We start from the raw sequence: 80,877 nt of genomic DNA on the forward strand, positions 1-80,877 counted from the left end.
CCGGAGCCGGCGGCGCGCCTTGCGGGCGCGGCGGGACCGGCTCGCCACGGGCACGCAGCACCTTCTCCAGCGCCTGCCAGCGGCTCTCGGTAAAGAAATAGGACGGATCGACCTGTTCCAGACCCGCCGAGATGGCAAAGGTCTCGGCCCCTTCGCCGATCAGCATAACGTGGGGCGAACGCTCCATGATGGCGCGCGCGGCGGCAATCGGGCTCTTGGTGCGGGTCAGACCGGCCACGGCTCCGGCATTCAGATCAGTGCCATCCATGATGGCGGCGTCCAGCTCATTGGTGCCCGCAGAGGTAAAGACAGCCCCCTTGCCCGCATTGAACAGCGGATTGTTTTCCAGCACCTGAACGGCGGCCTCGACCGCGTCCATGGCCGTGCCGCCAGCAGCCAGAATGGCCTGACCGGCGTCCAGCGCCTGTTGCAGGCCCTGACGGTAAAGGGCGTCACGCTCCGGCGACAGATTGGCCCGCTCGATCACGCCCGCGCCGCCGTGGATGGCCAGCGACCATTGGCCGTCAGGCGCGGTTTGCGCCGACGACATCGAAGCCGCCCCTAAAGTGGCACCAAGGGCGATGAGCCCTGCGACAGCCTTGGCAACAGATTTCATGGTTTGGATCCCTCCCCGAACACAACGCGACACCTAAAGGGCGTGGCGACCTTTGGGCGCGCGGTCAAGGGCGGGGCGTAGCCGTTCGTCAGGTTTGACGACGAAACCGCATCCACAGGCGGTGCGCGGCCAGCGGCACGAAGCTACAGGCGGCAGCGATCAAAAACGTGGTCCAGAACCCACCATCGGTCAGGAGGGGCGAGAGTAGCAGCCCCCCTGCGACAGCAGCGACGGGGCACAGCCAAGGCAACCAGCGCGGAGTGTTCATCGTCATAACAAGCAGCCGTTGTCAGGGTCCGCCCATCGGGCGTTACGGCACAGCTTAGGCATTGAAGCTTGAGCATTCAAGTTGCACGGTTGCGCCGCGCGACCTCTTGCCCCTCGCTCTTGGCGGTGGGGACTGGTAAGGGGTCGCGCTTTCACGCCACGCCGCCGACAGGAAGGCAGATGCTGCGCAAGCTTTACGACTGGGTCTTCTCGCTGGCGCGTCACCGCCACGCGAGCCGTTCACTGGCTGTGGTGTCCTTTGCGGAAAGCTCTTTCTTTCCCATTCCGCCGGATGTGATGCTGGCCCCCATGGTGCTGGCCAAGCCGGAGCGCGCCTATTTCTATGCCACGGTCTGCACCATCGCCTCGGTTCTGGGTGGCCTGCTCGGCTATGCCATCGGCATGTTCCTCGAACCCGTGGGCATGGCCATTCTGTCCAGTTTGGGCAAGGCCGACACGTTCGAGGCGTTCAAGGCCCTGTTCCAGGAGCATGGCGCATGGGTGATCCTGATCAAGGGTCTGACGCCCATTCCCTATAAGCTGATCACCATATCGGCGGGCATTTTCCAGTTCAGCCTGATCCTGTTCATCGTGTTGAGTGTGATCACCCGAGCCGGGCGCTTCTTCCTCGTGGCCTTTGTACTGAAACGCTGGGGCCCGCCGATGCTGAAGGTGGTCGAGCGTCGACTGGCGCTGTTTACGGTTCTGGGCCTGATTGTCCTGGTGGGTGGATTGGTCGCGGTGAAATTCATTCACTGAATAGACGGCCCCCTTGGGAGCGATTATCACTGCGCCCCATGCGGTATCTCTATTCGAGCATGATGCGGTGGTGGACCGCGTGGGCGCTGGCAGCGTCGCTGGCCCTTTTGGGCGCGGCCCATGCCTTTGAGCGCTTTGGCGGCCTGCAACCGTGCAACCTGTGCCTCAAACAGCGCGAAGTGCTGTGGGCTGCGGTGGCTGTCGCCGGTGCCGCGACGGCATGGCATCTGATCAGTCGCGGCAGCCGGGGCACCTCGCGCCTGTGCGCCTTCCTGCTGGCCATCATCTTTGTCGCCGCAGCCGTGACCGCCGGATTCCATGCGGGCGGAGAGCAAGGCTGGTGGGCTTTGCCAGCGGCCTGTGCGGCGGGTGATCCGACAGCCATCGACTATTCCAATCTGGCTGGGTTGCTGGATGGCTCGGTCGAGGCTGCTCCCATAGTCTCCTGTGGCGATATCCCGTGGAGCTTTGCCGGATTGTCCATGGCGGCATGGAACTTTGTGATTTCCATCGCGCTGGCCATATTGAGCCTGTTGGCGGCAAAACGTCCCAAAGACGCCCGCCGCCCGCGTAAGTAGGATAGCGATATGACCAACGCTGCAGACGTCGCCGAAAACGTAGACCCCCGCCGCATCCCGTTGCCGCGCCCCGGCCCCGGTCAGGACAAGGCGCGTCTGGCCGAGATGCTGCGCGTGGACCACGCGGGCGAGTTCGCCGCCGTGCACATCTATCGCGCCCAGCGCGCGGTGCTGGAGGCGCGCAAGGGCAAGGGTCAAATTTCTGCGGATCTGACCGAGATGGAAGGCCATGAGCAGGTCCATCTGGATCGCTTCAACGCCCTTCTGAACGAGCATCAGGTGCGCCCTACGGCCATGATCCCGCTGTGGAAGGTGGCCGCGACGGTGCTGGGCGCAGGCACGGCCCTGATCAGCGAGAAGGCCGCACACGCCTGCACCGAGGCGGTCGAGAGCGTGATTGAAAAGCACTACGCCGAGCAGATCGCCGAGATCAAAGACCGCGATCCCGATCTGGCCGCCGAACTGACCCAGTTCCGCGACGAAGAGCTGATGCACCACGACCATGCTATCGCCCATGGCAGCCGTGAGGCTCCAGCCTATCGCCTGCTCAGCGGTGTGATCAAGCTGGGCTGCAAGGCCGCGATCAAGATCAGCGAACGCGTCTGATCACAGGCGTGGCGGCCTTATCGGTCCGCTACGTCGAACGCCAGCATCAGGGTGCGCTGAAGCGGGTTCTCGTTGTCGTCCGACAGGATGTAGAGGCGCGTCTTGCCATCCTTGCGGGTGGCAGCAATGCCTTCGAAATTGTCGGTCGTGCCGGGCAGCTTCAGCTCGATCAGAACCGGACCCAGATTTCCGCGCTCATCCATGCGACGCACACGGGCGCGCACATCCATTGGCGGGGAAAAGGATCGCTGGACCAGCCAATAGCCATCGCCTGACGGATCGCGGTCAAGCGCTGTCATGCGATAGTCGGAATCTCTGGGGCGCGTTTGCGGCGGAATCTGAACAGCCACGCACTCGCTTATGGTGCAGTCCCACACACCGCCATCCTCGCCCGCGACGCGCCATTGCTGGCCATGCGAAGCCAGACCCTCCATGCCGCCATTGTCGTCGAACGGCCAAATGGGGCGCGGCACTTCGCGCGGCTTGGTCAGGGCGTCCAGCGGGCCATAGTTCCAGATACGGTGGTCCCGCTCGAAACTGACCAGCACATCGCCATTGTCGAGCAGCGCCAGTCCTTCGGCATCGCCGTCGACCTTGTTGCTGATCGGCTGGCCATCCAGCATCGTCAGCCGCACCGAGCGCAACTGGTCCAGCCCGACCAGTTGACCATTGTCGTCCAGGCGCAGCTCTCCGCGCACCAGATCACCGGCATCGGACACGGCCACAAAGCCATTGTCTCCAACGAGTTTCAGGTCTGACAGGCTGCGCAGTGGCGAGACGGTGGGCGTCAGCAGATGAGCGCCACCGGCAAAGACCACCTGTGGAGCCAGGGTCGCGCCGCCGGGCAGGCCAAGGCCGATGGTACGGGTCGAGGCAGGCTGGGCCTGCCATGCGGCGCTGGTGGAGCCTTGCGTCCACGGCTGGGCCGTGATGGCTGCCCCCGCACAGGCGGCGAGGGCCAGGCTGGCGCAGGCGGCGATATAGAGCTTACGGTTCATGCAGCCTTGCGTGCGCGGCGGGTGGTGGCAGGGGCGCGGGCGTCGACGTCAAACAGTTCCGCCAGTTTTTCGGTCATGGCACCGGCCAGTTGCTCCACATCGGTGATGGTCAAGGCGCGGCGATACCAGCGCGTCACGTCGTGGCCGATGCCGATGGCCAGCAGTTCGACGCTGGAACGGTCCTCGATCTCGGCGATGACGTGGCGCAGGTGTTTGTCCAGATAAAGGGCAGCGTTGGCGCTTTGGGTCGAGTCATCGACAGGCGAGCCGTCCGAGATCACCATCAGAATACGGCGCTGCTCGCTGCGGGCCATCAGACGGTCGTGCGCCCATTGCAGGGCCTCGCCGTCGATATTCTCCTTCAGCAGGCCCTCGCGCATCATCAGGCCAAGGTTCTTCTTGGAACGGCGCCACGGCGCATCGCCGGATTTGTAGATGATATGGCGCAGGTCATTCAGGCGGCCCGGATTGGCGGGCTTGCCGTCTCCGATCCAGCGCTCGCGGCTTTGGCCACCCTTCCACGCGCGGGTGGTAAAGCCCAGAATCTCGACCTTCACGCCGCAGCGTTCCAGCGTGCGGGCCAGAATATCGGCGCACACCGCCGCCACCATGATCGGGCGACCGCGCATAGAGCCGGAGTTGTCTAGCAGCAGGGTCACGACCGTGTCGCGGAACGGGCTTTCGCTCTCCATCTTGAACGACAGCGGGCTGGTCGGGTCGGTGATGACGCGGGTCAGGCGGGCCGTGTCCAGCATGCCTTCTTCAAGGTCGAACATCCACGAGCGGTTCTGCTGCGCCATCAGGCGACGTTGCAGTTTGTTGGCCAGTCGCGACACCACACTGCCCAGCGAGGCCAGCTGTGCATCCAGCATGGCCCGCAGGCGATCCAGTTCCATCGGATCGCACAGTTCGGCGGCGTCCACCACCTCGTCAAAGGCGGTGGTGTAGGCCCTGTAGAAATCGACCGCGCGACCGTCGTCGGTGTTCTCGTTGCGATTGGGCATGGCCCCGTCGCTGAGTTCGGGGTCTTCCACGCCGGGTTCGCCGTCGGGATCGGCGGGGCGCCCATCGGGACGGGTCTGGCGCTCGTCCTCGGCGCTTTGATCGTCAGAGGTGCCCTCCAGAGACTGGCCGCCTTCGGCCTCGCCATCGTCTTCCTGCTCGTCTTCTTCGGGCGCGTCCTGTTCGGTCTGGTTCTGGTCGTCCTCGCCCTCTTCCTCGGACTCATCGGGGGTGTCGGCAGAGCCGGATTCCAGATCAAGCGCCTTCAGGAGATCGCCCATACGCTTGGCAAACAGGGCCTGATCGTCGGCAGCCTCGGCCAGAGCGTCGATCTGGGCACCGGCGCGACCCTCGATGTCGATACGAATCTTGTCGACCATAGAGGCCAGAGCGTCGGGGGCGCGGGTGCCCATCAGCCGCTCACGCAGCATAATGCCAACGGCCTCGCCCAACGGTACGCGCTCGGCTTCGGCCTTCAAGGCACCTGTGCGTTCCAGACGGGCGATCAGGGCCGAGCGCAGATTGGCGCGCACACCGGCCAGTTTGCGGGCACCGATGGTCTCGATGCGCGCCTGTTCCAAGGCGTCGAACACCTCGGCGGAGGTGCGGTCCTGCGGGCGGTTCTTGGCGTCGATGGCCGCGTCATGGTTGGCCAGACGCAGCGCCAGACGGTCGGCCTGACCACGCAGGGAGGCGTTCTCGCCCTCGCTGGCGTTGCGCGTCGGATGGGGCAGGGTCAGCACACCGCCAACCAGCTTGGGTCCGTCAGAGGCGAAATGCACCTCCAGTTCCGGCTGCTCGGCCAGCGCCCTCGCGGCATGGGCAAGGGCGCGCTTGAAGGTTTCCTGCGGTGTCTCGTTGGCGGCCATGGCACACACATAGACGATGCCACGCCAAGAGGAAGGCCCTAGAGCCGTCGTAGGGGCAAGAATCTAGGTCCGCTCGCGGGGATCAACCGATCGGGCGACCCGCCCCCGAGCGCGAGCGGGTCTCGCTCCAAGTCGATCCCTGCATCCGGCGCAAGCTGTCCTCGTCGGTGCGATCGCGCTGGCCGGAATGGGTGGCCACCTCGCGGCACACGCGGCGGTTCATGGTCGAGCCGGTAGCGCGCTCCCAACTGCACACAGTGCGGGTATCTCCACGTGGTGCAGGTCGCGCGGTTATGGCCCGCACCGGAGACGATCCGGCTTGCACAGTTTGCGCATCGGCACGCGGCACTTCGGCCTGCGGCTCCTGTGCCATAGGAACAGACACCATGGCCCACACCATCAGCGGGATCGTCAACATAGCCGTTCTCCATTCGGTATAACGCAACTATGCAGAGAAAAGCCGGTGCGCACAACCACCGCGGCGGGCGGCCTAATTTTCAGGTCGCGTACGAACCAGGATCACATTGCCTGCGCCCGGTTTCAGATCGAAGACGGGGAACTGCGACACCAGATCCTTGAGCTTCTGAAAGCCGTAGGAGCGCTGGTCGAAGTCTGGATAGGCATTGCGCAACTGGTTGCCGATAGCGCCCAGTGCCACCCAGCCGTCGCCGTCGCTGTCGGCGTCACTGATGGCCTTGGCGATCAGTTTGCGGGCCTGATTGAGATTGCGCTTGGGTTTGGGAACGGGTGCGGCGGCTTTGTCCTCGGGCTCGGTGGCAGGCGGCGGCATCAGGTTTTCGATATAGATGAAGCGGGTGCAGGCCTGACGGAAGCTTTCCGGCGTCTTTTCCTCGCCAAAGCCAAAGACCGGCAGACCCTGCTCGCGAATGCGCGAGGCCAGACGGGTAAAATCGCTGTCGCTGGAAATCAGGCAAAAGCCGTCAAACCGGCCCGAGTGCATGAGGTCCATGGCATCGATGACCAAGGCGATGTCGCCCGAGTTCTTGCCCTTGGTGTTCTGGAAATTCTGCTGCCACTGAATGCCCCATTTGGGCAGCACCTCGACCCATCCTCTCAGCGCGGGGCTGGCCGCGTCGCCATAGATGCGCCGCGCCGTTGCCTCGCCGAGGGTAGCGATCTCGGCAAAGAGGGCGTCAACGATGCGGGACGAGGCATTCTCCCCGTCGATCAAGACGGCCAGTCGGCGGCTGGTGGCGTGTTCGGTGGCAGTCAAAGGCATTCAGGCAACCTTCAGTCTGAACAACATCAGATATCAGGGTTGCCTTGCGCGATGCGCGGGTCAATCAAAAAGGGGCCAGCCGTGTGGCTGACCCCCTTAAGGCTTGAGCGTGTATCGTCAGGCCTACTGGACCTGACGGACCTCGATGGGCAGGCCAAGCGCGTCCAGTTGCGGACGCACCTTTTCCGCATCGCCTACCACGACCCAGACGAACTGGGACGGGTCCAGAACGGCGCGCACGGCGGCGTCCATCTGGGCAGCGGTGGTAGCGTTGATCCGCTGGGCCACGGATTCCTGATAGTCATCCGGGCGGCCGTACAGGTCATTGCTGCGCAGGGCACCGAGGATCGAACCTGCGGTTTCGATGGAGCCCGGCAGCGAGCGGGTCTCGCCCTTGATGGTGCGGTCGTGCTCTTCGGGCTTCACGCCTTCGCTGGTCAGGAACGCGTTGTACTGGTGCAGCAGGGCCTGAATGGACTCACCGGTGCGGTCGGCCTGAACCGGCGCGCTGATGATGTAGGGCGAGCGGCCTTCAAACGGGTTGAACATGCCGCGCACGCCATAGGACCAACCCTTGGTCTCGCGCAGGTCCGAGTTGATGCGGCTGAGGAAGTCGGTGCCGACAACCGCATTGCCCAGATTAAGGACCAGATTGTCATCCTGACCGGTGACCGGCAGGACCGTACCGCCCATGATGATCGACTGAGGTGATTGCGGACGGTCGATCAGCACAATGCGGGCACCGCTTTGCGGTACATTCGCATCGATCGATTTGGTGCCCTTGGGGGCAGACGGCGCAGCCCAGTCGCCGAAAGCGGCGTTCAACTGTGCCGTCACTTCGGCCAGCGGCAGATCGGAGACCACGAACAGCTTGGCGTTGTCCGGACGGATCCACTGCTGGTGTTGACGTACGATATCCTCGCGGGTCACGGCGGTGACGCCTGCCTCGGTGCCCGACGACGGACGGGCATAAGGATGTTGCTCGCCATAAATCAGCGGCCAGAAGGCGCGCGAGGCGATAGACTGCGGCTGGGTCTTTTCGCTGGCCAGTCGGGCCAGACGCTGGGCACGCAGACGCTCGACCTCGCTCGGCGCAAAGGCGGGATTGCGGACCACATCGGCCAACAGAGTCAGCGACGGGGCCAGATTGGTGCTGATGGTCGACAAGCTGGCGACCGAACGGTCGGTGCTGTTGCCAACGCTGACCGTGGCACCCAGACGCTCTTGGGCCTCGGCCAGAGCGCGCGAGTCACGCGTGGTGGTGCCTTCCTGCATGATATCGGTCATCAGGGTCAGGGCACCGGGCTTTTCAAGGCTGTCGGCGGCGACACCGGCGTTGAACTCCAGCGCCACGCGGGTCACCGGAACGGTGGCAACCTGGGCGTAGACGACCTCGATGCCATTGGCCAAGGTGGTGCGCTGGACGTCGGGGAAGTCGAGGTTCTTCACTTCGCCGACTTGCGGAGCCGCATCGCGGGCGACGCGCTGGATTTCCGGCGCAGGCGCGGGCGTGGCACCAGACGGTGTGGCGGCGGCCTCTTCATACGCCGCGCGTTCGCCCGGCAGTACGATCTGGCTGTAAACCGGACGGGTCAGCCAGCGCTGCATGGCAGCCTTGACCTGATCGGGCGTGACAGATGCCAGACGCTGGAGTTCGGTTTTGTAGTGGTCCGGATCGCCCGCATAAAGCTGACCTTCAGCCAGAGCCGAGGCCTTGCCGTTCGTCTGTTCCAGACCCTGGATACGGCGCGACACCTGTTGGGTGACAACGCGGTCGATTTCGTCCTGCGTAGGGCCTTCGGTCAGCAGACGCTGGAACTCTTCATCCATGCGGCGTGCGACGGCCTCATGGTCCTGACCCGGTTTTACCGTTGCCGTGTAGGAGAAGGTGCTGAGGCGCTGGAACACCTGATTGCTGGCGCTGACGCTCGACGCCGTCTGCTCGCCGCGGACCAGAGTGTTGTCCAGTCGCGAACTGGCCAGACCGCCCAGAACGGAGGCCGCCACTGTCAGCGGCGCAGTGTCTTCATGCAGCAAGCCCGGCGTGGCCCACCAGCGGCTGACGCGGGCCTGTGCCACGCGGTCGTGCAGGGTCTCGGTGACCGGCGCGGCCAAGGTCGGCACGTCGGCTTCCTTGGGCGTGTGCTTGGGGCCCGCCGGAATGTGCCCGAAATAGCGGTTCACCAGCGTGCGGGCATCGGCCTCGTTGATGTCACCGGCCAGGACCAGAACCGCATTGTTCGGGCCATAGTGATCAGTGAACCACTGGCGGACGGTCTGCATGCTGGCGGCATCGAGATCAGCCATCGAGCCGATGGTCGAGTGACGATAGGGGTGACCTTCCGGGAAGAGGGCGGCCAGCGTGGCGTAATAGGTCAGGCCATAGGGCTGGTTGTCGCTTTGACGTTTTTCGTTCTGAACCACGCCACGCTGAAGGTCGAGCACCTCTTGGGAAACCTGACCCAGCAGATGGCCCATGCGGTCGGATTCCAGAAACAGGGTGTACTCCAGCGCCGGTGTCGGCACCGTCTGGAAATAGTTTGTGCGGTCGAACCAGGTGGTGCCGTTCAGGGCCGTGGCACCGGCCGACTGGATCGCCTGAATGTGCGAGACGGGGCTGTTTTCCGAACCGCCGAACATCAGGTGCTCGAACAGGTGGGCAAAGCCGGTCGATCCCTTGGGTTCGTCCTTGGAGCCGACGCTGTACCACACGCTGACAGCGACCACCGGAGCCTTGCGGTCTTCATGGACGATGACCGTCAGGCCGTTATCCAACTGGAAGCGCTTCCATGGAATATCGACACGGGCCAGCAGTTCGCTGATTGGAGCGGCTTGCAGTTGCTCGGCTTGGAGCGCGCTGGCGGAGGCGGGGGGCTGGCCGCTGGCCGAAGCCGCGACGGGTGCCAAGCCCACCATAAGTGCAGCCACGGCGGCAGACGTTACAAGGCGTCGCATGAGCAATCCCTTAGGTTGAAAATCCGAATGTGACCATAACGGGCTAATTTGGGTCCACAATGCGTCAATGTGGATTCTGTCCAAAGATTCACGCTTTGCGAGCGGTGGCACCTAAAGTCGCAATTAGTTTGAATTGCAAATCAAAGTGATTTAGGGTTGCAGGATCATGCCCCACTCCCCCGAACCCAAACGCGCTTTTGGTATGCGCTTTGCCATGCTGGCACGGCGCTGGCGTCAGTCGCTGGAAGCCTCTCTGGCCGAGGCTGGCCTGACCGATGCGACGTGGGCCCCCATGGTGCACCTGCACGAAACGGGCGGGGGACTGACCCAGAAGCAGTTGGCCGCCCGTCTCGGCATCGATGCCTCAACCCTGGTGCGTTTGCTGGATATACTGGAGCGGCAGGACCTCATTGTCCGCCGTCCCGACGAGCACGACGGACGTGCCCGCAAGGTCAGCCTCAGTCCTGCGGGCGAAGACCGCGTGCGTCACATTCGCGATCTGCTGTGGAAGCAGGAAAGTCTGATGCTCGCCGATCTGTCGGACGAGCAGATTGTCGCCATGATGCAGGGCTTCGAGGCGATTGATCGCTGTATGGCGGGCCATTCCGCAGGCGAAGCATGAGTATGGTGCGTCGTCGCCATATCATGCCCATGGTGTTGCACCATCGGCATCTGCGGGACAGTTTGGCTGTCACGCGCCCCGCTGTGCTGCGAAACTCGGTCTTGGCGGGTCTGCAGGTGGCTCTAACGGTCGCTCTGGTCCTGCCGCTCGTGCATCTGTCGCCGTGGTCCGGCTTGATCGGCTATGCGGGACTGGGGGCCTTGTCTGCCCTGTTTGGACGGTTTGCCGAGACCGGCAAGCGGACCGGCATCGTCGTTATGGCGGGCCTGTGCCAGATCGCTTCTGTTGGCCTTGTATCGGCGGCAGCATGGTTGGGGGCTACACCCGCCATGCTGATGATCCTGCTGGCCTGTCTGGGGGGCTGTTTCTTTCTGATCGGGACACTCGCCCGTTTTGGTCCTCCGGGAGCGTTGATTTTCATGTTTGCGGGCACTGCGGCCATGCGTGCGCCAGACAGTCTTGACGATCTTCTGGCACGCATTGCCATGACGGCAGCAGCGGCGGGTGTTGCCGTTTTGCTGTGTGCCCTTACCGAGAGCTTTCGTTTCAAAGGCCATGCCGAACGCCCTCTTCCCCAAGAGCCGTCGCGCACGCTGAAGGATTGGATGCCGACGGTTATCCGTATCTGCGCGGGTGCAGCCATCGCAGGCTTTGTGGCCATGGCTATGGGCATGGAGCATGCCGGCTGGGCGGCTCTGGGTGCAACGGCGGTTTTGCAGGGGCCGTTTCTGCACCTGTCCATTCACCGAGCGCTCCAGCGGGTGGCTGGTACCATTATCGGTAGTCTGGCAGTCTGGTTGATCCTGCAAGGCGGGCCGGGCACGTGGGAGGTGATCGCCCTGATCGTGGTGCTGCAAATCGCCACCGAGGTAGTGATCGGCTTCAACTATGGTTTTGGCCAGATTTTCGTCACCCCCATGGCCCTGCTGATGACCTATCTGGCGGCGTCGGGCACGGCTGGACCGGATCTCGCGGGGGAGCGGGTGATCGACACCCTGATCGGGGCGCTGGTCGGTATTGTCGTGGCGATTATTCTATCGACACAGAGTGACCGGATGCATCTGTCTGAGCGGCACGCATCGGTGGGTCGTTAAAAAAAGCCCCGGCCTTTCGGTCGGGGCTTTTTTGATAGGCTTGTGGACGATCAATCGTCGTCCATCTTGAGCGCGGCGATGAAGGCTTCCTGCGGAATCTCCACCTTGCCGAACTGGCGCATGCGCTTCTTGCCGGCCTTCTGCTTCTCGAGCAGCTTCTTCTTACGGGTGGCGTCACCGCCGTAGCATTTCGACGTCACGTCCTTACGCAGGGCGCGGACGGTCTCGCGGGCGATGATCTTGCCGCCGATCGCCGCCTGGATCGGAATGACGAACATGTGCGGCGGGATCAGTTCCTTCATCTTCTCGACCATGCCGCGACCACGGGTTTCGGCGCGGGCGCGGTGAACCAGCATCGACAGGGCGTCGACCGGCTCGGCATTGACGAGGATGCTCATCTTCACCAGATCGCCGACCTTATACTCGGTGATCTCGTAGTCGAACGAGGCATAACCCTTGGAGATCGACTTCAGGCGGTCGTAGAAGTCGAACACCACTTCGTTGAGCGGCAGCTCGTACACGACCATGGCGCGCGAACCGACATAGGACAGCTCGAGCTGGTTGCCGCGACGGTCCTGGCACAGCTTGATCACGCCGCCGAGGTATTCGTCCGGCGTCAGGATGGTGGCCTTGATCCACGGCTCGGCAATGGTGTCGATCTGCATCACGTCCGGCAGGTCGGCCGGATTGTGCAGATCCATTTCGGTGCCGTCGCGCAGGCCGATCTTATAGACCACCGACGGGGCGGTTGCGATCAGGTCGAGGTTGAACTCGCGGCTCAGGCGTTCCTGAATGATTTCGAGGTGCAGCAGGCCAAGGAAGCCGCAGCGGAAGCCGAAGCCCAGAGCCGGACTGGATTCCATCTCATAGGTGAACGAGGCGTCGTTCAGGCGCAGCTTGCCAATGGCGGCGCGCAGATCGTCAAAGTCCGCGGCATCCACAGGGAACAGGCCGCAGAACACCACCGACTGGACTTCCTTAAAGCCCTTCAGCGGTTCGGCGGTCGGCTTCTTGTCGTCGGTGATGGTATCGCCGACGGCGGCGTGGGCCACTTCCTTGATCTGGGCGGTGATGAAGCCGACCTCGCCCGGGCCGAGCTGCTCGACCGGCGTATTCTTGGGCAGGAAGACGCCGACGCGGTCGACCAGATGGGTCGTGCCCGATTGCATCATCTTCACGCGCATACCGGCCTTCAGCACGCCGTCGAACACGCGCACCAGCAGCACCACGCCGAGGTAGGGGTCGTACCAAGCATCGACCAGCATGGCCTTCAGCGGAGCGGTCACATCGCCCTTGGGCGGCGGCAGGCGGGTGACGATGCCTTCCAGCACGTCTTCGATGCCGATGCCCGACTTGGCTGAACATTCGATGGCGTCCGAGGCGTCGATGCCGATCACATCCTCGATCTGGGCCTTCACGCGCTCGGGTTCGGCGGCGGGCAGGTCGATCTTGTTGAGGACCGGAACGATCTCGTGATTGTTGTCGATGGCCTGATAGACGTTGGCCAGAGTCTGGGCTTCCACGCCCTGCGAGGCATCGACCACCAGAATGGAGCCTTCGCAGGCGGCCAGCGAGCGCGACACCTCATAGGCGAAGTCGACGTGACCCGGGGTGTCCATCAGGTTGAGGATATAGTCCTCGCCATCCTTGGCCTTGTATTTCAGACGCACCGTCTGGGCCTTGATAGTGATGCCGCGCTCCTTCTCGATATCCATATTATCGAGAACCTGTTCCGACATTTCGCGCGCGGTCAGGCCACCGGTGAATTGAATCAGGCGGTCAGACAGCGTCGATTTGCCATGGTCGATGTGGGCGACAACGGAAAAATTCCGGATGCGTTCGATAGGAGGCGTCGTCATGCAGCGGCGCTTAGCATTGGCTGAGGATAAACGCCACTTCCCTGATGCGCGCAGGGGCAGGTTCGTCCTCCACGCCAGAAACCAGGGCGGCGTTACGGGGTATTACGCATAACGCCGATTCACCATTCCGTGTAACAACGATTTAAGCTGTGCAGCATTTAGTATAGTGTTGTTATTCGGAGTGCCCCCCCCATGCTACGGATAGGTAAACGGGCCGAGCGATCCCGAGAGGGTGTCGCGGCTGTCGAGTTCGCTATCGTGTTCCCCCTGCTGTTGTTCATGCTGGTAGGGATGATTGTCTATGGCGGATGGTTCTGGTTGGCCCATTCGGTCCAGTCTCTCGCCTATGAATCGGCGCGGGCATCGCTGGGCGGTCTGGATGCGGCCGAACGCCGTGCCCTTGCGCTCGATTTCGTCAGCCAGCGCGGGCCCGAGATCGGCGTGCCGGTCGGCGCGACCTCTGTTTCGGTGAACAGCGACAATCAGGTGGTGGCGGTGACCATCAACTATGACGTCAGCACGCATCCGATCATGGCTCTGAAAGGCCTAACGGTTCCGCCGCCCCAGACCATCAGCAAAGAGGCGGTTGTTCGCCTGGGCGGCTACTGACTATGAGGCCGCGCGCGACAGCCTTGGCGGGGTTGCTGCGGCGCTTTGGTCGCGGACGCGATGGCGGTGTGGCCATCATTGTCGCGGGCTCGGCCTTTATGATTGTCGTTCTGGCGGCGCTGGCGGTGGACCTCGGGTCTATCGTTCTTCGCGCGCGAGAGATTCAAGGCGCGGCCGATCTGGCTGCCTTGTCGGCGGCGCGCGATATCCCCCGCGCGCAAGCGGCGGCATTGGCCACGACCCGGGACAATCTCGGGCCCGATGCCACTGTGCGTACAGACGTCGGTGTCTGGGTAGGTGATCCGACTAAGACGCCGGAACAAAGATTTTCCGTGACCGCCACCAAGCCCAATGGCGCACGGGTCGAGGTGACGGCACCTGCGCGGCTTTATTTTGCGGCCATACTGGGCAAGTCCCACATCATGATCACCCGAAAGGCCACGGCGGCCATTCCGGGGGCAGAGCCTTCGGCCCTGTTCACCATTGGCTCGCGCTTGCTGAGCCTTGATCGCGGACTGGTGAATGCCCTTTTGACGGGACTTTTGGGGTCGAACGTCAGCCTGTCGGTTATGGACTATAACCGGCTGGTCGGCGCGGATGTAAACCTGCTCGAATTCCTTGATGTGCTGGCCGTGCGACTGAATCTCGAGGCAGGCGACTATGACGCCCTGCTGCGCCACGAGGTCGAGACCGGCCTGCTTCTGAAAGTGCTCGAGGTTGTCGCCAGCAGTGATGCGCGGTCCGTCCTGAGCCAGCTGACGGGCCTGCCTTTGACAGCCAAGGTCAAAGTCGCCGACCTGATCGGGGTTGAGGCCGATGCCAGTGATGGTTTGCGGCGTGGCCTTGATCTGGATGTGGGAGCGCTGGACCTTCTGGTCGCCACTCTGGAGACCGCGAACCAGAACCGCCATCTGGCGCTGGATACGACACTCAACCTTGGCTTGGCCGATGTGACGTTGATGGCGGCCATTGGCGAAAAGCCCAATCAGTCCTCTTGGGTCACTCTGTCGACTAAAAATGGCGAAGTGCTCAAGACGGCCCAGACCCGCATCTATGCGCGGGTGAACACCAAAAACTTCATCCCCGAGCTGTTAAAGCTGGACCTTGAGTTGATTGCCGAGGTGGCTTCTGCCGAGGCCCAAATTACAGACATTCGCTGCCAGGGCTCGCCGGCTGTTGACGTCAGTGCGGTTCCCGGACTGCTGCGCGTCAGTCTGGGAGATGTGAAGAACCGGCAGGACCTGCGCGACTTCAAGAAGAAGATCGTGACCGAGCGCAAACATCTGGCCACGGTCCTGCTTATACCTGTCTATGTGTATGCCAACCTTGAGAGCAAGGACCGCACGGCCCAGAGACTGACCTTTAGCAAGGCCAATATCGAAAGCCGCACCTATAAGAAGGTCCGCTCCAAGGAGATTGCCTCCAGCCTGTTGACCAGTCTGACGAAGGAGCTGGAACTGGATATCGGCTTGCTGAGCCTGGGGTGGGTGGTCAACCTCCTGACGCCGCTGACGTCGCTGCTGGGCTGGATTCTGGACATGATCCTCAACCCGCTGCTCAGCCTCCTCGGGATAGGTCTTGGCGAGGCCGATGTGGGCGTACTGGGCGTCAACTGCACGGGGGGCGTCGGTGGCATTCCCCATCTGGTTGGCTGATCAATCGCAGGGCAAAGAAAAAGGCCGGAGGGATGTCCCTCCGGCCTTTCTTATTAGACTCTGAACGAAATCAGGAAGCGATCGGGCGCAAGCCGTTGGCTTCAACCTGCTGGACGACCGGACGCTTGGCACCGCCTGCGGCGATGATGCGGTCGATGCGGGCCTTCTCTGCGCGGAAGGCGGCCAGTTCGGTACCCGACAGAACCGTACCCTCGGAGGTACGCACGCTGGCCGGATTGATACGCTGGCCGTTGCGCCACATTTCATAGTGAAGGTGCGGGCCGGTCGAGTTGCCGGTCGAGCCGACGTAGCCGATCACCTGACCTTGGGTGACGCGCTGACCGGCGCGCATGCCCGAGGCAAAGCGCGACAGGTGGGCGTAACCGGTTTCGAGGCCGTTGGAGTGGCGAACACGGATCCAGTTGCCATAGCCGCCCCAGCGACGGGCTTCGACGACGACGCCGTCTGCCGGTGCAATAATCGGTGTACCGGTGGAAGCCGCAAAGTCCATGCCTTGGTGCATCTTGCGATAGCCGGCGATGGGGTGGACGCGATAGCCATAGTTGGACGACACGCGACGGAAGTTCTGCAGCGGAGTCCGCATCATGGTGGTGCGGGTGTTTTTGCCGGTCGAGTCGAAATATTCGACCTTGTTCGAGCCGGGGCGCTGGAAGCGGTAGAAGGCCTGACCCTTCAGCTCTGCGTACAGCAGTTCACCGGTTTCGATGGTGCGGCCCGTTTCGGTGACCGAGCGATCGAACACCAGCGTAAAGTCGTCCGTGGCGCGCACATCGCGCTGCATGTCGAACTTATGGGCGAACAGCTGGCTGGCCTTGCGGATTACTGCCGAGGTGGCACCCAGTTCACGGGCGCTGGCAGACAGCGAGCGCTGGACCTTGTCGCGGGCAACGACCGTCTCGTGCGTGACCTGTTCATCCAGCGAGCGGAGGCGAAGAGCACCGTCGAAGCTGCGCGACACGGTCAGCTGGCTGGCCGGACCGGTCCGCATGGTCAGGCCGATCAGGCGGGCATCGCCGACGCCGCCACGCGGGCGGGCTACGGCGGTTTCAAACTTGGCACCGGCGCGCAGGTCGGTGATATCAAAGGCAGTGGCGATGGTGGCGGCCACGGCACTGGCGTCCTCGGCGTTCACACCGGCGCGGCGCACGGCCTGCTCAAAAGTTTCGCCACGGCGAATTTGAACGGAAAGGGCCTCAGGTGCGTTAAGCCCTGCAGGAGCCGCAGCAGCCGTATAGGCTTGCGTTTCCAGATAGGCCGTTTGTTGCGGCGTCATGACCGGAATATCGTCCGCGCCGGAATCGGCGAAGGGCTTACCTGCAATCAGCGCAATGCTGACCGCCGCCACCGTGGTGAGCAGGTGTGGAGCAAGCCGCAACGGTTGGCGGCGCGGATCGAACTGGGCCATAGGTCCCCGACTTTCGACGACGCCGTTTTGGCGCCTACACGAAATCTCGCATCACCAGCGCGTTTCCCGACGTGCCGGTGAAGCCAAGATTTATAGACTCCCTGTCCCTGAATGGGAAGGCACTCTGGTTACAATCCGTTATATGTAACATCAGAATGCAAGGATTTACTTAATATACTCGCTTCTTTGGCGAAAATGGGTCCACAGTTTGTAAACGCCTCAACCACAAGATGAAGGGGTTTTAATCTGCATCTCCCACATCGTCTTGGTGTTGACGCATTCGAATGATGTCCAAAGCGCGTTCCGGCAATCCTTGGTAAATTTATGCTGTGAACCCATTGTGCTTCAGTTTGTTTGTACCCCGTCAGAAACCGAATCTGTGCCGTGACCGAACAATCGCCTGATGAAAGACCTGCGCGCGGCCGTCCTAAAAGGCGTCTGCCTTTAGGCCGTGTGGGCACGGGATTGGTCATCGGCGGCACGGTCGTGGCCGTGGGTCTGGGCGGGCTTTATGTAAATCGACGCACGGTCGCCGACGAGGTGCTGGTTGGCTGGCTCGAAAAGCGCGGCATTCAAGCCGACGTCGAGGTCGAGCGGTTCGAGTGGGACGGTTTTGTCGGTCGCATCACTGTGGGTGATCCCGATGATCCGGATGTGCGCATCGACCGTGTCGTTGTCGATTACGATATCGGATTGCCGTGGTCCAAGGACGGCATGGGTGTCTCTCCCCGACGCGTGGTGCTGACCCGTCCGTTGATCAAGGCGCAATGGCTGGATGGCCAGTTTTCTTTGGGCAGCCTTGACCCCCTGATCAAAGAGTTCACGTCCAAACCCCCGTCGGCGGACAAGCGCGGGCCCCTGATTGTCGTCAGCAAGGGTCAGGCCCTGCTGACAACGGATTATGGCCTGGTAACCCTGCGTGCCGATGCACGGATCGATGATGGCCGTCTCAAAACACTGACAGCCGAACTGCCGCCTTCGGCGCTGGACCATGCCAATCTTAATGCCGCCGGCCTCAGTGCCAAGCTGCAGGCGCAGGAGGTTGACGGGCGGCTGGTATTTGCGGGCCATGCACTGGCTGATGCCTTTCGCGGTGCGGGGGTGCAGTCGCAAAAGCTTGACCTGAAATTTGAAGGCGGCGTGCCCTATCCTGCCAATGGAGCCAAAAAGGCTCTGGGCGCGGTGGTATTGCAGGCCGACCTGACGGCGGATGCGCTTTCCAGGGAAGGCTTTGCCGCTCAGGCCGCCACGGGCCATGTGGATTGGCGCGGCGAGGTCGATGGGTGGCTGGATGCCTTCTTGCTGCAGGGCGAGTTGCAGACGCGTATCCGCGCCCGTGATCTCAGGATGGCCGACAACCGTCTGAACGGTGCGGCGGTCGATGCCCGGAATCTTCAGATCGAAATCGCCCGTGGTCAGCAACCTTCGCGCGGCACCCATGTCGTGTGGAGGGCCGAGGGGCCATTGTCGGTCGAGGCGGCGCAGGGCCGACTTGGCGATTTCAGAGTGCGGGACCTGAGCCTGTCTTCAGGCAATCTTCTGGCGGGCGGCTGGGGGCGCGCGTTTGAAGCGCAAGGTCCTCTGACCCTGACAGCCGGTCGGTTGAGCGGACAGGATCTGGATTTGCGCGCTGTGCGCGGGCGCGTGGCTTTGGATGCAGTGGGTGATACCGATTTCCGCATCGGTCTGCGCGGAAGTCTGTCCAGCCGCGGGTCAAGCTATAACGGGCTGGGGCCGATCGCCGCAGATGACGCGCCCGAACTGGCCCGCTTGAAGGCGGCGGCCCGATCCTTTGATCTTTCCGCGCCTGACCTGCGGTTTGTAATGGGGACGGGCCATTCAGAGCTGGTTTTGTCGGCGCCGGCGACACTGCACCCCGCCACGGGCGGCACCGTGACGCTGTCGCAGGGCAGCGGGCCGATTGCCATCATGGCATCAGGCCAGATGCGCGGCTCGGCCAGACTTGTCGCCGAGGGGGGCGAGCTGCCTCTTTTGCAAATGGATGTGCCGCGCTGGACCCTGAATAACGGGGCGCTGGACGCCGCCCTGAAGGGCACGACCCGCTTGGACTTTACCCCCGCAAAGGGAATTTTCGTAAATACCGAAGGGCGGCTGCGCTCGCGTGGCGGCGTGACGACCTATTCCAGCCCGCACTGCGCAGAACTGGGACTGGCACGGTTTGATCTCGGTGAGAACGGACTGGAAGACATCAACGGCCAGCTTTGCAATCGCACAGGTCCGCTGCTGCGCCTGTCCGGTGGGCGCTGGGAAGTGCGCGGCCAACTGACCCAGACACAGGCGAGCGCCGGATTTGCCGCAGTCCGGATGTCCGACGCGAGCGGGAATTTGCTGGTGGCAGGCGACAATCGTGGCCTGCGCGTCGATCTGGGTATTCAGCAGGCGCGCTTGACCGATACCGGCGAGACGGCCCGTTTCAATCCTCTGGACGGCAGCGGACGGGTCACGCTGGCATCCAATATCTGGCGCGGCGATCTGAACTTTAAAGCCAACGGCCAGCCCGTCGCCGATGTGTGCTTGTTGCATGACGCAGCACTGGGCCAAGGCGGCCTGGGCATGAACACCCGTGGCGCGGTCTGCACCGTGCCGCGCTCGGTCCACGATCCTCTGCCCGAGGCGAGCGGCGAGCTGTTGTTTGCGGAAGGCGGCCTGCAACCCCAGCAACTGACGAGCATGATCCCCGGCCTGGTGGCCGAGCCGGTAAAGGGACGTGCCGCTTTCGCCGGACAGATGTTCTGGACTTCCGGTGGTTTGGTCAGCTCGGGGCGTCTCAAACTACGCGACCTGTCATTTGTTTCGCCGGTGGGTACTGTCGAGGGCGGGCGGGGGGACATCCATATCTCCAGCCTTGCGCCTCTGGTCATTCCGCCCAAGCAGGAAGTGCGCTTTGACCGCGTCGATGGCCCCTTGCCCATGAGCGATGTGCGCGTCGATTTGGGCGTGCAGGACGATACTCTCTTCTTGCAGCGGGCCTCTGTAAATCTGGCATCGGGCACGGCCTATCTGTTCGATCACGCCCTTTATGATCCTGAACGCGGCATCGGACTGCCGTCGAAAGACGCCGTCGAGCGGGGCGTGGAAATCCCGTTCAAGGCCCAGCAGAAATGGCGTTTCGGTGTCGCTCTGGAGGGGGTTCAGCTGAATGAGCTTCTGGAAGCGGTGGGTGCCGAACAAAAAGCCTATTTCGATGCCGAGGTGTCAGGTGTGCTGCCGGTCGTCTACCGTCCTGAATGGGGCTTTGCGGTCACCAATGGCGTGTTGATGGCTGACCGCCGGGGCAAGCTGAGCCTGTCGCCGGAACTGTTGGGCACTGTCGAAACCGACGAGGGAGCCTTGGCCACACCGGAAGGCACGGCACCTATTCCGCGCAACCTGATGCAGGACCTGGCCTATCAGGCGCTTGAGAACCTGACGTTTACAGATCTGAGCGCCACGGTGAACTCCATCTGCATGCCGCAGTCGAACCGCGTGCCGGATGCGGAAGGCTATATTCGCATCAACGGCGGCGGTGTCTGGTGTCAGACCTTGCCCGAGGACCAACTTCAGGGCGATGGAGAGGTCTGGGTACCCTCTCGGCTGGCTCTGGATTTTACGATCAACGGTTTCTACGACCCGCCCGAGCGCAAGGAGATGCGCCTGTCGCTGCTGGATGTCTTGCAGGGCAATTTTATGAAGAAGAAGATGGTCCTGCCGTCCGACACGCCGGTCACGTTGAACCTGAAGACGTCGATCAACGCTTATGATCTGGCGAGCCAGATTATGGACTATGTCAGATTGCGTAACACCCAGACGGAAATGCCTTAACCCGCATATCCCGTCGCGTTCACAAGGCATTCAGGTGTTATTGGCCTAGTATGCTATTATATCCACTCGAGTTCAGACCGGAGAGCGGCTGATGATCAACAAAAGGCAGTTTGCAGCTGCGGTAATCGGAACGGCCATGCTGGGAGGCGCTGCCTGCACCCCCACAGTCAAAGTGTCGTTCGACCAGCCGCTGGTGATCAACGCCAATCTGACCGCTGATATCCGGATCCGCCTCGATAAAGAGTTGCAGGACCTGATCCGCGAAAACCCGAACCTGTTCTGATCGGAGGGCTTAGAATATGGCCTATCGTAAAACTTTTATCGCCGTGGCTGCTTTGGCAGCTCTAGGCGTCGCGGGCGCTTCCTTTGCCCAGACCTCTTCGCAGAAGGCACTGGTCGATCAAGCCAAGTCGGAAGGCAAGGCGGGCGAACAGGCTGACGGTTTTGTCGGCGTGCGCACCTCGGTTGCGCCCGATACCCGCGAGGCCATCGACGCCATGAATGCGGGCCGTCGCCAAGCCTATGAGCGCAGCGCCCAGCAGGCTGGTACCACGCCCGCCGTGGCCGGTGCCCGTATGTTTGAAACCCAGCTGTTGCCACGCATCAGCTCGGGCCAATGGTACCGTAACGCCCAGGGACAATGGGTGCAGCGTTAAGCGCCCGACCCGAACATCGGAAATGACCGGTCCGCACTGCGCGGCCGGTCATTTTTTATGGACGAAAGGTTGTCGGGCGTCCCCCGGATTGGCAGGGTCACGGCTTGAGCTTACGGAACGTCGATCCCGTATTTCGGGTTTGTCCTGATCGACATCCCCAAGTCAGGAGAAATCTCATGCGTCTTTGGATTGTGCCGGCTGTTGCCCTTGGCTTGACGGCTGCCGCGTGCAACTCGTCCGAGCAGGCTCCGGCTGCCGCCACCACACCCGTGGCCGAGGCCAAGCTGGCCGGCGTGGATTTGACCCAGCCGGTGTCCGTGCTGGGCAATGAGCCCTTCTGGGGTCTGGCGATTGCAGACGGGAAAGTTGCCTATTCCGATCCGGAAGTCCCGACCGGCGGCCCGAACGGCACCATCGGCGCGCCGGAAATGCTCGGCAATGTCGCCATCTGGCGTTCCACCTTGTCGGATCAATCGCCTCTGGTGATCACTTTGACTGGTACGGACTGTTCCGACGGCATGAGTGACCGGACCTATCCGCTGGCTGCCAAGGTCGAACTGGGCGAGCGCGTACTGAACGGCTGCGCCGCTTCGACCGCTGCCATTGCAGCAGCGGGCGAAAGCGGACGCGTGGAATAGGCGCGCCTTAGCGACGCACCGATTCCGAGGTTCCGGTAATGGCTTGGCCCGCGGCCTGAATGTCGCGGCCCATGCCGGAAACCGTATTGCAGGCCGCCACGCCAAGGGCGGCCGCAATCATGCCTAGAGCGACGATTTTGCGCATGTTTTAGCTCCTGATTTTTGTAGATGTGTCACGCCGGTTGTAGCCGACCGCTGTTCGTTCGGGCTATGAGGGTAAGGCCCTAGCGGGCCATTATATCCAATAGTTTCGTAAGCGGGACCTTTATGACGAACGCCTCTGCCTCCTCCGCCCGTCGGCTGGTTGAAACCCTGGTCCTGAACGGGGTCGACAAGGTGTTCTGCGTTCCCGGCGAAAGCTATCTGGCGGTGCTGGATGCGCTGTACGATGTGCGCGACAAGATCGAGGTCATCGTGTGCCGTCACGAGGCGGGCGCGGCCAATATGGCCGAGGCCTATGGCAAGCTGACGGGCAAGCCGGGCATCTGCATGGTCACGCGCGGACCGGGGGCCACACAGGCCTCTATCGGCGTACATACCGCCCAGCAGGATTCCACGCCCATGATCCTGTTCGTGGGCCAGATCGCCCTGACCGACCGCGGTCGCGGGGCGTTTCAAGAGGTCGATTATCGCCAGACCTTCGGGGGGCTGGCCAAATGGGCGACCGAGATCGAAAGCCCCGAACGCACCGTGGAAATCGTCGAGCGCGCCTTTGCCACGGCGCTGCAAGGCCGCATGGGGCCGGTGGTTATCGCCCTGCCCGAAGACCTGCTGCACGAAGACGGCGGCCCCGCACCGGTCAAGCCGGTCACGCCCGCCCGCTCGGCACTCGACCCCGCCTTTGTGGCTGAACTGAGCGAGCGCCTGTCCAAGGCCGAAAGCCCGCTGCTGGTGCTGGGTGGCTCGGGCTGGAGCGATGAGGCCACCACCGCCATGGCCAACTGGGCCGAGCGGCTGGGCATTCCGCTGGCCCTGTCGTTCCGCCGTAAAGACCTGATCTCCAACCTGCACCCCTGCTATGCCGGTGATCTGGGCATTGGATGCAGCCCCAAGCTGATCGAGCGGGCCAAGCAGTCGGACCTGATCATCGCCATCGGCGCGCGCCTCGGCGAAAACGCGACGCAGGGCTATACCACGCTTGATCGTAGCCGCACGGCGCAGACGCTGATCCACATCCTGCCGGGGGCCGAAGAAGCGGGCCGCGTGTGGGCACCGCTGATGTCGGCCACGGCCGATAACAGTCTGGCCGCACTGGCTATCTCCCGGATCGAGGTGGACCGCCTGTGGCACGATCAGGCGCGTGCGGCCAATGAGGCTTATCTGGCCTTCTCTGCACCGATCCAGACCGTGGGCGCGGTGAACCTTTCGGAGGTGGTACGCCATTTGACGGTCGGCCTGCCCAAGGATGCGGTGCTGACCAATGGCGCGGGTAACTTTGCCGCATGGCTGCACCGTTTCTATCACCACCAAGCCCGCCGTGCGCAGGTGGCCCCGACGTCTGGGGCTATGGGCTATGGCTATCCCGCAGCACTGGCGGCCAAGGCCGTGATGCCCGAGCGGATGGTGGTGTGTTTTGCCGGTGACGGCGACTTCATGATGAGCGCCTGCGAGCTGGCCACTGCGGTTCAGTACAATCTGCCGGTCATTGTGATCGTGGTCGACAACTCCAGCTTCGGCACCATCCGGATGCACCAGGAGACCCACTATCCGGCCCGCGTGATCGCCACTGATATCAAGAACCCGGACTTCGTCAAATATGCCGAAGCCTTTGGAGCCTTCGGTATCCGCGTCAACGCCACCGGAGACTTCCCCGCCGCCTTGGCGCAGGCCTGTCAGGCGACCGAGCGGGGCCAGCCGGCGCTGATCCACCTGATCGCCGACACCGAACAGATCTCGCCAGCCAAGACCATCACCCAGCTGCGCCAGCGCAACTAAATGTCACGGTCATTTCAACTGGACGTAATCTTGTAACGGCGGCGCTTTGCTGAAACTGTGACCCCACTTTTTGGAGTGAGGGGAGCGCTATGCGCCGTATTTTGATTTCTTCCGTGGCTGCACTGGCTTTGTCGGCTGTGGCACCGATGGCCGTGGCCGCTCCGGCGGCTGCGCCCGCCGTGGCCAGCGCCCAGAGCGAGGACGCCCGTCTGGCCGAGTGGTTCGAGGCCGCCTATCAGGCCCGCCTGTCGCTGAGCCCGCAACAGATGACCTCGATGGGTCTGAAAACGGACTATGACAAGCTGGACGACCAGTCGCCGGAGGCACAGGCCCGTTCGCTGGCTCTGGCCGAGGCGCAACTGGCCGAACTGAAGTCGTCTTTTGACGTCAGCAAGTTGTCGACCCAGAACCAGCTGTCGGTGCGTCTGTTCGAATATCAGGTCGAGCAGCAGCGCCTGTCGGCGCAATGGCGCGACTGGGGCTTCCAGTTTGCCGCCAACGGCAACCCGACCACCACCCTGCCGGTGTTTCTGATCAACAACCACCGCGTGACCAGCGTGTCGGATGCCGAGGCCTATGTGGCCCGTCTGGTCGATACCGAGCGCTATATGGGTCAGGTGGCGGCTACCCTGCGTGACCGCACGGCCAAGGGGATTGTCTCGCCGATCTTCGTGTTCGAACCCAGCATCGACAACACCCGCGCCGTCATCCAGGGCGCGCCGTTCGAAGGCGCGGGCGTCAATCCGGTGTGGGAGGACTTCCAGAAGAAGGTCAGCGCCCTCGATACCGATCAGGCCACCAAGGATCGCCTGCTGGCCTCGGCCCAAGCGGCTCTCACCGGCCCGTACAAGCGCGGTTTTGAAACCGTCCTGACCGCACTGGGCGAAGCGCAGGCCAAGGCTGACAGCAATGACGGCGTGTGGCGCCTGCCGGACGGCGAGGCCTACTACAACTCGCGTCTGAAGTTCTCGACCACCACCAATCTGACCGCCGATGAAATCCACAACATCGGTCTGGCCGAAGTGGCCCGCATTCAGGCCGATATGGAGAAGATCAAAGAGCAGGTCGGCTTTAGCGGCACCCTGCAAGAGTTCTTCACCTTCATCAAAACCGACCCGCAGTTCCAGTATCCGAACACGCCGGAAGGCAAGGAAGCCTTCCTCGAGGACGCGCGCGGCTATGTGAACCGTGTGATGGAGATCGCCCCGCAGTGGTTCTCCATCCTGCCGAAGGCCAAGCTGGAAGTGCGTGCGGTCGAGCCGTTCCGCGAAGCCACCGCCTCGGTCGCCTTCTACAACCGTCCGGCACCGGACGGCTCGCGTCCGGGCATCTACTATATGAACCTGTCGGACATGACGCAGGTACTGAAGCCGCAGGTTGAAGGCATCAGCCTGCACGAAGGCGCGCCGGGCCACCACTTCCAGATCGCCTATGCTCAGGAAATGGAGGGTGTGCCCTCCTTCCGTCGCTTTGGCGGCTATGGCGTCTATTCGGAAGGCTGGGGCCTGTATTCCGAGCAGCTGGGCAAGGAGATGGGCTTCTATCAGGACCCGTACTCGGACTTTGGCCGTCTCTCGACCGAGCTGTGGCGCGCCGTGCGTCTGGTGCTGGACACCGGCCTGCACGCCAAGCGCTGGAGCCGCGAGGACGCTATTTCCTACTTCCGCCAGAACTCGCTGCTGTCTGAGCGCGACATCGTCAAGGAAGTCGAGCGCTACATCACCAATCCGGGTCAGGCGACCAGCTATAAGATCGGCGAGCTGAAGATCTTCGAACTGCGTCGCAAGGCGCAGGCGGCGCTGGGTGACAAGTTCAACATCCGTGACTTCCACACGGTGGTTCTGGGCTCGGGCGCTGTGCCGCTCGAAGTTCTGGAAGAGCAGGTCGATGCGTGGATCGCTGCTGGCGGCGGTCATCCGAGCCTGTAAGAAAACAGGCGCGTAAGCGACACGGGGGCGGGAGGTTTCAGACCTTCCGCCCTTTTGCTTTTGCCCTCTCTCTCTTTTGCTTTTGAGAGGGTTCGGCGCTAAAGGCCGCGCATGGCTTTTACCGCAACCGTCCTGACCATGTTCCCCGAGGCCTTTCCGGGCCCGCTCGGCGTGTCGCTGATCGGCACCGCATGGCGCGAGAAGGGGCTGTGGAATCTGGAAACGCTGGACATTCGCGCGTTTTCCGAGGATAAGCGCGGCTTCCTGGACGACACCCCTGCGGGTGGCGGTTCGGGTCAGGTACTCAAAGCGGACGTGGTGGCAAGGGCTTTAGACAGCCTTGAAGGTCCCCCTCGGCCGCTTTTGTACATGAGCGCACGCGGCAGGCCCCTGACGCAGGCGCGAGTGAAGGAGTGGGCGAAAGCCGACGGTATCGTCGTGCTGTGCGGCCGTTTCGAGGGGGTGGACCAGCGGGTACTTGATGCGCGCGGGTTCGAGGAGGTCTCCGTCGGAAACGCGGTCCTTGCCGGTGGCGAGGCAGCGGCCATGGTGGCGATCGAGGCGTGCGTCCGGTTGGTGCCGGGGGTCTTGGGTGCGGCGGAAAGCCTGACGTCCGAGAGCTTCGAAGACAACCTTCTTGAATATCCGCAGTACACGCGACCGCGGACGTTCGAGGGGCACGAGATTCCCGAGGTTCTGCTGTCGGGCGATCATAAAAAGATCGCAAAATGGCGTCAGGAACAGCGGGAAATCACAACGCGGGAACGGCGCCCAGACCTCTGGGAGCAGTATCTCGCCAACTTACAGGTAAAGAGCAAATAAGCTCCGGAGATAGACCATGAATATCGTTCAGCAACTCGCTGCCGAAGAAAAAGCCCGCCTGCTCGAAGGCAAGACCATTCCGGATTTCCAACCGGGCGACACCCTGCGCGTGAACGTGCGCATTAAAGAAGGTGAGCGCGAGCGTATCCAGGCCTTTGAAGGCGTCTGCATCGCCCGTGATGGCGGCGGCATCAACGAGACCTTCACGGTCCGCAAGATTTCGTTCGGTGAAGGCGTCGAGCGTCGCTTCCCGATCCTGTCGCCGAACGTTGAGTCGATCGAAGTGAAGCGCCGCGGTGTCGTCCGTCGCGCCAAGCTGTACTACCTGCGCGACCGTCGCGGTAAGTCGGCCCGTATCGCCGAACGTCAGACCGCTCGCAAGGTCGCCGTTCCGGTCACCGGCACTGAAGAGTCGACCGAAGGCTAAGATCAGCCCTTCGCTGATAATGAAAAACCCCGTCGCGGATGCGGCGGGGTTTTTTGCTGTCCGGACCCTGGATCCGTCAGTTCGGGGCGTGTGGGTCCGCGCTCTGGTCATGCGGGTCCAGATAGTCGCTCAGCGCAGCCAGATCGCTTTCGGCGGCGATGATCTGGTCCAGTCCGCGACGGATGGTCTCGCGGGTGGTGGCCGACAGCTTCTGGTCGTTGCGAGCGTTCTCGAACTGACCCTTCAGCTTGGCCTCGGCGTTCTGGACCATTTCAAAAGCGGACTTCTGGCTACCCAGTACCGCCTGGGTGAAGCCGTTGAAGGCGCGCGAGGCCTTGGCGAGGATCGAGCCGTTGTCCTCGGGCGTGCCGCCCCGGTCACGAACCTCCTGTTTCAGGGCTTCGGCTATGTCGAGGCGTTCCGCAGCGCGGCGCTCGAACCATTGGCTGTAGCGCGGGTCGTTGGTCTGGTCGGAGGCTCCGCGATAACCGTCGGCGCAATCGATCAGGCCTTCGATAAGGGAGTTCAGCACTTTGATATCGTGACTGTTGGCGCTCATGGGGAGGAGGCTCCTTTCTGGAGACTTTTGAACGCCCTCGATGGCCCACAGGTTGCTTATAGCTGCGTCCGCAGGCTCCACAGTTCGGGAAAGCAGCGGCGTTTCAGCGTCTCGACCAGATAGCCGACCCCGTCCGTACCGCCCGTGCCCATCTTGCGCCCGATGATGCGCTCGACGGTGACAATGTGCTTGTGACGCCATGTCAGCAGGGCATCGTCCATGTCCACCAGCTTTTCCGCGAGTTGGTACAGCGGCCACCAGCGTTCGGTGTTGCGATAGACCTCCAGCCAAGCAGCCTCGACCGCCGGATGGGCCTCATACTGGGTGGAGACGTCGCGGTTCAGCACCTCTTCGGGAATGTGCAATCCGGCCAGATGCAGCTGGCGCAGGGCATCGTCATAAACGGACGGGGCTTCCAGCGCGGCCTTGAGCGCGGCATGGGCCTGTGGCCGCTCGGCATGAAAGCGCAGGAAGCGCGGGTCTTTTAGACCCAGCATGGTTTCCAGACGGCGGAACTGGTCGCTCTGGAAGCCGGACGATGCGCCAAGGTCGCCACGGAATTTCAGATAGTCGGCAGGCGTCATGGTCGCCAGAATGTCCCAGCTCTGGGTCATCACCGCCTGAATACGGCTGACGCGGGCCAGCGACTTATAGGCGGGCACCAGATCGCCAGCGCGGATCAGCGACTGGGCCAGCGCCACCTCGTGCAGGATCTGCTTGAGCCACAGTTCCTTGGTCTGGTGGATGATGACGAAGAGCATTTCGTCATGTTGGTCGGTGCGCGGGCTTTGCGCACCGAGCAGCTGATCCAGCGACAGATAGCCCGCATAGGTCACGCCCTGAGGTTCGTGGCGCGCATTTTCGATCGACTGGCTTCGGATATCGTTGGCTTGGGTCATGGGTCCTGTATCGCCCGTTTGAAGCGAAATTGGAAACGCCCCGCCGGATGAGGGACGGGGCGTGTTCGCAGTCTGCGATGGCAGGATTTTTACTGGCCGGCGGTCACTTCGGCGACTGCATCGCGACCGGCAGCAGCAGCCTCGGCAGCGGTTTTGTAGATGAAGCCGTAGGTCGGATATTCGGTGGTGCCTAGATCGTTGATCGGATTGTACCAGACCTTGACGCGGCTCCAGTTGCCTTGGTCGGAAACGTCTACGACGGTGACGTTCTCCTCGACCTTGCCGCGGCTTCCGCCCCAGTTGGCGTGGGTGACGCGGATCACCCGATCAGTCAGAACATCGGAGACAACCGCCACGTGGCCCGCGCGCATACGGCCATGGGGTTGGAAGACGAGAACCGAACCGGTTTCCGGCGAAGTGCCGGTACGGAAGCGGTCTACGGCCTGACGCCACCAGGTCCACGCATCACCGAAAATCTGGATGCCGGAGAACATTCGGGCAAAGGTGACGCACTGCCAGTAAGGGTCGCGTGCTTCCACCTGCACCGGAGTGGCAAGCGTGAAAAATCCGAGGGTTGCCGCAAGAGCGGCGGCGGTGAGCCGTTTCATCATCTGGCGTGCTCCTGACTTCGGGGTGGTCAGATTACTAGAGCATGATCACCAAAGGTTGAAGCTTTGTTTCAGAGCGTAACGGAAAAAATCCACACGAAACCTAGGAGATCGACGGTTGGGAAGGTGAGACCTGCCGGATGGCGCGCCTCGCAGGCTGCTCGATCAACCGGTGCGCGATGGCGGCCAAACCCAGCAATCCCAGGATCAGAAGGCTCCATAGGGGCCAGCTAAACACCTTGTCGGCACTGCCTGTCAGCCGCGCCATCAGATTGACCGACAGCATCAGCCACGGGGCTGAAAAAATATAAACGGCATAGCTGATTTCGCCCAGCCACACCGTCGGACGGTACGCCAATAGGCCCGCGTGGCGATCATTCAGGCCCGCCAAGGACACGATCAGACTGCCCGCCGACAGCACGGTTAGAAGGTCCGATCCGATCAATCCCGCGCTCAGGATCATCATGGCCGCCCCGATCCCGATGCCTACCCAAGGCCGCGACGGCCTGTGCTGGCGATAGGCCAGATACAGGGCACAGCCATAGGCAAAACAGGGCACGATCCGCAGCGCGCCCCAGTGATAGGTCGCCTGCGTCAGCGCGGACCCCGTCAGGCGCGGAAAGCCGAGATAGAGGCCGATCATCAGTCCGATGGCCAGACCCAGCGCGATCAGCGGTCTTTGCCTTAACCGCCACGTGACCAGCGCATAGGCGGGAAAGGTCAGATAGGCGAACCACTCGGCCGACACCGACCATGACGGATGGTTCCAGCCCGCAACATCGGTCACGCCCCAGGCATTGATCATCAGCAGATTGGGGATCAGGCTGGGCCAGTGCAGCACATTGTCGCTGATGGCGATGCCCGCAGCCGAGGCCGCCAGCCCCGAGACCAGTACCGTCAATAGCGCGGCCAGATGCAGCGGATAGATGCGCGCCAGCCTCGCAGCGACAAAAGCGCGGTAGGAAAACCGCTTCTGGCCGAAACGCTCCAGATAGACGTGGGCGATAATGAAGCCCGACAGCACAAAAAACAGCTCCACCCCCAGATAGCCCTTGGCGATGATCATCGGCGTGCCCGCCACGTCCAGATGCGGCCAAAAACTGAACAGCGCGACCCACAGGGCCGCGACAAAGCGCAGGCTGGTCAGCGGCTTCAGGTTTCGGGGTGTGTTGATCTGGAGCATGTGGCGACACCGTGGGGGAGGACGGCGGAGTCGGTGCACCTTTGGTGCCAAGCGGGCGAACCAAAGCCTGTCACGCATGTTTGCAATTCGACGATTAGGCTTGTGGCATCACAACGGCCAAGGTGCGGCCTTAGACAAAGGACATGGCGATGAGCTTTCTGGATGAACTGATGGGTAAGGGCGGCCTTCCGGGCGGGGCCGAGGCGATCGGCGGCGTACAGGAGCTGATCGAGTCCCAAGGCGGTGTGCAGGGCCTGACGCAGAAGTTCAGCGCCGGCGGTCTGGGCGATATCGCCAAGTCCTGGCTGGGCGGCGGCAACAACCTGCCGATCTCGGCCCAGCAGATCGAGGCCATCATCGGCTCTGGCCCGATCGGCCAGTTCGCGCAGAGGCTGGGTGTCTCGCCGGCTCAGGCTGCGGGGGTGCTGGCCATGGCCTTGCCGATCATTATCGACAAGCTGACGCCGGATGGCGATGCCGCCAATCCGAAACAGGGCGTGGATATGGGCGACATCCTCGGCGGCCTGCTGGGCGGCGGTACCGGTGGCGGGCTGGGCAACCTCGGCAGCATCCTCGGCGGAATGCTGAAGAAGTAATTACGCCTCTAGGTCGTAGGTGACGCCGGTCAAATACAGGCCGTCCGACGGCGCAACCGGTCCGCAACGTGTGCGGTCGGCGGCATCAAGGGCGGCCTTGAACTGTTCCGGCGTCCAGCGACCCAAGCCGACCTCGGCCAGCGATCCGGTCATGGAGCGCACCTGACGGTGCAGAAAGCTGCGCGCCTCGAACACAAGATGCACTTCCTGACCCACGCGGGTTACGCGCGCGACATCCATGGTCTTGATCGGGCTTTGCGCCTGACACTGGGCATCGCGGAAGCTGGTGAAGTCGTGCTGGCCCAGAAGGTATTGGGCCGCGACATTCATCGCCTCGGCATCCAGCTCTTTTTTAACGTGCCAGACTCGGCCTTGATCAATCGCCGGACGGCCCGGGCGATTCAGGATGCGATAGAGGTATTTGCGTCCATTGGCCGTAAAGCGCGCATGCCAGTCATCGCTGACCGGCACGCAGTCCAGCACCGAAACCGCCTCGTCCAGCATATGGGCGTTCATGGCGTTCATAACGGTGCGAGCAGGCCAGTCCTTGTCCAGATCGACATGGCAGGTCTGGCCCGTGGCGTGCACGCCCGTGTCCGTCCGGCCAGCCGCGGCGATACGCACATCCTGACCGCTGAAGGCCTTGATGGCAGCCTCCAGCGCGCCCTGAACCGTGGGCTGATCTTTCTGGGCCTGAAAGCCGTTATAAGCCGAGCCGTCGTATTCGACCGTGAAGCGGTAGCGGGGCATATCAGGCGCGCTGAGCCGAACTGAAAAGACTACCGGTTTCGATCTTGAAGCCGTTCAGCAGTTCGGTGCCCGACTGCTGGGCTTTGCCCGCACGCTGGGCGCGGATCAGGCGAACGGCACCTGTACCGCAGGCAATCGTCAGGTCCTGAGCGATCAACTCGCCCGGCTGGCCCGAGCCGTCGACCACTTCTGACAGCAGCGCCTTGATGCGGACGGGCTGGCCGTCGTGCTCGACCTCGAACCATGCACCGGGGAAGGGCGACAGGCCACGGATGTGGGCGTCCACCTCGGCGGCAGGGCGGGTCCAGTCGATCTGGGCCTCGGCAGAGGTGATCTTCCTGGCGTAGGTGACTTCCCCGACCTGTTCGACTTCCTGTGCACCACCGCGCTCGATGGCGGCCAAGGCGCGCGACCACAGGGCGGCACCGGTGTGGCTCATGCGTTCGGACAGGCTGGCGGCGGTGTCTGTCGGATAGATGTCCAGCACTTCGGACAGGATGATCGCGCCTTCGTCCAAGCCCTCGCTCATGCGCATGACTTGCACCGCGGTCTGCTTGTCGCCGGCCATGATGGCGCGCTGGATCGGTGCGGCCCCGCGCCAGCGCGGCAGCATCGAACCGTGCAGGTTGAAACAGCCCAGACGCGGCGCTTCCAGCACTTCGGTTTTCAGGATTTGGCCATAGGCCACGACGATAGCGGCATCCAGATCGAGCGATTTGAACGTCTCGATGGCCTCGTCGGATTTCATGGAGTCCGGCGTGAACACCGGCAGGCCCATCGACTCTGCAAAAGCATGGACGGGCGAGGGGGTCAGTTTCTGGCCACGGCCCTTGGGGCGCGGCGGCTGGGAATAGACCGCGACGATCTCGTGACCGGCGGCAATCAGCTCGGCCAGAGACGGCACGGCGAATTCGGGGGTTCCCATAAAGGCGAGGCGCATGATGACTCCTTCATCCCGTGCCGGAACATGGACGGGAGGGCCTCGCCTTTAAAGGAAGGAGAGGCTTACTGCCAGCGGGTGTGGGTGCTGCCGTCCAGATCCCATGCGCCACCGGCGTCCAGAGCGTCGTCAAAGTCCAGCAGGCGGTCCAGCAGCAGACCGGCCACAATACCAATGGCCGCCACGCCGATCAGGGTCGCAGCCGAGGCCACGCCAACCTTTTCAGCGCGGGTCATACGGCGACGTTGGGCGGGAGTCAGTTGGCGACGACGGGTCATCAGGCAGCCATCCTCTGGTGTTTCTTGACCTTGGCGACAGCGCGATCACGGCGCAGACGCGACAGGTGATCAATGAACAGCACGCCGTTCAGATGGTCCAGTTCGTGTTGGAAACAAACGGCATAAAGGCCGTCGATTTCTTCTTCGATCTTTTCACCCTGATAGTTCAGGTAGGACACGCGCACGCGGGCCGGACGCTCGACCGCGTCGTAGTACGACGGGATCGACAGGCAGCCTTCTTCGTACGGCAGGGTATCTTCCGACGACCACAGGATTTCCGGGTTCACGAAATAGCGCGGATTGCGCGACGCCTTTTCGGCCTCTTCGCCTTCCAGACCTTCCGGGACGTCCTTGTCGCCCAGGTCCATGACGACCACGCGGTCCAGCACGCCGATCTGCGGCGCGGCCAGCCCGATGCCGGGGGCGTCATACATGGTGTCCAGCATGTCATCCATCAGGGCACGGACCTCGTCGGTCACGCCGCCTTCGACCGGTTTGGCCACGGTCTTCAGGATGGCCAGATCGGCCGGATTATCGATGGTCAGAATGCGTCGGATAGCCATGGTCGGGAGGTAGGGTCTGCAGGTGACAAGGTCAAGATAATGCGACCTTGCCCCCTTATATCATGAAAAGGCGCGTGGACGGAGGCTTTAGGCGTCGTCCTGTTCCGGCAGCGGGCGCGGCTTGCGGTCTTCGTCGATGGCGACATAGGTGAAGATGCCCTCGGTCACACGCACGCTGTCGGCCTCGGCCTGACCGCGGGCGCGCTTCCAAGCCTCGACGTGGACGCGGATGGAGGTACGGCCAGTCTGGATGATGCGGGCGTAGATGGTCACCTCGTCACCGATGGTAACCGGCTGGTGAAAGACCATGCCGTCCAGCGCCACGGTGGCGCAGCGGCCTCCGGCACGCTCGAACGCCGGGGTGGCGCCGTGCAAGTCCATCTGGGCCAGCAGCCAGCCGCCGAAGATGTCGCCATCGGGGTTGGTGTCGGCGGGCATGGCGATGATGCGGCCATAAGGTTTGGTCTTGGGCAGGGTGGGAGGATTGATCGCGTCGGTGGTCATCTCAAACAGTCCGGGGCCGCAAGGGGGAGGAGGAGGTCGGCCCGATTTCGCCGGTTTGTGCGCGCGGCGGGCCTAAAGGGCAAATCACCTTGGGTGTCGGGTTTTGACGCAGGTGGCACGACAAGTCTTGTGGGATGCGCGGTGCGGTGCTTCATCGCAGGAATGAAGATGGCACTGGTCTATCCCCTCGCCGCGCTGGCCGAAATCGCGGGCTGTTTTGCCTTTTGGGCGTGGCTGAAGCTGGATCGCTCGCCGCTGTGGCTGGTGCCGGGTGTATTGAGCCTGATCGTCTTTGCATGGCTGCTGACGCTGGTGCCGACCGATGCGGCAGGGCGCGTTTTTGCGGCCTATGGCGGGGTCTATATCTGTGCGTCTCTGCTCTGGATGGGGATGGTGGAAAAGACGGCACCTGACCGCTGGGACCTGCTGGGCGGGGCGGTCTGTCTGGCGGGCGCGGCCATTATCTTGTTCGCCCCGCGCGGCTAAAGCCGGTCGAAGAACGCGGGCACGACCTGCGTTGCAGGGCCATAGTAGCCGTCGTCAAACAGGCTGGCACCGGTGGTAGGCTCCAGATTCAGCTCTACCGTCCGCGCCCCTGCCATCTTGGCCAGCTGCACAAAGCCTGCCGCCGGATAGACATTGCCCGAGGTACCGATGGAGACGAACAGGTCGCATTCCGACAGAGCCTTTTCGATCCGCTCCATCTCCAACGGTATCTCTCCGAACCAGACGATGTGCGGGCGCAGATAGCCCAGCGGATCAAACGGCGACGGATGATAGGGCTGAAGGTCGCCGCGCCAGTCCATAACCTTGCCCGTGCGGGTGCAGCGCGCCTTGAGCAGTTCGCCGTGCATATGGATCAGGCTGAACCCCTCGGCGGGCGCGATGTCCTCATGGGCGCGGTCGTGCAGGTCATCGACATTCTGCGTCACCAAGGTGAAGTCGCCTTTCCAACGCGCCGCCAGTGCGGCCAGCGCCCTGTGCGCGGCATTGGGCTCCACATTGGGCAGAAAGGCGCGGCGCTGGTTGTAAAATTCCTGAACCAGGGCCGGATTGGCGGCATAGCCTTCGGGCGTGGCGACCTGTTCGACCCTGTGCCCCTCCCAAAGCCCGTCGCTGGCGCGAAAGGTCGGCACGCCGCTTTCGGCGGATATTCCGGCTCCGGTCAGGACGACAAGGTTCATGGCGCTTCCTGCGGCTATAGATTTTGAGGCTCGTCGACCTATAGTTCCTGAATGTTGACGCTTGTAAATCGCCTATCTCTGACCGTGGCTGCGGCCTCTGCGGTTTTGTTCCTTCCGCTCAAGGGCATGGCCGAGCCGGTGACGGTGGACCTGATTATCCAGAACGCCCGTGTGGTGGATGTGGCCCAAGGCATGGTGACCGCCGACCGTTCGGTGGCCATCCGCGATGGCGTGATCGTAGGCGTGGTCAGTGATAGCGAACAGCCCCAGCGTTATGAAGCAGGCCGTATGCTGCACGTCGGCGGATCCTATGTGATGCCCGGCCTGTGGGACAACCACATCCATTTCGGCGGGGCAGGTCTTGAGGAAGAAAACGCCGACCTGCTGCCGCTGTTCGTACTGAACGGCGTGACGGCGGTGCGCGATGCGGCAGGTGATCTGGCGCAGACGGTCCTTCAATGGCGTGGCGATAGCCCGCGCGAGGTGGGCCCGCGCATCTTTACCTCCGGTCCCAAGATCGAAGGTATTGCACCGGTGTGGAAGGGCGTGATCGAAACGGGTAGCGAGGCCGATGTGGATGCGGCGCTGGACCGGCTTCAGGCCCTGAACGTCGACTTCGTGAAGATCACTGACAATACGCTGAAGCCCGAGCTTTTCCTCTATGCGGTGTCGCAGGCCAAGGCGCGCGGGATGAAGACGTCGGGCCATATTCCGATGGAGCTGACCGTGCTTCAGGCGGCGGAAGCGGGCCTGTCGACCATCGAGCACCTGAACTATCTGATGAAGGCCGGATCGCGCGAAGAGGCGCAGATTTCCGCCGACTATATCGCGGGCAAGCTGACCTATGCCGAGGCCATGGCCCGCTATGCCGAGACCTTTGACGAAGAGGTGGCTTTGCGCACCTATCGCCGTCTTGCCCAGCTGGGCGTGATGGCCTCGCCGACCCAGCACGGCTCGTCGCTGATTGCACGTCTGGACAGCGCCGACCATTCGAACGACCGCGAGCTGGCCTATGTGGGACCGGGCATCGTCGCCACCTATGACTGGCGCGTAGAGCGCTCGAAACAGGCCACGCCGGAGATGGTGCGCGCGCGCCATTTCGTCGAAGAGGTAACGCTGAAGACCCTGCCGCTGCTGCGTCAGGCGGGCGTGCGTATTCTGGCGGGCACGGATGCGGGCTATCTGAACAGCTACAATTATCCCGGCTTTTCACTGCATGACGAACTGGCACTCTATGTCGCCAATGGCCTGACCCCGCGCGAGGCGCTGGAAGCGTCGGTCATTAACGGTCCGGCCCTGATGGGGCTGAGCGCCAACTATGGCGCGGTCGAAGCGGGCAAGGTGGCAGACCTGCTGGTGCTTGAAGCCAATCCGCTAGAAGACGTCGCGGCCACCCGCCAGATCGAGGCGGTGGTTCAGGGCGGTCGGGTCCACGATCAGGAGGCGCTGCAACAGCTGGATGCTGCGATCCGCGCCAAGGTTGCCGAGGTGGAAGCGGCCAACTCTTAAGGTCTGGTGGCAGCCAGTTGATCCTGTAGCCAGTCGATCATGGCCCGTACCTTGGGCGGGACGTGGCGGGGGTGGGGGTGTACCGCCCACACCCCTTCATCGGGTGGGCGATGCGCATCGAGTACGGCCACCAGCGCACCGCTGTGCAGAGCATCCCGCACGTAGAAGTCCGGCAGTTGGCACAGCCCTAGTCCTTGCAAGGCAGCGTCCATAACCGCCGTGCCAGAGTTACAGCGCCAGCGGCTCATGGGCGTCATGGTGATTTCGCGCCCGCCCTCGGTAAAGCGCCATTGCTGGGAAGAGCCGCTGAGGGTGTCGTGGCTGGCGATTTCCGACAGGTCGCGCGGGGCACCGCGACGGGAGAGATAATCGGGGCTGGCGCACAAAATCAGCGAGCGCGAGGCCAGCCGCCGCGCCATCAGTCGCGAGTCTGTCAGATGGCCGAAACGTATCGCCAGATCATAGCCTTCGCCCACGAGGTCGCGCAGGCGGTTGTCCAGATCGAGGTCAATGCGCAGTTCGGGATACTGCCGCGCAAAGGCGTTGACGGCGGGGGCAATGAACCGCTCGCCATAGGAAACCGAGCAGGTCATGCGCAGAAGGCCGCGCGGAGCATGGTCATCCGGCTGGATGGCGGCCAGAGCCTCGTCGCGCTCGTCGATCAGGCGGCGGCAGCGGGCGAGAAACTCGCGGCCCGCATCGGTCAGTTCAACGCGGCGCGTGGTGCGATGAAGCAGGCGCGTTTGCAGCCGATCCTCCAGCCGCGCGATCTCCCGACTGACCGCCGATGTCGACAGTCCCAGCCGTTTGGCCGCGCCTGAAAAGCTCGCCTGCTCGGCCACAGCCGTAAACTCGTCGATGCCGTCCCATCTGCTCATGGGGACGTTGCAGCAAGATTGTTGCTGTTATGCAATAATGTTTTGCGGTTGTTACCGGTATGCGCAAACCCAATCGCAGCGTAAAACAAACCACAACGTCAGCCACATTCACGGAAATCCCCTCAAGCAGCGAGGCCCCGCGGGCCGAGCGATAGAGGCCTCCGGAGGACCAAGAACCATGAAAACCCGCGCCGCCGTAGCGTTTGAAGCCAAGAAGCCGCTCGAAATCGTCGAAGTCGATCTGGAAGGTCCGCGCTTTGGTGAAGTCCTGATCGAGATCAAGGCCACGGGCGTTTGCCACACCGACGCCTACACCCTGGATGGTCTGGATTCGGAAGGCCTGTTCCCGTCGATCCTCGGCCACGAAGGCGCGGGCGTTGTGGTTGAAGTCGGCCCGGGCGTGACATCGCTGGAAGTCGGCGACCACGTCATCCCGCTCTACACGCCGGAATGCCGCCAGTGTAAGTCGTGCCTGTCGCGCAAGACCAACCTGTGCACCTCGATCCGTGGCACGCAGGGCAAGGGCCTGATGCCGGATGGCACCTCGCGCTTCTCCTATAAGGGCCAGACGATCCATCACTATATGGGTTGCTCGACCTTCTCGAACTTCACCGTCATGCCGGAAATCGCTGTGGCGAAGATCCGCAAAGACGCCCCGTTCGACAAGGCCTGCTACATCGGCTGCGGTGTCACCACCGGCGTGGGCGCGGTGACCAACACCGCCAAGGTCGAGCCGGGTTCGAACTGCGTCGTATTCGGCCTCGGCGGCATCGGCCTGAACGTGATCCAAGGCTTGAAGATGGTTGGTGCTGACAAGATCATCGGCGTCGACATCAATGGCGACAAGGAAGAATGGGGCCGTCGCTTCGGCATGACGGACTTCATCAATCCGAAGAACACGCCGGACGTTGTGGCCGAGGTCATCCGCCTGACCGACGGTGGTGCTGATTATACCTTCGACTGCACCGGCAACACCGAGGTCATGCGTCAGGCGCTGGAATCCTGCCACCGCGGTTGGGGCGAGAGCATCATCATCGGCGTGGCCGAAGCCGGCAAGGAAATCGCCACCCGTCCGTTCCAGCTGGTCACCGGCCGTGTTTGGAAGGGTTCGGCCTTCGGTGGTGCGCGCGGCCGTACTGACACGCCGAAGATTGTCGACTGGTACATGGACGGCAAGATCGAGATCGATCCGATGATCACCCACACCTTCGGTCTGGAAGACATCAACAAGGCCTTCGACCTGATGCATGAAGGCAAGTCGATCCGCTCGGTCATCGTTTTCTAAGGCATAGTTGCCAAAAGAAACTGACTAGGTTTAAGCTCCCCTCGATCAATCCGGTCGAGGGGAGTTTTTTATGATTTCGCACGTCATTCTGGGGGCGGCTGATTTGGATGCGTCAAAGGCGTTTTATGACGCGGCCTTGGGCGCTCTGGGGCATCGCGAGGGGCGCAAAGTGCCCGGTATGGGCCGCGTCATGTACATGACCCGCTCGGGCACTTTTGGCATTTCGGTCCCGATCAATGGCGAGCCCGCGACCTGCGCCAACGGCAGCACCATCGGCTTCACGGCAGAAAACGAGGCAGCGGTTCTGGCCTTCCACAAGGCCGGCGTCGAGAACGGCGGCACCTCTATCGAGGACGCACCGGGCCTGCGCCGTTCGCCGTTCGGCGATCTGTATCTGGCCTATCTGCGCGATCCGGCGGGCAACAAGATTTGCGCCATGTATCGCCCCGAATAGGACGCCCCGTCCGCTAGGGCGGTTGGGGCGGGCGTGGTAAGACCGCCCCATCCCCCTTGGTGACTTCCGGATCCGATATGAAATCGAAGTTCGCACGTCTTGCCGGTATCGCGGCTCTTTCGATGGTGGCGGCGGCCTGTGACCGCACGCCGCCCCAGCTGAAAGCCCCTTCGGCGGAGGAGCAGGCTGCGGCCCCTGCGTGGGAAAAGGAAGACGTCTGGCTCTATATGCCGGACCATATCGTCAAGCAGCGCATCGATGAAAAGGCGCTGACACCGTATATGGATCAGGTGACCGCCTCCGCTGCCGGCGTGCTGGAAGCGGCCCCGCGCGAAGCCGGCTCGTCCAATATGCTGCTGGTAATGATCAAGCCGGGCCAGCGTGCCAAATCGTGGGTCGTCAGCAGCAAGCCGGAGCTATCGGCCCCCAGCGTGGAAGCCATCACCACCGCTGTCGATGCCATTGCTGCACCGACGGTTGAGGGTGGCCCTGTGTTGGTGGGTGTGCGATTCCAGGCCTATGGCGGGGGTGAGCCGCTGGTGGGCGACCGCCCGCCGATCCCCCAAGACTGGTATCAATATTTTGGCGACAAGGGCCTATTGGACGATGCGTTCATGGCCCGCGTCTGGTCTGACTGAGCGGAGTGATTATGGAAACCGTCAAAACCCACACTGTCCACGGCGGCAAGCTCAGCTATCTGAAGCATGACAGCGCCACCACGGGCACGCCTATGACCCTGTCGGTGTTTGTGCCCGCGGGCGAGGGGCCGTTTCCGGTGCTTTACTGGCTGTCGGGCCTGACCTGCACCGAGGATAATTTCACCACCAAGGCGGGCGCTTACCAAGCTGCCGCCGAGCATGGGGTGATCATCGTCGCGCCCGATACGTCTCCCCGCGGAGACGGCGTTGCCGATGACGAAGCCTATGATCTGGGCCAAGGTGCAGGCTTCTATGTCGATGCCACCCAAGCGCCATGGGCACCCCATTTCCAGATGGAGTCCTATGTCACCGGCGAACTGATCGAGACGGTCGAGAAGGCCTTCCCCGCCAGTGGTGTGCGCGGCATTTCGGGCCACTCAATGGGCGGCCACGGCGCGCTGACGCTGGCGCTGAAATATCCGCACCTGTTCAAATCGGTCTCGGCCTTTGCGCCGATCTCCTCGCCCACCCGCTGCCCGTGGGGAGAAAAGGCCTTCAGCGCCTATCTGGGCGATGACCGCAGCCAATGGGCCAAGCATGACGCGGCCCTGCTGATCGAAAGCGGTGCGGCCAAGGACCACTATGACGACATTCTGGTCGATCAGGGCGACGCCGATACCTTCCTTGAAAACCAGCTGAAGCCGGAACTGCTGCAAGCCGCCGCCGACAAGGCCAGCCAGAAGATCACCGTGCGTATGCAGCCGGGCTATGACCACTCCTACTTCTTCATGGCCAGCTTCATCGCCGATCACGTCGCCTTCCATGCGGCGCGTCTGAAGGCCTAAGTCGGGCTGTCGAAACAGGGGCGGGACTGCTAGAGGAAGGCCATGACCGATCTGACCGCATATGAGCCTATGTTTTCCGCCCTCTGCACCGAGCTGGGCTATTGCCTGCACGAAAAGGGGCAGGTGAAGGTGGTCGAGGCGCTGCCCAAGGGGCTGGACGCCGCCGTCCGCGCCGTCCTTCAGGCCGAGGGCCACTATGAGCCCGCCGCATCGGGCGATCTGAAGCGCGGCATCCGCGATTGCATCAAGCAACACCTGCCCGCTTAAACACGGACACGTGACGCAAACTTAATCCCCGAAACGGCCCCGTACGTCTTGCGTGCGGGGCCGTAGTTCTTAGTGTCGCCTAACCGTGACCGTTGGGAGGTTTGGCCTTGGCAGGCAGGCTGACCGAGGCATGCATAGCCAAGGCGCGGCGACGGATTTATTCCGGAACCGCGTTATGAAGACGGGGCGTGCGCGCTGGGAGGCGCGGCGAGCCCGATGTATTTGAGGGGAAGTTTTATGATCGATCGTCGTCGCCTTTTGATGGGGGCTGCTGCTGTCGCCGCCGCGGCTCCCACCTTGTCGCAGGCCGCTGCCGCGCTGAATGATGCCGATGCACGGCTGAACAGCCTGCTGGATGGCTGGTTCAACGCAGACCTTCTGGAAAGCCCCGAGCGGGCCACGGGTCTTGGTTTGGACAAGGGCGAATGGGCGCATCTGTCCCATCAGTTGAGCAAGGGCGGTTTGGAAGAGCGCGCCAAAGATCGTGCCAAGGCTATCGCGCGCTGGAACGAGATCCGCAGCTTCGATCAGTCGGGCCTGTCGGACGCTGGCCAGCTGAACTATGACATCGCCGCCTTTGGCCGCGAGACCTCGGCACTGGCCGCTCAACTGCCTTACGGCGGTGGTCGTTCGCCTTATGTGGTGACCCAGCTGACGGGCGGCTATTATTCGACGCCGGACTTCCTTGAAAACCAGCACCGCTTTGAAGACAAGGACGGTGCCGACGGCTTCCTCGCCCGTCTCGAAGCCTTCGCCGACCGCATCGACGGCGAGACCGAAATCACCAAGGCCGATGCGGCCATAGGCGTGATCGCGCCGGACTTCGTCCTCGACCGCGCCCTGCCGCAAATCCGCAACCTGCGCGATATGCCGGCTTCGGACTGGTCGATGGTCAAGACCGTGGCCCGCAAGCAGGCGGCGCTGGGCCTGTCGGGTTATGACGACCGCGCAAAGGCTATTCTCGACGGCAAGGTGAAGCCTGCTCTGGCCCGCCAGATCGCCACTCTGGAAGAGCTGCGCACCCAGGCCGTGCATGATGCCGGTGCATGGCGTCTGCCGGACGGCGAGGCCCTTTATGCCAATGGCCTGCGCTCCAACACTACCACCACGATGTCGGCGGACGAAATCCACCAGATGGGCCGCGAACAGGTCGCCGAGATCAGCGCCGAACTGGACGTGATCCTGAAATCGCAGGGCTATACCCAAGGTACCGTCGGCGAGCGCGTCGATGCCCTGAACAATGATCCGGCCCAGCTGTTCCCGAATACCGACGAGGGCAAGGAAGAGCTGCTGAAGTGGCTGAACGAGCAGATCAAGGAGCTGGACCCGCACCTGCCGAAATACTTCGGCCGCCTGCCGCGCACCCACGTGGAAGTGCGCCGCGTGCCGGTATCGATCCAGTCGGGTGCGCCCGGTGGCTATTATCAGGGCCCGCCGCTGGATGGTTCGCGTCCGGGCGTCTACTACATCAACCTGCGTGACAGCGGGAACTGGCCGCGCTTCTCGCTGCCGACCCTGACCTATCACGAAGCTTCGCCCGGTCACCACCTGCAGGTCGCCCTGCAACGCGAGGCCGGCGAGCTGCCGCAATGGCGTCGTGCCGGTGGTTTCTCGGCCTTCAACGAAGGCTGGGCGCTGTATGCCGAACAGGTCGCCGCGAACGACATGGACGCCTTTGCCAACTATCCGCTGGGCCGCGCAGGCTTCCTGATGTCCTACCTGTTCCGTGCTGTGCGTCTGGTGGTCGACACCGGCATGCACGCCAAGCGTTGGAGCCGTGAGGACGCCGTGGAGTATATGGTCGCCTCGGGGGCCAAGCCGCGCGATGCTGCCAACAGCGAGATCAACCGCTACACCGTCTGGCCGGGTCAGGCCTGTGCCTACAAGGTCGGCCACACGGTGATTGCCCGTCTGCGCGAAGAGGCCGAGGCCAAGCCGGGCTTCGACATCCGCGCGTTCCACGACAAGGTCCTGCTGAGCGGCTCCATGCCGCTGGCCGTGCTTGAAAAGCGTATGCGCGGCTAAGCCGAGCACCCGCTAACCGAAAGGGCCGGAGGGGTGATCCTCCGGCCCTTTTTTTATCGATGCCTGTAGGCGGGGCTAGCGGGCGGTGCGCCACGTCGAGGGCCAAAGATCCCAATGAAGGCCAAGGCAGTCGCTCATATTATCCTCGGACAGAAGTCTAAACTCGCGACCGGTCCATGCCCACGACCCCATACTGCCGCAGTCACCCAGGCCGCGCCCTTTGCCAAAAGCACTGAGGGTATTCGTGGCGCTGTCAAAATCGCTGTTGACCAGACTGTCGATCGGACCGCGCGGTGTAGGGAAGTCCACGGCTTGCGGGTTGGAGCCGTCATTGGCCGAGATCACGTAGGCCTGCGAGAAATTATAGGCGCCTGAGCCGCAAGGCAGCTCCCACAACAGCACATCTGCGCCCAGACGATGAACGGTCCAGTCGTTGCGTCCATTGTCCGTATTTTCGTAGAGGGCGGCGCATTCACGGGCTCGAGGCAGGGAGGTGACGTGCGGCGAGAGCGCCTTTGGCAAGTCACGCTGTGTCGCAGGTGCGGCGACTGTCACCCGCGGAAGGGCCGGTGCCGCAGGCACGCTGCGGGCCGAACGTGTACCCTTCCGGATCAGGGCCGTTGGTGTGCCAAGACGGCCTTGGCGTTCGTCGATCCAGAGAAAGGCCGCGGCAGCCCCCGTTAATGAAACCGGTACCGTCTCCCCCTTGGCCGACAGCGTCATGGCCCGACCATGGGCCAGAGCGCTCATCAATTGGTCGGATGGGCGATCGATCGTCAGAATATTGAACTCGCCTCGATTTTCGGTCTTTCCCGAATAATTGCGGCCATCAATGTCGAGCCGGATAAGTTCGGTGCCGGCGTCCAATGCCCAGCTATCGGCTAACACTTGAGGACGGGCGTCGGGGCCAGCGGGCATTTTGATCATCACGAACCCGTCATTGTCCTCCGCTGGACCATAGGCCGCGCAGTCATTTCCATTGTCACAAATGGCAGTCCAGTCCCGGAAGGTTTTGGTTTCGCTGGCAAATCCTGTCGAAGCCTCGGCTGCAACCGGCGAGGTCCGGGCGGATGTCTGGGTTACGGCCGGGGCCTCGCCCTTTGCGGGCGCCGACGCATTGCCATTGTTACAGGCCATCAAAAGCGCCGCCGTCGCGGCTGCGGAAACCAGATGACGCAGGGGGATCATGGCGAGGTCCTTGTGTTGCCCGCCCACTAAACGGATCGCCTGAAGCGGGTGCAAGCTCGAAGAACGTGAAATTTCTTATGGGCTATTGCTTTGCGTTGCCGCATCGGAGGGCTATATCGCCCCCAAGGTAAACCTTTTCAGAGAACAAAGAGGCGAAGCATGGCCAAGATCAAGGTCGCCAACCCCATCGTGGACATCGACGGCGACGAAATGACCCGCATCATCTGGCAGATGATCAAGGACAAGCTCGTCTTCCCGTATCTGGATCTGGAACTCGAGTACTACGATCTGGGCATGGAAAGCCGTGACGCCACGGACGACCAGATCACCATCGACGCCGCACACGCCATCCAGAAGCACGGCGTCGGCGTCAAGTGCGCCACCATCACGCCGGACGAAGCCCGCGTGAAGGAATTCGGCCTGAAGAAGATGTGGAAGTCGCCGAACGGCACCATCCGCAACATCCTCGGCGGCGTTGTCTTCCGCGAGCCGATCATCTGCTCGAACGTGCCGCGTCTGGTTCCGGGCTGGACCCAGCCGATCGTGGTGGGTCGTCACGCCTTTGGTGACCAGTACAAGGCCACCGACTTCCTGATGCCGGGCAAGGGCACCCTGTCGATCAAATTCGTCGGCGAAGACGGCGAAGTGATCGAGCACGAAGTGTACAAGTCGCCGGGCGCTGGCGTCGCCCTGGGGATGTACAACCTCGACGAGTCGATCCGCGAGTTCGCCCACGCTTCGTTCGCCTATGGCCTGCAGCGCAACTATCCGGTCTACCTGTCGACCAAGAACACCATCCTCAAAGCCTACGACGGCCGCTTCAAGGACATCTTCCAAGAAGTCTACGACGCCCACTACGCTGAAGAGTTCAAGGCGCGTGGCCTGCACTACGAGCACCGTCTGATCGACGACATGGTGGCCGCGGCCATGAAGTGGTCGGGTGGTTTCGTCTGGGCTTGTAAGAACTATGACGGTGACGTGCAGTCGGACGTCGTGGCTCAGGGCTTCGGCTCGCTGGGCCTGATGACCTCGGTGCTGATGACCCCGGATGGCAAGGTCATGGAAACCGAAGCCGCCCACGGTACCGTGACCCGTCACTACCGCCAGCACCAGAAGGGTGAAGCGACCTCGACCAACTCGATCGCTTCGATCTTCGCCTGGACCCGTGGCTTCAAGCACCGCGCCAAGCTGGACAACAATGCCGAGCTGGCCCAGTTCGCCGAGACCCTCGAGCGCGTCGTCGTCGAGACCGTCGAGTCGGGCTTCATGACCAAGGATCTGGCCCTGCTGGTCGGCGATCAACAAGGCTGGCTGACGACCGAAGGCTTCCTGGACAAGGTCTCGGAAAACCTGAAGGCCGCTCTGCCGGGCATCGGCGAGTAAAAGTCTTTTTGACTAAGAAAGAGCCCCGCCAGACATCGTCTGGCGGGGCTTCTTTTTGCCCTAACGCTCGCCACGCGGTGGCTCGCTGCTTGAGGGCAAAAAGCAGTAGCTAGGCTCACGCTCAAGGAGCGAGGCCCCGAGGGCTTTTTGTTTGCGGTCGGGACACTTCGCGCGACTCTCGCGTTCTCATCGCATGAAGCGTCTGTTTGGATATCTGCTGCTGGCGGCTGTGGGTCTGGCTGTCATAAGCTTCTTTGCGGCTCCCGCTGTGGCCTTCATGGGCATTCGCTCGGCGGCACAGGCGCACGATATTGCGGGCCTGCAAAAGTTGGTCGATTTCGACGCCGTCCGCATCGCTTTGCGTCCGCAGCTGACCCAGCGGATGCAGGCGCAAACGCCGCCGCCCTCAATTTTGCGCGATCCTTTGGAAGCTTTGAAACGCCAGTTCGAAATGCCGGTCGTGCAACGTGGGCCGCGTGGGCCTGTACCCGACGACTACCTGCGTCCGGAAGCCATCGATGCGCTAATGCGGGGGGGAGGGGCGAGCGGCCAAAGAGGCCAAGGCCAGCCTGAGGCCAGACAAGCAAAGCGCTCCCTTTGCACGCCCTGTGTTCTGGAGCTTGAACCGCGCCCGTTTGGCGGTGCCGTCGCGCGAGGGAGGGCGCACGGTTTTCACCATGGAGCGCCGTGGCCCCTATGAGTGGAAGCTGGTCCACATCGGCCTGCCGCCCCGCCCCGAGGCCGCACCCGCCGCCTAAAGCTCATCAAAAAAGCCCGCCTCGGATGAGGCGGGCTTTTCTGTTTGACTTAGAGCCGATCCTTAGATCTTGGCCTTGATGGCTGCGAGGCCTTCTTCGGCCTTGGAGGCATCCGGCGCGCCGCCTTGGGCGAAGTCCGGCTTGCCGCCTGCGCCCTTGCCGCCCATGGCGATCACGGCGTCGCGGGCGAAGTCAGCAGAGTTGTATTTGCCAACCAGATCGGGGGTGATGGTGACGGTGATGGCGGCCTTGCCATCGGTCACGCCGACCAGAGCGACGATGCCCGAGCCGAGCTGCTTCTTGAAGTCTTCGGCGACGCCGCGCAGGCCCTTGCCGTCCACGCCGTCCAGAACGCGAGCGATGACCTTCACGCCGTTGATCTCTTCAGGGGCAGCGGAGGCACCGCCGCCGCCGAGCGCCAGTTGCTTCTTGAGATCGGCAACCTGCTTTTCGAGCGCCTTGCGTTCAGCGGCCAGCGCTTCGACGCGGGTGGTCACATCGGCAGGCTGGACCTTGAAGGTCTGGGCCAGATTGCGGGTGATGTTGGCCTGTTCCAGCAGGTACTGACGGGCGGCTTCGCCAGTCAGGGCCTCGATACGGCGCACGCCAGCGGCCACGCCGCCTTCGGAGACGATCTTGAACAGGGCGATGTCACCGGTGCGGGCGACGTGGGTGCCGCCGCACAGTTCGACCGAATAGGCCTTGCCAGCGTCAGTCAGCGAGTTGCCGAGCGACAGCACACGCACTTCCTCACCGTACTTCTCGCCGAACAGGGCGATAGCACCGGCTTCGATAGCCGCTTCCGGCGCCATCAGCTCGGTCTTGGCCGGGACGTTCTGGCGGATGACCGCGTTCACTTCGTCCTCGATGCGGGCGATTTCCTCTTCGGTCACCGGCGCATTGTGGCTGAAGTCGAAACGCAGACGCTCGTGGTCGACCATCTGGCCCTTCTGGGCGATGTGGGCACCCAGAACATTCTTGAGCGCGGTGTGCAGCAGGTGCGCGCCCGAGTGGTTCGAACGGGTGGTCAGGCGCTCGTCGGCGTTGACGTGCAGTTCGGCTTGGGTGCCGAGCTTCAGCTCGCCCGAGGTGATCTCGATCTGGTGCGCATACAGGTCGCCGCCAGCGTGTTTTTGCACGTCCAGCACGCGGCCTTCGCCGCCAGCCCATTTCACCGTGCCCTTGTCGCCGTTCTGACCGCCGCCTTCGCCATAGAAGGGGGTCTGGTCGAACAGGACTTCGACGGTCTCGCCAGCCGAAGCGGCTTCAACACGTGCACCTTCCGAGACGATGGCAACAACGGCACCTTGGCCGTCGGTGTTATCATAACCGGTGAAGGTGGTGGCACCCAGTTGGTCACGGATGGCCAGCCATTCGCCCGCGTTTGCGGTCTGGCCCGAGCCCTTCCAGTTGGCCTTGCCGCGCTGGCGCTGCTCGGCCATTTCGGCCTCGAAGCCGTCGTTGTCGACCGACAGACCGCGGCGGCGCGCTTCGTCCTGCGTCAGGTCGAGCGGGAAGCCGTAGGTGTCGTAAAGGGTAAAGGCGGTCTTGCCCGAGATGATGCCGCCCTCGGACAGGTCCTTGGTGGCTTCGTCCAGCAGGCCCATGCCGCGACCCAGAGTGGTGCGGAAACGGATTTCTTCCTGCTTCAGGGTGTCTTCGATGAAGGCCTGTGCGCGGCCCAGTTCCGGATAGGCTTCGCCCATCTCGGTGATCAGGGCCGGAACCAGACGGTGCATCAGCGGATCTTGCGCACCCAGCAGGTGAGCGTGGCGCATGGCGCGGCGCATGATGCGGCGCAGCACATAGCCACGGCCTTCGTTCGACGGGGTGACACCGTCGGCGATCAGGAAGGAGGTCGAGCGCAGGTGGTCGGCGATGACGCGGTGGCTGGCGGCGAACTCGCCCTCGGCCTTGGTGCTGGTGGCGTCTTCCGAAGCAGCGATCAGGTTCTTGAACAGATCGACCTCATAGTTGGAGTGAACGCCCTGCAGAACAGCAGCGATACGCTCCAGACCCATGCCGGTATCGACCGACTTCTTCGGCAGTTCGCGAACGATTTCGTCGTTCTCTTTTTCGAACTGCATGAAGACGTTGTTCCAGATTTCGACGAAGCGGTCGCCGTCCTCTTCGGGCGAGCCCGGAGGGCCACCCCAGATGTGGTCGCCGTGATCATAGAAGATCTCGGTGCACGGACCGCACGGGCCGTTGTCGCCCATGGCCCAGAAATTGTCTGCGGTCGGGATGCGGATGATCTTGTCGTCCGAGAAGCCCGTGACCTTTTTCCAGATGTTAAAGGCTTCGTCGTCGGTGTGATAAACCGTCACCAGCAGCTTTTGCGGGTCCAGACCGAATTCCTTGGTCAGCAGACCCCATGCGCTCTCGATGGCGTGGTCCTTGAAATAGTCGCCGAACGAGAAATTGCCCAGCATTTCAAAGAAGGTGTGGTGACGCGCGGTATAGCCGACGTTGTCCAGATCGTTGTGCTTGCCACCGGCGCGCACGCATTTCTGCGACGAGGTTGCGCGCGGATACGGCGGAACAGCCGCGCCCGTGAAATAGTCTTTGAACGGCACCATGCCCGCGTTGACGAACAGCAGGGTCGGGTCGTTCTGCGGGACCAGCGGCGCGGAGTGAACCTTCTCGTGGCCGTCGTTGCCGAAATAGTCGAGGAAGGTAGAGCGTATCTGCTTCAGGCTGGTCATGGTGTGATCGGACTTTGGTGATATCGGGTGGGCAGGGCGATCCGGCGACCGCGCTGCAAAAACTTCAGGGCGTCATATAGGTTTTTTGAGGCGAGTGCATCACCCCTGCGCGGTGCAAAAAGCCCGATGGCGCCGGACTTTGCGCGCGTGCGGGGTCAGACCAGCCGTTCGCCGGACACGATCACCCCGTCTGCATCGGCATAGACCCAGTCCTCGGGGCGGAAGATCACGCCGCCAAAGCTGGTGGGAATGTCCTGCTCGCCAATACCGTCCCGGTCGGACCGCAGGGGGGTGGTGCCCAGCGCTTTGACGCCGACATCCATGGTGTCGATCACGGCGCTGTCGCGGATGGCGGCATTGACGATGATACCTGCCCAGCCGTTGTCGATGGCCAGCTTGGCTAGATTATCTCCCACCAGTGCCCGCTTCAGCGAGCCGCCACCATTGACCACAAGCACCGCGCCCTTGCCCGGACGCTCGAGCGTGGCACGCACGAGGGCATTGTCGTCCAGTACGCTCAGGGTGTGGATCGGGCCGCAGAAAGCGCTGATCTTGCCAAAGCTGCGGAAGGCGGTCTGACAGACCTTCACCTTGTCGGGGTGGGCGTCACACAGATCGGCGGTGGCGAAGGCGGTCATCGCAGGCTCTCGTTCAGGAAGGATGGCTCAACCCTGCCGCTTTAGACGGCGCAGGGAAAGGGCCACCGAGCAGGCTGGACAAAAAAAGAGGCCCACCCGGTCGAAGCGGGTGGGCCTTCTCCACCCCGCCACCCGACGGGGTCGGTAGGCGGGTCGCCGGGGGAGGGCGGAGAGATGTTAGCCTTCGAGGTCCTGGCCTTCGTCCGGTTCGGGCGCGCCTAGCATGTCGTCGGCAATCTTGTTGGTCGATGCGCGAACAGCCTTCTCGATGGCAGCAGCCATGTCGGGGTTGTTCTTGAGGAATTCCTTGGCGTTCTCGCGGCCCTGACCGATGCGGGTCGAGTCATAGGAGAACCACGAGCCGGACTTCTCGACGATGCCCGCCTTGACGCCCAGATCGATGATCTCGCCGATCTTGGAAATGCCCTCGCCATACATGATGTCAAAGATGACTTCGCGGAATGGCGGGGCGACCTTGTTCTTCACCACCTTCACGCGGGTGGTGTTGCCGACCACCTCGTCGCGGTTCTTGATCGCGCCGGTGCGGCGGATGTCGAGACGAACCGAGGCGTAGAATTTCAGGGCGTTACCGCCCGTGGTGGTTTCCGGCGAACCGTACATCACGCCGATCTTGTGACGGATCTGGTTGATGAACAGCACGATGCATTTCGACTTGTTGATCGAAGCGGTCAGCTTGCGCAGAGCCTGCGACATCAGACGGGCTTGCAGGCCCGGCAGGCTGTCGCCCATTTCACCTTCGATTTCAGCGCGCGGGGTCAGGGCGGCGACGGAGTCGACCACCACGATATCCACGGCCCCCGAACGCACCAGCGTGTCGACGATTTCCAGAGCCTGTTCACCGGCGTCCGGTTGCGAGACCAGCAGGTCGTCTAGGTTCACGCCCAGCTTCTGGGCATAGACCGGATCAAGCGCGTGCTCGGCGTCCACGAAAGCGGCCACACCGCCCTTTTTCTGGATTTCAGCAACGGTGTGCAGCGCCAGCGTGGTTTTGCCCGAGGATTCCGGACCGAAGACTTCGATCACACGGCCGACCGGCAGACCGCCGATGCCCAATGCCATATCGAGGCCTAGCGAGCCGGTCGAAACAGATTCAATCTCGGCGACCTGACCGGCCTTGCCGAGCTTCATCACCGAGCCCTTACCAAAGGCGCGGTCGATCTGAGCGATAGCTGCCTCGAGGGCGCGTTGTTTATCGGAGTCTGCCTTAGCCACTAATTTCAATGCCGCCTGTGTCATTGGTTTGATCTCTCCCATGCCATGATTCATGGCCAGATTCCCGTAGGACCTTGGGAGAGACCCGCCAGGACCCGCTCCCTCGATGGCTGTATAGGTACATGGTTTGTTCTGGTTCACAAGATGTTCTCATGCGAAAATGAGAACAAAGTGAAAACATACGTCCGATTTTAACGTAGGTTATGATGCCACCTTTAGCCCCGACAGGCGTTAGGTCAGCCATGAGCACTGACAATCTGCCTGCTTCCGATCCCGCTAAACCTGCCATTCTAACAATCCGAAATGCCCGCATGGCCGATGTGGGAGCCATCAGTGCGCTGGTGGGTCGGGTCTATAAGGACGATATTCCCTATACGGCCGGTATGCTGAGGGGGCAGATCGCCATCTATCCCGACGGCCAGCTGGTTGTGGAATATATGGGCGAGATCGTCGGCTATGCGGCCAGTTTTCGCATCGACGAAGCCTCGGCCATGCGCGCGCACACCTGGGAAGATATCACCGGCGGTGGCTACGCCTCGCGGCATGATCCCAATGGGGAATGGCTATACGGGATGGAGGTCTGTGTGGACCCCGCCCGCCGCCGCCTGCGAATTGGCCAACGGCTTTATGATGCCCGTCGCGAACTCTGCGAGGTGCAAAATCTGAAAGGCATCATCTTCGGGGGGCGTCTGCCGGGTCTGTCACGCCGCAAGTCGGCCTATCCCGATCCGAAGGACTATCTGGACGCGGTTACGGCGCGAAAGATGAATGATCCTGTTGTCGCCTTCCACATCCGTTCGGGTTTTGAGCCGATCGGAGTGCTGCGCGGCTATCTGCCGACCGATAAGCAGTCGCTGGGCCATGCGTCGCACATGGTGTGGCGCAACCCGTATTTTATCGAGGACACCGGCAAGGGCGCAGCCTTTACCACCAAGGAGGCGGTGCGCGTGGCCACGGTCCAGTTGCAGATGCGCAAGGTCGAGAGCTTCGATGAATACATGTCCAACATCGAGTATTTCGTCGATGTGGTCTCGGATTATCGGGCGGACTTCGTCGTGTTCCCCGAGCTTTTCACGCTTCAGCTCTTGTCCTTGGAGCCCAAGAAGCTGACGCCGGTGGAATCCATCGAGCACCTGACCCGCTATACGCCACGCTTTGTGGAGGCCATGCGCAAGCTGGCGGTCAGCTATAACGTCAACATCATCGGGGGGTCACACCCGACGCGCACGGACGATGGTGACATCCAGAATGTGGCCTATGTGTTCCTGCGTGATGGCTCGGTCCACGAGCAGGAGAAACTGCATCCCACGCCCAACGAGCGCCACTGGTGGAACATCAAGGGCGGGGATCGCGTGCATGCCATCCCGACCGACTGTGGTCCGATCGGGGTGATGATCTGCTATGATTCAGAGTTCCCCGAGATCGCCCGACGCATGGTGGACGAAGGGGCGCGTATCCTTTTCGTGCCGTTCTGCACCGACAACCGTCAGGGCTATCTACGGGTGAGATACTGCGGTCAGGCCCGGGCGATCGAGAACCAGTGCTATGTTGTTCTGTCCGGCAATGTCGGCAATCTGCCGAACGTCGAAAATATGGACATCCAGTACGCCCAGTCCTGCATTCTGACGCCGTGCGATTTCCCGTTCGCGCGTGATGGCATTGCCGCCGAGGCGACCGAGAATGTGGAGACGGTGACGGTGGCCGACCTTGATCTGTCCGATCTGGCCTGGGCGCGGGCACAAGGCACGGTCAAGAACCTGCGTGATCGCCGCTTCGATCTATACAAGACCGTGTGGACGGACGGCGGCTGAGCCGTCAGTTCTCTCCGTAGAAGTTGCAGTACCAGTCCACGAACCGGCCAACGCCTTCCTCTACCGGTGTAGAGGGGGCGTAGCCGAGGGCGGACAGGGTCGCCGATACATCTGCGGCGGTGTCCACCACATCGCCATCCTGCATCGGCATCAGGTTCAATCGCGCCTTGCGACCCAGTTTATGCTCCAGCACTTCGATGTAGCGCATCAGGGGCACCGGCTGGCCCGCGCCGAGGTTCAGGATGCGCCATGGGGCAACGCCGCTGGTCGAGGGATCGGGCGCGGCGGGCTTCCACGCGGGATCGACCGTGGCAGGCTGGTCCAATGCCGCCACCACCCCCGTGACGATGTCGTCCACATAGGTGAAATCGCGACTCATATGACCCTCGCCATACACCTCGATGGGTTCGTCTCTGAGAATGGCGCGGGTGAATTTGAACAGCGCCATATCCGGCCTGCCCCACGGGCCATAGACTGTGAAGAAGCGCAGGCCCGTCATCGGTATGCCGAACAGATGGGCATAGGCGTGGGCCATGGCCTCATTGGCCAGCTTGGTCGCGGCATACAGCGTCAGCGGATGGCTGGCCCCGTCTGATGGCGCGAAGGGCAGCTTGCCATTGGCCCCATAGGCCGAGCTGGTCGAGGCATACACCAGATGCTGGCAGCCGACGGCCCGCGCGCCCTCGATGATCGACAAAAAGCCGGTGACGTTCGAGCCCACATAGGTGTCGGGTGCCTCCAAGCTGTAACGCACGCCTGCCTGTGCGCCCAGATGGACGATGCGGCACGGGCGTTCGGTCTCGAACACGGCCAGCACGGCGGCCTTGTCAGCCAGATCCAGCGTGTAGTGCTGATAGTTCGGATGGGCTGTCAGCTGCGCCAGTCGCGCCTGTTTCAGCGCGGGATCATAATAGGCGTTCAGATTGTCGATCCCGACCACCCGCTCTCCGCGCGCCAGCAGCCGCTGGGCGGTATGAAAGCCGATGAAGCCGGCAGAGCCTGTGACGAGGACGGGATCGGACATGGCCTTAGCGATAATCCGCCGCGCCGCCCGATGCCAGCGCTTCTATGATCTAACGGCGATCAGGGATTTGGTCAGCGGCCCGACCTTTTCGTCATGGTGGACTGCATCGGGGTAGAGGAAGCGGAACTGGGTCTTGTCCAGCAGGCGGGCGTGCTGGACATCGCGCATGGCGGCTCCGACATCGGCGGCCTTTTGCGAAAAGCCATGGCTGCGACGCATGAGGGCGCGAGCGCGGCTCTGCTCGCTCTTCCAGTGGAAGAACAGGCTGGAAAAATGCGGCTCGACGGGAAACCAGAAATAGGGGGTCTGGACATAATAGCGCGGAGCCAGACGGCGACATTCCTTGGCAAAGGCCTCCATCCGGACCCAGTCGCCGACATGCTCGATCACCGAGTTGGAATGGACCAGATCAAAGCTGTTGTCGCCATAGTAGGGCAGGTCGGTCGCATCGCCGTCCACCACGGTGAACAGGGTCTGATCCCACACATCATCCACGCCGCCGGGGTTCACCAAGGTGATGTGAACCCGACAGCGCTTCAGCAGGTCGAGGTCGAACAGGTGCCAATAGCTGGCCTCGCCGCCCAGATCGATGATGGAGACCGCACCCTTTTCGGCATGAATGGTCTCGATCAGTTCGACCACGCGGCGGCTGCGCGCGCGGCGAAAGCGCGACACCAGAGAGTTCGGGTCGCTGTTGTCCTGAAGGGCGTGGATCAGTTTCATCCCGCCTGCATGACATAGCGACGCTACCTGACGGTTAAGCTTGGACCGGTATCAGGGTAAATTTTCCTGAACCACAGGGGCGGGTTCGATCAGGCGTGATGCTCCCATCGTGCCGCCTGCTGCCAGCAGCAGAACCAGCGCCGCGCCGGTCAGGACGTGGTCGCTGTGGGCTGTGACCAAGGGACGAAGGGTCAGCAACACCAACAGACCGATCAGGGCCAAGACTCCGGCCAGGGTGATGCCAATGCCGAGGAAGACGAAATGGCCCATGGCCATCAGCCACGCGCCCCCGATAACCGTACCCAGCGCGGGCGCGGCTACGGCGCGCAGATCGGTGAGCTGCGGCGAAAGCAGAGCCGTGACCAACGCCACCAGACTGCCCAGAAGCAACGGCCATGTGAAGATCAGCGCCGCCTCGGGCACAGCCGTCTGGGCTGCACAGCCTGCCACGAAAACCAATGCCAACAGGCCCAACCAGCTGCCCCAAACCGTGCGGGCCATGGCACCGGGCCACAGCGACAGTACTGCCGCTATGGCCGCGGGTATCAGGAACATGAGCGTCTGCTCTTGCGTAAAGGCTAGCACGCAGCCTATGGCGGCCAACGTGTAGCCAAAGATGCGGCGACGGCGCAGGCGCACGCCCGACATCAGTAAAAGAGCCAGCGCGACCACAGCCATAGCCGCGCCTCCCTCCATCCACGGCAGGCGGCGCAGTTGGGTGTAATAGGCCTCGGAAGAAGACAGTCGGTCACCTGCCGGTCCGGCCAACAGCGCCAAGGTCTGAAGCAGCACAAAGCCCGCTGTCAGGAACCACACACCGTCCAACACGCCCTGAAAGATGTGCAGCGGGCGAAGCCCTGCGCGGCGAGAGGCAATCCACACCGTGCTCGCAATGGCCAGCAGGCTGATCCCCAGAATAACCCAGCCGCCCCATAGCGGATGGCTGACAATCACGCGACCAAACACATCGGCATAGACACGATTGGTACCGCCTTGCGGCAACTCGTGCAGATGCATCAGCCGGTCGGCCATTTCCAATGTCTGGGAGCCGATGTGCTGAAGCGCGCCGAGGTCGAGATTGTCGGGCGTGGAATCATGGGCGTGGTACTGGGCGGCGCGGCCGATGAAGGCGAAATTCATGCCCGCCATGTCACGCTCGCGCGCATGGGTGAAGTCGGTGCCGTTCGGCATCTGCTCGTACATAAAGACGGCCAGCGAGGTGGCCATCACCCCGCCATCGGCCTTCATCGCCACAGGGGCAAAGGCGCGGATGGTCGGACCATCTCCACGTCCCGTTTCGAACATGGCGGCACGGCCCCCGCCGCCACGCGCTTCCAGGTTGATGATGAAGCCGACCTCTTTGGCCAGAGGATGCTCTTCGAAGAAGACCCGCGCGCCTTCCAGACCGATCTCCTCGGCATCGGTGAACACCACCACCAGATCACGGCGCAAAGCATCACGGGCATCCAGTGCGCGGACAGTCTCCAGAATGGCGGCCACGCCTGTGCTGTCATCGGCCGCCCCCGGCGATCCGACCACGGTGTCATAGTGCGCCATCAACATCAGCGGGGGTTGGTTCGGGTCCATGCCGGAGCGGACGGCGACGATGTTGGTGGCTTCGAAGTCGGCGGCCTCGGGCGTACCGCCCGCGCGCTGCAGGCGCTGGACGGCGCGAAGGGTCAGCGGGCCGGACTGTTCGCTGACCTGAAAGCCCAGCGTGGTCAGGCGCTGCTTCAGATAGTTGCGCACCCGCACATGCTCCTCGGAGCCCAGCGGGTGGGGGGCCTTGGCAATCTCGCGGATGTCCACCATGGCGCGATGGGCGGAAAAGTCGGTGGCGGGCGCATCCAGCGGTCGGGGGCTCGGGGACTGGGTTGTCAGTATCGCCAGCGCAAAGGCCAGAACCAAGGACGCCAAAAGAGCCGCTAGCCGCATTCCACCTCTCCGTGTTGGGTCTATAGGAGAGCGACGGTATGCGAATAGCAAGAGGGCGGCGAAGTTTCCCTCGCCGCCCTCTGTTTCAGCTGATCCTGTTACGGATCAGAAGCGCTTGGAAACCTCGATGCCGTACATGCGCGGCTCGTTCACAAACACCGTCAGGTTGTTGAAGTCGATGGCACCGATGATGTTGTCCTCATCGGTGATGTTGCGAACATAGGCCGCTGCTTCCAGACCACGGCTCAGGTCACGCCAGCCTGCGCGCAGGCCGCCTTCGAACTGGGTGCCGAACTGGAATTCCTTGGATTCATACAGGAACAGGTTGGTGTCCTTCTGCATGACCCAGTCGGTGGCGGCGAACAGTTCCTGATCGTTGCCGATCGAACGGACGTACGACAGGGTGAAGTTACCCGAGTATTCCGGAGCGTTCGGGAACGGATTGCCGTTTATCGCTGCACGATCGGTGCCGTTCACGTTCTGGATCGGATCAGTGATGGTGCACAGGTGGTTGCCGCAGATGGCGACCAGCAGGTCCTTGTCCTTGATCTCGGTCTTGTTCCAGGCGAAGCCACCAGCGACGGTGAAGCCAGCGCCCAGATAGACGTCGCCGTCGATCTCGATACCCTTGCCTTCGCCCTTCTTGGCGTTCAGCAGGCGGTTCGAGTTGTCGATGCCGCCGATGGCGGTGAACTGCATGTCGTCCACTTCATAGAAGTAGGCGGTGGCGTTCAGGCGTGCGCGGCCATCCCATAGGCGAGCCTTGAAGCCAGCCTCATAGGACATGGCGGTCTCGGAGTCGGCGGTGGTCAGAACCGGCAGGTTACGGCCCTGGATCGACGGACCACGGTAACCGTGGGCGATACGGGCGAACAGGTTCCAGCTCGGGTTCACTTCATACAGGGCGCTGACGTCCCACGAGACTTGCTCGTCGGCGACGTCGATCTGGCCGGTGCCCGGAGCGCCGATGGTGATCGTGCCGTTATAGGTACGCTCGTCTTCGGTGTAGCGCAGGCCGCCGGTCAGCTTCAGGGCTTCGGTCAGCTGGTAGTTGGCTTGACCGAAGACCGACCACGATTCCGACTTCTGAACGATGTCGGTCTGCTTGGTCGGGGTCAGGTTGCCGGTGCCGTTGTAGGTGTTCGAGACCAGATTGAAACGGTCGTTGAACATGAAGGCGCCAACCTGCCAGTTCAGGCGGTTGTCACCGTTCGAAGCCAGACGCAGCTCGAAGGTGTTTTGCACCAGATCCGAGTTGTTCGTGCCGCTTTCGACAGCAAACGGGGTGCGATAGGGCTGACCCGCCACGGCTGCGCCGGAAACGCCGCCGTCGATGTCGCCATTGCCCATCGACTCGCCTTGGTACGAGCCCACGACGCCGGTCAGGGTCATGGTGCCGAAGTCATAGGCGACTTGCAGCGACTGGGACTGGGTGTCCTGCTTTTGGAAGTTGTTCCGGCCACCGTCGTAATAGACGGTTTCGCGGTCGTAGTTGTCGTTGAGTTCGTTCGAACCCTTGGTCAGGGCGTTGGCGCGGTTCAGCGTGCCGGTGCCGGCATAGTCACGGAACTGCAGGGTGCCGAGGACCGACAGGCGCTCGTTCGGGGTCCAGGCCAGATGGCCGCGGATGGCGCGGTCTTCGAAATTGCCCAGCTCGTCGCCGTTCGGGTTGGCGAAGTCGGCGTCATAGGCGTTGTTGACCCAGTCGTCGCGGTGGTTCAGCAGGCCGGCCAGACGCAGCGACACGGTTTCGGTCAGCGGCAGGGTGACGCCGGTCTCGGCACGGATCGACCCATAGTTACCAGCGGCGATCTTGCCGAAGCCTTCGAACTCGGTGCCCGGCTTGACGGTGTCGACCTTGACCACACCGGCAGGGGTGTTGCGGCCAAACAGGGTGCCTTGCGGACCGCGCAGAACTTCCATCTGTTTGATGTCAAACAGCGGGAAACCCTTCAGGTAGACGCTTTCCAGAACCACGTCGTCCATGACGACCGATACCGGCTGCGAGGCGGTGAAGTCGAAATCGACGTTGCCATAGCCGCGGATGTAGAAGCGCGGCGCATAGCGGCCGTTCGAGCTTTCGACCTGCAGGCTGGGCACGCGACCGGCCAGAGCCAGAATGTCGGCACCGCCAGCGTTCACAGCTTCCAGAGTTTCGATGTTCATCGCGGTGACGGCGAACGGCACGTCACGGATGCTTTCGCTGCGGCGCTGGGCGGTGACGACGATGTCGCCAACCGAGGCAGCTTCGTCAGCAGTCTGAGCAAAAGCCGGCGTTGCCAGCAGGAGGGCCAGGGTGCTGGCCGACACGGCGAGGGCGGAAATGCGCTTCATTCTAAGATCCCCGATGGAATGATGCGGCGACGCCATAATCCCTGTGCGCGCCCTAAGCCAGACAGGAAACAGTGGTATTCGATGAACTATTTATGACGTCGCCACAGTCATCGAAATTTTAGCTGTGTTACGGATTATTTAGTCAGTGTTGATGCAGATTGACGGAAGATCGCCACAATTTTTGCCAAATTGGATTGGCCCTTTCCTGAAGGCCTCCCAACAGCCATGATCCGGCCCGTTTTCGGGGCCTCCCCGTCATGTGAAGCCACAGCGCCAATGACCGTGTCATCTCTTCCTCGTCGTCGATTGCTCCAGTTTTCGGCGGTTCTGCCCTTGGTGGCGGGTGCCACGGGATGTGCCACCGCCCCGATGCGCAATGAGGGGCCGCGGTTGCGTGTGCTGGCCATTTCGGACCTGCACTCGTCTTACGGGCAGATTGCCCAGTTGCTGGCGGCCTTCCGTCGCGAAGTGGCCGACCATTCCGCGCCGCACCTGATCGTGGTCAATGGCGACAGCTTCGAAAAGGGCAATGTGGTCTCGGTGCGCTCGGAAGGGGCTATCGACTGGGCCTTCATGGCCGAACTTCCCAAGATCGCGCCGACGATTTTCAACCTCGGCAACCATGACAATGATCTGGTGCATGATCTGCATCCCGTTGTCGCCCGCATGCGTGGGTTGGGGCTGACGGTCCTCAGCAACATAATCGACCGCCGCACAGGTCAGCCGTATGCCGATGACTTTGCCCTGATGACCGTGGGCGGCCAGACATTGCGGGTGGCCGCCTTGGGTACGCCGTCGCTCAACTCCTACCCGGTCGAGAGCCGCGAATGGCTGACGATCCCCGATCCGGTGGAATGGGCGCAGACGCACCTTCCGACCTATCTGCGCGGCGACGGTCTAAAGCTGGTGCTCAGCCATGTCGGCGTGGTCGACGAGCGCCAGTACCTGCCTCTGTTGCCCGAGGGTTCGCTGATGGTGGGCGGGCACAACCACCTGCTGTTCACCCATCAACAGGGCGCAACCGGCTTTGTGCACACGGGCCGTTGGGGCGAAACCTATGCCGTGGCCGAATATGGTGCAGACGGCGTGGTGCAAACCCGTCTGGTCGAGGTGAAGGCCGATGGTCCGGCAGATCCGGCGCTGGCAGCCTTGATCGGCCAAACGCTCGCAGCCCATCTGACCGATGCCGAGCGCGCCATCATCGGCCACAATCCTCGCGCCCTGACGCTCGGCGAAACTGGCCGCGCCATCAGTGCGGGCTTCGCCCGTGAAGTGGGGGCGGACTATGGTTTTATCGGCCTGACCACCTTGGGTACGGGTCTGAAAGCGGGCTACATCGACCAATTCCACTTTGATGAAGTGGTACGTTTCGACGGCCGTTTGATGGTGGCCGAGGTGGAAGCATCGCGACTTGCGGCCATTTTGGCCTATTGCAATCAGGACGAGCCGACCCCCATCGAGCGTATGACCGGCGACTATCCGTTTGCGGCCCCCCGCGAAGAGGGGCTGGTGTTAGGCTCCACTGTGAAGCTGGTCACCACGGACTGGTGTGCCCGCAACCAGTCGAAATATTTCGGCACCACCGATCTGGCCTTTGTCGATGTAGCGACAGACGGGGTGAAGGCCGTGGCGAAGAAGGCCCTGTTAGGCTGAATCTCTAGGCGGCGTGGCGTTTGCGGTCGGGAGCTTTGACGAAAAGCCCCTTTTGGCCCGCGACGGCGCGGAAGGCCGAGCCTTCGGCTGTCTCGCCCTGACCAAGAAACAGACAGCCATCGTCAGTTAGCGGCTTGGCCAGATGCTCAAGGACGCCGGCGCGGTAGTCTGGCACCATGTCGCCCAGCACATAGCGGCAAAAAATCAGGTCGAACGGCCCGTCCTTGGCCAGCGCGTCCGGCAGAGGGTCCAGCAGATTGGCGCGGGCAAAGCGCACGCAGCGGCGCAACTCGTCCTTGGCCTGCCACTGGTCGTCCAGCGGCGTGAACCAGTCCAGCATGGTACGGGCAGGCAGGCCCCGCTGGATTTCAAAACCGGTGTAAACGCCCTGCTGCGCCTTGGCGACGGCGCGCGCCGATAGGTCGGTGTTCAGGACGTCGATCCGTAACCCCTGCGACAGGGCCAGCATGGCCAGACTATAGGCCTCCTGTCCTGTGCCGCCGCCCGCGCACCAGATGCGCACGGGGCGGTCCCTGCGCGCCTTGGCCAGTACCGGCATCAGGTCGCGCCCGCACAGGTCGAACACCTTGCGGTCGCGCCGGAACCAGCTCTCGCTGTTCAGCAGGCTTTCGATCACATCCCACGCCAGAGACCCGACCGGTCGTGACCATATCTGAGACAGCAGGGCCTCGACATTGTGATAGCCCTCGCGCCGCGCCACCGGCCCAAGCCTGTGCTCGGCCAGCTGCATCCGGTCATGGTGCAGGGCAAAGCCCGCCCGTGAGGCCATCAGGGCCTGCAGTCTCTCGAAATCCTCGGGTGTCACGCCGCGTGTCCCAGGCCGGTTTGCAGCGCCCCGATCTCGTCGATCTTGGATTGGAGGATGTCGCCGTCGAACGGCTTCATCACATAGTCATCTGCCCCCGCCGCCAGTGCGCGCGCGATGTGGGCCGGATCGGTTTCCATGCTGCAGAACAGGATCTTGGGGTGATCGCCGTCCGCCATCTGTTTCAGCTGGTCCAGAAAGTCCATGCCGTCCATCATCGGCATGCGCCAGTCCAGCAGGATCAGATCCGGCATCGACTGTATACATTGCTCGATGGCCTCTACGCCGTCTCCCGCTTCGACCACATCAAAGCCCAGTCCCTCGACGATGCGCCGGGCAACTTTTCGGATGATACGGCTGTCATCGACAATGAGACAAAGGCGGGCGGACAGGTCGAGTTACTCCCCCAAAAGCAACGTTCAAGGCCGGCTGCCTCCCCGCAGTCCGTACCCGTTTCGACCCTCATTATGCCAAAAGCGTTGCTATTTGGGTAGCCGTGCAATCAGAGCGACGCGACCTTCGTCGACAATGGTGTCCAATCGGCCACCGGACTCAGATACCGTCAGCCACAACCAGTAGGGCTGAACCCACTGGCCTTGCAGGCCTTCATTCAGGGCCTCGCCGCGCAAGCCTGTCAGCGCCTCGGGCTTCAGGCGGGCGCGGTTGCCTTCGGCGGTGCCGGCGATGGCCAGCATTTCGCCTTCCTCGCGGGCGTTGATCACAGCCATGCCGCCCAGAGGCAGCGCCCCTATCGTCAGATCGGCCAGATTGATGAGGGCCCGCGCCTGCGGCTTGGACACGCTCATGTCCGGCACGCGCCATTCCATCTGTGCACGGCCCCCCTCTGTCACGCCCGCCAACAGGGTGTGCAGTTCGCTGGTCGAGAAACGCTCGGCGCTGGTCGCGGCACCAAAGGCTACGCGGGCGAAGTTGACCAAGGACACCATTTTGCGGGCACTTTGACGGATCAGGCCCATGGCATCGTCGCGCATATCCTGCGCGGTCGGATCATCCAGCAGGTCCAAACCCGACATCACCGCACCGGCCGGGCTGATAAAATCGTGGCACAGTTTGGCGCTGATCAGCGTGGCCAGGTCGGTTCCGTTCGGCAGCGCAGCAGCTTGAGGCTGCAAGTTCTGGTTGTCGGCTGGGAAAGACATGAGAAGCGGTATATCCAGAGCGGCATGCCGTCAGGCGTTAACATCGATTAACCATAACTGACCTGATTTGCGGGTTCGTTAAACCCGCCTGATCGGCTATCGGATTTGTTTATGAGCGTCCCCTCCATGACCGTGCCCCAAAACCTTGAGTCCGACTTGAAATCGGGGCGGCTGGCGCTGACCATTGCGCAGATCGCCGAGGAGGCTGCCGAAGTCATCCTGCCGTTCTGGCGCACTGGCGTGGTAGCCGAACACAAGGCCGACGCCAGTCCGGTGACAGAAGCGGACCGCGCTGCCGAGGCCCATATTCTGCAACGTCTGGAGGCCGAGTGGCCCGGCGTTCAGGTGGTGGCCGAGGAAAAAGCCTCACTGGAAGGTCTGCCGCAAGACGCCGAAAGCTGGTTCTGGCTGATTGATCCGCTGGATGGCACGCGCGGTTTTGTCCAGGGGCGCGAATCCTTCACCGTGAATATCGCCTTGGTGCGCAACGGTCAGGTCGTAGCCGGTACGGTTGTGGCACCGGCCACCCAAACCAGCTGGCGCTCGGGCGGCGAGGGTGAAGGGGCTTTCCGTCGTCAGGGACAGGAGGCATGGCGCCCCATCCATGTGCGTCCTCGCCCCGACAAGGCGGTGGCCATCGTCAGCCATAGCCTGACCGACGAAGAGGCTGACCGTCTGACCCGTCAGCATGGCTGCCGTCAGTGGCAGGCGCTGGACAGCTCGCTGAAGCTTTGCCTGATTGCCGAGGGTCGTTTTGACGCCTATCCGCGCACCGGCCCGACCTCGGAATGGGATATTGCGGCAGGCCATGCGGTGCTGAACGCTGCCGGCGGCCGCATCATCACGCCGGATGGCCAGACGCTGGCCTATGGAAAGTCCCGGTTCCTGAACGGGCCGTTTGTGGCCCTTGGCGGCTGATCACCTGAAGGCGGATCAGGCTGCGCGCACGCGGGCCATTTCCAACTGGGCGGGCAGGCTGACCGGCATGTCGCGTTCGCAGGCGGTCGCTAGACGCTCGAGATGTTCGGCAGAGGTAGGCTTGACCAAAACCCCGCCGAGGCTGAGATCCAGCAGGGCGTGGGCCAGACACAGGTCTTCGGCTTCCCAGCCGGGTATGTGTTTCAGGAACTCATAGGGCGACGGCGCGGGCGGCGGGGCACTGGCCTTTTTGAGCATGCCAAAGAGGCCGCGCTGGGCCGGACCCGGTTCGGGCTTGGCGACAGCGAACAGTTCCGGCGGGAAATAGTCGGTGCCGAAAATGGTCATGTTCTGCTGACGGGCCTCGCGCAGGCGACTGCGCTGTTTGGCATCCAGCAGGATGTGACAGGGCGTATGCAAAACGTCGAACAGGCTGGAGCCGATATAGATGTCCATGACGTCGGACTGGCCGCGCACGCCCAATGAACGGATGCGCTCGTCCTGACGGATGGTCTTCATGGCCGCTGCGGGCAGTTCGGCACTGTCAGGATCGTCCAGAATAATGGTGTCGACATAGCCGAGACCCGACACCTTGGTCACGGCGGACAACACGGCATCCACGCCCTCGACGCTGAAATCGCGCCGACCGTTCGGCAGCGGGCCGATGGTCAGGGTGACATACAGCAGGTCCCGTTCGACATGGCTCAGGGCCTCACCCGTCGTACGGATCAAGGTGCGATCCAGACTGTCGATGTGGAAGCTGTTGATGCCCTGTTCCAAGGCCGCAAAAATCAATGCGCGCGCGGCATCAGCCCCCTTGGCGGCCACAGCGGAATCCAGCACCAGAGTGATGGCGGACACCGCTGATCCAGCATGGCCGAGCGGGCGATAGCGCATGGTTAGGCCATCTCCGCAGGCGTCTTGGCGGTGAAGCTGATGGCGTGGAGCACCGTGCCTAGCTGACCCTTGAAGGCCTTCTGGCACAGTCGTTCGCGCATGACGCGGCTTTGACCCTCAAAGGCCGAGGACACGATCACAGCGCGATAGTGGTCGTTGTCGCCAGCAGTATCTTCCAGCTCGATCTGGGCATCGGGGAAGGCTTCCAGCAGATAACCGCGAACGGTATCGGGGGACATGGGCATGGCGAGACTCTTGAACCGGTTTTGTACTGTCTCAGCAAATAGTGTGCCGCGGGGATAAAGTCAGCCGCCCATGCGGGCGAAACGCGGCCGTTCGTACAAATCTACTACCGATCCGGAATACTCGCCTTGGGAGTAGGGCCTAAAGCCGCTCCTCAGAGCCAGCCGGATCGAGGGCTGGTTCTGCGGAGAGATCATACACACTGTTCGAACCTTGGCTATATTCTGGTCAGACCAAGCTAAAGCTGCGGTTAAGGCTTCGGCTGCCAGACCTTTCCCGTGAAAGTCCGACCGCAGCCCCCAGCCGACTTCGGGTGCGTCGAAAGGCGGTTCCAGACTGCGACGGTAGTCGAACAGACCCACACTGCCGACATGCTGGCCTGTTTCGCTCAGGCGGATGGCCCAGTTGCCAAAACCCATGGCGCTCCAATGGCCGATATCGCGCAGCAGGCGGGTCCAGATTTCTTCCTCGGTCAGAATGCGGCCCGAGGTAAAGCGCGTGAAATCCTCGTCGCGCCACAAGGTGAGCAGGTCGTCCATATCCGCCAGCGACAGCGGCGTCAGGGTCAGGCGCTCGGTTTGAATAATGTGGGTCACATCAAGCCTAGCTGTTTGAAACTGGCCACGCCATGGCGGCCCACAATCAGATGGTCGTGAACCTGGATCTCCAGCGAGCGGGCGGCCTCGATGACCTGTTTGGTCATGTCGATGTCGGCGCGGCTGGGGGTCGGGTCACCGGAGGGGTGATTGTGTACGATGATGAGGGCGCTGGAGGATAGCTCCAGTGCACGCCGCACCACTTCGCGCGGATAGACGGGCGCGTGATCGACCGTGCCTTTGTTCTGGACCTCGTCGCGGATCAGCTGGTTCTTGCGATCCAGATAAAGCACCCGGAACTGTTCGCGCGGCTCATGCTGAAGGGCCAGCCGCACATAGGACAGTAGCGCTGTCCATGAGGATATGACGGTACGCTTGGTGGCCTCTTCCAAAGCAACGCGGCGGGCCACTTCCTGAAGGGCGCACAGGTCCAGAGCCGTCTCCTTGCCGACCGCCTTGGTACGGCCTTTGATGTCTGTGGCCTTGACGGTGGTCATATCCTCGACCGAAGCGGCCAGCACACCGGACAGTGAGCCAAACCGGTCCAGCAGGGCCTTGGCGATGGGTTTGACATCCCCTTGCGGCTGGCTGCGGAACAGGAACAGCTCAAGAAGCTCATAGTCGGGCAGGGCGGGCAGGCCTCCGTCGCGGGCGCGCGCCCTCAAGCGATCGCGGTGGCCCAGATGATGCGGTTTGGCCGCCTTTTTGGAGGGGTCCTGATCGTACATGCACGCCTTTCCTGCGGCGTGGAGACTATCGCAAAACACCGATCTGTATAGAGCTTTGCCGTAAGCGGATGCGGTATGCGGGCGGGCCCAAGACAAAGGCCGCCGGATGGATCATCCGGCGGCCTTATTAAATGACGTTTATGGTTTGATCCGATCAGAAGGTCGGACGGAAAATGCCCTTCGGCGACAGGGTGAAGATTTCCAGACCGTCCTCGGTGACACCGATGGTGTGCTCGCACTGCGACGACAGCGACTTGTCGCGGGTCACGGCGGTCCACCCATCGGACAGAACCTTCACGCCCGGCTTGCCCAGATTCACCATCGGCTCGACGGTGAAGAACATGCCCGGCTTGAGTACGGCACCCTCGCCGCGACGGCCGTAGTGCAGCACGTTCGGCGTGTCGTGGAAGACGCGACCAATGCCGTGTCCGCAGAAGTCACGCACCACGCTCATACGTTGGGCCTCGACAAACTTCTGGATGGCATAGCCGATGTCGCCAAAGGTATTGCCCGGTTTGACCTGGGCCAGACCCAGTTCCAGCGATTCATAGGTGACATCGATCAGACGCTTGGAGCGGGCATTGATTTCGCCCACCGGATACATGCGGCTGGAATCGCCGTGCCAGCCGTCAACGATGACGGTGTGGTCGATATTGACGATGTCGCCTTCCTTCAGAACCTTGTCGCCCGGAATGCCGTGGCAGACGACGTGGTTGATCGAGGTGCAGATCGTCTTCTCATAGCCCTTATAGCCGAGGCAGGCGGGGATGCCGCCGTTGTCGAGGGTGAACTCGCGAACCAGATCGTCCAGCTCGCCCGTGGTCACGCCCGGCTTGACGTGCTCGGTGATCATATCCAGCGCCTCTGCCACCAGACGGCCAGCCTTGCGCATGCCTTCGAAATCCTCCGGCGTGTGGATGCGGATTTCGTGGCTACGGACCAAGACGTCGGTTTCCAGTTCGGGCGTTTCGTACATGACAGGCTTTCAGCAGAAGCCGGGCTCAAGAGCCTTGGCGGCACTAAGGGTCTGGCTGGGTAATCAATCGGTCGCGCGTCGGCGACGCGGCTTAGATGGTGTCTTTAGCACAAAATCTCAATGCGGTCAGGATGGGGAGCCAAAACCTGACGCTGGGGAGGCCTGTAACGACCCTATGTGCTAGCAGGCACGAGCTTGACCTTACGGCACAGTTTTAACGCCCAATACTGGCCATAATTCAGCATGAATTTTGAATATCGATGATATTAGTGGGTAGAAATATTTACGCAGCGTCAAAAACATCAGGAAAAAGTGCGTCTTGCGTGCCACGCCTTTGACCCTTTCGTGACGGTAACGCGTTTCGTGACGCCCTGATCCGATGACAAGACCAATACGGCTGTTAAGCCTTGAGTACTCCCCGAACAAAGGTTCATCGCATCGGTAATGATGAACCCAGTAACTATAGGTGAAACGTATGACTTCCAGGAACATGGCCCGCATCGGCGGCCTCGCCGTCCTCATGGCCTCTGTGGCCGCTCCGGCCTTCGCTGGCTCCTTCTACCTCCAAGAGCAGTCGGCACGCGGTGCCGGTCGCGCCTTCTCGGGTGAAGCTGCCGACACCGGCGTCGCCTCGCTGTGGTGGAACCCGGCTTCGATCGCCCGTTCGGGCCGCGAAGCGACCTTCTCGCTGCACGCTATCCGTATCGATTCCGAAGCCCGCGACACCGGCTCGACCCTGACCCTGATCAACCCGGCCAACGGTCAGGTTGCCGGTCGTCTGCCGGTTTCCAACGCGCGTCTGACCGAGAATAATCCGGTTGAAAGCGGCGTGGTGCCGAACTTCGCCATTGCTACCCCGATCAACGATCGCCTGTCGGTCGGTCTGGCCGTGTCGGCTCCCTACAACTTCACCACCAAATACAGCGCCAACACCTCGGTCGGTAATGTGCTGTCGGACGGCGGCTCGTTCGCCCGTTATGACGCCAACACCTCGGAACTGCGCTCGGCCGACGTCGGCGTGGTGCTGGCCTACCAGGTCAACGACTGGCTGGACATCGGTGCTGGCGTCAGCGCCCAATACGTCAAGGCCAAGCTGACCTCGAACATTCCGTCGCTGAGTGGCAACCCGCTGTCGCCGCTGCTGGCTGCAGATGGCTATTCCGAACTGTCGGGTGACGGCATCGACTTCGGCTGGAACGTCGGCGCGCAAGTCCACCACGGCAAATGGGATCTGGGCCTGTCCTACCGTTCGGCCATCGAGCACGAACTGGAAGGCGACATCGTTCAGGACATGAAGGGTGCACTGGCTGCACGCAGCTTCGCAACCGACGGCAATGCCACCTTCAACACCCCGTGGTTCGTTTCGGCCTCGGTGCGCTACGCCGCAACCGACAAGCTGACCCTGAACGCCCAGATCAACCGCATCGGTTGGTCGGAATTCGACGCCATCAACGTTGACTTCACCGGCGGCACCGACGTGATCCACCAGAACTACGAAGACGTCACCACCGGCGCCATCGGTCTGGACTACGCCTACAGCGACAAGACCACCTTCCGCGCCGGTATCGGCTATGACCCGACCCCTACCACGGACGCTCTGCGCACCGCCCGTATCCCGGATTCGGACCGCATGCTGTACTCGGTCGGTATGTCGACCCAAGTGATCGAAGGCGTCGAGTTTGACGCTGGCCTCACCTATATCGACATGGACAAGGCCGTCATGAACGACGACCGCGCCCTGCTGCAAGGTGCTGTGATCTCGAACCTGCGCGGCGAGCTGGAAGGCTCGGCCCTGGCCTTCTCGCTGGGTACCCGTATCAAGTTCTAATCCTTTACGGATCTGAAAACGGAAACGGCGGCTCCTGACGGGGCCGCCGTTTTTGTTTGTCTCGATTTAAAAAGAAAGGCCGCCGCTCCCGATGGAGCGGCGGCCTTGTTTATTCTGCCGTCTGGCTTAGCCCTTCTGGGCGAAGCCCTTGCCGCCGTTCGACGGACGCTTGCGCGGACGGCGCTTCATTTCGCTGACCGGCTTAGGCTCACGCGGCGTGGTCACTTCACCCGCCATCGGGTTGTAGGCCGGTGCCGCAGCGGCTTCACGCGGGGCACCGCCACGACGGTCGCCCTTGCGAACGCGGTGCGGCTGGCCGCCGCCTTCCGGACGCTCGACGCGGCCACGGCTACGGTTGCGACCGCGACGGCCGTCCTCGCCTTCGCCCTTGCGGGGTTCGCGCTCGGGCAGGGTGGCCTTCTTGGCGACACCGGCGGCCATGATCGAGGCGTCCAGCTGGGCCAGTTGCTTGTCGTTGCGACGGTCCACCATCGGGATCTTCTGGCGGGTGACCTTCTCGATGTCCTTGAGCAGTTTCATCTCGTCACCCGAGACGAAGCTGATGGCGGTGCCCTTTTCACCGGCGCGGGCCGTACGGCCGATGCGGTGGACATAGGATTCCGGCACATAGGGCAGCTCGAAGTTCACGACGTGCGTGACCTTGTCGACGTCGATACCGCGCGCGGCGATGTCGGTGGCGACCAGAACGCGCAGCTTGCCGTTCTTGAAGGCCTCGAGGGCACGCTCGCGTTGCGGCTGGCTCTTGTTGCCGTGGATGGCACCGGCTTCAACGCCGCCGGCTTCCAGATAGGCGGCAACCTTGTCGGCGCCGTGCTTGGTCTTGGTGAAGACCAGGCAGCGGGTGTAGGCCGGATCGGAGAACAGCTCGGTCAGCAGGGCGCGCTTGCGGCCGGCCTCGACCCAGATCACCTGTTGCTTGATGCGCTCGACGGTGGTGGCTTGCGGGGTCACCTGAACCTTGACCGGATCCTTCAGCAGATCACCGGCCAGCTTGCCGATTTCACCCGGCATGGTGGCCGAGAAGAACAGGTTCTGGCGACGGGCGGGCAGGCGGCTGACCACCTGGCGGATCGGCTTGATGAAGCCCAGGTCCAGCATCTGGTCGGCTTCGTCGAGCACGAAGATTTCGGTCGAGGACAGGTCGATGTTGTTTTGCTGGATATGGTCCAGCAGACGGCCCGGCGCGGCCACCAGAACATCAAGGCCCTGTTGCAGGGCACGTTCCTGGGCGCCGTATTTCACGCCGCCGAAGACGACCGCCACGCGGAAGCCGAGGTGCTGGCCATAGACCTTGAAGCTGTCGGCAATCTGGGTGGCCAGTTCGCGGGTCGGCGACAGGATCAGGGCGCGGGTGGTGCGAGGCAGGGGCTTGATGCGGTTTTCCGACAGGCGGTGCAGGATCGGCAGCGCGAAGGCTGCGGTCTTGCCGGTACCGGTCTGGGCGATGCCCAGCAGGTCGGCACCCTTCATAACGTGCGGAATAGCTTTGGACTGGATCGGGGTCGGCTTCTCATAGCCCGCAGCCTTGAGGGCCGTCAGAAGGCCGCTGTTGAGGCCAAGCGATTCAAAAGCGTTCGTCGGAGTTTGGGTATCGGTCACGTGCGTCTTTCACGAATGACGACGGACGCCAGCAGCCATCGGCCAAGCAGCGCGCGTCGTCCGCCCGCATGCCACGGGCAGGTAACGGGCGCCGCCCCGCGTGTACGGACGACGTATGAACTGGAGGAACCGACGGCTCGACAGACAGGCGCTTTCAACTCTGGAAAGGCCCACACGCGCTGGAGCACGCCGGAAACCGCACTGTGCGGTAGGCGGCAAATGGGCCTTCTTTGTCAGAAAGTCAAGCAAAGGGCCGGTCACCATGGGTAACCGGCCCTTTCACAACTGGTAGGGTACCAGTGATCAGGCGCTGATGGCCTGACCGGCCAAGGTGGCATCTTCGGCGGACTTCACCGTTTGCGGCACGATACGGATGAAGGCTTTGAGGCTCTTCTTCCAGTCGCCCAGCAGACGCTCGGCCAGAGGCGAGCGGGTCGCGGCAAGGTGGGCCTCGACCAGCGCTTTCAGGCGGGTGGCGGCCTCGGCATTCAGGTTGGCCACAGCGGCCAGGTCGCCGTTCAGCGCCTGTGCGGCGTGGCCGTGCGGGTCGAACACGAACAGCTCGCCCCCGCTCATACCTGCCGCAAGGTTCCAGCCGGTCGAGCCCAGTACCACAACGCGGCCACCGGTCATGTACTCACAGCCGTGGGCCCCCAGTCCCTCGACGACCGCCTCAGCGCCCGAGTTTCGAACAGCAAAGCGCTCACCGGCGGCCCCCGCCACAAACAGTCGGCCCGAGGTTGCACCGTATAGGGTGGTGTTGCCGCAGACCTGCTGGCCTTCGCGCCACTGATAGGGGCGCACGCGGATCTCGCCACCCGACAGGCCCTTGCCGACATAGTCGTTCACCTCGCCGGTGACATCCAGCACCAGACCCTTGGTGGCAAAGGCCCCGAAGCTCTGGCCGGCAATACCTTCCAGCTTCAGCGTCAGGCGGCCTTGCGGACCTTGCGGCCCATATTTGCGCACGATGGCGGACGACAGGCCCGCACCGACCGTGCGCTGCGTATTCTTCAGCGGATAGGACAGTTCCAGTGTCTGGCCCGTGGCGAGGAAGGACTGGGCATCTTTCAGCACCTGGGCGTCGAGGCTTTCATCGATCTCAGTGCGGTGCTTGTCCGCCAGACGACCGGGACGATCCACGTCCACCTTCATCAGTAGCGGGTTCAGGTCGAGATCATCGAGGTGCGAACCGCCACGGCGAACCTGCCGCAGCAGGTCGGTACGGCCCACAATCTCGTCGATGGTGCGCGCGCCCAGCGAGGCAAGGATTTCGCGCACCTCCTCGGCGATGAAGGTGAACAGGTTGACGACCTTCTCCGGCGTGCCCGTGAACTTGGCGCGCAGGCGCTCGTCCTGCGAGCAGACACCGACAGGGCAGGTGTTGGAATGGCACTGGCGCACGATCAGACAGCCCATGGCGATCAGACCGGCGGTGCCGATACCGTATTCCTCGGCCCCGAGAAGCGCGGCAATCACCACGTCGCGGCCCGTGCGGATGCCGCCGTCGGTACGCAGCGAAACCGAGGAGCGCAGGTGGTTCAGGCTGAGGACCTGATGGGCCTCGGCCAGTCCGATTTCCCAGGGCATGCCCGCGTGCTTGATCGAGGTCTGGGGGGAGGCGCCCGTGCCGCCGTTGTGACCCGCGATCAGGATGGCATCGGCCTTGGCCTTGGCCACGCCAGACGCAATCGCGCCGATGCCGGTCGAGGACACCAGCTTCACCGTGACCTTGGCATCGGGGTTGATGGCCTTCAGGTCATAGATGAGCTGGGCCAGATCCTCGATCGAATAGATGTCGTGGTGCGGCGGCGGCGAGATCAGCGTCGTGCCGGGGACGGCATGGCGCATCTTGCCGATGAACTCGGTCACCTTGAAGCCGGGCAGCTGGCCGCCCTCGCCGGGCTTGGCACCCTGCGCGACCTTGATCTCGATCTCGCGGCAATGGTTGAGGTATTCGGCGGTGACGCCGAAACGGCCCGACGCCACCTGTTTGACCGCCGAGTTGGCGTTGTCGCCATTGGGGCGCGGCACATAACGTGCGGGGTCCTCGCCGCCTTCACCCGAGACGGCGCGTGCGCCCATCCGGTTCATGGCGATGTTCAGCGTTTCGTGCGCTTCGGGCGACAAAGCTCCCAGCGACATGGCCTGCGACAGGAAGCGCTTGCGGATGTCCGAGACGCTTTCGACCTCGTGAAGCTGGACCGGTTTCAGGCCGTCCTTGAAGTCGAGCAGGTCGCGCAAGGACAGGTCCGGCTGTTCGGCGACAGCTGCGGAATACTGTTTGTAGCGCCTGTAGTCGCCACGGTTCACCGCATCCTGCAACAGGTGGATGGTCTTGGCGTCATGGCCGTGGGCCTCGCCGCCCGCACGGATGCGGAAGAAGCCGCCCATGGACGGGGACGGGGTCTTTTCAGGCGCGAAGGCCGTCTGATGGCGTTGCAGGGCCGCGCGCTCCAGACCGGCCAGACCGATGCCCGAAATGCGCGACGAGGCATTGGGGAAGAACTCGGCCGCCAAGGCGCGCGACAGGCCCAGAATCTCGAACTCGCAACCGCCGCGATAGGCGGACATGACCGAGATACCCTTGCGGGCCAGCACTTTCAGCAGACCTGCCTCGATGCCCTTCTTATAGTTCAGGCAGGCGTTCTTCAGCGACAGGTCGCCATAGAAGCCGCGCTCCAGACGCTCCTGAAACAGTTCCTGGGCCAGCCAAGGATTAACGGCGGTCGCGCCCACCCCGACCAGCACGGCAAAGGCGTGCGGGTCGAGCGTTTCGGCAGAACGCACGACGATGGAGCAATAGGTGCGTAGACCGACATCCGTCAGGCGCAGGTGAACGCCCGAGGTGGCAAGGATCATTGGCACCGACAGGCGCTCTTCGCCGATATTCTCGTCGGTCAGGACGATCAGGGTCGCGCCCCCGCGTGCGGCGGCCTCGGCCTCGTCGCGAATACGGTCCAAAGCTTCGCGCAATCCCTTGCCTGCCTCGGCATCGGCTGCGGGCACCGGATAGGTGCAGTCGATGAAGGCGGTCGACCCATCGGCCACAACGCCCAGCAGGCGTTCAAACATGCCGGTCGTTAGGACGGGGCTGTCCAGCACGAACACATCGGTCTGGGCCTCGTCATGTGCGAGGATGTTGCCGAGGTTCTTGAAGCGGGTCTTCAGACTCATGGCACCGGACTCGCGCAGCGGGTCGATCGGCGGGTTGGTGACCTGAGAGAAGTTCTGGCGGAAATAGTGGGCCAGCGGGCGCGGCAGGGACGACAGCACCGCAGGCGGCGCATCGTCACCCATGGAGCCGACAGCTTCCTTGCCGTCGCGCACAAGTGCATCGAGCAGCAGGTCGCAGTCCTCGCGGCTGAAACCGGCGGCGATCTGGCGGCGCGTCAGGGCTTCGCCCGTGGCGGCGCGCGGCTCGGGTCCGGGGCCGATCAGGGGCTCCAGATCGACCATGTTGCCGATCCAGTCCTTATAGGGATGGGCGGCGGCCAGCGCATCGACAGCTTCATGTTCGTCATAGACGCGGGCGGTTTTCAGATCGACGGCGATCAGCTTGCCGGGGCCGATGTGCAGTCGGCGCTTCACACGGCCTTCCGGCAGCGGCACAAGGCCCGCTTCGGAGCCAGCCAGCAGCAGGCCATCGACGGTTTCGACCGCGCGCAGAGGGCGCAGACCGTTGCGGTCCTTACCGGCCACAACCCAGCGTCCATCGACGGCGCACAGGGCGGCGGGGCCGTCCCAAGGCTCCATTACGGCGTTGCAATAGGCGTAGAGGGCGCGGTGTTCCGGCTTCATCACCATGTCGTCGGACGACCAGGCCTCCGGCACCAGCAGGGCCTTGGCCATGGGCGCAGGGCGACCGGCGCGCACCAGAACCTCGAACACATTGTCCAAGGCTGCCGAGTCCGAACCGCCCGGTTGCACGACTGGCTTTACCTCGTTGTCGCGATCACCGAAGGCCGAGGCGGCCATGCGGATTTCGTGCGACTTCATCCAGTTGAGGTTGCCGTGCAGGGTATTGATCTCGCCATTATGGGCGAGCATTCGGAACGGCTGGGCCAGCTTCCATTCGGGGAAGGTGTTCGTCGAATAGCGCTGGTGGAACAGGGCGTAGCCAGACGCGACCAGCGGATCGTTCAGGTCGATATAGAGCTGACCCAGCAGTTCGGCGCGGACCATGCCCTTATAGACAATAGAGCGGGCCGACAGCGAACAGATGTAGCAGCCACCCAGACCGGCCTGTTGAACGGCGGCCTCAATGCGGCGACGGCACAGATACAGTTCGCGTTCGGCCGCCTCGCCGTTGGCGTCGGCCTTATACAGGGCCTCCGGCACCGCCAGCATGATCTGTTCGATCTCGGGGCGGGTCTGCTCGGCGCGGGTGCCGACGACCGACAGGTCCAGAGGCGTCTGGCGCCAACCATAGATGTAGAAGCCCGAGCGGATCGCCTCGGCCTCGACGATGGCGCGGGCGCGGTCCTGGGCACCCAGATCGGTGCGCGGCAGGAAAACCTGACCCACGGCAATCGGGCCGGGACGCAGGGTCTGACCTACAGCGCGAACCTGTGCGGCAAAGAACTCTTGCGGCACCTCGATCATAATGCCCGCGCCGTCACCGGACAGGCCGTCGGCATCGACCGCGCCGCGGTGGGCCACGGCCTTCAGCGACTGGATAGCCATGTCCACGACTTCGCGGCGCGGCTTGCCGTCGATGGCGCAGACAAGGCCGACGCCACAGGCGTCGCGCTCGGACGACGGATCGTAGGAACCGGCGGCGACCAGATCGGCGCGCGCGGCTTCGTACTGGCTCAGCCAGCCAGAGTTTTGGCAGTTGGGGTTGTTTTGCTGGCTCATGCTGCGGCTTCCTCGGTACGCGCGCGCAGATAACGGTCGATTTCGGCAGCGGCGTCCTGACCGTCGCGCACGGCCCAGACGACGAGGGAGGCACCGCGCACGGCGTCTCCGGCAGCGAACACGCCCTCAAGGCTGGTGGCGAACCCGCCACGGGCGACTTCGAGGGTGTTCCAGCGGGACAGGCGAAGGCCCGCGTCCAGCTGTTCGGCAAAGTTTTCAGGTTCGAAACCCAGTGCTTCGATCACCAGATCGGCGGGGCTGTCGAAGTCGCTGTCAGGGACCGGCACGATTTCCCGACGGCCATCGGCGGCGGCTTCGGACAGGGCCATCCGTTGGGCGCGGATGGCATTGACCACATCGCCTTTGGACATCAGCGCCTTGGGCGCGGCCAGCCATTCGAAGGTGACGCCTTCTTCCTCGGCGTTTTGCACCTCGCGCGCGCTGCCCGGCATGTTGGCGCGGTCACGGCGATACAGGCAGGTGACGCTGGTCGCACCCTGCCGGATGGCGGTGCGCACACAGTCCATGGCGGTATCGCCACCACCGACCACGATAACGGACTTGCCCTTGGCGGTGGTGGCTTCGACGCTGTCACCCAGATCGCGCTTGTTCTGGGCGATCAGGAAATCAAGCGCGGGAAGCGCATCATCGGGGCCGCAACCCGGAATGGACAGGCGGCGGGCCTGATACACCCCCATGGCCAGCAGCACGGCGTCATGTTGGCTGCGAAGTTCGTCCATTGAAATATCGGTGCCGACCGAAGTGTTCAGCACAAACTTCACCCTGCCCTCGACCAGACGGTCGATACGGCGCTGGACAACATATTTCTCCAGCTTGAAGCCGGGGATGCCATACATCAGAAGGCCGCCCGCACGGTCGTGACGGTCATAGACAGTGACCTGATAGCCCGCGCTACGCAGACGGTCTGCGGCGGCAAGTCCCGCAGGACCGGCACCGACGATGGCGACCGACTGGCCGCGCTCTGCCACGGGACGGATCGGCTCGACCCAGCCATTCTCGAATGCCTGATCGGCAATCCATGCCTCGACCGAGCCGATGGTCACGCCATCCCAGCCCGATTGCTGCAGCGTGCAGGCCCCTTCGCACAGGCGGTCCTGCGGACAGATGCGGCCGCAGATTTCGGGCATGGTCGATGTCAGCGATGCGGTCTTCCACGCCTCGCGCAGATCGCCATCGGCCGACAGGGCCAGCCAGTCCGGAATGTTGTTCTGAAGCGGGCAGGCGTTCTGGCAGAAGGGCACGCCACAGTCGGTGCAGCGCGACGCCTGTTTCTGACCGGTTTCCGCGCTCGGTTTGAGCGTGATCTCATTGAAATCACGTACGCGATCAGCCGCGGCCTGCTTGGGCAGGGCGCGGGGCTGAATCAGGAAACCACCGGGATTTGAACGACCACCTTTTTGCATGTGCACATTTTGGCGCGCTGAACCGTGTCATGCAAATATTTTCCTTCGCAAGACTAAGGATTACCCAAAAGTCGAACAAATTTCCGCACTGCGAAAGTTTCACAGCTAAAACATTCGCGAAAAATGTTGCAGCGCGGCATATAAAATCAGCGTTCTTTTCCGTTTTGTCGCTGATAGGTGGAATCCTTTGGCATTGTGGCACAGCTGAAAGTGGAACGTAGGCCTCGCGCGCGGGTTCAGAATCCGTAATCGAACGGGAGCTGTTCCATGGCGCGTATTGAAAAGGACAGGGGCCTTGGCCTGTCCCTGACCAGAATCCTTGGCGTGGTGATTGGGGTCATCGGCCTGATTTTGGCAATCGGCGGCGTGCAACTGACCATATTGGGCGGCTCGCCCTATTATCTGGTCACCGGCGTGCTGATGATGATCAGCGGTTTGCTGCTGGTCTTGCTGCGACTGTCGGGAGCCCTGCTCTATGCGGCCATTGTGGTGGGCACCATTGTCTGGGCGATCTGGGAAGTCGGTCTGGACGGATGGGCTCTGGTCCCGCGCGTGGTGGCCCCGCTGGTTCTGCTGGTGCCGGTCATCCTGTCGATGGGGGCGCTGAGCACCCGTGGCGGTGCCAAGCGGGTCGGCATCGGTTTTGCCGCTCTGGCGGTGGTCTGTCTGGTCGGCGGACTGGTGCTGGGTGTGACCAATCGCGCCACCGTACTGCAAACGGTGCCGGGTGCCGGTCAGGATCGCATCGGCGATCCGGCCCTTCAACAGGTCGGTGCAGACTGGCCCGCATGGGGCGGCTCCGATGCGGCCCAGCGCTATTCGCCGCTGACCCAGATCAATAAGGAAAACATTAGCACGCTGACCCGCGCATGGACCTTCCGAACGGGCGATCTGCCGGATGAACGCTGGGGGGCAGAGACGACCCCGTTGAAGATCGGTGACACGCTTTATCTGTGCTCGGCCCGCAACCGCCTGTTCGCGCTGGATGCCGCTACGGGGCAACAGAAATGGGCCTACGATCCCAAGGTCGACGACAAGGACATTCCTTATACCGCCGCCTGCCGGGGCGTGGCCCACTATCAGATGCCCAACGCCGACGCGGCCCGTCCCTGCGCGGCCCGCATTATCGAAGGCACGCTGGATGGTCGACTGATTGCCGTGGATGCCCGCACCGGTCGTCCCTGCGCCGACTTTGGCCAGAACGGCGAGGTCAGCATCAAGCACGGCATGGGTGAATCTTATCCGGGCATGGTGTCCATCACCTCGGCTCCTGTCATTGTGCGCGGCGTGGTGGTGACCGGCCACCAGGTGCTGGATGGTCAGCGCCGCTGGAACGCCTCGGGCGTCATTCAGGGCTTTGACGCCATCACCGGCGAACTGCGCTTTGCCTGGGACATGGCGCGCCCCGACATCACCACGGTTCCTCCGGAGGGCGAGACCTATACGCCCGGTACGCCCAATATGTGGACGACAGCCACGGCGGATGAAAATCTGGGTCTGGTCTATCTGCCCATGGGTAACTCGGCGGCAGACTATTACTCCAGCACCCGTCGCCCCGAGGAGAACGAGTATTCGACCTCTCTGGTGGCGCTGGATGTGGGTACCGGCAAGCCGCGCTGGCATTTCCAGACCGTCTATAAGGATGTCTGGGATTATGACCTTGGGTCGCAGGCCACACTGGTCGATATGCCGATAGGCGGCCAGATGGTCCCCGCCCTGATCCTGCCATCTAAGCAGGGCGACATCTATATTCTGGACCGCCGGACCGGCCAGCCTTTGCACGATGTAGAGCAGATCCGTGTGCCGACTGGCGGGGTCGAACCTGCCCAGCGCACGCCCACCCAACCGATCTCGAAATTCCACACCCTGCGTAAGCCTGATCTGACCGAGCGGGACATGTGGGGCATGTCGCCGCTGGACCAGCTGTATTGCCGTATCCAGTTCCGCCAGTCGTCCTATGACGGCTTTTTCACCCCGCCGACGGCTGATCGCCAGTCGATCCAGTATCCGGGTTATAATGGCGGCTCGGACTGGGGCGGCGTGGCGGTTGATCCGGTGCGTGGTGTGATCGTGGCCAACTATAACGACATGCCGAACGTGATCCGTCTGGTCCCGCGCGAGCGTGCCGACCAGTTGGGCTGGTTCCCGCGTGACGACCCCCGTTACGAGGGTGACGGCAGCAAGGCCGAAGGCGCGGGGGACCCCCAACTGGGTGTGCCCTATGCGGTCAACGTCAATGCAGGCTGGCGCGTGAAGTTCACCGGCCTGCTGTGCAAGAAGCCGCCCTATGGCGGTATCCGCACCATTGACCTGCGCACCGGCCGGACCCTGTGGGATCGCCCGTTCGGTACCGCCCGCAAGAACGGTCCGTTCGGTATTCCGTCCATGCTGCCATTGGAAATCGGTACGCCGAACAATGGCGGCTCGGTGGTTACGGCGGGGGGGCTGGTCTTCATCGCGGCGGCGACCGATGACCTGATCCGCGCCATCGACATCGAAACCGGCAAGACCGTCTGGTCCGACGTCCTGCCCGCCGGTGGTCAGGCCAATCCGATGATCTATGAGCACAATGGCCGCCAGTATCTGGTCATCATGGCCGGTGGTCACCACTTCATGGAAACTCCGCGTGGCGACTATCTGATCGCTTATGCGCTACCCGAAGGGCGCGCATAAGCTGGTTTTTGAATGCCCCGCCCTTCGGGCTACTTGAGGGGCATTTTTAAGTGGCCCTAACGCCCTATCGGGCTGCTTGAGGGCATTGTTTAGTGGCCCTATCGCCCAATCGGGCTGCTTGAGGGCGTTATGAGCCAACAGACTAAAAGGCCGGAGTTTTGCTCCGGCCTTTTCTATGGTGCTGGGGTTAGGGACGGGTCTGGCCCTGTCCTCTGACCACGTATTTATAGGTCGTCAGTTGTTCGGCACCCACTGGGCCGCGGGCGTGCATTCGTCCGGTAGCGATGCCGATTTCACCGCCAAAGCCGAACTCGCCGCCGTCCGCATATTGGGTCGAGGCGTTGTGGACCACGATGGCGCTATCGACGCGGTTCAGGAAGGTGGCTGCGGCCTCGGCGTCATTGGTGACGATGGCTTCGGTATGGCCCGATCCATAGGTTTCGATGTGGGTGATCGCGTGGTCGATGTCATTCACCACACCCACGGTAATGATCGGGGCGAGGTACTCCGTCGACCAGTCTTCATCCGAGGCCGGGACAATGTCGGGGATGATAGAGCGCGCGATCTGGCCGCCGCGTACCTCGCAGCCCTCGGCCTGAAGGTCGGCGACGATCAGCGGCAACAGCGTGGGGGCCACGGCCTTGTCGATCAGCAGGGTCTCGGTCGCGCCACACACCGACACACGGCGCATCTTGGCATTCACCGCCAGCGCGCGGGCCATGTCGGGATCGGCAGCCGTATGCACATAGGTGTGGTTCATGCCCTCAAGATGGGAGAGGACAGGTACGCGGGCATCGGACTGTACACGCGCCACAAGGCTCTTGCCGCCGCGCGGGACAATCAGGTCGATATTGCCGTTCAGACCCGACAGCATCAGGCCCACGGCCGCGCGGTCAGGTGTATCGACCAGTTGCACCGCATCGGCCGGCAGGTCCGCTTCGGACAGGGCCTCGGCAATCACTGACGCAATTGCCAGCGACGACTGCAAACAGTCAGAGCCACAGCGCAGAATGGCCGCATTGCCCGAGCGGATGCACAGCGCCGCCGCATCCGCCGTCACATTGGGCCGGCTCTCATAGATGATGCCCAGCACACCGATAGGGGTGCGCACGCGCGCGATGTCCAATCCATTGGCGGGAGACGTCCAGCGGGCGGTCTCGAAGCCTAGCGGATCGGGGACACCGGCGATGATATCGACGGCGCTGGCAATGCCTTCGACACGCTGGGCGTTCAGGGCCAGACGGTCCAGCAGAGCCTCGGTCATGCCATTGGCGCGACCGGCCTCAAGGTCTTGCTGATTGGCCGACAGGATGGTCTCCGCCTGTTCGCGCAGTTTTTGCGCCAACAGGGTCAGGGCGCGGGTGCGGGTCTCGGGCGAGGCTTCGCGCAGGGCGC

71 protein-coding genes are annotated in these 80,877 nt (G+C 62.7%); 31 read left to right on the forward strand and 40 right to left on the reverse strand.

From position 1 onward, the window contains the following. The coding region (locus B3B04_RS01635) for an isoaspartyl peptidase/L-asparaginase family protein (RefSeq protein ID WP_292039188.1) at window positions 1–616 on the reverse strand (616 nt) is incomplete at its 3' end. Window positions 617–1,063: 447 nt separating this feature from the next. Between B3B04_RS01635 and B3B04_RS01640 the strand changes: the two genes are divergently transcribed. The 3 genes from B3B04_RS01640 to B3B04_RS01650 are packed head-to-tail and all read left to right on the forward strand — an operon-like array spanning window position 1,064 to window position 2,826. Further along, window positions 1,064–1,642, forward strand: coding sequence for a YqaA family protein (locus B3B04_RS01640; RefSeq protein WP_292039191.1), 579 nt, complete (start codon window positions 1,064–1,066; stop codon window positions 1,640–1,642). A 59-nt stretch (window positions 1,643–1,701) separates the two neighbouring features. Further along, window positions 1,702–2,220 carry a disulfide bond formation protein B gene (locus B3B04_RS01645; protein WP_292039193.1) on the forward strand — a complete coding sequence of 173 codons (519 nt, stop codon included), beginning with the start codon at window positions 1,702–1,704 and terminating at the stop codon, window positions 2,218–2,220. A 9-nt stretch (window positions 2,221–2,229) separates the two neighbouring features. Then, a complete protein-coding gene (locus B3B04_RS01650) occupies window positions 2,230–2,826 on the forward strand; it encodes a demethoxyubiquinone hydroxylase family protein (protein WP_292039195.1) in 597 nt (198 codons plus the stop codon). Window positions 2,827–2,843: 17 nt separating this feature from the next. On the opposite strand, the gene B3B04_RS01655 is transcribed toward B3B04_RS01650, so the two are convergent. The 5 genes from B3B04_RS01655 to B3B04_RS01675 all read right to left on the reverse strand — a co-directional run bounded on the left by B3B04_RS01655 (window position 2,844) and on the right by B3B04_RS01675 (window position 9,890). After that, window positions 2,844–3,824 carry an esterase-like activity of phytase family protein gene (locus tag B3B04_RS01655; RefSeq protein ID WP_292039198.1) on the reverse strand — a complete coding sequence of 327 codons (981 nt, stop codon included), beginning with the start codon at window positions 3,822–3,824 and terminating at the stop codon, window positions 2,844–2,846. Next, window positions 3,821–5,695, reverse strand: a complete 1,875-nt coding sequence (gene cobT / locus B3B04_RS01660; RefSeq protein ID WP_292039200.1) for a cobaltochelatase subunit CobT — start codon at window positions 5,693–5,695, stop codon at window positions 3,821–3,823. The genes B3B04_RS01655 and cobT overlap by 4 nt, the downstream gene beginning before the upstream one ends. Before the next feature lie 82 nt (window positions 5,696–5,777). Beyond that, window positions 5,778–6,113, reverse strand: a complete 336-nt coding sequence (locus B3B04_RS01665; protein ID WP_292039204.1) for a hypothetical protein — start codon at window positions 6,111–6,113, stop codon at window positions 5,778–5,780. 72 nt (window positions 6,114–6,185) lie between these two features. Continuing rightward, window positions 6,186–6,935 carry an NYN domain-containing protein gene (locus B3B04_RS01670; RefSeq protein ID WP_292039207.1) on the reverse strand — a complete coding sequence of 250 codons (750 nt, stop codon included), beginning with the start codon at window positions 6,933–6,935 and terminating at the stop codon, window positions 6,186–6,188. A gap of 123 nt (window positions 6,936–7,058) precedes the next feature. Beyond that, window positions 7,059–9,890: a M16 family metallopeptidase gene (locus B3B04_RS01675; protein ID WP_292039210.1), complete on the reverse strand. Its 2,832-nt coding sequence runs from the start codon at window positions 9,888–9,890 to the stop codon at window positions 7,059–7,061. Between the two features lie 166 nt (window positions 9,891–10,056). On the opposite strand from B3B04_RS01675, the gene B3B04_RS01680 reads away from it, so the two are divergent. Together B3B04_RS01680 and B3B04_RS01685 are read left to right on the forward strand one after the other, a co-directional pair. Next, window positions 10,057–10,512 (forward strand): MarR family winged helix-turn-helix transcriptional regulator, encoded by a 456-nt coding sequence (locus tag B3B04_RS01680; RefSeq protein WP_292039213.1) that lies wholly within the window; start codon window positions 10,057–10,059, stop codon window positions 10,510–10,512. Further along, window positions 10,509–11,606: an FUSC family protein gene (locus tag B3B04_RS01685; protein ID WP_292039215.1), complete on the forward strand. Its 1,098-nt coding sequence runs from the start codon at window positions 10,509–10,511 to the stop codon at window positions 11,604–11,606. Before B3B04_RS01680 ends, B3B04_RS01685 begins: the two co-directional genes overlap by 4 nt. 50 nt (window positions 11,607–11,656) lie before the next feature. On the opposite strand, the gene lepA is transcribed toward B3B04_RS01685, so the two are convergent. Beyond that, window positions 11,657–13,465, reverse strand: a complete 1,809-nt coding sequence (gene lepA, locus B3B04_RS01690; protein WP_292039216.1) for a translation elongation factor 4 — start codon at window positions 13,463–13,465, stop codon at window positions 11,657–11,659. 192 nt (window positions 13,466–13,657) lie between these two features. Here lepA and B3B04_RS01695 point away from each other — a divergent pair, with 192 nt between their 5' ends. Next, window positions 13,658–14,074 (forward strand): TadE/TadG family type IV pilus assembly protein, encoded by a 417-nt coding sequence (locus tag B3B04_RS01695; RefSeq protein ID WP_292039218.1) that lies wholly within the window; start codon window positions 13,658–13,660, stop codon window positions 14,072–14,074. Between the two features lie 2 nt (window positions 14,075–14,076). Next, a complete protein-coding gene (locus B3B04_RS01700) occupies window positions 14,077–15,729 on the forward strand; it encodes a TadG family pilus assembly protein (RefSeq protein WP_292039219.1) in 1,653 nt (550 codons plus the stop codon). Window positions 15,730–15,799: 70 nt separating this feature from the next. Here the strand turns inward: B3B04_RS01700 and B3B04_RS01705 are convergent, their stop codons facing one another. After that, a complete protein-coding gene (locus B3B04_RS01705) occupies window positions 15,800–17,155 on the reverse strand; it encodes a M23 family metallopeptidase (protein WP_292039221.1) in 1,356 nt (451 codons plus the stop codon). A gap of 384 nt (window positions 17,156–17,539) precedes the next feature. On the opposite strand from B3B04_RS01705, the gene B3B04_RS01710 reads away from it, so the two are divergent. The 4 genes from B3B04_RS01710 (at window position 17,540) to B3B04_RS01725 (ending at window position 22,271) form a co-directional block, all read left to right on the forward strand. Next, window positions 17,540–20,977, forward strand: coding sequence for an intermembrane phospholipid transport protein YdbH family protein (locus tag B3B04_RS01710; protein WP_292039223.1), 3,438 nt, complete (start codon window positions 17,540–17,542; stop codon window positions 20,975–20,977). A 91-nt stretch (window positions 20,978–21,068) separates the two neighbouring features. After that, window positions 21,069–21,260: a YnbE family lipoprotein gene (locus tag B3B04_RS01715; protein WP_292039225.1), complete on the forward strand. Its 192-nt coding sequence runs from the start codon at window positions 21,069–21,071 to the stop codon at window positions 21,258–21,260. Window positions 21,261–21,276: 16 nt separating this feature from the next. Continuing rightward, the gene (locus B3B04_RS01720; protein WP_292039227.1) at window positions 21,277–21,633 is read left to right on the forward strand and encodes a YdbL family protein; all 357 of its coding nucleotides are present in this window, start codon (window positions 21,277–21,279) and stop codon (window positions 21,631–21,633) included. A gap of 176 nt (window positions 21,634–21,809) precedes the next feature. Continuing rightward, complete coding sequence (locus B3B04_RS01725) at window positions 21,810–22,271, forward strand: hypothetical protein (RefSeq protein WP_292039229.1); 462 nt, start codon at window positions 21,810–21,812, stop codon at window positions 22,269–22,271. Window positions 22,272–22,278: 7 nt separating this feature from the next. Here B3B04_RS01725 and B3B04_RS01730 read toward each other — a convergent pair whose 3' ends face one another. Further along, window positions 22,279–22,416, reverse strand: a complete 138-nt coding sequence (locus B3B04_RS01730; protein WP_292039231.1) for an entericidin A/B family lipoprotein — start codon at window positions 22,414–22,416, stop codon at window positions 22,279–22,281. Window positions 22,417–22,538: 122 nt separating this feature from the next. Between B3B04_RS01730 and B3B04_RS01735 the strand changes: the two genes are divergently transcribed. From B3B04_RS01735 to rplS, 4 genes are all read left to right on the forward strand, one after another. Beyond that, window positions 22,539–24,206, forward strand: coding sequence for a thiamine pyrophosphate-binding protein (locus B3B04_RS01735; RefSeq protein ID WP_292039233.1), 1,668 nt, complete (start codon window positions 22,539–22,541; stop codon window positions 24,204–24,206). Window positions 24,207–24,295: 89 nt separating this feature from the next. Continuing rightward, a complete protein-coding gene (locus B3B04_RS01740; RefSeq protein WP_292039235.1) occupies window positions 24,296–26,134 on the forward strand; it encodes a DUF885 domain-containing protein in 1,839 nt (612 codons plus the stop codon). A gap of 111 nt (window positions 26,135–26,245) precedes the next feature. Beyond that, entirely contained in the window at window positions 26,246–26,956 is a 711-nt protein-coding gene (gene trmD, locus B3B04_RS01745; protein WP_292039237.1) for a tRNA (guanosine(37)-N1)-methyltransferase TrmD, read from the forward strand. Window positions 26,957–26,972: 16 nt separating this feature from the next. Next, window positions 26,973–27,383, forward strand: a complete 411-nt coding sequence (gene rplS / locus B3B04_RS01750; protein ID WP_292039239.1) for a 50S ribosomal protein L19 — start codon at window positions 26,973–26,975, stop codon at window positions 27,381–27,383. Window positions 27,384–27,459: 76 nt separating this feature from the next. Here rplS and B3B04_RS01755 read toward each other — a convergent pair whose 3' ends face one another. From B3B04_RS01755 to B3B04_RS01770, 4 genes are all read right to left on the reverse strand, one after another. Next, window positions 27,460–27,942, reverse strand: coding sequence for a PA2169 family four-helix-bundle protein (locus B3B04_RS01755; protein ID WP_292039241.1), 483 nt, complete (start codon window positions 27,940–27,942; stop codon window positions 27,460–27,462). Between the two features lie 56 nt (window positions 27,943–27,998). Then, a complete protein-coding gene (locus B3B04_RS01760) occupies window positions 27,999–28,841 on the reverse strand; it encodes a tryptophan 2,3-dioxygenase (RefSeq protein WP_292039243.1) in 843 nt (280 codons plus the stop codon). Between the two features lie 89 nt (window positions 28,842–28,930). After that, complete coding sequence (locus tag B3B04_RS01765; protein WP_292039245.1) at window positions 28,931–29,452, reverse strand: CHAP domain-containing protein; 522 nt, start codon at window positions 29,450–29,452, stop codon at window positions 28,931–28,933. A gap of 100 nt (window positions 29,453–29,552) precedes the next feature. Beyond that, window positions 29,553–30,632, reverse strand: coding sequence for an acyltransferase family protein (locus tag B3B04_RS01770; protein ID WP_292039248.1), 1,080 nt, complete (start codon window positions 30,630–30,632; stop codon window positions 29,553–29,555). Window positions 30,633–30,781: 149 nt separating this feature from the next. On the opposite strand from B3B04_RS01770, the gene B3B04_RS01775 reads away from it, so the two are divergent. Beyond that, entirely contained in the window at window positions 30,782–31,228 is a 447-nt protein-coding gene (locus B3B04_RS01775; RefSeq protein WP_292039251.1) for a YidB family protein, read from the forward strand. On the opposite strand, the gene truA is transcribed toward B3B04_RS01775, so the two are convergent. From truA to B3B04_RS01800, 5 genes are all read right to left on the reverse strand, one after another. Then, window positions 31,229–31,978, reverse strand: a complete 750-nt coding sequence (gene truA / locus B3B04_RS01780; RefSeq protein ID WP_292039253.1) for a tRNA pseudouridine(38-40) synthase TruA — start codon at window positions 31,976–31,978, stop codon at window positions 31,229–31,231. 1 nt (window position 31,979) lies between these two features. After that, window positions 31,980–32,918 carry a methionyl-tRNA formyltransferase gene (gene fmt / locus B3B04_RS01785; protein WP_292039255.1) on the reverse strand — a complete coding sequence of 313 codons (939 nt, stop codon included), beginning with the start codon at window positions 32,916–32,918 and terminating at the stop codon, window positions 31,980–31,982. A gap of 65 nt (window positions 32,919–32,983) precedes the next feature. Beyond that, a complete protein-coding gene (locus B3B04_RS01790) occupies window positions 32,984–33,196 on the reverse strand; it encodes a hypothetical protein (RefSeq protein ID WP_292039256.1) in 213 nt (70 codons plus the stop codon). Next, window positions 33,196–33,759 (reverse strand): peptide deformylase, encoded by a 564-nt coding sequence (gene def, locus B3B04_RS01795; protein ID WP_292039257.1) that lies wholly within the window; start codon window positions 33,757–33,759, stop codon window positions 33,196–33,198. Before def ends, B3B04_RS01790 begins: the two co-directional genes overlap by 1 nt. 87 nt (window positions 33,760–33,846) lie before the next feature. After that, window positions 33,847–34,263 (reverse strand): acyl-CoA thioesterase, encoded by a 417-nt coding sequence (locus B3B04_RS01800; protein WP_292039259.1) that lies wholly within the window; start codon window positions 34,261–34,263, stop codon window positions 33,847–33,849. Between the two features lie 162 nt (window positions 34,264–34,425). Here B3B04_RS01800 and B3B04_RS01805 point away from each other — a divergent pair, with 162 nt between their 5' ends. Further along, on the forward strand, window positions 34,426–34,749 hold the full coding sequence (locus tag B3B04_RS01805) for a YnfA family protein (protein WP_292039261.1): 324 nt from the start codon (window positions 34,426–34,428) through the stop codon (window positions 34,747–34,749). Here the strand turns inward: B3B04_RS01805 and B3B04_RS01810 are convergent. Further along, window positions 34,746–35,447, reverse strand: coding sequence for an NAD-dependent deacylase (locus tag B3B04_RS01810; protein ID WP_292039263.1), 702 nt, complete (start codon window positions 35,445–35,447; stop codon window positions 34,746–34,748). The two genes, B3B04_RS01805 and B3B04_RS01810, sit on opposite strands and share 4 nt — an antisense overlap. Before the next feature lie 51 nt (window positions 35,448–35,498). On the opposite strand from B3B04_RS01810, the gene B3B04_RS01815 reads away from it, so the two are divergent. Next, the gene (locus B3B04_RS01815) at window positions 35,499–36,956 is read left to right on the forward strand and encodes an amidohydrolase family protein (RefSeq protein WP_292039264.1); all 1,458 of its coding nucleotides are present in this window, start codon (window positions 35,499–35,501) and stop codon (window positions 36,954–36,956) included. Here the strand turns inward: B3B04_RS01815 and B3B04_RS01820 are convergent. After that, the gene (locus tag B3B04_RS01820) at window positions 36,953–37,834 is read right to left on the reverse strand and encodes a LysR family transcriptional regulator (RefSeq protein ID WP_292039265.1); all 882 of its coding nucleotides are present in this window, start codon (window positions 37,832–37,834) and stop codon (window positions 36,953–36,955) included. The genes B3B04_RS01815 and B3B04_RS01820 overlap by 4 nt on opposite strands. Before the next feature lie 178 nt (window positions 37,835–38,012). Between B3B04_RS01820 and B3B04_RS01825 the strand changes: the two genes are divergently transcribed. The 6 genes from B3B04_RS01825 (at window position 38,013) to B3B04_RS01850 (ending at window position 43,348) form a co-directional block, all read left to right on the forward strand. Beyond that, window positions 38,013–39,119, forward strand: a complete 1,107-nt coding sequence (locus B3B04_RS01825) for an S-(hydroxymethyl)glutathione dehydrogenase/class III alcohol dehydrogenase (RefSeq protein WP_292039266.1) — start codon at window positions 38,013–38,015, stop codon at window positions 39,117–39,119. Between the two features lie 70 nt (window positions 39,120–39,189). After that, window positions 39,190–39,573, forward strand: a complete 384-nt coding sequence (locus tag B3B04_RS01830; protein ID WP_292039269.1) for a VOC family protein — start codon at window positions 39,190–39,192, stop codon at window positions 39,571–39,573. Window positions 39,574–39,650: 77 nt separating this feature from the next. Continuing rightward, the gene (locus tag B3B04_RS01835) at window positions 39,651–40,211 is read left to right on the forward strand and encodes a hypothetical protein (RefSeq protein WP_292039271.1); all 561 of its coding nucleotides are present in this window, start codon (window positions 39,651–39,653) and stop codon (window positions 40,209–40,211) included. 11 nt (window positions 40,212–40,222) lie between these two features. Next, the gene (fghA, locus tag B3B04_RS01840) at window positions 40,223–41,056 is read left to right on the forward strand and encodes an S-formylglutathione hydrolase (RefSeq protein ID WP_292039272.1); all 834 of its coding nucleotides are present in this window, start codon (window positions 40,223–40,225) and stop codon (window positions 41,054–41,056) included. A 42-nt stretch (window positions 41,057–41,098) separates the two neighbouring features. Next, window positions 41,099–41,323 carry a hypothetical protein gene (locus B3B04_RS01845; protein WP_292039274.1) on the forward strand — a complete coding sequence of 75 codons (225 nt, stop codon included), beginning with the start codon at window positions 41,099–41,101 and terminating at the stop codon, window positions 41,321–41,323. A 237-nt stretch (window positions 41,324–41,560) separates the two neighbouring features. Then, window positions 41,561–43,348: a DUF885 domain-containing protein gene (locus B3B04_RS01850; protein WP_292039276.1), complete on the forward strand. Its 1,788-nt coding sequence runs from the start codon at window positions 41,561–41,563 to the stop codon at window positions 43,346–43,348. A 75-nt stretch (window positions 43,349–43,423) separates the two neighbouring features. On the opposite strand, the gene B3B04_RS01855 is transcribed toward B3B04_RS01850, so the two are convergent. Then, window positions 43,424–44,536 (reverse strand): DUF1176 domain-containing protein, encoded by a 1,113-nt coding sequence (locus B3B04_RS01855; RefSeq protein WP_292039277.1) that lies wholly within the window; start codon window positions 44,534–44,536, stop codon window positions 43,424–43,426. A gap of 159 nt (window positions 44,537–44,695) precedes the next feature. Between B3B04_RS01855 and B3B04_RS01860 the strand changes: the two genes are divergently transcribed. Together B3B04_RS01860 and B3B04_RS01865 are read left to right on the forward strand one after the other, a co-directional pair. Beyond that, complete coding sequence (locus B3B04_RS01860) at window positions 44,696–45,919, forward strand: NADP-dependent isocitrate dehydrogenase (RefSeq protein ID WP_292039280.1); 1,224 nt, start codon at window positions 44,696–44,698, stop codon at window positions 45,917–45,919. Between the two features lie 193 nt (window positions 45,920–46,112). Further along, a complete protein-coding gene (locus B3B04_RS01865) occupies window positions 46,113–46,619 on the forward strand; it encodes a DUF2939 domain-containing protein (RefSeq protein ID WP_292039282.1) in 507 nt (168 codons plus the stop codon). Window positions 46,620–46,739: 120 nt separating this feature from the next. Here B3B04_RS01865 and alaS read toward each other — a convergent pair whose 3' ends face one another. The 3 genes from alaS to recA all read right to left on the reverse strand — a co-directional run bounded on the left by alaS (window position 46,740) and on the right by recA (window position 51,277). Further along, window positions 46,740–49,382 (reverse strand): alanine--tRNA ligase, encoded by a 2,643-nt coding sequence (alaS, locus tag B3B04_RS01870; protein ID WP_292039284.1) that lies wholly within the window; start codon window positions 49,380–49,382, stop codon window positions 46,740–46,742. A gap of 155 nt (window positions 49,383–49,537) precedes the next feature. After that, entirely contained in the window at window positions 49,538–50,020 is a 483-nt protein-coding gene (rraA, locus tag B3B04_RS01875) for a ribonuclease E activity regulator RraA (RefSeq protein ID WP_292039285.1), read from the reverse strand. A 177-nt stretch (window positions 50,021–50,197) separates the two neighbouring features. After that, entirely contained in the window at window positions 50,198–51,277 is a 1,080-nt protein-coding gene (recA, locus tag B3B04_RS01880) for a recombinase RecA (RefSeq protein WP_292039286.1), read from the reverse strand. A 218-nt stretch (window positions 51,278–51,495) separates the two neighbouring features. Between recA and B3B04_RS01885 the strand changes: the two genes are divergently transcribed. Further along, window positions 51,496–53,064 carry a bifunctional GNAT family N-acetyltransferase/carbon-nitrogen hydrolase family protein gene (locus tag B3B04_RS01885; protein ID WP_292039287.1) on the forward strand — a complete coding sequence of 523 codons (1,569 nt, stop codon included), beginning with the start codon at window positions 51,496–51,498 and terminating at the stop codon, window positions 53,062–53,064. Window positions 53,065–53,068: 4 nt separating this feature from the next. On the opposite strand, the gene B3B04_RS01890 is transcribed toward B3B04_RS01885, so the two are convergent. From B3B04_RS01890 to B3B04_RS01905, 4 genes are all read right to left on the reverse strand, one after another. Further along, window positions 53,069–54,088: an NAD-dependent epimerase gene (locus B3B04_RS01890; RefSeq protein WP_292039289.1), complete on the reverse strand. Its 1,020-nt coding sequence runs from the start codon at window positions 54,086–54,088 to the stop codon at window positions 53,069–53,071. 42 nt (window positions 54,089–54,130) lie between these two features. Next, window positions 54,131–54,811 (reverse strand): methyltransferase domain-containing protein, encoded by a 681-nt coding sequence (locus tag B3B04_RS01895; protein ID WP_292039291.1) that lies wholly within the window; start codon window positions 54,809–54,811, stop codon window positions 54,131–54,133. Window positions 54,812–54,862: 51 nt separating this feature from the next. Next, window positions 54,863–56,746 (reverse strand): M20/M25/M40 family metallo-hydrolase, encoded by a 1,884-nt coding sequence (locus B3B04_RS01900; RefSeq protein ID WP_292039294.1) that lies wholly within the window; start codon window positions 56,744–56,746, stop codon window positions 54,863–54,865. 105 nt (window positions 56,747–56,851) lie between these two features. Further along, the gene (locus B3B04_RS01905; protein ID WP_292039297.1) at window positions 56,852–59,080 is read right to left on the reverse strand and encodes a TonB-dependent receptor; all 2,229 of its coding nucleotides are present in this window, start codon (window positions 59,078–59,080) and stop codon (window positions 56,852–56,854) included. A gap of 276 nt (window positions 59,081–59,356) precedes the next feature. Here B3B04_RS01905 and B3B04_RS01910 point away from each other — a divergent pair, with 276 nt between their 5' ends. Beyond that, window positions 59,357–60,733, forward strand: coding sequence for a metallophosphoesterase (locus tag B3B04_RS01910; RefSeq protein ID WP_292039299.1), 1,377 nt, complete (start codon window positions 59,357–59,359; stop codon window positions 60,731–60,733). 4 nt (window positions 60,734–60,737) lie between these two features. Here the strand turns inward: B3B04_RS01910 and B3B04_RS01915 are convergent, their stop codons facing one another. The 3 genes from B3B04_RS01915 to chpT all read right to left on the reverse strand — a co-directional run bounded on the left by B3B04_RS01915 (window position 60,738) and on the right by chpT (window position 62,719). Beyond that, window positions 60,738–61,559: a CheR family methyltransferase gene (locus B3B04_RS01915; protein ID WP_292039300.1), complete on the reverse strand. Its 822-nt coding sequence runs from the start codon at window positions 61,557–61,559 to the stop codon at window positions 60,738–60,740. Beyond that, window positions 61,556–61,951: a response regulator gene (locus B3B04_RS01920; RefSeq protein ID WP_292039328.1), complete on the reverse strand. Its 396-nt coding sequence runs from the start codon at window positions 61,949–61,951 to the stop codon at window positions 61,556–61,558. Before B3B04_RS01920 ends, B3B04_RS01915 begins: the two co-directional genes overlap by 4 nt. Window positions 61,952–62,041: 90 nt before the next feature. Continuing rightward, window positions 62,042–62,719, reverse strand: coding sequence for a histidine phosphotransferase ChpT (gene chpT, locus B3B04_RS01925; RefSeq protein WP_292039301.1), 678 nt, complete (start codon window positions 62,717–62,719; stop codon window positions 62,042–62,044). Between the two features lie 126 nt (window positions 62,720–62,845). Between chpT and cysQ the strand changes: the two genes are divergently transcribed. Then, complete coding sequence (gene cysQ, locus B3B04_RS01930; protein WP_409516051.1) at window positions 62,846–63,637, forward strand: 3'(2'),5'-bisphosphate nucleotidase CysQ; 792 nt, start codon at window positions 62,846–62,848, stop codon at window positions 63,635–63,637. Between the two features lie 15 nt (window positions 63,638–63,652). Here cysQ and B3B04_RS01935 read toward each other — a convergent pair whose 3' ends face one another. The 5 genes from B3B04_RS01935 to map form a co-directional block, all read right to left on the reverse strand. Then, on the reverse strand, window positions 63,653–64,534 hold the full coding sequence (locus B3B04_RS01935; RefSeq protein ID WP_292039306.1) for an oxidoreductase: 882 nt from the start codon (window positions 64,532–64,534) through the stop codon (window positions 63,653–63,655). A 2-nt stretch (window positions 64,535–64,536) separates the two neighbouring features. Continuing rightward, window positions 64,537–64,779 (reverse strand): BolA/IbaG family iron-sulfur metabolism protein, encoded by a 243-nt coding sequence (locus B3B04_RS01940; protein WP_292039307.1) that lies wholly within the window; start codon window positions 64,777–64,779, stop codon window positions 64,537–64,539. Window positions 64,780–64,839: 60 nt separating this feature from the next. Next, window positions 64,840–65,373: a GNAT family N-acetyltransferase gene (locus B3B04_RS01945; RefSeq protein WP_292039309.1), complete on the reverse strand. Its 534-nt coding sequence runs from the start codon at window positions 65,371–65,373 to the stop codon at window positions 64,840–64,842. Beyond that, complete coding sequence (gene radC, locus B3B04_RS01950; protein ID WP_292039310.1) at window positions 65,370–66,101, reverse strand: RadC family protein; 732 nt, start codon at window positions 66,099–66,101, stop codon at window positions 65,370–65,372. The genes B3B04_RS01945 and radC overlap by 4 nt, the downstream gene beginning before the upstream one ends. A 154-nt stretch (window positions 66,102–66,255) precedes the next feature. After that, window positions 66,256–67,077 carry a type I methionyl aminopeptidase gene (map, locus tag B3B04_RS01955; protein ID WP_292039314.1) on the reverse strand — a complete coding sequence of 274 codons (822 nt, stop codon included), beginning with the start codon at window positions 67,075–67,077 and terminating at the stop codon, window positions 66,256–66,258. Between the two features lie 475 nt (window positions 67,078–67,552). Between map and B3B04_RS01960 the strand changes: the two genes are divergently transcribed. After that, window positions 67,553–68,905: an OmpP1/FadL family transporter gene (locus B3B04_RS01960; RefSeq protein WP_292039317.1), complete on the forward strand. Its 1,353-nt coding sequence runs from the start codon at window positions 67,553–67,555 to the stop codon at window positions 68,903–68,905. A gap of 126 nt (window positions 68,906–69,031) precedes the next feature. Here B3B04_RS01960 and B3B04_RS01965 read toward each other — a convergent pair whose 3' ends face one another. The 3 genes from B3B04_RS01965 to B3B04_RS01975 form a co-directional block, all read right to left on the reverse strand. Then, on the reverse strand, window positions 69,032–70,525 hold the full coding sequence (locus B3B04_RS01965; protein ID WP_292039318.1) for a DEAD/DEAH box helicase: 1,494 nt from the start codon (window positions 70,523–70,525) through the stop codon (window positions 69,032–69,034). A 303-nt stretch (window positions 70,526–70,828) separates the two neighbouring features. After that, window positions 70,829–75,385, reverse strand: coding sequence for a glutamate synthase large subunit (gene gltB, locus B3B04_RS01970; RefSeq protein WP_292039320.1), 4,557 nt, complete (start codon window positions 75,383–75,385; stop codon window positions 70,829–70,831). Further along, window positions 75,382–76,809 carry an NAD(P)-dependent oxidoreductase gene (locus B3B04_RS01975; RefSeq protein WP_292039331.1) on the reverse strand — a complete coding sequence of 476 codons (1,428 nt, stop codon included), beginning with the start codon at window positions 76,807–76,809 and terminating at the stop codon, window positions 75,382–75,384. Before B3B04_RS01975 ends, gltB begins: the two co-directional genes overlap by 4 nt. A gap of 267 nt (window positions 76,810–77,076) precedes the next feature. Between B3B04_RS01975 and B3B04_RS01980 the strand changes: the two genes are divergently transcribed. After that, a complete protein-coding gene (locus B3B04_RS01980) occupies window positions 77,077–79,482 on the forward strand; it encodes a membrane-bound PQQ-dependent dehydrogenase, glucose/quinate/shikimate family (protein WP_292039323.1) in 2,406 nt (801 codons plus the stop codon). 187 nt (window positions 79,483–79,669) lie between these two features. On the opposite strand, the gene B3B04_RS01985 is transcribed toward B3B04_RS01980, so the two are convergent. Next, window positions 79,670–80,877: glutamate-5-semialdehyde dehydrogenase (locus B3B04_RS01985; protein WP_292039325.1), on the reverse strand; the 1,208-nt coding region annotated here is incomplete at its 5' end.

The sequence above is a fragment of the Brevundimonas sp. UBA5713 genome (assembly GCF_002419815.1).
Taxonomy (GTDB): domain Bacteria; phylum Pseudomonadota; class Alphaproteobacteria; order Caulobacterales; family Caulobacteraceae; genus Brevundimonas.

Excerpts from the sequence above, each read along its gene's own strand:
- B3B04_RS01800 (WP_292039259.1), bottom strand. The coding sequence starts at position 34,263 with ATGACCACCGACGCGATCAATCCTCCCACCCTGCCCAAGACCAAACCT.
- B3B04_RS01715 (WP_292039225.1), top strand. The coding sequence starts at position 21,069 with ATGATCAACAAAAGGCAGTTTGCAGCTGCGGTAATCGGAACGGCCATG.
- B3B04_RS01760 (WP_292039243.1), bottom strand. The coding sequence starts at position 28,841 with ATGACCCAAGCCAACGATATCCGAAGCCAGTCGATCGAAAATGCGCGC.
- B3B04_RS01775 (WP_292039251.1), top strand. The coding sequence starts at position 30,782 with ATGAGCTTTCTGGATGAACTGATGGGTAAGGGCGGCCTTCCGGGCGGG.
- B3B04_RS01730 (WP_292039231.1), bottom strand. The coding sequence starts at position 22,416 with ATGCGCAAAATCGTCGCTCTAGGCATGATTGCGGCCGCCCTTGGCGTG.
- truA (WP_292039253.1), bottom strand. The coding sequence starts at position 31,978 with ATGCCCCGCTACCGCTTCACGGTCGAATACGACGGCTCGGCTTATAAC.
- B3B04_RS01665 (WP_292039204.1), bottom strand. The coding sequence starts at position 6,113 with ATGTTGACGATCCCGCTGATGGTGTGGGCCATGGTGTCTGTTCCTATG.
- B3B04_RS01820 (WP_292039265.1), bottom strand. The coding sequence starts at position 37,834 with ATGAGCAGATGGGACGGCATCGACGAGTTTACGGCTGTGGCCGAGCAG.
- B3B04_RS01680 (WP_292039213.1), top strand. The coding sequence starts at position 10,057 with ATGCCCCACTCCCCCGAACCCAAACGCGCTTTTGGTATGCGCTTTGCC.
- B3B04_RS01640 (WP_292039191.1), top strand. The coding sequence starts at position 1,064 with ATGCTGCGCAAGCTTTACGACTGGGTCTTCTCGCTGGCGCGTCACCGC.
- B3B04_RS01860 (WP_292039280.1), top strand. The coding sequence starts at position 44,696 with ATGGCCAAGATCAAGGTCGCCAACCCCATCGTGGACATCGACGGCGAC.
- B3B04_RS01935 (WP_292039306.1), bottom strand. The coding sequence starts at position 64,534 with ATGCGCTATCGCCCGCTCGGCCATGCTGGATCAGCGGTGTCCGCCATC.
- B3B04_RS01725 (WP_292039229.1), top strand. The coding sequence starts at position 21,810 with ATGCGTCTTTGGATTGTGCCGGCTGTTGCCCTTGGCTTGACGGCTGCC.
- B3B04_RS01940 (WP_292039307.1), bottom strand. The coding sequence starts at position 64,779 with ATGCCCATGTCCCCCGATACCGTTCGCGGTTATCTGCTGGAAGCCTTC.
- B3B04_RS01865 (WP_292039282.1), top strand. The coding sequence starts at position 46,113 with ATGAAGCGTCTGTTTGGATATCTGCTGCTGGCGGCTGTGGGTCTGGCT.
- B3B04_RS01960 (WP_292039317.1), top strand. The coding sequence starts at position 67,553 with ATGACTTCCAGGAACATGGCCCGCATCGGCGGCCTCGCCGTCCTCATG.
- B3B04_RS01975 (WP_292039331.1), bottom strand. The coding sequence starts at position 76,809 with ATGCAAAAAGGTGGTCGTTCAAATCCCGGTGGTTTCCTGATTCAGCCC.
- def (WP_292039257.1), bottom strand. The coding sequence starts at position 33,759 with ATGGCTATCCGACGCATTCTGACCATCGATAATCCGGCCGATCTGGCC.
- B3B04_RS01905 (WP_292039297.1), bottom strand. The coding sequence starts at position 59,080 with ATGAAGCGCATTTCCGCCCTCGCCGTGTCGGCCAGCACCCTGGCCCTC.
- B3B04_RS01885 (WP_292039287.1), top strand. The coding sequence starts at position 51,496 with ATGAGCACTGACAATCTGCCTGCTTCCGATCCCGCTAAACCTGCCATT.
- B3B04_RS01835 (WP_292039271.1), top strand. The coding sequence starts at position 39,651 with ATGAAATCGAAGTTCGCACGTCTTGCCGGTATCGCGGCTCTTTCGATG.
- B3B04_RS01700 (WP_292039219.1), top strand. The coding sequence starts at position 14,077 with ATGAGGCCGCGCGCGACAGCCTTGGCGGGGTTGCTGCGGCGCTTTGGT.
- B3B04_RS01755 (WP_292039241.1), bottom strand. The coding sequence starts at position 27,942 with ATGAGCGCCAACAGTCACGATATCAAAGTGCTGAACTCCCTTATCGAA.
- B3B04_RS01695 (WP_292039218.1), top strand. The coding sequence starts at position 13,658 with ATGCTACGGATAGGTAAACGGGCCGAGCGATCCCGAGAGGGTGTCGCG.
- B3B04_RS01650 (WP_292039195.1), top strand. The coding sequence starts at position 2,230 with ATGACCAACGCTGCAGACGTCGCCGAAAACGTAGACCCCCGCCGCATC.
- B3B04_RS01815 (WP_292039264.1), top strand. The coding sequence starts at position 35,499 with ATGTTGACGCTTGTAAATCGCCTATCTCTGACCGTGGCTGCGGCCTCT.
- B3B04_RS01830 (WP_292039269.1), top strand. The coding sequence starts at position 39,190 with ATGATTTCGCACGTCATTCTGGGGGCGGCTGATTTGGATGCGTCAAAG.
- B3B04_RS01675 (WP_292039210.1), bottom strand. The coding sequence starts at position 9,890 with ATGCGACGCCTTGTAACGTCTGCCGCCGTGGCTGCACTTATGGTGGGC.
- cysQ (WP_409516051.1), top strand. The coding sequence starts at position 62,846 with ATGACCGTGCCCCAAAACCTTGAGTCCGACTTGAAATCGGGGCGGCTG.
- B3B04_RS01890 (WP_292039289.1), bottom strand. The coding sequence starts at position 54,088 with ATGTCCGATCCCGTCCTCGTCACAGGCTCTGCCGGCTTCATCGGCTTT.
- recA (WP_292039286.1), bottom strand. The coding sequence starts at position 51,277 with ATGACACAGGCGGCATTGAAATTAGTGGCTAAGGCAGACTCCGATAAA.
- B3B04_RS01770 (WP_292039248.1), bottom strand. The coding sequence starts at position 30,632 with ATGCTCCAGATCAACACACCCCGAAACCTGAAGCCGCTGACCAGCCTG.
- B3B04_RS01810 (WP_292039263.1), bottom strand. The coding sequence starts at position 35,447 with ATGAACCTTGTCGTCCTGACCGGAGCCGGAATATCCGCCGAAAGCGGC.
- B3B04_RS01850 (WP_292039276.1), top strand. The coding sequence starts at position 41,561 with ATGATCGATCGTCGTCGCCTTTTGATGGGGGCTGCTGCTGTCGCCGCC.
- B3B04_RS01685 (WP_292039215.1), top strand. The coding sequence starts at position 10,509 with ATGAGTATGGTGCGTCGTCGCCATATCATGCCCATGGTGTTGCACCAT.
- B3B04_RS01705 (WP_292039221.1), bottom strand. The coding sequence starts at position 17,155 with ATGGCCCAGTTCGATCCGCGCCGCCAACCGTTGCGGCTTGCTCCACAC.
- rplS (WP_292039239.1), top strand. The coding sequence starts at position 26,973 with ATGAATATCGTTCAGCAACTCGCTGCCGAAGAAAAAGCCCGCCTGCTC.
- B3B04_RS01825 (WP_292039266.1), top strand. The coding sequence starts at position 38,013 with ATGAAAACCCGCGCCGCCGTAGCGTTTGAAGCCAAGAAGCCGCTCGAA.
- fghA (WP_292039272.1), top strand. The coding sequence starts at position 40,223 with ATGGAAACCGTCAAAACCCACACTGTCCACGGCGGCAAGCTCAGCTAT.
- B3B04_RS01895 (WP_292039291.1), bottom strand. The coding sequence starts at position 54,811 with ATGAAACTGATCCACGCCCTTCAGGACAACAGCGACCCGAACTCTCTG.
- chpT (WP_292039301.1), bottom strand. The coding sequence starts at position 62,719 with ATGTCTTTCCCAGCCGACAACCAGAACTTGCAGCCTCAAGCTGCTGCG.
- B3B04_RS01765 (WP_292039245.1), bottom strand. The coding sequence starts at position 29,452 with ATGATGAAACGGCTCACCGCCGCCGCTCTTGCGGCAACCCTCGGATTT.
- B3B04_RS01720 (WP_292039227.1), top strand. The coding sequence starts at position 21,277 with ATGGCCTATCGTAAAACTTTTATCGCCGTGGCTGCTTTGGCAGCTCTA.
- fmt (WP_292039255.1), bottom strand. The coding sequence starts at position 32,918 with ATGCGCCTCGCCTTTATGGGAACCCCCGAATTCGCCGTGCCGTCTCTG.
- lepA (WP_292039216.1), bottom strand. The coding sequence starts at position 13,465 with ATGACGACGCCTCCTATCGAACGCATCCGGAATTTTTCCGTTGTCGCC.
- gltB (WP_292039320.1), bottom strand. The coding sequence starts at position 75,385 with ATGAGCCAGCAAAACAACCCCAACTGCCAAAACTCTGGCTGGCTGAGC.
- B3B04_RS01855 (WP_292039277.1), bottom strand. The coding sequence starts at position 44,536 with ATGATCCCCCTGCGTCATCTGGTTTCCGCAGCCGCGACGGCGGCGCTT.
- alaS (WP_292039284.1), bottom strand. The coding sequence starts at position 49,382 with ATGACCAGCCTGAAGCAGATACGCTCTACCTTCCTCGACTATTTCGGC.
- B3B04_RS01805 (WP_292039261.1), top strand. The coding sequence starts at position 34,426 with ATGAAGATGGCACTGGTCTATCCCCTCGCCGCGCTGGCCGAAATCGCG.
- B3B04_RS01790 (WP_292039256.1), bottom strand. The coding sequence starts at position 33,196 with ATGACCCGTCGTCGCCAACTGACTCCCGCCCAACGTCGCCGTATGACC.
- radC (WP_292039310.1), bottom strand. The coding sequence starts at position 66,101 with ATGTACGATCAGGACCCCTCCAAAAAGGCGGCCAAACCGCATCATCTG.
- cobT (WP_292039200.1), bottom strand. The coding sequence starts at position 5,695 with ATGGCCGCCAACGAGACACCGCAGGAAACCTTCAAGCGCGCCCTTGCC.
- B3B04_RS01900 (WP_292039294.1), bottom strand. The coding sequence starts at position 56,746 with ATGCGGCTAGCGGCTCTTTTGGCGTCCTTGGTTCTGGCCTTTGCGCTG.
- B3B04_RS01735 (WP_292039233.1), top strand. The coding sequence starts at position 22,539 with ATGACGAACGCCTCTGCCTCCTCCGCCCGTCGGCTGGTTGAAACCCTG.
- B3B04_RS01980 (WP_292039323.1), top strand. The coding sequence starts at position 77,077 with ATGGCGCGTATTGAAAAGGACAGGGGCCTTGGCCTGTCCCTGACCAGA.
- B3B04_RS01845 (WP_292039274.1), top strand. The coding sequence starts at position 41,099 with ATGACCGATCTGACCGCATATGAGCCTATGTTTTCCGCCCTCTGCACC.
- B3B04_RS01740 (WP_292039235.1), top strand. The coding sequence starts at position 24,296 with ATGCGCCGTATTTTGATTTCTTCCGTGGCTGCACTGGCTTTGTCGGCT.
- B3B04_RS01645 (WP_292039193.1), top strand. The coding sequence starts at position 1,702 with ATGATGCGGTGGTGGACCGCGTGGGCGCTGGCAGCGTCGCTGGCCCTT.
- rraA (WP_292039285.1), bottom strand. The coding sequence starts at position 50,020 with ATGACCGCCTTCGCCACCGCCGATCTGTGTGACGCCCACCCCGACAAG.
- map (WP_292039314.1), bottom strand. The coding sequence starts at position 67,077 with ATGTACGAAACGCCCGAACTGGAAACCGACGTCTTGGTCCGTAGCCAC.
- B3B04_RS01670 (WP_292039207.1), bottom strand. The coding sequence starts at position 6,935 with ATGCCTTTGACTGCCACCGAACACGCCACCAGCCGCCGACTGGCCGTC.
- B3B04_RS01910 (WP_292039299.1), top strand. The coding sequence starts at position 59,357 with ATGACCGTGTCATCTCTTCCTCGTCGTCGATTGCTCCAGTTTTCGGCG.
- B3B04_RS01655 (WP_292039198.1), bottom strand. The coding sequence starts at position 3,824 with ATGAACCGTAAGCTCTATATCGCCGCCTGCGCCAGCCTGGCCCTCGCC.
- trmD (WP_292039237.1), top strand. The coding sequence starts at position 26,246 with ATGGCTTTTACCGCAACCGTCCTGACCATGTTCCCCGAGGCCTTTCCG.